Annotated in this window: 107 protein-coding genes and 1 riboswitch (1 of these 108 running past the window's edge); of the genes, 35 read left to right on the forward strand and 72 right to left on the reverse strand. The window is 56.5% G+C overall.

Features of this window, described 5'->3' with window-relative positions:
- Positions 1-146 precede the first annotated feature (146 nt).
- Positions 147-1,469 (reverse strand): hypothetical protein, encoded by a 1,323-nt coding sequence (locus ACYVGU_RS00520; RefSeq protein ID WP_460620463.1) that lies wholly within the window; start codon positions 1,467-1,469, stop codon positions 147-149.
- Positions 1,470-1,742: 273 nt separating this feature from the next.
- Here ACYVGU_RS00520 and ACYVGU_RS00525 point away from each other — a divergent pair, with 273 nt between their 5' ends.
- A complete protein-coding gene (locus tag ACYVGU_RS00525; protein ID WP_460620464.1) occupies positions 1,743-2,117 on the forward strand; it encodes a cupin domain-containing protein in 375 nt (124 codons plus the stop codon).
- 114 nt (positions 2,118-2,231) lie between these two features.
- Here ACYVGU_RS00525 and ACYVGU_RS00530 read toward each other — a convergent pair whose 3' ends face one another.
- The 8 genes from ACYVGU_RS00530 to ACYVGU_RS00565 all read right to left on the reverse strand — a co-directional run bounded on the left by ACYVGU_RS00530 (position 2,232) and on the right by ACYVGU_RS00565 (position 12,060).
- A complete protein-coding gene (locus ACYVGU_RS00530) occupies positions 2,232-3,023 on the reverse strand; it encodes an SDR family NAD(P)-dependent oxidoreductase (RefSeq protein ID WP_460620465.1) in 792 nt (263 codons plus the stop codon).
- A gap of 281 nt (positions 3,024-3,304) precedes the next feature.
- Positions 3,305-5,542, reverse strand: a complete 2,238-nt coding sequence (locus tag ACYVGU_RS00535; RefSeq protein WP_460620466.1) for a xanthine dehydrogenase family protein molybdopterin-binding subunit — start codon at positions 5,540-5,542, stop codon at positions 3,305-3,307.
- A gap of 12 nt (positions 5,543-5,554) precedes the next feature.
- A complete protein-coding gene (locus ACYVGU_RS00540) occupies positions 5,555-6,538 on the reverse strand; it encodes an FAD binding domain-containing protein (RefSeq protein ID WP_460620467.1) in 984 nt (327 codons plus the stop codon).
- A gap of 12 nt (positions 6,539-6,550) precedes the next feature.
- Positions 6,551-7,195, reverse strand: coding sequence for a (2Fe-2S)-binding protein (locus ACYVGU_RS00545; RefSeq protein ID WP_460620468.1), 645 nt, complete (start codon positions 7,193-7,195; stop codon positions 6,551-6,553).
- A gap of 318 nt (positions 7,196-7,513) precedes the next feature.
- Positions 7,514-8,464 carry a 1-phosphofructokinase family hexose kinase gene (locus tag ACYVGU_RS00550; protein WP_460613013.1) on the reverse strand — a complete coding sequence of 317 codons (951 nt, stop codon included), beginning with the start codon at positions 8,462-8,464 and terminating at the stop codon, positions 7,514-7,516.
- A gap of 127 nt (positions 8,465-8,591) precedes the next feature.
- Positions 8,592-9,365: a DUF3891 family protein gene (locus ACYVGU_RS00555; RefSeq protein ID WP_460620469.1), complete on the reverse strand. Its 774-nt coding sequence runs from the start codon at positions 9,363-9,365 to the stop codon at positions 8,592-8,594.
- Positions 9,366-9,442: 77 nt separating this feature from the next.
- A complete protein-coding gene (locus ACYVGU_RS00560; RefSeq protein ID WP_460613011.1) occupies positions 9,443-9,844 on the reverse strand; it encodes an NUDIX hydrolase in 402 nt (133 codons plus the stop codon).
- A gap of 92 nt (positions 9,845-9,936) precedes the next feature.
- On the reverse strand, positions 9,937-12,060 hold the full coding sequence (locus ACYVGU_RS00565) for a prolyl oligopeptidase family serine peptidase (protein ID WP_460613010.1): 2,124 nt from the start codon (positions 12,058-12,060) through the stop codon (positions 9,937-9,939).
- A gap of 244 nt (positions 12,061-12,304) precedes the next feature.
- On the opposite strand from ACYVGU_RS00565, the gene ACYVGU_RS00570 reads away from it, so the two are divergent.
- Complete coding sequence (locus ACYVGU_RS00570) at positions 12,305-13,045, forward strand: DUF72 domain-containing protein (RefSeq protein WP_460620470.1); 741 nt, start codon at positions 12,305-12,307, stop codon at positions 13,043-13,045.
- 84 nt (positions 13,046-13,129) lie between these two features.
- Here the strand turns inward: ACYVGU_RS00570 and ACYVGU_RS00575 are convergent, their stop codons facing one another.
- Entirely contained in the window at positions 13,130-13,423 is a 294-nt protein-coding gene (locus ACYVGU_RS00575) for a hypothetical protein (RefSeq protein WP_460613008.1), read from the reverse strand.
- A 510-nt stretch (positions 13,424-13,933) separates the two neighbouring features.
- Here ACYVGU_RS00575 and ACYVGU_RS00580 point away from each other — a divergent pair.
- Positions 13,934-14,428 (forward strand): DUF2243 domain-containing protein, encoded by a 495-nt coding sequence (locus tag ACYVGU_RS00580; RefSeq protein ID WP_460620471.1) that lies wholly within the window; start codon positions 13,934-13,936, stop codon positions 14,426-14,428.
- A 17-nt stretch (positions 14,429-14,445) separates the two neighbouring features.
- On the forward strand, positions 14,446-15,213 hold the full coding sequence (locus ACYVGU_RS00585) for a DUF72 domain-containing protein (RefSeq protein WP_460620472.1): 768 nt from the start codon (positions 14,446-14,448) through the stop codon (positions 15,211-15,213).
- On the opposite strand, the gene ACYVGU_RS00590 is transcribed toward ACYVGU_RS00585, so the two are convergent.
- Positions 15,185-15,766: an HPP family protein gene (locus ACYVGU_RS00590; RefSeq protein WP_460620473.1), complete on the reverse strand. Its 582-nt coding sequence runs from the start codon at positions 15,764-15,766 to the stop codon at positions 15,185-15,187. The genes ACYVGU_RS00585 and ACYVGU_RS00590 overlap by 29 nt on opposite strands.
- A gap of 199 nt (positions 15,767-15,965) precedes the next feature.
- On the opposite strand from ACYVGU_RS00590, the gene ACYVGU_RS00595 reads away from it, so the two are divergent.
- Positions 15,966-16,106, forward strand: a complete 141-nt coding sequence (locus ACYVGU_RS00595) for a hypothetical protein (protein ID WP_460613004.1) — start codon at positions 15,966-15,968, stop codon at positions 16,104-16,106.
- A gap of 96 nt (positions 16,107-16,202) precedes the next feature.
- Here ACYVGU_RS00595 and ACYVGU_RS00600 read toward each other — a convergent pair whose 3' ends face one another.
- On the reverse strand, positions 16,203-16,787 hold the full coding sequence (locus ACYVGU_RS00600; RefSeq protein ID WP_460620474.1) for a hypothetical protein: 585 nt from the start codon (positions 16,785-16,787) through the stop codon (positions 16,203-16,205).
- A gap of 915 nt (positions 16,788-17,702) precedes the next feature.
- Between ACYVGU_RS00600 and ACYVGU_RS00605 the strand changes: the two genes are divergently transcribed.
- Entirely contained in the window at positions 17,703-18,569 is an 867-nt protein-coding gene (locus ACYVGU_RS00605; RefSeq protein ID WP_460620475.1) for a hypothetical protein, read from the forward strand.
- Between the two features lie 204 nt (positions 18,570-18,773).
- Positions 18,774-19,823 (forward strand): class I SAM-dependent methyltransferase, encoded by a 1,050-nt coding sequence (locus ACYVGU_RS00610; RefSeq protein WP_460620476.1) that lies wholly within the window; start codon positions 18,774-18,776, stop codon positions 19,821-19,823.
- A gap of 83 nt (positions 19,824-19,906) precedes the next feature.
- Here ACYVGU_RS00610 and ACYVGU_RS00615 read toward each other — a convergent pair whose 3' ends face one another.
- The 5 genes from ACYVGU_RS00615 to ACYVGU_RS00635 form a co-directional block, all read right to left on the reverse strand.
- Complete coding sequence (locus tag ACYVGU_RS00615; RefSeq protein WP_460620477.1) at positions 19,907-20,200, reverse strand: glycine zipper domain-containing protein; 294 nt, start codon at positions 20,198-20,200, stop codon at positions 19,907-19,909.
- 184 nt (positions 20,201-20,384) lie between these two features.
- Positions 20,385-22,832, reverse strand: coding sequence for a S9 family peptidase (locus tag ACYVGU_RS00620; protein ID WP_460620478.1), 2,448 nt, complete (start codon positions 22,830-22,832; stop codon positions 20,385-20,387).
- A gap of 202 nt (positions 22,833-23,034) precedes the next feature.
- Positions 23,035-23,745, reverse strand: a complete 711-nt coding sequence (locus ACYVGU_RS00625) for a pirin family protein (protein ID WP_460620479.1) — start codon at positions 23,743-23,745, stop codon at positions 23,035-23,037.
- A 2-nt stretch (positions 23,746-23,747) separates the two neighbouring features.
- Positions 23,748-24,326, reverse strand: coding sequence for a nitroreductase family protein (locus ACYVGU_RS00630; RefSeq protein WP_460620480.1), 579 nt, complete (start codon positions 24,324-24,326; stop codon positions 23,748-23,750).
- Between the two features lie 192 nt (positions 24,327-24,518).
- Positions 24,519-25,232: a pirin family protein gene (locus ACYVGU_RS00635; protein ID WP_460612996.1), complete on the reverse strand. Its 714-nt coding sequence runs from the start codon at positions 25,230-25,232 to the stop codon at positions 24,519-24,521.
- A 342-nt stretch (positions 25,233-25,574) separates the two neighbouring features.
- On the opposite strand from ACYVGU_RS00635, the gene ACYVGU_RS00640 reads away from it, so the two are divergent.
- The 3 genes from ACYVGU_RS00640 to ACYVGU_RS00650 all read left to right on the forward strand — a co-directional run bounded on the left by ACYVGU_RS00640 (position 25,575) and on the right by ACYVGU_RS00650 (position 28,675).
- On the forward strand, positions 25,575-26,282 hold the full coding sequence (locus ACYVGU_RS00640; protein ID WP_460612995.1) for a response regulator transcription factor: 708 nt from the start codon (positions 25,575-25,577) through the stop codon (positions 26,280-26,282).
- Complete coding sequence (locus tag ACYVGU_RS00645; RefSeq protein WP_460620481.1) at positions 26,279-27,604, forward strand: sensor histidine kinase; 1,326 nt, start codon at positions 26,279-26,281, stop codon at positions 27,602-27,604. Before ACYVGU_RS00640 ends, ACYVGU_RS00645 begins: the two co-directional genes overlap by 4 nt.
- A gap of 150 nt (positions 27,605-27,754) precedes the next feature.
- Positions 27,755-28,675: a nucleotidyl transferase family protein gene (locus ACYVGU_RS00650; protein WP_460620482.1), complete on the forward strand. Its 921-nt coding sequence runs from the start codon at positions 27,755-27,757 to the stop codon at positions 28,673-28,675.
- A 102-nt stretch (positions 28,676-28,777) separates the two neighbouring features.
- On the opposite strand, the gene ACYVGU_RS00655 is transcribed toward ACYVGU_RS00650, so the two are convergent.
- The 3 genes from ACYVGU_RS00655 to nfi form a co-directional block, all read right to left on the reverse strand.
- On the reverse strand, positions 28,778-30,220 hold the full coding sequence (locus ACYVGU_RS00655) for a RagB/SusD family nutrient uptake outer membrane protein (RefSeq protein ID WP_460620483.1): 1,443 nt from the start codon (positions 30,218-30,220) through the stop codon (positions 28,778-28,780).
- 67 nt (positions 30,221-30,287) lie between these two features.
- Positions 30,288-33,482 (reverse strand): SusC/RagA family TonB-linked outer membrane protein, encoded by a 3,195-nt coding sequence (locus tag ACYVGU_RS00660; RefSeq protein ID WP_460620484.1) that lies wholly within the window; start codon positions 33,480-33,482, stop codon positions 30,288-30,290.
- Between the two features lie 317 nt (positions 33,483-33,799).
- Positions 33,800-34,486 carry an endonuclease V gene (nfi, locus tag ACYVGU_RS00665; protein WP_460620485.1) on the reverse strand — a complete coding sequence of 229 codons (687 nt, stop codon included), beginning with the start codon at positions 34,484-34,486 and terminating at the stop codon, positions 33,800-33,802.
- 120 nt (positions 34,487-34,606) lie between these two features.
- On the opposite strand from nfi, the gene ACYVGU_RS00670 reads away from it, so the two are divergent.
- The gene (locus ACYVGU_RS00670) at positions 34,607-35,179 is read left to right on the forward strand and encodes a DUF1990 family protein (protein WP_460612989.1); all 573 of its coding nucleotides are present in this window, start codon (positions 34,607-34,609) and stop codon (positions 35,177-35,179) included.
- Positions 35,172-35,897 carry a DUF1990 domain-containing protein gene (locus ACYVGU_RS00675; protein ID WP_460620486.1) on the forward strand — a complete coding sequence of 242 codons (726 nt, stop codon included), beginning with the start codon at positions 35,172-35,174 and terminating at the stop codon, positions 35,895-35,897. The genes ACYVGU_RS00670 and ACYVGU_RS00675 overlap by 8 nt, the downstream gene beginning before the upstream one ends.
- Before the next feature lie 200 nt (positions 35,898-36,097).
- Here the strand turns inward: ACYVGU_RS00675 and ACYVGU_RS00680 are convergent, their stop codons facing one another.
- The 6 genes from ACYVGU_RS00680 to ACYVGU_RS00705 form a co-directional block, all read right to left on the reverse strand.
- Positions 36,098-36,601: a cupin domain-containing protein gene (locus tag ACYVGU_RS00680; RefSeq protein WP_460620487.1), complete on the reverse strand. Its 504-nt coding sequence runs from the start codon at positions 36,599-36,601 to the stop codon at positions 36,098-36,100.
- Between the two features lie 141 nt (positions 36,602-36,742).
- Positions 36,743-38,023: a sugar MFS transporter gene (locus ACYVGU_RS00685; protein WP_460620488.1), complete on the reverse strand. Its 1,281-nt coding sequence runs from the start codon at positions 38,021-38,023 to the stop codon at positions 36,743-36,745.
- Between the two features lie 550 nt (positions 38,024-38,573).
- The gene (gene nhaA / locus ACYVGU_RS00690) at positions 38,574-39,923 is read right to left on the reverse strand and encodes a Na+/H+ antiporter NhaA (protein WP_460620489.1); all 1,350 of its coding nucleotides are present in this window, start codon (positions 39,921-39,923) and stop codon (positions 38,574-38,576) included.
- 224 nt (positions 39,924-40,147) lie between these two features.
- Positions 40,148-40,975, reverse strand: coding sequence for a universal stress protein (locus tag ACYVGU_RS00695; RefSeq protein WP_460620490.1), 828 nt, complete (start codon positions 40,973-40,975; stop codon positions 40,148-40,150).
- Between the two features lie 129 nt (positions 40,976-41,104).
- Positions 41,105-41,908 carry a universal stress protein gene (locus tag ACYVGU_RS00700; protein WP_460620491.1) on the reverse strand — a complete coding sequence of 268 codons (804 nt, stop codon included), beginning with the start codon at positions 41,906-41,908 and terminating at the stop codon, positions 41,105-41,107.
- Between the two features lie 18 nt (positions 41,909-41,926).
- On the reverse strand, positions 41,927-42,151 hold the full coding sequence (locus ACYVGU_RS00705) for a hypothetical protein (protein WP_460612982.1): 225 nt from the start codon (positions 42,149-42,151) through the stop codon (positions 41,927-41,929).
- A 698-nt stretch (positions 42,152-42,849) separates the two neighbouring features.
- On the opposite strand from ACYVGU_RS00705, the gene ACYVGU_RS00710 reads away from it, so the two are divergent.
- Complete coding sequence (locus tag ACYVGU_RS00710; protein ID WP_460612981.1) at positions 42,850-43,890, forward strand: NAD(P)-dependent alcohol dehydrogenase; 1,041 nt, start codon at positions 42,850-42,852, stop codon at positions 43,888-43,890.
- 73 nt (positions 43,891-43,963) lie between these two features.
- Here ACYVGU_RS00710 and ACYVGU_RS00715 read toward each other — a convergent pair whose 3' ends face one another.
- Together ACYVGU_RS00715 and ACYVGU_RS00720 are read right to left on the reverse strand one after the other, a co-directional pair.
- Positions 43,964-44,452, reverse strand: coding sequence for a hypothetical protein (locus ACYVGU_RS00715; RefSeq protein WP_460620492.1), 489 nt, complete (start codon positions 44,450-44,452; stop codon positions 43,964-43,966).
- Between the two features lie 66 nt (positions 44,453-44,518).
- Complete coding sequence (locus ACYVGU_RS00720; protein ID WP_460620493.1) at positions 44,519-45,715, reverse strand: pyridoxal phosphate-dependent aminotransferase; 1,197 nt, start codon at positions 45,713-45,715, stop codon at positions 44,519-44,521.
- A 144-nt stretch (positions 45,716-45,859) separates the two neighbouring features.
- Here ACYVGU_RS00720 and ACYVGU_RS00725 point away from each other — a divergent pair, with 144 nt between their 5' ends.
- Positions 45,860-46,390 (forward strand): DinB family protein, encoded by a 531-nt coding sequence (locus tag ACYVGU_RS00725; protein WP_460620494.1) that lies wholly within the window; start codon positions 45,860-45,862, stop codon positions 46,388-46,390.
- A gap of 78 nt (positions 46,391-46,468) precedes the next feature.
- On the opposite strand, the gene ACYVGU_RS00730 is transcribed toward ACYVGU_RS00725, so the two are convergent.
- The 7 genes from ACYVGU_RS00730 to rplM form a co-directional block, all read right to left on the reverse strand.
- Entirely contained in the window at positions 46,469-46,831 is a 363-nt protein-coding gene (locus tag ACYVGU_RS00730) for a hypothetical protein (RefSeq protein ID WP_460620495.1), read from the reverse strand.
- A gap of 32 nt (positions 46,832-46,863) precedes the next feature.
- Positions 46,864-47,286 carry a hypothetical protein gene (locus tag ACYVGU_RS00735; protein WP_460620496.1) on the reverse strand — a complete coding sequence of 141 codons (423 nt, stop codon included), beginning with the start codon at positions 47,284-47,286 and terminating at the stop codon, positions 46,864-46,866.
- A 46-nt stretch (positions 47,287-47,332) separates the two neighbouring features.
- Positions 47,333-48,010, reverse strand: coding sequence for a peptidase associated/transthyretin-like domain-containing protein (locus ACYVGU_RS00740; protein WP_460620497.1), 678 nt, complete (start codon positions 48,008-48,010; stop codon positions 47,333-47,335).
- Between the two features lie 419 nt (positions 48,011-48,429).
- Complete coding sequence (gene tsf / locus ACYVGU_RS00745; RefSeq protein ID WP_460612977.1) at positions 48,430-49,269, reverse strand: translation elongation factor Ts; 840 nt, start codon at positions 49,267-49,269, stop codon at positions 48,430-48,432.
- A 148-nt stretch (positions 49,270-49,417) separates the two neighbouring features.
- On the reverse strand, positions 49,418-50,185 hold the full coding sequence (gene rpsB, locus ACYVGU_RS00750; protein ID WP_460620498.1) for a small ribosomal subunit protein uS2: 768 nt from the start codon (positions 50,183-50,185) through the stop codon (positions 49,418-49,420).
- 18 nt (positions 50,186-50,203) lie between these two features.
- Positions 50,204-50,590 (reverse strand): 30S ribosomal protein S9, encoded by a 387-nt coding sequence (gene rpsI / locus ACYVGU_RS00755; protein WP_188556112.1) that lies wholly within the window; start codon positions 50,588-50,590, stop codon positions 50,204-50,206.
- Between the two features lie 34 nt (positions 50,591-50,624).
- On the reverse strand, positions 50,625-51,077 hold the full coding sequence (gene rplM / locus ACYVGU_RS00760; RefSeq protein ID WP_460612975.1) for a large ribosomal subunit protein uL13: 453 nt from the start codon (positions 51,075-51,077) through the stop codon (positions 50,625-50,627).
- Between the two features lie 401 nt (positions 51,078-51,478).
- On the opposite strand from rplM, the gene ACYVGU_RS00765 reads away from it, so the two are divergent.
- Positions 51,479-52,939 (forward strand): hypothetical protein, encoded by a 1,461-nt coding sequence (locus ACYVGU_RS00765; protein WP_460620499.1) that lies wholly within the window; start codon positions 51,479-51,481, stop codon positions 52,937-52,939.
- Between the two features lie 68 nt (positions 52,940-53,007).
- On the opposite strand, the gene ACYVGU_RS00770 is transcribed toward ACYVGU_RS00765, so the two are convergent.
- The 5 genes from ACYVGU_RS00770 to recA all read right to left on the reverse strand — a co-directional run bounded on the left by ACYVGU_RS00770 (position 53,008) and on the right by recA (position 58,102).
- Complete coding sequence (locus ACYVGU_RS00770; protein ID WP_460612973.1) at positions 53,008-53,721, reverse strand: RluA family pseudouridine synthase; 714 nt, start codon at positions 53,719-53,721, stop codon at positions 53,008-53,010.
- Positions 53,722-53,746: 25 nt separating this feature from the next.
- Positions 53,747-54,826: a sensor histidine kinase gene (locus ACYVGU_RS00775; RefSeq protein WP_460620500.1), complete on the reverse strand. Its 1,080-nt coding sequence runs from the start codon at positions 54,824-54,826 to the stop codon at positions 53,747-53,749.
- Positions 54,827-54,927: 101 nt separating this feature from the next.
- Positions 54,928-55,629, reverse strand: a complete 702-nt coding sequence (locus ACYVGU_RS00780) for a response regulator transcription factor (protein ID WP_460621982.1) — start codon at positions 55,627-55,629, stop codon at positions 54,928-54,930.
- 334 nt (positions 55,630-55,963) lie between these two features.
- Entirely contained in the window at positions 55,964-56,794 is an 831-nt protein-coding gene (locus ACYVGU_RS00785) for a DUF3108 domain-containing protein (protein WP_460620501.1), read from the reverse strand.
- Between the two features lie 216 nt (positions 56,795-57,010).
- Positions 57,011-58,102, reverse strand: a complete 1,092-nt coding sequence (gene recA, locus ACYVGU_RS00790) for a recombinase RecA (RefSeq protein ID WP_460612970.1) — start codon at positions 58,100-58,102, stop codon at positions 57,011-57,013.
- 195 nt (positions 58,103-58,297) lie between these two features.
- Here recA and ACYVGU_RS00795 point away from each other — a divergent pair, with 195 nt between their 5' ends.
- Positions 58,298-59,467 (forward strand): hypothetical protein, encoded by a 1,170-nt coding sequence (locus tag ACYVGU_RS00795; RefSeq protein ID WP_460620502.1) that lies wholly within the window; start codon positions 58,298-58,300, stop codon positions 59,465-59,467.
- Positions 59,468-59,510: 43 nt separating this feature from the next.
- Here the strand turns inward: ACYVGU_RS00795 and ACYVGU_RS00800 are convergent, their stop codons facing one another.
- Positions 59,511-60,029 (reverse strand): GNAT family N-acetyltransferase, encoded by a 519-nt coding sequence (locus ACYVGU_RS00800; protein ID WP_460620503.1) that lies wholly within the window; start codon positions 60,027-60,029, stop codon positions 59,511-59,513.
- 242 nt (positions 60,030-60,271) lie between these two features.
- Between ACYVGU_RS00800 and ACYVGU_RS00805 the strand changes: the two genes are divergently transcribed.
- Positions 60,272-61,156, forward strand: coding sequence for an SDR family NAD(P)-dependent oxidoreductase (locus tag ACYVGU_RS00805; protein ID WP_460612967.1), 885 nt, complete (start codon positions 60,272-60,274; stop codon positions 61,154-61,156).
- 184 nt (positions 61,157-61,340) lie between these two features.
- Here the strand turns inward: ACYVGU_RS00805 and ACYVGU_RS00810 are convergent, their stop codons facing one another.
- The 8 genes from ACYVGU_RS00810 to guaB form a co-directional block, all read right to left on the reverse strand.
- Positions 61,341-61,781: a hypothetical protein gene (locus tag ACYVGU_RS00810; RefSeq protein WP_460620504.1), complete on the reverse strand. Its 441-nt coding sequence runs from the start codon at positions 61,779-61,781 to the stop codon at positions 61,341-61,343.
- An 89-nt stretch (positions 61,782-61,870) separates the two neighbouring features.
- The gene (locus ACYVGU_RS00815; RefSeq protein ID WP_460612965.1) at positions 61,871-62,833 is read right to left on the reverse strand and encodes an AAA family ATPase; all 963 of its coding nucleotides are present in this window, start codon (positions 62,831-62,833) and stop codon (positions 61,871-61,873) included.
- A 105-nt stretch (positions 62,834-62,938) separates the two neighbouring features.
- Complete coding sequence (locus ACYVGU_RS00820) at positions 62,939-64,417, reverse strand: peptidylprolyl isomerase (protein ID WP_460620505.1); 1,479 nt, start codon at positions 64,415-64,417, stop codon at positions 62,939-62,941.
- A gap of 198 nt (positions 64,418-64,615) precedes the next feature.
- Positions 64,616-66,922 (reverse strand): peptidylprolyl isomerase, encoded by a 2,307-nt coding sequence (locus tag ACYVGU_RS00825; protein WP_460620506.1) that lies wholly within the window; start codon positions 66,920-66,922, stop codon positions 64,616-64,618.
- 188 nt (positions 66,923-67,110) lie between these two features.
- Positions 67,111-67,524, reverse strand: a complete 414-nt coding sequence (locus tag ACYVGU_RS00830; RefSeq protein WP_460612962.1) for an ATP-binding protein — start codon at positions 67,522-67,524, stop codon at positions 67,111-67,113.
- A gap of 26 nt (positions 67,525-67,550) precedes the next feature.
- Positions 67,551-67,880, reverse strand: a complete 330-nt coding sequence (locus ACYVGU_RS00835; protein ID WP_460620507.1) for an STAS domain-containing protein — start codon at positions 67,878-67,880, stop codon at positions 67,551-67,553.
- Between the two features lie 14 nt (positions 67,881-67,894).
- Positions 67,895-69,994 carry a PP2C family protein-serine/threonine phosphatase gene (locus ACYVGU_RS00840; protein ID WP_460620508.1) on the reverse strand — a complete coding sequence of 700 codons (2,100 nt, stop codon included), beginning with the start codon at positions 69,992-69,994 and terminating at the stop codon, positions 67,895-67,897.
- Positions 69,995-70,179: 185 nt separating this feature from the next.
- On the reverse strand, positions 70,180-71,652 hold the full coding sequence (gene guaB, locus ACYVGU_RS00845; RefSeq protein ID WP_460612959.1) for an IMP dehydrogenase: 1,473 nt from the start codon (positions 71,650-71,652) through the stop codon (positions 70,180-70,182).
- A gap of 301 nt (positions 71,653-71,953) precedes the next feature.
- Between guaB and ACYVGU_RS00850 the strand changes: the two genes are divergently transcribed.
- A complete protein-coding gene (locus ACYVGU_RS00850) occupies positions 71,954-72,799 on the forward strand; it encodes a Rossmann-fold NAD(P)-binding domain-containing protein (protein ID WP_460620509.1) in 846 nt (281 codons plus the stop codon).
- A gap of 77 nt (positions 72,800-72,876) precedes the next feature.
- Here ACYVGU_RS00850 and hrpB read toward each other — a convergent pair whose 3' ends face one another.
- Together hrpB and ACYVGU_RS00860 are read right to left on the reverse strand one after the other, a co-directional pair.
- The gene (hrpB, locus tag ACYVGU_RS00855; RefSeq protein WP_460620510.1) at positions 72,877-75,405 is read right to left on the reverse strand and encodes an ATP-dependent RNA helicase; all 2,529 of its coding nucleotides are present in this window, start codon (positions 75,403-75,405) and stop codon (positions 72,877-72,879) included.
- A 68-nt stretch (positions 75,406-75,473) separates the two neighbouring features.
- Positions 75,474-75,797 carry a rhodanese-like domain-containing protein gene (locus ACYVGU_RS00860; RefSeq protein ID WP_460620511.1) on the reverse strand — a complete coding sequence of 108 codons (324 nt, stop codon included), beginning with the start codon at positions 75,795-75,797 and terminating at the stop codon, positions 75,474-75,476.
- A 131-nt stretch (positions 75,798-75,928) separates the two neighbouring features.
- Between ACYVGU_RS00860 and pnuC the strand changes: the two genes are divergently transcribed.
- The 4 genes from pnuC (at position 75,929) to ACYVGU_RS00880 (ending at position 78,518) form a co-directional block, all read left to right on the forward strand.
- Entirely contained in the window at positions 75,929-76,564 is a 636-nt protein-coding gene (gene pnuC / locus ACYVGU_RS00865) for a nicotinamide riboside transporter PnuC (RefSeq protein WP_460620512.1), read from the forward strand.
- Between the two features lie 2 nt (positions 76,565-76,566).
- Entirely contained in the window at positions 76,567-77,097 is a 531-nt protein-coding gene (locus tag ACYVGU_RS00870) for an AAA family ATPase (RefSeq protein WP_460620513.1), read from the forward strand.
- 121 nt (positions 77,098-77,218) lie between these two features.
- A complete protein-coding gene (locus ACYVGU_RS00875) occupies positions 77,219-78,094 on the forward strand; it encodes an aldose 1-epimerase family protein (protein ID WP_460620514.1) in 876 nt (291 codons plus the stop codon).
- A 7-nt stretch (positions 78,095-78,101) separates the two neighbouring features.
- Positions 78,102-78,518, forward strand: a complete 417-nt coding sequence (locus tag ACYVGU_RS00880; protein ID WP_460612952.1) for a GNAT family N-acetyltransferase — start codon at positions 78,102-78,104, stop codon at positions 78,516-78,518.
- A 76-nt stretch (positions 78,519-78,594) separates the two neighbouring features.
- Here the strand turns inward: ACYVGU_RS00880 and ACYVGU_RS00885 are convergent, their stop codons facing one another.
- Entirely contained in the window at positions 78,595-78,828 is a 234-nt protein-coding gene (locus ACYVGU_RS00885; RefSeq protein ID WP_460612951.1) for a hypothetical protein, read from the reverse strand.
- Between the two features lie 232 nt (positions 78,829-79,060).
- Positions 79,061-79,161: riboswitch (TPP riboswitch) on the forward strand.
- A gap of 60 nt (positions 79,162-79,221) precedes the next feature.
- On the opposite strand from ACYVGU_RS00885, the gene ACYVGU_RS00890 reads away from it, so the two are divergent.
- Both ACYVGU_RS00890 and ACYVGU_RS00895 read left to right on the forward strand, forming a co-directional pair.
- A complete protein-coding gene (locus ACYVGU_RS00890) occupies positions 79,222-81,708 on the forward strand; it encodes a TonB-dependent receptor (protein WP_460620515.1) in 2,487 nt (828 codons plus the stop codon).
- Positions 81,709-82,017: 309 nt separating this feature from the next.
- Positions 82,018-83,250: an acyl-CoA dehydrogenase family protein gene (locus ACYVGU_RS00895; RefSeq protein WP_460612949.1), complete on the forward strand. Its 1,233-nt coding sequence runs from the start codon at positions 82,018-82,020 to the stop codon at positions 83,248-83,250.
- Positions 83,251-83,375: 125 nt separating this feature from the next.
- Here the strand turns inward: ACYVGU_RS00895 and ACYVGU_RS00900 are convergent, their stop codons facing one another.
- Positions 83,376-84,458, reverse strand: a complete 1,083-nt coding sequence (locus tag ACYVGU_RS00900) for a hypothetical protein (protein WP_460620516.1) — start codon at positions 84,456-84,458, stop codon at positions 83,376-83,378.
- A 286-nt stretch (positions 84,459-84,744) separates the two neighbouring features.
- Here ACYVGU_RS00900 and ACYVGU_RS00905 point away from each other — a divergent pair, with 286 nt between their 5' ends.
- Complete coding sequence (locus tag ACYVGU_RS00905) at positions 84,745-85,077, forward strand: HIRAN domain-containing protein (protein ID WP_460612947.1); 333 nt, start codon at positions 84,745-84,747, stop codon at positions 85,075-85,077.
- Between the two features lie 13 nt (positions 85,078-85,090).
- Here ACYVGU_RS00905 and ACYVGU_RS00910 read toward each other — a convergent pair whose 3' ends face one another.
- Positions 85,091-86,047, reverse strand: coding sequence for a hypothetical protein (locus ACYVGU_RS00910; RefSeq protein WP_460620517.1), 957 nt, complete (start codon positions 86,045-86,047; stop codon positions 85,091-85,093).
- A 189-nt stretch (positions 86,048-86,236) separates the two neighbouring features.
- On the opposite strand from ACYVGU_RS00910, the gene ruvB reads away from it, so the two are divergent.
- From ruvB to queG, 3 genes are all read left to right on the forward strand, one after another.
- Complete coding sequence (gene ruvB, locus ACYVGU_RS00915) at positions 86,237-87,286, forward strand: Holliday junction branch migration DNA helicase RuvB (protein WP_460620518.1); 1,050 nt, start codon at positions 86,237-86,239, stop codon at positions 87,284-87,286.
- Positions 87,287-87,363: 77 nt separating this feature from the next.
- Positions 87,364-87,666: a hypothetical protein gene (locus ACYVGU_RS00920; RefSeq protein WP_460620519.1), complete on the forward strand. Its 303-nt coding sequence runs from the start codon at positions 87,364-87,366 to the stop codon at positions 87,664-87,666.
- Between the two features lie 163 nt (positions 87,667-87,829).
- Positions 87,830-88,816, forward strand: a complete 987-nt coding sequence (gene queG / locus ACYVGU_RS00925) for a tRNA epoxyqueuosine(34) reductase QueG (RefSeq protein ID WP_460620520.1) — start codon at positions 87,830-87,832, stop codon at positions 88,814-88,816.
- Between the two features lie 90 nt (positions 88,817-88,906).
- Here queG and ACYVGU_RS00930 read toward each other — a convergent pair whose 3' ends face one another.
- The 5 genes from ACYVGU_RS00930 to ACYVGU_RS00950 all read right to left on the reverse strand — a co-directional run bounded on the left by ACYVGU_RS00930 (position 88,907) and on the right by ACYVGU_RS00950 (position 92,822).
- Positions 88,907-89,101, reverse strand: coding sequence for a hypothetical protein (locus tag ACYVGU_RS00930; RefSeq protein WP_460612942.1), 195 nt, complete (start codon positions 89,099-89,101; stop codon positions 88,907-88,909).
- Between the two features lie 268 nt (positions 89,102-89,369).
- Positions 89,370-90,278, reverse strand: coding sequence for a ferritin-like domain-containing protein (locus tag ACYVGU_RS00935; RefSeq protein WP_460620521.1), 909 nt, complete (start codon positions 90,276-90,278; stop codon positions 89,370-89,372).
- A 19-nt stretch (positions 90,279-90,297) separates the two neighbouring features.
- On the reverse strand, positions 90,298-91,020 hold the full coding sequence (locus tag ACYVGU_RS00940; protein WP_460620522.1) for a ferritin-like domain-containing protein: 723 nt from the start codon (positions 91,018-91,020) through the stop codon (positions 90,298-90,300).
- Positions 91,021-91,208: 188 nt separating this feature from the next.
- Entirely contained in the window at positions 91,209-92,063 is an 855-nt protein-coding gene (locus ACYVGU_RS00945) for a ferritin-like domain-containing protein (protein WP_460620523.1), read from the reverse strand.
- A 33-nt stretch (positions 92,064-92,096) separates the two neighbouring features.
- Positions 92,097-92,822, reverse strand: coding sequence for a ferritin-like domain-containing protein (locus tag ACYVGU_RS00950; RefSeq protein ID WP_460620524.1), 726 nt, complete (start codon positions 92,820-92,822; stop codon positions 92,097-92,099).
- Between the two features lie 340 nt (positions 92,823-93,162).
- On the opposite strand from ACYVGU_RS00950, the gene ACYVGU_RS00955 reads away from it, so the two are divergent.
- Both ACYVGU_RS00955 and aroC read left to right on the forward strand, forming a co-directional pair.
- Positions 93,163-94,575, forward strand: a complete 1,413-nt coding sequence (locus ACYVGU_RS00955; protein ID WP_460620525.1) for a BatD family protein — start codon at positions 93,163-93,165, stop codon at positions 94,573-94,575.
- Between the two features lie 71 nt (positions 94,576-94,646).
- Complete coding sequence (gene aroC, locus ACYVGU_RS00960) at positions 94,647-95,723, forward strand: chorismate synthase (protein ID WP_460620526.1); 1,077 nt, start codon at positions 94,647-94,649, stop codon at positions 95,721-95,723.
- Between the two features lie 64 nt (positions 95,724-95,787).
- Here aroC and ACYVGU_RS00965 read toward each other — a convergent pair whose 3' ends face one another.
- Positions 95,788-97,155, reverse strand: coding sequence for a sodium:proton antiporter (locus ACYVGU_RS00965; RefSeq protein WP_460620527.1), 1,368 nt, complete (start codon positions 97,153-97,155; stop codon positions 95,788-95,790).
- 219 nt (positions 97,156-97,374) lie between these two features.
- On the opposite strand from ACYVGU_RS00965, the gene ACYVGU_RS00970 reads away from it, so the two are divergent.
- On the forward strand, positions 97,375-98,007 hold the full coding sequence (locus ACYVGU_RS00970) for a NifU family protein (protein ID WP_460612934.1): 633 nt from the start codon (positions 97,375-97,377) through the stop codon (positions 98,005-98,007).
- Positions 98,008-98,136: 129 nt separating this feature from the next.
- Here the strand turns inward: ACYVGU_RS00970 and ACYVGU_RS00975 are convergent, their stop codons facing one another.
- The 12 genes from ACYVGU_RS00975 to ACYVGU_RS01030 all read right to left on the reverse strand — a co-directional run bounded on the left by ACYVGU_RS00975 (position 98,137) and on the right by ACYVGU_RS01030 (position 108,987).
- The gene (locus tag ACYVGU_RS00975; protein ID WP_460620528.1) at positions 98,137-98,586 is read right to left on the reverse strand and encodes a CHRD domain-containing protein; all 450 of its coding nucleotides are present in this window, start codon (positions 98,584-98,586) and stop codon (positions 98,137-98,139) included.
- 45 nt (positions 98,587-98,631) lie between these two features.
- Entirely contained in the window at positions 98,632-99,555 is a 924-nt protein-coding gene (locus ACYVGU_RS00980; RefSeq protein ID WP_460620529.1) for a DUF5777 family beta-barrel protein, read from the reverse strand.
- Between the two features lie 12 nt (positions 99,556-99,567).
- Positions 99,568-100,155 carry a YceI family protein gene (locus ACYVGU_RS00985; RefSeq protein WP_460620530.1) on the reverse strand — a complete coding sequence of 196 codons (588 nt, stop codon included), beginning with the start codon at positions 100,153-100,155 and terminating at the stop codon, positions 99,568-99,570.
- Between the two features lie 6 nt (positions 100,156-100,161).
- Positions 100,162-100,608 carry a hypothetical protein gene (locus tag ACYVGU_RS00990; RefSeq protein WP_460612930.1) on the reverse strand — a complete coding sequence of 149 codons (447 nt, stop codon included), beginning with the start codon at positions 100,606-100,608 and terminating at the stop codon, positions 100,162-100,164.
- Positions 100,609-100,980: 372 nt separating this feature from the next.
- On the reverse strand, positions 100,981-102,408 hold the full coding sequence (locus ACYVGU_RS00995; RefSeq protein WP_460620531.1) for a porin family protein: 1,428 nt from the start codon (positions 102,406-102,408) through the stop codon (positions 100,981-100,983).
- Positions 102,383-102,985 carry an RNA polymerase sigma factor gene (locus ACYVGU_RS01000; RefSeq protein ID WP_460620532.1) on the reverse strand — a complete coding sequence of 201 codons (603 nt, stop codon included), beginning with the start codon at positions 102,983-102,985 and terminating at the stop codon, positions 102,383-102,385. The genes ACYVGU_RS00995 and ACYVGU_RS01000 overlap by 26 nt, the downstream gene beginning before the upstream one ends.
- 149 nt (positions 102,986-103,134) lie before the next feature.
- The gene (gene secDF / locus ACYVGU_RS01005) at positions 103,135-106,119 is read right to left on the reverse strand and encodes a protein translocase subunit SecD/SecF (RefSeq protein WP_460612927.1); all 2,985 of its coding nucleotides are present in this window, start codon (positions 106,117-106,119) and stop codon (positions 103,135-103,137) included.
- 156 nt (positions 106,120-106,275) lie between these two features.
- On the reverse strand, positions 106,276-106,644 hold the full coding sequence (locus tag ACYVGU_RS01010; RefSeq protein ID WP_460612926.1) for a hypothetical protein: 369 nt from the start codon (positions 106,642-106,644) through the stop codon (positions 106,276-106,278).
- 161 nt (positions 106,645-106,805) lie between these two features.
- Complete coding sequence (locus ACYVGU_RS01015; protein WP_460620533.1) at positions 106,806-107,264, reverse strand: DUF4268 domain-containing protein; 459 nt, start codon at positions 107,262-107,264, stop codon at positions 106,806-106,808.
- Between the two features lie 42 nt (positions 107,265-107,306).
- Entirely contained in the window at positions 107,307-107,942 is a 636-nt protein-coding gene (locus ACYVGU_RS01020) for a uridine kinase family protein (protein ID WP_460612924.1), read from the reverse strand.
- 160 nt (positions 107,943-108,102) lie between these two features.
- Positions 108,103-108,690, reverse strand: coding sequence for a Maf family protein (rdgB, locus tag ACYVGU_RS01025; protein WP_460620534.1), 588 nt, complete (start codon positions 108,688-108,690; stop codon positions 108,103-108,105).
- Between the two features lie 96 nt (positions 108,691-108,786).
- Complete coding sequence (locus tag ACYVGU_RS01030) at positions 108,787-108,987, reverse strand: hypothetical protein (protein WP_460620535.1); 201 nt, start codon at positions 108,985-108,987, stop codon at positions 108,787-108,789.
- Between the two features lie 200 nt (positions 108,988-109,187).
- Here ACYVGU_RS01030 and ACYVGU_RS01035 point away from each other — a divergent pair, with 200 nt between their 5' ends.
- From ACYVGU_RS01035 to ACYVGU_RS01050, 4 genes are all read left to right on the forward strand, one after another.
- Entirely contained in the window at positions 109,188-109,433 is a 246-nt protein-coding gene (locus tag ACYVGU_RS01035; RefSeq protein WP_460612921.1) for a 50S ribosomal protein L31, read from the forward strand.
- 184 nt (positions 109,434-109,617) lie between these two features.
- A complete protein-coding gene (locus ACYVGU_RS01040) occupies positions 109,618-110,826 on the forward strand; it encodes a GlmU family protein (protein ID WP_460620536.1) in 1,209 nt (402 codons plus the stop codon).
- Positions 110,823-111,362: a hypothetical protein gene (locus ACYVGU_RS01045; RefSeq protein WP_460620537.1), complete on the forward strand. Its 540-nt coding sequence runs from the start codon at positions 110,823-110,825 to the stop codon at positions 111,360-111,362. The genes ACYVGU_RS01040 and ACYVGU_RS01045 overlap by 4 nt, the downstream gene beginning before the upstream one ends.
- 6 nt (positions 111,363-111,368) lie before the next feature.
- Positions 111,369-112,310 carry the 5' portion of a DNA polymerase III subunit gene (locus ACYVGU_RS01050; RefSeq protein WP_460620538.1) on the forward strand. It continues 195 nt past the right edge of the window, so 942 of the gene's 1,137 nt are visible here — the first part of the coding sequence; the start codon lies at positions 111,369-111,371; its stop codon lies off the right edge, out of view.

Here is a 112,310-nt window from a genome sequence, read left to right on the forward strand (position 1 = left end):
TTTGAAAGCCGCCCGATACTAGACTAGCGGTAGTGAGGAACTGGTAATGATTGACTGATTTTGGGTACTGCACACGCTATTTCTGGTGACTTCTGTGTTTGCTAAGGCAGAATGGCCTAGTGCTAACTCTGCAAAACGTATGAAAGCTAGAACTCAAGACCGGCAGTAAGGCCAAGCGTACGATAATGCAGGTTACCGAGCGCTTCAAAGCCAATGATAGATTGATTGATACCTGGGTTAAATAGTCGGTCGCGGCCGGCGCTGTATTGTACTTCAAGGGTTGGTGAAAGCCGGCTTTTGGTTTTCAACTGAATCCCCGCACGAACCATGCCTCCGAAGGTGTCATGCCAGGTATTAGATGGCACTGCCGTACCCGATACAACATCCTCCCGAAAAGTAGCCGAACCTCCATTAGCATAGTTCAAGAGCGTGTACGACATCGTTGTCTGGTTGTTGATGTACATGCCTATTACCGGACCGGCTGCTAGGTATGGGCGCAGAAAACCTGAGGTTAGACTATAGCTGATCAGCAGCGGCACTTGCGCATGCCGGACTTCCAGGCTGAACGGTAACTGGAGCTGCTCGCCGGTGTTAGATGTGCCCAACATTGCCGTCTTCTGCTGAGTGGCTTTGTTGCGGAGCCGGGAATAATAAACGCCGCCAATGAAGGACCAAGGACCGTCATTGGCCAAACGCAGCTCAATACCATAGGTAGGAAGCACCTCGGAGGAAGCCCAGCCGCGTTGGAAGTCGGGTGAAAGAGAGTAGAAAAGCTGACTACTTTGAAGGCCAGCGTGTGCACTTATCCGCAACCTAACAGTGCTAGGTACTTTGGGAAGCCGATAATCGTGAGTAGGAGTGCTGGCGTGGCACAAGGTATCATAGCGCAAAGTGAGGTCACTCAGCTGCTCTTCATTAAAGCGAATGAGGGGTATGACATCAATTACCACAGCGCAATCTTTGAACAGAACGGGCAGTACGCTCAGGTAAGTGGCGCGCCGGATTTCAACAAGACTCCCGCCCATTGGCTCGACGAAATATTGCACGGCTTCCGATGGAGCTTCTCCCACCTCCGGGCGGTGGCGCTCCACATTATGGTTGTAGCGGTAGAAGTTTGCGTGGCCAGCCAGAAGCTGTTGCATAAATACCGTTGCCGAATCGGTGGTGCCAGTCTCGGAGTTGTATTTGCGCCCAACGGTTCGCCGCACAAACCGCCGTCCGTCCGCTAAGCCAAACCCGCGGAGGTCTTGTATCCCAAACTTCTTTGTACTAGCCTCCTCATTTGCCCGAAGTGTCAGGCCGTGTTCAGTAACGAAAGGGGGGACCGTTAGCTTTCCTCGCAGCGTATCGCCCTGCGTGGTGATAACATAGCCGAGCTGGTCTTTAATGCGGTTTTGAGCCGTGGTTGGAGCCGGAAAGGCAGCTAGGAGAGCCCCGAAGCCTCCAAGCAACTTATGCAAGATGCGCATCTACAATTACCTTCTAATTACAATAAAGCACGGCCGTCGGTACTGTCAGGAAATAAGCCGTCGGATACAATTCAATAAAACCTGAGCTGTTCAAGGTGGATCGGTAGCAAAAGTACGCCAATACGCTGCAGCACATGCTCAGGATAAGATAAAATAGTAGCACGGTTATACAAGCCATCTGAGCAAGCGCAAAGTCGTTGCTAAGAGTGATTTGCGGTGCGGATCAACTATATTGAAGAAGTTCTTCCACGTTTCAATCCAGCTTATACACCTATGGAAACTGACACCCTGCTAGGTCCTCTGAAGGATGCAACCCGCCGCGAAGTAGGTGGCGTGCAAGTTGACGTAGTGCGCACCGGCAACTCGCGCGTGAAGCGGGTGGTGTATCCGGCGGGCTTTCGGTGGTCGAAGGATATGAAGCCCATTATCGGGACGGAACTGTGCCAGCACGCGCACGTGGGGTTTCTGGCCTCCGGTCGGCTTGCTATTCAGTATGCCGATGGGGTGCTGGAGGAGTACGTAGCGCCACAGGTAGTAGCCATTGCGCCGGGCCACGATGGGTGGGTGGTAGGAGAGGAGCAAGCCGTGCTCATTGAGTTTGACTTTGAAGGCGAGACCGTGGAGCGCCTAGGCCTGACGCGGCCGTAATCCCCTGCTCATCGGTTGAGCTGCCCCACGGCCCTAGTAAACGGCAGCGCCACACGCCACAGCGCCTCCGGGCTGTCAAGGCCGGGAGGCGTTGTACAGGCCAACGGGGTAAGGCTACCTGTGTACAGCGTGTAGCTGCGTGTTCATGAGAGTAGCCAGCACAGAGTCAGGCAGCAGCAGGCTGGAGAAGAAGTTGACTTTAGCTCCCAGCGTGGGCAAAGAGCGGGCGGCACCTTCCATGAGGGCATCGTAGCCTTCCTCAGCTACGGCGCGGGCCGAGGCGGTATGCGCGGCGGCGCGGGTGTTTTCGGCGTGGGCTGTGCGGAAGAAATTGGTATCGGTGGGCGGCGGGCACAGAATGGTCATGGTCACGGCTGAGCGTTGTTGCTTAAGCTCGTGCTGTACGGCCTCGGTGAAGCTGAGCACAAATGCTTTGGTGGCAGCATATACGGCCTGGCAAGGGCTAGGCGAAAACGACGCCACAGAGCCTACCTGCAGAATGCGGCCTTCGTTGCGCGCTACCATGTCGCGCAGGTACAGCTTGGTCAGATACACCAGTGAGGCAGCATTTACTTGAATAATACGCAGCTCGGTTTCAACGTCGGTGTCAGTGAAATAGCCGGTTTCGCCAAAGCCTGCGTCGTTTACCAGTGCATCAATCCGCAGGCCTCGTTGCGTGGTTTCGGCGTAGAGTTGTTCGGCGGCATCTGGGCGGCTGAGGTCAAAAGGTAGCAGCACAATGTCTACTCCACCAAACTCCTGATGGATCAGACGGGCTGCTTCCTTCAACTCATCGAGGTGGCGGGCTACCAGCACCACGCGGTAATCATCGCGAGCGAAGCACCGGGCCAACTCAAATCCGATACCGCTGGAGGCACCGGTTATTAAGGCAGTTTGGTCGTTCATGGCCGTAGGGGGTTAAGGTGAATGACACTATGTCTAATATACTGATAAACAGGCAATTTATTCTTGAAAAGGTGGCTTCTGGAAGGAGTGCATTTGGGTTTCCACTTGAACATTACCTAGGTGGACGCAACCTCTCTTTTACTAGGTGCCAGGCAGGCCCAAACCTGCTTTAGTTGCACTTGAGCAAAACGCAAAAGCCGCCGCTGTCCGGCAAATTCACGGGCTAGTGAACTTGCCGGACAGCGGCGGCTTGTATGCTTGCTGAACCTAGTAGCGTGGCGCTACACCAGAAGTTTATCGGGCGTTATGGGCAGCTCCCGAATGCGCTGGCCGGTGGCGTTGAAGATGGCGTTGGCAATGGCTGGCGCAACCCCAATAATGGCAATTTCGCCGATGCCCTTGGTGCCCAGCGGATCCACAATCATGTCGGGCTTGTCAACGAAGGCTACCTGAACGGCCGGGGCATCGGCATGGACTGGTACGTGATAATCGGCTAGATCTTTGGTGACGTAGCGGCCAAACCGGTGGTCCATCACGGCGCCCTCAGTCAGGGCCATCCCAATACCACCCACGGCGCCGCCTATCATCTGGCTGCCGGCAGTTTTGTGGTTGATGATAGTGCCCGCATCGGCGCAAGAAACCATGTTGGTTACGCGCACCTCGCCCGTCATGGTATGCACCCGCACCTCGGCAAAGTGCACCGAAAACGAGTACATCGAGTAGTTCTGCCGCTCGTTGCCGGGTTTGGCTTCCGTGGTCACCTCAATGTCCTGCCCGTTGTTCTGCTTGCGCAAATCAGCGAACGAGACGTGGGTACTTGGGGTAGTGCGGAGGCCTAGTTGGCCATTTGCTAAGGTCAGGTCTTCGGGTTTGGCGGCAGCAAAGGCAGCACCGCCCAGTTGCTGCAGCTTTTGCTTAAGCGCCGTACACGCCACCAACACCGCTGAGCCTACCGTGTTCACGGTAGCCGAGCCGCCTTGCGAGGGAGCCGTCGGGAACGTGGAGTTGCCCAGCTCAAACCGGATTTTGTTGGCGGGCATGCCTAGTGCGTCGGCCGCAATTTGTACCATCACGGTGCCGGTGCCGGGGCCTATGTCGGTGGTGGCGCTTTGCAGCACTACCGTGCCATCGGCGAGCAACGCTGCCCGGGCCTTGGCCGCGCCGCGGTTAGCCCCAAAGGTGCCCACACCCATTCCGTAGCCTACCAGCCAGTCGCCGTCGCGCAGGGAGCCGGGCTTCATCTGGCGCTTATTCCAGCCAATGCGCTCGGCTCCCATCTGGTAGCATTCCTTCAGGTACTTCGTCGACCAAGGCTTGTTGTTGTCGGGGTCCACATCGGCATAGTTGCGCAACCGGAACTCAATGGGGTCGAGACTCAGCAGGTGCGCCATTTCGTCCATCGCCGACTCCAAGGCAAAGGCACCCGTCGCTTCGCCGGGGCCCCGCATCCAGATGGGCGTGCTAATGTCAAGCCCCAGAATACGGTAGCGCGTCGAGACGTTGGGGCAGGTGTACATCATGCGCGTCTGCTGCAGCGTCGACTCCGTGAACTCCTCATAGCTCGATGTCTGGCCCACACTTTCGTGCGTGATGCCTACCAGCTTGCCATCTTTAGTGGCGCCCATCCCGATGCGCTGCCAGGTGTAGGGGCGGTAACCCACCATCGTGAACATCTGCTCGCGCGTGAGCACCAGCTTCACGGGTCGGTTCGTTTTCTTGGCGGCAATGATGGCCGCCGTTTCGTGGGGCCAGTTGTGCAGCCCGTTCCCGAAGGCCCCGCCCACAAACGTGGCAATCACCTTTACGTTTTCTTCCGGAATGCCCCAATCTTTGGCAAAAGCGCGCTGCGTGCCTTTCACAGCCTGCACCTTATCGTATACCGTGAGGCGGTCGGGCGCTTCCCAATGCGCAATGATGGATTGCAGCTCCATGGGGTTGTGCATCTCTGAGGTGTGCACATATTCCACGTCCAGCTTCACGGGCGCCGACTCAAAGCCGTTTTTCTGGCCCCGGTCGTAGTCGTTTTGCGATGATTTGGGGTTGCGCTTGGCTTGCGTAGGAAGGAAGCCGCGGGTCTTGTTTGCCTCGAAATTGGTGCGATGCTCCTCGGGCGCGTATTGCGCCTTCACAAGGCGTGCGGCGTAGCGGGCCTGCTCCAGCGTGTTGGCCACTACTATGGCAATAGGTTGGTCGTTGAAGTAGATTTTCTCGTCGAAGAACACCCGTAGGGGCTGCCCAATAGTGGGCGGCTCGTCGGGGTTTGATTTCGCCGCGAAGCCCGGCACTTTCGGCGAGTTCAGGTGCGTAATCACGGCCAGCACGCCGGGTGCTTTTTCAGCGGCTTTGGTATCGATGCTGGTAATCCGGCCTTTGGTAATGGTGCTGCCTACTAGGGCACTGTGCACCAGGCCCGGCAGTTCGTATTCGGCCGAGTATTTGGCGGCGCCCGTCACCTTGAGCCGTCCATCAACGCGGTTCATCCGGTCGCCGACGACTTTATCCTGCAGTTGGTCTTTCATGTGCGGGTTGGGCTAGGCTACGGAGGTAGCGTTTTTCAGGGCCTGGATGATGGCATTGGGGGCCATCTTCAGCTTGTAGGCGTTGTGCTTGAAGGCTTTGGCACCTTGCATGGCTATTTCGGCAGCTTGCCGGAAGCTGGCCTCGGTGGCGGGTTTGCCAATCAGGCTTTTTTCGGCCTCCTGAAAGCGCCAGGGCTTGTGCGCCACGCCGCCCATGGCCAGCCGGGCATCCTTAATGGTATTTCCATCCAGGCTTAAAGCTGCCGCCACCGAAACTAGTGCAAAGGCATAACTGGCCCGCTCGCGCACTTTTAGGTAATGCACGTTTTTAGTGAACGGCCCATCGGGAATTTCTACGGCCGTAATCAGTTCCCCGGGCTCCAGGTTAGTGTCCTTCTGGGGCGTGTCGCCGGGCAGGCGGTGGAACTCCAGGAAGGGAATGCGCCGGTCGCCTTTCGGTCCGCTGACTAGCACGGTCGCATCCAAAGCCACCAGGGCTACGCTCATGTCGGAAGGGTGCACGGCAATGCACTTATCACTGAACCCGAAGATGGCGTGCATGCGGTTGATGCCTTCCAGTGCGCCGCAGCCCGAGCCCGGCTCACGCTTGTTGCAGGGCAAGGCCGTATCGTAGAAGTAGTGGCAGCGGGTGCGTTGCAGCATATTCCCACCTACGGTAGCCATGTTGCGCAATTGGGCCGAGGCGCCGGCATTCAGCGCCTGGGCCAGCAGGGGCTGCCGCTCCAGCACCAGCTTGTCTTCGGCTACGGCACCGTTCAGGGCTAGCGCCCCAATGTGTAGGCGGCCGTTGTCGCGCTCAATTTTAGTAAGTGGCAGCCGATTGATGTCGATGAGCTTGGGAGGCTCCATTACGCCGCGCTTCATCAGGTCCAGCAGGTTGGTGCCGCCGGCAATAAACTGGGCGTTGGGAGTGCGGGCCAGGGCCTCAATGGCAGCTTGCTGCTTGCTGGGCCGTACGTATTGAAATTGGTTCATACCTGCTGGGCTTTACACTTTTTGTCCGCCGTTCTTCACCTCCTGAATGGCCGCCACAATGTTGGGGTAGGCGCCGCAGCGGCAGATATTGCCGCTCATAAACTCCTTAATTTCCCCTTCCGAATCGGCGTGCCCCTCCCGGATGCAGGCTACTGCCGACATGATCTGGCCGGGAGTGCAGTACCCGCACTGGAAGCCATCGTGCTTCAGAAAGGCTTCTTGCATGGGGTGGAGCTTGTCGCCTTCGGCTAGGCCTTCGATGGTCGTAATCTTGCGGCCATCTTGCATCACGGCCAGCGTAAGGCAGGAGTTTACGCGTTGGCCATCTACGTGCACGGTGCAGGCGCCGCATTGGCCGTAGTCGCAACCTTTTTTGGTGCCCGTGAGGTGGAGCTGCTCGCGCAGCAGGTCCAGCAGCGTGGTGCGCGGCTCTACCGAGAGCTTATACTTTTTGCCGTTTATTTCCAGCTTAAGCGGCACCTGCTCAATGGCGGCCGCTACTTTTTCATCGAACTCAGCGGCAGCGGCTTGCACCAACGGGCCAGGAGTAAAGGCCAGTGCCGTAAGAACGGACGATTGTTTTAGAAACGTTCGGCGGGCCTCATTATGAGAGGAGGGCTGGCCGTGGGAAGGTTGATCGGAATGTTCGTCTGCCATGATGGTCAGGAGTATAGGCGCAAGTCAAAAGGAATAGCCAGAGAAGCGGCGTTCTGCTACTGAATATACGCCACAGACGCCAAGCCGGCCAGTAAGTTGTATGCGCGGCTGAAGTCGTGCCACGCTAGCCTAGCGTCGTAGTAGGCTTTGGGGAAGAAACCACCCTAGGCTTGGCATTTTACCAGGTGACACGCCAGCAGCACAACCAAGGCGGCGGAGCCAAAACGCAACAGCATAAAGACCCAGGTAGGCAGCTCAGGCTGTTGAGGGTTTAGGTTCATGTAAGGGCTAGACTAGCGGTTGCAGACAAATAAAGCCCTAAGCAGCGGCTGCCGGCATAGATTGCAGAAGCCAATGGTAGAGCTTTTCCACGTCGGCCTTTTTGAACAGCTCGGTACCTGGGTTCATGGTAGCGGCTGTGCCACAGGCCACGCCCAGGCGCACCGTTTCGCGCACCGAAAGCCCCGTGGAAAGCCCGTATACCAGCCCGGCCACCATGCTGTCGCCGGCGCCTACGGTACTGCGTTTTTTCACGGCTGGGGCCGGAATGTGGTCCACTAAGTCGTGCGTAACCACGCAGGCGCCCTGCGGGCCCAAGGAGGTTACCACGATTTCGCATTGGCCGTTGCGGACCAGGGAGCGGGCCGTTTCGGCCACGGCTTCGTTATCCAGCTCATCTACGCCAGCCATCTTGCTCAGCTCACCCGCGTTGGGTTTGGCTAGGTATACGCCTTCGGCCAGTACCGCGTGTAGGGCGGGGCCCGAGGTATCAATCACTACTTTAATGCCTAATACTTTCGCGGCCCGCACTATCCGAACCAGAAACTCAGGCTCAACGCCGGGCGGCAAGCTGCCACTGATGACCAGAAACTCGGGAATCTCTGTGAGCCCTTGTAGGGCAGCCAGAATATGCTTTTGCTCCTCCGTGTCGAGCAAAGCGCCGGGCATGCCAAAGCGGTATTGCTGGCCCGTAGAAGCATCGACTACGATAAAATTTTCGCGGGTGCGGCTAACGGTCGGGACGGGTAACTGCTCGATGTGTTCCTGGGTCAGGAGCTCCTGCAACAGCATGCCCGAAGGCCCGCCCACCGGAAAAACCGCTATAGAGTCGGCACCGAGCCGCTTCAGCGCCCTCGATACGTTGATGCCGCCACCGCCCGGCTCGAATTTGGGGGTAGCGCACCGCAGTTTTTGGTCAGGCACGATGTGGTCGGCGGTGGTGCTTTTGTCGACGGTAGGGTTCAGGGTAAGTGTAACGATGCGCGACATACAGGCAAAGGTTAGTGAACAGTGGCAGGAGCAGTAGGCGAAGTTGGCTGGAAGTGTTTACTAGGTTATGCCGTCGGGGTTGCCTGGGCGCTTCCCGGAGCTCAGCCGCAGGTACGACCGTAGCGGCTTAGCGGACCAGCTGTACCCGCAGTTCCTGCACGGGCGCGGCGGCAAAACAAGCCGCCAGGCCCGCCGTGGTTAGCGCATCTTTCGGAAGCTCTCGGTAAGGCAAGTCAACGTAAAAGGCCTCGTCGAAGGGGAAAGGCTGCACCTGCACGTGGTGGGTGCTAAGCCAGCGTGCTTGCAATAGGTGCCCCTGCGAAAAATTGAAGTAATCAGAAAACGGAATGCCCTCGCGGTACCACGGGTGCTCGTGGGCTTTGTCAGTGCCCGGCTCGTTTAGGCACAGGTACAACGAGAGTCGGTCGCAGAACTTGAGCAGCTGCAGGTGAAAGTCGAGGTTGGCTTGCTGAGCGGGGGTAGTAAGCCGGAGCTGGTGGCCCAGCTGGTGCTGGCGGGCCTGCTCTTGCTGCATAAACGCGTGGCCCACCTCTGATTTTGCTAGGTCAGGAAAGCCGGTATAGTGCAGGCTGCACAGCAGGCCGGCATACGGCACCATCTGGGCTACCTCCGTAACTCCCTGCTGGTAGTGCCGGACACGGGGCTCAGTGGGGTGAGTGAGAAAGGAATGCGGAGTTTGGGTCTGCTCGTTCCAGGCGGGTGCGTCGTCAAGCGGAATCCAGCCCCGGTCGTGCTGATAGATGGCGAACTCTACCTCTGGGCGATGAGCAGCATCTTCGAAATACGCTGGCTGCCAGTGCGCTGCCAGCACGCCCGCCACGTGCGCATGGTCGTGCTGGGTGATGCAGATGAAGCGGGTAGGCGTTTCACGAACTATCATGGCGACGGGATGTAGCAGCAGATAAGGTACGCAATACTGGCTCTTTTCGGCTAGGAGGGTTGGCCGGAAAGTAAGACCTAGTCAGAGAGCAGGTGCTGCTGGCGGAGCCAATCGAAAATAAGCTGATCCACGGCCGATACCTCAGGCCGGTGGCGGTACGTGAGCCACAGAACTTCCTCAATTTCGGCGGCCGCTTGCAGCTCCCCGGTGTAGCGAGCCATGTAGCACGTCATCTGAACCAGCACCTCCGGGCCGTGGCCGTGCGCTGGCGCCGTGAATGTTCCGGCGTGCACGAGGCTAGCGGGGTCGAGGTCAACGGTCAGTTCTTCCTTGATTTCGCGCACCAGCGTTTGGGTATCGGTCTCGCCGGCTTCGCGCTTGCCGCCCGGAATGTAATATCGGTCTTTGCCGCGGCTGCGCGTGCTTAGCAGGCGGCCATTGGTGAGGTGCAGCCAGGCTATTTTATCAATGAGGGGCATAGGCCAGGTAGTTTGGGTAGGAAGATGGCTAAAAAAAAGCTTGCCGACCTCAGGAGGTCGGCAAGCTAATAAAACAGCAAAAAGGAAACCGCTTAGTTTACTGCGTTGTACGGCACACCCATGTTCTGGAACAGGAACGCCCACTTGTCGGTCTGCTCACTGATAACCTGGGCCGTGGAGCGGCCGGCGCCGTGGCCGGCCTTCGTCTCGATGCGGATAAGCACCGGGGCGCTGCCCTTCTGGCTTTCCTGCAGCTTGGAGGCAAACTTAAAGGAGTGGGCCGGTACTACACGGTCGTCGTGGTCAGCGGTAGTAACCATGGTAGCAGGGTAGGAGGCGGGCTTTAGGGCGTGGTAGGGCGAGTATTTGTAGAGGTACTCAAACATTTCCTTGGAGTCCTGTGCCGTGCCATAGTCATAGGCCCAGCCAGCACCGGCCGTAAACTGGTTGTAACGCAGCATGTCCATTACGCCTACGGCCGGGAAAGCCACCTTAAACAGGTCGGGGCGTTGGGCCATGGTAGCGCCCACCAGCAAACCACCGTTGGAAGCACCCGAAATAGCTAAGTAGTCTTTCGAGGTGTAGTTGTTTTTCATCAAATATTCGGCGGCGGCAATAAAGTCGTCGAACACGTTTTGCTTCTGGAGCTTGGTGCCGGCTAGGTGCCATTTCTCGCCATACTCGCCCCCGCCCCGAATGTTAGGAACGGCATAAATACCGCCATTTTCAAGCAGAATGATGGTACTGGTACCGAAGCTGGGGGTTACGCTGGAATTGAACCCACCGTAGGCATAGAGCAGCGTGGGGTTCTTGCCGTTCATCACCAAGCCTTTTTTGTGGGTGATGATCATCGGAATTTTGGTGCCGTCTTTGGAGGTGTAGAACACCTGCTTCGACTCGAATTTGCTAGGGTCGAACTGCACGCCAGCCTTCTTCCACACCGTGGATTTGCCGGTGGCAATATCGTACTTGAAAATGGTGGGCGGATAGATGTAGGACGTGAAGGTGTAGTACGTTTCCTTCTCGTTCTTCTTGGCGCCGAAGCCGCCGGCCGTACCCACAGAGGGCAACGTGATGGAGCGCTCCTTCTTGCCGCTCATATCATACTGCTCAATGAGGGAGGTAGCGTCTTTCAGGTAATTGGCGAAGATTTTGCCGCCGCCGGTGCTGGCGCGCAGCACGTTTTTGGTTTCCGGAATCAGGTCTTTCCAGTTGGCTGGTTTGGGGTTGGCCGCATCCACGGTTACTACGCGGTTATTGGGCGCGTTCAGGTTGGTTTCAATGTAGAGCTTGCTGCCCACGTTGTCGAGCACGCCTACTTCGTTTTTCTCATTGTCTACTACCTGTACAATGGGGCTGCCCGGCTTGCTCAGGTCCTGAATGTAGAGCTCGTTGCCGGTGGTGGTATTAGCGCCGCTGATAACCAGGAAGCGCTCGTCTTCGGTAAGATAAGCGCCGATGTAGCGGCGCGGGGTTTTCTCGCCCCCAAACACCAGCTGGTCGGTGCTTTGCTTGGTGCCCAGTTTGTGGTAATAGAGCTTATGAATCTGGGTTTTGCCGGCTAGCTGGCTGCCGGTAGTGGGCTTGTCGTAGGAACTGTAGTAGAATCCGTCGTTGCCCTTCCAGGCCAAGCCCGAGAACTTCACGTCCTTGAGCGTATCACCGACAATGCTCTTATCGGCCGTTTTCAGCACAATCACCTTGCGCCAGTCGGAGCCGCCCTCCGAAATCTGGTAAGCGGCTAGGCTGCCATCTTTGGTGAAGTTGATGCCCGCCAGCGAGGTAGTACCGTCTTTGGAAAACTGGTTGGGGTCGAGGAATACTTCGGGTGCGCCCGTGCCTAGCTGCCGGTACAGCACCGACTGGCTTTGCAGGCCCGTGTTTTTTGAGAAGTAGGTGTACTTGCCCTCCTTGAAAGGCGCGCCATATTTCTCGTAGTTCCAGAGTGTTTCGAGGCGCTTGCGGATGGCTTCGCGGTACGGAATCTGGGCCAGATAGCCCTGCGTAACCTTGTTTTCTTCCTGCACCCAGGCTTTGGTGTCCTCGGCCTGGTCGTTTTCCAGCCAGCGGTAGGGGTCGGCCACTTTGGTGCCGAAGTACGTCGTTACCGTGTCTACCTTTTTGGTTTGGGGGTAGGGCATGGTTTTGATAGGCCCCTGGGCCGCCGCCTGGTAGCCAGCCAGCAGGACTGCCAGCGTTGGAAATAGTCTTTTCATTGGGTAGGAATGGAAAGCAAGAGAAGAAAGCATCTGACCAGCGCAGGCTGTCAGATGCAAGATAAGAAGCGGCGCCGAGCTCTGGCTATGCTCTGGTAAGTACCTAAGAAAACAGGGCGCGCAGGGTTGTGAGCCAATTACTACCTGGCTATAACACCTGAACCGTAGTAGCCAAATGAGCCCCGGCGTGCGTACTGAATCCACTTAGCGTCAGCAAAATGCCTTTTTTACCTTCTCCTTGCTTATGCCTGCTTACTATATCGGTTGTTCCGGCTTTTCCTACCGCGACTGGAAAGGTGTCTTCTATCCGCCGGAGCTGCCGCCGCGTAAGTGGTTTGCGTACTACTGCACCCAGTTCAACACGCTGGAGCTGAACGTAACTTTCTACCGCATGCCCGAGCTGAAGGCCTTCGAGCAGTGGTACGACCAAAGCCCGCCCGATTTTCGGTTTGCTGTGAAAGCCCCGCGGCAGGTGACGCACTACAAGAAGTTTGGCCCTGAAGCCCTGCCCATTCTCGCCGATTTTTACGCCACCGTTCGGGAAGGCCTCAAGGAAAAGCTCGGGCCCATTCTGTTTCAGCTACCCCCTAAATCGGCGTACACCGAAGAATACCTGGACCGGATTCTGGAGGCCATGGATCCGGATTTCCTGAATGTACTGGAGTTGCGGCACCCGAGCTGGTGGGATGGAGAAGTGTTCCGGCGGTTGGCGCGCCACGGCGTCAGTTTCGTGGGCCAGAGCCACCCGTTGCCGCTCCCCGATGAGGTAGTGGCCAATACGCCCACCGTGTACTACCGTTTTCACGGCGTGCCGGAGCTGTACAAGTCGCCGTACAGCCCGGTATTTCTGCAGCGCATTGCCACTGAAATAGAAACGGCTGAGCAGGTGCAGGAAGCCTACGTGTATTTCAACAATGGCGTGGGCGGCGTGGGCGCCCTGAATGCGCTGGAGTTTCAGCAACTTGTAACAGCTGAGCAGCACTAGCCTCGTGTTGTAACCAAACCGGCCTCCGCTAGCTCATTGCTGGCGGAGGCCGGTTTGGCATACACTGAATTGCAGCAAGGGTGCTTAGTCCTCGTTATTCTGGTTGTTGGAGCGCCGACCGCCTTTGTCAGTAGGGCCCGTCATGCCGGTTCCGCTGTCCATGTTGCCGGCTATCTTCTGCTTGAAATCTTCGGGCCGGTTGCCCGTGGCTACGTGCGGTTGGCTTGCCTGCCCTGATAGGCCGCTGCGCACGGACCGATCCTGATCGGTAGAGCCACTGTGCTGTGCCTGCTCCGATGATTGGTTGCTGATTTTATCGTTCGTGTTAGGTCCGGCCTTGGGGTCGCCCTGACTGCGTTTTCCAGATTGCTTTGACATAGCGGTAGTAGGTTAACGTGACGAAAAGAGCTGATACGCAGCAGTTCTAATGGCTGAGTTTCGCCAGTGCTGCCTCCCCAAATCTTACGCGGCCGGGCTGGTGCAGTTGCATGCGTGGTAGCAAAAAACCTTGTCATAACGCGCGTTACATCTGCTGAAGGTCAGGGGTTTACTGGATTGCTGCGCCAGCGTGCAGTAGTACCAGGGTGCTAGCTCGACATAACCTTCAAAGCCTACCGCAACGTACCTCCTGGCATACCCTCGTTTCGTTGCTGACTATGCGCAAAAGGCTATTCGCTGCTGGGTTTATTTGCTTGTTGTTGCTGCTGCTGGGCCCGGGCGCGTGGGCCTGCCGCGTATGCCGGCCCAAAGTGCAGGCCCAGATTCATACCGCAGAGTACTCCGCTACTCTGGTGGTTTTGCTTTTGCCTGTTGGGATACTGCTGGTTCTGGGCCTAGGTCTGTTTTACGCGCCAACCCTTCAGAAACACTTCACAGCCCCTTCTGCTCATGACTGAACCGCTTTACCGTACCCCGCTGATTGCCGCCGGCTTGCTGATGGGAGCAGGGCTAGGAGGCTTTGTGGATGGCATTGTGCTGCACCAGATTCTGCAGTGGCACAACATGCTCTCCAATCAGCTGCCGCCCGACAACTTGGTCGCGGCCAAAGTCAATATGTATTGGGATGGGGTTTTCCATGCAGCGGTGTGGGTAATGACGGCCATTGGGCTGCGCCTGCTTTGGGCCGCTGGTAGCCGGCCCGATGTACCATGGTCGGGCCGGACATTTGGCGGGGCGCTGGTACTGGGCTGGGGCTTGTTCAACGTGCTGGAAGGCCTCATTGATCATCAGTTGCTAGGCCTCCACCACGTAGTTGAGTACACGGAGAACAAGCTGCCCGCCGACCTGGCGTTTCTGGGGTTTGGGGCTGCGCAGGTGCTAGGTGGGCTGGGGCTTATCCGGGCGGGGCGCCACGATGCTACCCCAGCGCATTTCGTACGGTAACCCGTTTTCTGTACTGCATGGCTGCTCCCACCTATCATATTGGCTGCTCGGGCTTTCATTACAAGCACTGGAAAGGCACCTTCTACCCCGAAAAACTACCGCAGCGCCGCTGGTTTGAGTTTTACGGCCAGCATTTCCGGACCCTGGAGCTGAACGTGACGTTTTACCGCTTCCCGCAGCTGTCCTCGCTGGAAAACTGGTACCAGCAAAGCTCGCCCGATTTTCGGTTCTCGGTAAAAGCACCCCGCCTCATTACGCACTACAAGCAGTTCCACGCCACCGAGCAGCTGCTCGCCGATTTCTACGGCATTGTGCAGGAAGGGCTGCGCGAAAAACTGGGGCCAGTGCTGTTTCAGCTGCCACCGCGCCTGAGCTACTCCGAGGAGCGCCTGCACCGCATCCTGGAAAGCCTGGACCCCGCTTTTCAAAACGTGGTAGAGTTCCGGCACCCCAGCTGGTGGATGGGCCACGTGTACCAGGAGCTCGCTCAGCTGAACATTGCCTTCGTGGGTCAAAGTCACCCGCACCTCCCCGATGAGGTAGTAACCACTACTGGGCTGGTGTACTACCGCTTTCACGGCGTGCCGGAGCTATATAAGTCGCCGTATAGCCCGGCGTTTCTGCAGCGCGTAGCCACCGAAATAGAGGCCGCCCCGGGCGTACAGGAAGCCTACCTGTACTTCAACAACGACATCGATGCCTCCGCTATCAACGATGCCAAGTACCTGCTAGCCTTGGTTGGAGCGCAAACCGAGGCTAGTGGTAGCGGCGCTGCCAGATTTTAAACCAGCTTTTGTTGGCCGGGTAGCTGCGGTGCGAGGTAGCGTTGTTGAAAATGAGGGCCACCAAAAACAGAATAATCACGCCGCTCAACACGGGGCTTACTACATACCAGTACCCTAGCGCTTTCAGCTTCTCAGACCCGATAACGGCCATGAGGGCCGTAGCGCCGCCGGGCGGGTGTAGCGTGCGCGTTACCTGCATCAAAACAATGGATACGGACACGGCCAGCGCCGCCGCTAGCCACAAGGGGTGGGGGAGCTGCTGCTGCACCGTAACGCCTACCAATGCACACAGCACGTGGCCACCTATCAGGTTGCGCGGCTGGGCTAGTGGGCTATTGATGATGCCATAAATCAGGACGGAAGAAGCGCCGAAGGAGGCAATCAGGAATAGGTTGTCGGTGGGGGAGAGGAAGGTGCTGTTAAGCCAACCCAGCAAGCCAATACCCACAAACGAGCCCAGAAACGTCCAGAGGTGCTCTCGAAAATCGAACAGTGTTTCCTGGTAGAAAATATAGCGCGCCCGGCGCATGCGGTGTCGTAGTTTCTCTCTCATCTGCAACTCCCCCAATGCAGCTGGGCCCACCGTTCCATGGATGTTGTTGGGGTTACCAGCCGCTGGGGCCCTAGTACGCCCCAAAAGTAAGCACCCCATCGGTTAGGTAAGCACGCGGCACTACCTGCCAACAGACTGGAGGCTTGCATTTTGAAGGTAAATACTTTATCTTCAGTAAGATCCTCTACACATTACTGCCATGGAAACGAGACCAAGAAGATACATGGGCCTGGGCTACCGGCTAACGCACATGCCCTGGTGGGCCTACGCCCTCATGATTCCAGCCGTTTATCTGTTTGGTTGGCTGCTGCGCCTGATCGGCATTATTCCCGGCCACTAGCTCACCTTCCTTTCCAACGCCAGCAGCCCGGAACTACCCTCTATGCAGGAGGTAGTTCCGGGCTGCTGGCGTTGCTCTGAATGGATTTCTCGGACCTTACATCACGGGTGGCATTAGGCCCGGGGCAGAAATGGGTGCCAAGCGCTGCAGAAGCGTATAGATCAGGTGGTAGATTTCCTGCAGCTGATCGGGTTCGGTAAGGGCCTGTTCCAGATTGTAGGTTAGCAGCACCTCAGCATTGGGCTCGTGGGTAGCCGGCGAGAGCGTCAGGCGCATTTCGGGGTACTTCAGCAGTGTGGCCCTGATGTTGGGGTCAGCAAGCAGGGCTTGCAGGGCGGCGGCATCATTGGTAGTAATAATAAAAGCCGCATCCACTTCCGGGTCGCCCAGTTCCACGTCGGTCAGGCCCAGTACCTTGCCAATTTCATGCACCCAATCCTGTTTGTGCAGGGCAAAGTGAAAGGAGGGCCGACCAGGCAGTACCGCCGAAAAGGTGGTGAACTCATAGCCGCCCTCAAAGCCCCCGCCTAGGTCGATATCTAGCTCAAACCAGATGTGGTAGCCTCCCTGATGTAAGTCGGCGCTGTAATCAAGCAGGTTCTCCTGCTGCGCCATATCAGCAGTAATCTGTTGCCACAGGGCTGCTTCCGTATCGGCTGTAAAGGTGCGTATGATGGTCATAGGGGCAGAAAAGTAAGGGAGTAGTACTATCCTGAAATACCTATCTAACCCTGATAAGGTTATGCCGCACCTTTCCTTTTCCTACGTCATGGTAAGGGCGTTCTTGCGTAAATGGAATTGGTTGTACATTATACATAAGCGTATAATAAATGGTAACTAAACAATAAAAAAGATTAAAATTATCTGAAATAATGATTGCGTTACACAAGGTTTATGTCTATACTTGAATAGAAGTTGATTTTGTGCTGCGGACCAGTGCTTTATAGGCGCTGGAAATGCCCTACCCATACGCCCTGCCTCTTAGCAACAGGCAGAAGGGGTTGAGGCCAGACCTAAGGCTAGTGAATTCTTACTCCATAATCCTCCCGGGTAATAGCCGGCTGTAGTAATTCAGGGTAGTAACGCCCTTCGGTTTAAGCGCATGAGTGCCCTAGTACGCGGCAGCTGTTGCCTGAGCCCCAGTATCCCCACACTATCTTTCTTTTCGGCCTGATATGCTCGTATCAGTGCATTTGCGGTAAAGGCGGCTTTGTAGCTGCTCTGTACTGCCCGTCATAGCTGCGTCGCGTCGGGGCCCCGACGGATGCAGGCTGTGGCACCTACAGGAGCCGTTTGGTTGGCGCGCAGCCACACGGTCTTCCGGTTCAGGGCACGGCACTGCCTAGGAGTGACCAGAAGCCCTGTCTTCCCTTTATCTGCTGAGCCTGTTGGAGCGGCGCTTGTCCTGGTAGCAGGCCAATCGGTCCCTTGTGTGCCCACGCGCCGCTAGTCTGCCCGCCTGATGCCTCTTCTGCCCCGCTACTTCCCCAAGTGGTTACCATGAAGCCTTGCGTGAAAACGCTTCGCTGGTAGCACGTGCTTTATGCTTCCTGAAAAACAAACTTTAGTGTACCACACACCTTCCCCTCAACCGTTATGAAAACCCTCACCACCTCTCTACTTACACGCTGGCTCAAGCTGCTGCCAGCTGCTTTACTTTCGGCATCCATAGTGTTTACAAGCTGCGACAAGGCCGATGTAGAACCCCAGAAGGACAACGTTAGTGTAACATCCAGCGACAATACCATTGTTAAACAAGCGTCTATACCCACAATTAAATGCCTGAGCAGCACCGACCATTCCATTACCATTGAGGTGAAAGCTGGCGCTTCAGGCGCCCCGAAAGGTTTTACCATACAGTGGAAAAAAGACGGTGAAGACTGGAGCAAGTGCCAGACCAAGAACTATGATATCTGTCTTAAGCCCTATGAGTGCAAGATAATCTGCATTGAAAACCTAGACTGCGGCAAGTGCTACGTATTCCGTGCCTCCACCAATGCCTATACACTAGATGGTTGCTACTATGCTTGCAGCCCCTACAGCTGCGAGATTAAATGCTCCACCAAGCCTTGCCCTCCCAAAGACTTGGGTTGCACCCATACGCAAGGTTACTGGAAAACCCACGGCCCAACTCCAACGGGTAATAACACCAACCAGTGGCATACAGCTGGGTTTAAGCTTGGAACCACATACTACACAGCTGCGCAACTACAGACAATTTTAAACACTCCGGTTAAAGGAAATGGCTTGATTTCGCTCGCGCACCAGCTGATTGCTGCCAAGCTCAACATTATTAATGGTGCATATGCAGGTCCTATCAGCACGGTCATCGCTCAGGCTGATGCATTGATTAACGGCCAATCTATTCTTACTGGTTATCTGTCGCCTAGCAGCACCAGTGCACTTACCGATGCCTTGGCCAAGTATAACGAAGGTCAAAGCGGGGTTCCCAGCTGCGACTAGTAATGAGTAAATTAGGGTGAACTATTGTTCGTGATAAGAAAGGGCAGCCATTAGGCTGCCCTTTCGTGCGTCGTTAGCTCTCTTCTGCGTACTGCTTGCATTTGCTGCGGGCTGCTTCTGGTTTCAAACAAACCAGCCTCTATAGTGGTCCGTAGGTGGTAGGCAGCGCCCGAAGCATTCTGGTAGCTACATTGCTTACATATTATGGAAGAACTCACCCAACAACAGGTTCAGGACTACTACGGCCGCCAATTGCAAACCCAAAAGGATTTGCAAACCAATGCCTGCTGCACCGATGACATCCCCTTGGAACACCGCCGCATTCTGGCCCAGCTAGAGCCCGAGGTGCTCGACAAATACTACGGCTGCGGCGTAGCCGTGCCACCGGCCGTGGAAGGCTGCACCGTTCTGGATCTGGGCTCGGGCAGCGGCCGCGACGCCTTCCTGCTCTCGAAGCTGGTCGGGGAGGCAGGCCGGGTAATTGGGGTAGATATGACGGAGGAGCAGCTGGATGTGGCGCGTCGGCACGTAGCGGCGCATACTACCCGCTTTGGCTATACCAACCCCAACGTTGAGTTCCGTCATGGCTACATCGAGGATCTGCGCACAGCTGACCTGGCCGATAACAGTGTGGATATCGTGGTGAGTAACTGCGTCATCAACCTCAGCACTGATAAAGAGGCTACATACCGCGAAATATTCCGGGTGCTGAAGCCCGGCGGCGAGCTGCACATCTCCGACGTATTTGCTGACCGCCGCATTCCGGAAAGCCTGCGCCAAGACCCCGTACTGTACGGCGAGTGCCTGAGCGGCGCCCTCTATACCGAGGATTTTCGCCGGCTGCTCGCTCGCCTGGGCATTCAGGACTATCGCCTCACGGCCAGCCGCCGCCTCACCATAGGCAACCCTGAAATTGAGGAGAAAGTAGGCAATATTGGGTTCTACTCGCTTACCGTGCGCGCCTTCAAGCTGCCCGAGCTAGAAGACCGCTGCGAAGACCACGGGCAGGTAGCTACTTACCTAGGTACGGTGCCCGGCCACGCGCACGCCTTTGTGCTCGATGACCACCACCGCTTTGAAACCGGCCGCCCCATGCTAGTGTGCGGCAATACGGCCGCTATGGTCAGCCAAACCCGCTACGCCCCGCACTTCCGCGTCCTCGGCGACCAAAGCCAGCATTTTGGGTTGTTTGATTGTGGCCCTACTGCCACAGTTGGTACACCTGATGCGGCAGCCGGCAGCTGTGGCTGCTAGCCCTCCACTAGGCCCAAACCAACTAAAAAGCCCCCAAGCCACTGCGGCCTGGGGGCTTTTTGCCCGGGTGGGTGATGTACTAGCTAGTCTTTGCGCGTGTACTGCTCGTAGCGGGCGCGGTCTTTCTTTTTGTCTTTCTTACGGCCAATCAAGCCGCCAGCTGCAGCACCGGCTACACCGCCAACTACGGCTCCTTTCGTGCCACCTACCACAGCACCGGTTACAACACCAGCACCGCCGCCAATTGCAGCGCCTTTGCCTTTTTTACTCCAGCCTTTGCGGGTTCTGGTTTGGGCTTCAGCTTGTGAGGTTACTACCGTGCTTTCCAGTACAAACAAGGCCGAAAGCATAGCCGCATATATCTTGAAAGTTTTCATGGTTTCGTTCTTTAACACTGAGAGAAACGTGTGTAGAGCTTAAACGCACACCAGAAAAAACGGGTTGTGTATCAGTCCATATTTTACAGTTCAGCTACAAGCAGTTCTTCCGGAGTCAGGAAAGGCAAAAAAATACCCCCGAACCAGCGGTCCGGGGGTAGTGGATTTACTAGGGTGTTGATGCTTATCGAGCGTCAGCCTTGGTGTTATCAGAAGCAGGAGCAGGGCCGGCTTTCTTCACATACGTGTCGAGCCAGGTGTTCATTTCCCACAGCATGTGCATGATGGACTCACGGGCGGCATAGCCGTGCGATTCAGCCGGCAGCACCACGTAGCGAACCGTAGCGCCGTTGCCTTTCAGGGCGTTGTAGAACCGCTCGCTCTGGATGGGGAATGTGCCGGAGTTGTTATCGGCCTCGCCGTGGATCAGCAGAATCGGGGTTTTGATTTTGTTAGCGAAGTTGAACGGCGACATAGCGTTGTACACCTCCGGTGCTTCCCAGAACGTGCGCTCTTCGCCCTGGAAACCGAACGGCGTGAGCGTGCGGTTGTACGCGCCGCTGCGGGCAATACCAGCCTTAAACAGGTTGGTATGCGCGAGCAAGTTGGCCGTCATAAAAGCACCGTAGCTGTGGCCCATTACCGCCACGCGGTTCGGATCAACTACGCCCAGACGCTTGCCTTCGTCAATAGCCGCTTTGGCTGAAGCCGTGAGCTGCTCCACGTACGTATCGTTCGGCTCTTTGCTGCCCTCGCCCACAATCGGAATGCTGGTGCCCTGCAGCACGGCGTAGCCCTGCGTTACCCAGAACACCGGCGAGCCCCAGTTGAGGCGCGCGAACGTGTAAGGCGAGCCTTTTACCTGGCTGGCGTCTTTTTTGTCCTTAAACTCAACGGGGTATGCCTCCATGAGGGTAGGCAAGGGGCCGTCTTCCTTCTTGTAGTTCGGGGGTAGGTAGAGGTTGGCCGTCAGCTCCACACCATCGGCACGCTTGTACTTCAGCACCTGCTTCTGCAGATTGCCAATGCTAGCGTAGGGGTTCGTGAACTTGGTGAGGGGCGTCAGTTTCAGGCTCGGCGCATCGCGTAGGAAGAAGTTAGGCACCTCCTGCGCTGACTCGCGGCGCGTAACAAACACTCGCTTGGCAGGGTCGAGGATGGCTACTGGTACTTCGTAGTACGGCGCCTCGGAGCGCCACCAACGCTGGCTTTTCTTGGTGCGTACGTTCAACTCATCAATGAACGGACGGTCGCCTTCCGGCGAAGCTCCATCCCCGATGAAATACACCACGTCGCCGGTGCCATCGGTTGCCAGCACGTAGCGGCCTAGGGCGTTCCGGTGCAGATAGGGCGTGCCGGGGTCGGTGTAGGTGTCTTGCGATGAGCGCTCAAACAGCGGCGTGAGGGAGGTTTTGGTAGCTAGGTCCAGCGTCCAGGTCGTTTCCTTGCGGTCGGCCCAGCGGTAGCCTTCTACCAGCGCCAGCTTGTCGTTGCCCCACTGAATGGAGCGGAAGCGCAGGGGTAGTGCGGCCAGTTCCTGGGGTTGCGCGTCAAACGGAGCAGCTACCGCGAAAATCTTATCGCGCACGGCAGCTTCGGTTTTGGGGTTACCGCCATCCTGAGCTTCTACCCAATACACCGTATTGGGGGCATCTTCGCGCCAGCCAAAGTTGCGTGGGCCGGTTGGCACGGCATCAAAGCTGGTGGGTACGTTATCGGCCAGAGGTACATCGGCCAGCTCCTTTACTATTAGGCCTTCCAGGTTCAGTACTTCCAGGCGTTGCGGGAAGCTGGTTACGGGCAAGGTGTAGGAGTAGGGGCGGTGGCGGGTGCGCACCAGCACAAAACGGCCGTTCGGCGAAGGCGACGACTGCTGAATAATGCCTGGCTGACCCAGCGGCGCCATACGGCCATCGAGGCCAACTTTTACTACCTGCGAAAGGGCATAGTAATCGAACAGACGCTCATCAACGGGGCTTTTCAGCAAGTCTTGGTAGGTACGCGCTGCGGAGGTGCGGCCTACGTTCTGCTGAATGGTGGGGCCCTTCGGCGCGTCCAGGGCGCTAGGAGCCTCACCGCGGCCACCCACAACGGCCCGGGCAATAATGGTTTTGCTATCCGAAGTCCACTCAAACGGCATTCCGAAGATGCCATTCAGGAACAGGTTTGGAACCAAGCGAGCGGAAGCAGAGGCCACATCGGCAATCCACAGCTCTACGTGGTTGTTGGTAGTATGCGTAAAAGCTACCTTGGTGTTATCAGGTGACCATTGCACGTCGCTGATGCGCGCGTTGGCCGGAACGCCCTGAATCAGAAGTTCTTTGCCATCGGGTAGCTTACGTAAGCGCAGGGTAGAGGCATACGCCACGCGGCTAGGCCCATTGGTGCGGGGGTTAATGCGCAGGCCAGCCAGCCGAAGCTCGGGTTGGCTAACCTCAGCAATAGAGGGCATGTCGCGCACATCCATCAGCAGCATCCACTGTCCGTTGGAGGCAAAGCTGATGCGAGGCGTTGGAGCAGCCTCTGCCAGGGTAACAATAGCTTTAGGAGGCGTCTGGTAAGGCAAGTCTTGCGCCGTGGCCAAGCTCGACGCACCCACACATAAAGCCAATGTGAGTCGAAGTATTCTCATAGAAGAAGTTAAGCAACAGGAAACTACTGCAAAGGACGGTACATTCTGGCAGATATTCTATAGAATGTGCAACTCTGTTCCTCGTAATTTCGTAGCGCCCAGCTTACCCAAAGTGCAAAAACAAGCCGACCTCTGTCAGCGGAATGACAGAGGTCGGCTTGTTTGTGGCCTTGGCGTTGCTGAAACGCAGCTTTAAGCTAAGCTAGTGATTGATAGGAGCTTCAATCACAATAAATTGGCTATCCCCCTCTATTTGTATCTGTATCAGGTCAGTTTCCCACAGCCCAATGCTTTCCCGCTGTGCTAATAGCTGCCCATTTACGGTAAGGCTGCCTTCCATCAGGAAGATAAAAACACATTTATTAAGCGGGTTCAACTGATACGCTAGGCTCTGTCCGGCATCAAAGGCTCCTAGGCTGAGCTTAGCGTTCTGATTGATCCAGCAATGCGCCGTGCCTTCCTCGTTACTCACGATGGTAGTGAGCTGGTTGCGGCGCTTTTCGCGCGGGAAATGGCGGCGCTGGTAGCGCGGCGTAATATTTTGCAGCTTGGGCTCAATCCAGATTTGCAGGAAGTTTACCTCATCGTCGCCGATGTTATATTCCTCATGGCGCAAGCCGCTACCTGCACTCATAATCTGAACCCAGTCCTGGGTTACTTCCTCGGAGTAGCCTAGCGAGTCTTTGTGGTTCATGCTGCCGGCCAGCATCACCGAAATGATTTCCATGTTGGCGTGGGCATGCAGCCCGAAGCCCTTGCCCGCCTGCACAAAATCATCGTTGAAAACGCGCAACAGGCCAAAACCAGCCCGCTCCGGGTTGGCGTAAGGCCCGAAGCTGAGCGAGAAATTGCTCTGGAGCCAGCCAATGTCTTTCAGGCCTCGGTCGGCGGCGGGGGTTAGGCGAAATGGCATAGCTAGGAAGGCAACTGCCCGTGAAAGGCAAACTCAGAAATGGATTTACGCTGGCGGGCGGCTTTCTCGCGGCTCAGGAACGGCTCCTCTAGCTGCTCAACGGCGCCTAGGTAGCCTAGCGCAATAAAGGCTACGGGCTGTAAGGTATCGGGTAGCTGGAAGACCTCCTTGGTTTTAGCGGCATCAAAGCCACCCATAAAGTGGCCGTGTAAGCCAAGCGCCGTGGCTTCCAGAATCAGGTTGCCGTTGGCCAAACCCAAATCATGAAGGGCGGCACCATTGGGTGTGCCGTTATCATACTGCGTTTTGGCCAAAGCCAGAATCAACAGGGGCGCGTTTTTGGCCCAAGGCTGGTTGCCGGGCAGCAGACAATCCACCATTTTTTGGAACGTCTCTTGGTCGGCGTGGTGGGCATAAATGTAGCGCCAGGGCTGCTCATTCATGGCGCTGGCGGCCCATGAAGCAGCCTCAAACACTTGGTCCAGCGTTTCGGGCGCTACGGGGTAGCTGGCGAAGGCCCGGGGGCTCCAGCGTTTACGGATGGTTTCGAGAACCGGAAAATTGGTGGGAGCGTGTTTCATATGAATCTGTAAACCAAACTCCTCGCTATTGTTTGCGCTACGGCCAAACAAAGAGCGAGGGGTAGGTTACGCAGTAAAAAAAGTACATGTAAAAACGCCTAGGTCTTCAGCAGTCGTAAACCTACCGAAGGCTGCGGCAAGTTGCTACGCCCTACGCTGCCTGGTGGCGGAATGATGCGTAAGGCGCCAGCCTTACAGCGCCATCGGCACTTCCATCAGCAGCAGGCGCGCATTAGAGCCGGCCTGAACCGAGAATGTATCGGTGTCCCAGATGCCGAATCCGTCGCGGCGGTGCAGGGCCTGGCCACCTATGGTCACGTCGCCGTCCAGCACGAACACATACACGCCGTTACCGGGCTTCTTCACTTGGTACTCGGTAGCAAAACCTGCCTCAAAATCAGCCAGATGAAACCACGCATCCTGATGGATCCAAACACCGGCATCGTCGGGGTTAGGAGAGAGGATTTGCTGAAACTGGTTGTGGCGGTCTTCGGCCCGGAAGGTTTGCTGGTCGTAGCGAGGCTTTACATTGCGCTTGTTCGGGAACACCCAAATCTGCAAAAACTTCACTTCCTCGGTGTGGCTGTGGTTTTTCTCGCTGTGAGCAATGCCCGTGCCGGCGCTCATTACTTGCACGTCGCCGTTGCGGATAATGCCGTGGTTGCCCGCGTTGTCTTTGTGCTCCAGCGTTCCGGAAAGCGGAATGCTGATGATTTCCATGTTGTCGTGGGGGTGCGTGCCGAAGCCCATGCCACCAGCCACGGTATCATCATTGAGCACGCGCAGTACGCCAAAGTGCATGCGGTCGGGGTTTTGGTAGCCCGCAAAGCTGAACGTGTGGTAAGAGTTAAGCCAGCCGTGGTTGGCGTGTCCGCGCGTGTTGGCGGTATGAAGCAGGGTTTGCATGATGTTTCTACCTAGTAGGATAAAGCTGTGCTTGCAATCATATGTACATACATAGATTGTAGCTCAAAGATTCATTTTCTCCTATGTTTTTCCAAAATAAGTTGGCTAGTAGTTGTAAATACATGTGTAAACTGCTAGCTGTTAATTGATTGTGTTTTACTATAGATTATGCTGTATTCTGGTCAACTTCAACTTTTGCCAATGCGCAGCCTGACTTCTGGCAGTAGGAGCGAGCCTTGGCTGTAGAGCAGCATTAGTTTCACCATGCTGCTCAGGATAGCATTGCTGATTTCTGGTGGCGTACGTATGCATCTGGCTGCCTCTTTCGGTTAGTTTTGAGCTATGAATGTGCTGATCATTGAAGACGACCGTGCACTAGCACGGGAGCTAGGCCTGTTTCTCCACGAGGAGCATTACCACTGCGACTTTGCCCGCACCGGGCGTGAGGCGTCGGAAATGCTGTTTGTGAATGAGTATGACTTTGTACTCTTGGATTTGGGCCTACCAGATCAGGATGGGTTGCAGCTGCTGGCTCAGGCGCGGCAGGAGCGGAATCAACACGCATCTATTATCATCCTTAGCGCCCGCGGCACCGTTGATGACCGCATCAGCGGCCTCAATCTGGGCGCCGACGACTACCTGCCCAAGCCCTACTCGTTGCTGGAGTTAAGCTCCCGGATGCAGGCTGTAACCCGCCGCAAATACGGCGTGGTGCAGGATACGCTCACCTTCGGTCCGTTTGTGCTCGACCTCAGCGACCGAAGCCTGCGCTACGGCAGCCACCAATTGCTGCTCACCCGCAAGGAGTTTGATTTGCTGCACTATCTGTTGCTGCACCGGGGCAAAGTGCTCACGCGCCTCCAGCTAAGCGAGCATATCTGGGGCGGCTCCGTAAATGAAAGCGCCGACCACGACTCAAACTACATTGATGTGCATGTGAAAAATGTGCGCAAAAAGTTGGCCCAACATCAGCCTGAGGCGGAATGGATTGAAACCGTGCGCGGTATTGGCTACCGCCTGAAACCCGAGCAAACCGAGCCGGAAGCGTGAAGCTGCAGCAAAAGCTGATTCTGCTCAGCGTCCTGTCAAAAGCGCTGATGGCAGCCGTGCTGCTGCTATTGCTGCCGTGGGTAGTTGAAAGCCTCGTAATAAGCCACACCGATGCTGCATTGCGCACGGAGCTGGCGCAAGTGCAGGAGCGCATTCGGCAGGTAGGCCTCGATGAGTTTTTGCCACAAGTAACTACGCAGCGCCGCACGCATTACGACCTGCTTCCGGATGAGTTCATCGACATTGAGCTGACCCACGCCAACCAGCAGCCCGATACCATTGGTACCTTTCCGCGCCTGCAGCACGGCACCCCAATTGATTTTCGGGTCTTGCGCCACAATGGGGCGTACAACGGACAAGCCTACACCTGTGAAATTGGGAAAAGCATTGCCTCGTTGGAGGAAGTATACTCGCTGCTACGCACGCTGGCGGCCTTTGTACTAGCCTTTGCGGTGCTGCCAACCCTGCTGTTTGAGCTAGGCGTGATTCGGTACCTGCTGCAACCCGTTGACCATATTGTGCAGCGGCTGCGGGCCGTGCGCGGACCTACGCCGCCGCGCCAGCCGCCCTTGCGCACCTCCACCTCCGACTTCCAGTACCTCGATGCCAGTATTCAGGAAATGCTGCTCAAAATTCAGTCGGTGTTTGAGCAGGAGCGGCAGTTTATTGCCAATACTTCGCACGAGCTCCTGACCCCGATTTCGATTCTGCAAAACCGCTTCGAGAACATGTTGCGGGCCGAGTATCTGCCCGAAGAAGCCGAAGCACAACTCGTGGCCTCCCAGAAAACTCTGCATCGCCTGACAGCCACGCTACGCACCTTGCTGCTGATTTCGCGGGTAGAAAATGGACAATTTGCCCTCACGGAGCAGGTTTCGATAGGGGAAGTTTTGGCTGATGCGCTGGAGGAGCTGGAAGACCGAATCAGTGAGCAGCAGTTGCAGGTACAGTGGCACCTAACAGATGCGCCTGTGCTGGAGCCCGCCAACCGGTCGTTGATATTCACGCTTCTCTCTAACCTGCTCAGCAACGCCGTGAAATACAACCAACCGGGCGGCCAGATTGAGTTGCGCGGTCAGCGCCTGCCGGATGATGCTTACGAACTGCGCATCCGGAATACTGGCAAGCCAATTCCGCCCGAGCACCTAGCCCACGTGTTTGAGCGGTTTCAGCGCTTCGATACGGATGCGGCGGAAGGTTACGGACTAGGCCTGGCGGTGGTGCAAAGCATTGCCCAGCTACATGGCATTGGCATCAGCGTAACCTCCGATGCGGAACACGGCACCGAGTTCCGGCTGCGGCTGGCTCCTGTGCGCTTCTGAAGTATCAGGGCAGAGGTTAGGCCTGATAGGAGGACTAGCAACCAGGCTCAGCGCATGTGGTCGGCTTTTGCGGCTGCAATCAGGGCGGCAGGCGTTGCTAGGGCAGGGCGTGACGGAAAGCCCGGCGGCGGGTAGTATTTTGCCGGCGCTATGGCCTTGCTTCAGTTACCCGATTTTCCGGTTGTTTCGCGTTTGGCCCCTACGCCCAGTGGCTTTCTGCACTTGGGCAATGCGGTTAACTTCACGCTTACCTGGCTGCTCACGCGCCGGACTGGCGGCACGCTGCACCTGCGCATCGATGACCTGGACCGCGCCCGGTTTCGTCCCGCCTACCTCGACAACATCTTCCGGACCCTGGACTGGCTAGGCCTCGATTACGACCAAGGCCCCACCGGCCCCGATGAGTTTGAGCGGCATTTCTCGCAGCGCCATTTTCTAGAGGAGTATGAAGCCGTGTTGCAGGCCGCCCGTATAGCTCACCCGGGCTTGTTCTACGCCTGCCGATGCTCCCGCTCTGAGCTGGCCCGTCTGGCCCTACCCAATGGCCGCTACCCCGAAACCTGCCGCCCCCTCGCGCTACCCCCTGATGCGCCTCAAACCGTCTGGCGTGCCCATGTGCCTAGTAGTACAGAAGTTAGCTTTCCGGATTTGCTGCAGGGGCGGCTCAGCTGTCAGTTGGCGCAACAGCTCGGCGACTTTGTAGTGCGTAAGAAAGACGGCACGGCGGCGTACCAGGTGGCTTCCGTAGTAGATGATGTGCGCCTGGGCACCACGCTCATTGTGCGCGGCCTCGACTTACTGCCCAGCACGGCGGCCCAGCTCTGGCTGGCACCTTTCCTGCCGGGCCAGGCGAGCTTTGAAACTGTGCATTTTCTGCATCATGGGCTGATAGTAGACGAGGCAGGCCAAAAGCTGTCCAAATCAACGCAGGCAGGCCACCAAAGGGGGATTGTGGAGGAAGCAGCTTCCGTGCAGGTTGTGTACCGAGCCGTGGCGCAGTTACTAGGCCTTCCCATACCCCCAACCGCCCAGCTTTCCCTCTCTGACTTACTGCAAGGTTTAAGCTACTAGCAGGCCTAGTAAACCGTGCAGAAACCGATGTGAATTCAGACCATAAAAAAAGCTCCTCCGACAATGTCAAAGGAGCTTTTTAGTGGTTGTAACGTCCGCTTATTAGTTGCGAGTTACCAGTTTGTTGGTTTGGAGTTCCGTTGAAGGAATCGGCCAGATGTAGAGTGTTTCTGTAGGTTGTACCGCACTCACCGAGCCTTTGCCAGGAATGGGTACGAGTAAGCGCATAATGTCGCTATTGCGGATGCCTTCCCCTAGGAACTCAATACGGCGCTCCAGTAAAATGGCATCTACTAAGGCCGTCGGAGAGGTAAAGCTCTCGGCAGTGTAAACACCATCTGGGTTAGAGCGGCCCCGTACGGCATTCAGCAGTGCCAGCGCCCGGGTTTCCGAGCCGCCGGTGCGGGCCAGCGCTTCGGCCAGGTTCAGCAGTACCTCCGAGTACCGGATAACCGGAGCGTTATCGGTGAACGGGCTAGGTGCCGCGTACTTCTTCAGGTATACCTCAGTGCCAAACGTTGTCATTAGGGCAGTGCGCCGCGCATCAGTAGCTGCAAAGGCCGGGTTAGCCAGAATACCTGAGGTGTTTAAGCTATATTCTCCGTTGCCACCTGCCCCTGCAGGCAGAGGGGCGTTGTAGTAATAACCCAGTTGGTTTTGAGTACCAGGTGCGTCCTGAGCAGTAAACGGGAACGCCAGAATAAGCTCCGAGGACGCCGAACCAGTAGCGAATACTGCGGCAATCGAAGGATTCAGGGCGTGAGCAACTCCACTGGTAGCCGAGAATGGTGCCGCTTCCGAAACAATCTTGTTTGCTTCCGTAATCACGTCGGCGTAGCGGCCCATGCTCAGGTATACCCGGGTTTTCAGGGCAATAGCCGTGTTGCGATGGGCCCGGCTTATGTTCTGTGCAGCGGCACCTTGTGTGAGCGGCAGGTTCTGCTCAGCAAAGTTCAGGTCAGCCAAAATCTGGTCGTATACCTGTGCTACCGTGGCGCGGGCCAGGTCGTTGTTGTCCTGGCCGGTTTCAGCCTGCAGCCGCAGCGGTACACCGGGCTTGCTGCCATTGCCATCAGCATACGGGCGAGCGTAGTACTGCAGCAATGAGTAGTAGCTAAGGGCACGTAGCAAACGGGCCTCACCCTGGTAGTTGAGGGAGGTAGCGGCAAACGTGGCAGGGAAGGCTGGTGCTACGAATTTAGCCGAGTTAGCTTCCATGCCGGCCAGAAACACGTTGATCTGGTTAATGGCCTGGTAAGCTGCTCCCCACAAGCTGATAACATCGTTCTGCGACGCCTCGGTGAGGGTGTGATTCCACACAGCAGCACCTGTAACCAAGTTAGAGGTACGGTTCAGAAAATCATCAGCCCGAATGTCTCCGTACACCTGGTAGCGACCACCCAAAAAGCTGCCTGACTTCACGTAATCGTACAGGTTGTTTACCTGCAGGGCAATGCGCGTTGGGGTGTCAAATGCTACTTCGCTAAAGATGGAGGTTCTTGGCTGTGGGTCCAGGAGCTCTTCCTTACAGGAAAAGGTTCCCAAACCCAATAAAGCCGTGCAAATACCTATAGTAACCTTATGTTTAAATGTCTTCATCAGACGAAATGAATTAGAAGCCAATGTTGAAACCTACCGTGTACGTACGGGCCTGACCTACCGAGTTCCGGTCGACGCCGGCACCTAGGTTAGCGCTGCCATTAGTCGAAATCTCAGGGTCAATCCCCGAGTATTTAGTCAGCAAAGCAGCATTCTGTACTTGCACATAGAAGCGGGCACTACCTACGCCAATGCGGTTCAACAAATCCTGATTGAGGGTATAACCCAATGACACGTTGCGCAGACGAGCGAAGTCACCTTTCTCCACGTTATGCGACATAACCAGCGCCGAGCCGTTGGAAACGTTATCGCCGTACACTACGCGAGGCCATTCGCCGTTCGGGTTCTCGGGAGTCCAGCGGTCGAGGATATCTCGCTCGTTGTTCCAGAAGCGCTGATCGTGCAAACCAGATTTGGTACCGTTGTAGATGTAGTTACCACCGGAGAACTGAACAAACACGCCTAAGTCAATGCCTTTATAGCGGAAGGTGTTATCCAGACCACCGTACCACGTTGGCAGCACTGGGCCGAAGTACACCCCGTCAGCGAGCTGCGAAGGAGCCGAAGTGGCGGTGCCGTCCAAGCGGGTCCAGCCGCTACCACCACCCAGGTGGTTGTACTGTACTACTGTTACGGTACCATCAGCATTCTTTTTCTCTACCATCCGACGACCGTTGGCCGGGTTAACCCCTACCGAGCGAACTGCCAGAATCTCACCTACCGAGCGCCCTACTTCCGTGAAGTTCACAACTTCAAGGCCTGAAGTAGCCGTACCAATCCGCTGGCCTTCGGTAGCCAGGGTTAGCACTTCGTTTTTCAGGGTAGTGATGTTACCATTCACCGACCAGTTGAAGTTCGGCGTGTTGATGGCCGTTACGCGCAGGTTCATCTCAATGCCCGTGTTCTGCATGGAGCCCACGTTGGCGAAGATGGAGTTGTTAGGAATACCCTTGGAAGGCGACTGGGGAACACCCAGAATCAGGCCGTCTACCAAGTTCTTGTAGTATCCCACGTCGCCCTGAATGCGCTCATCAAGTACGGCGAAGGACAAGCCAACGTCGGTTTTCTTGCTGGTTTCCCAGGTCAGCTGGCGGTTACCTGCGTTGCTGAAGGCAAGCGTAGGAGCGGCAGCGTACAGACCTGAGTTGTAGAGGTTCAGCGAAACGAAGTCATCGATGCCGTTGCTGTTACCTACCTCGCCGTAGCTACCGGTCAGCTTCAGGAAGTTCACGCGGCTCAGCACTGAAGAGTTCTTCCAGAATTCTTCTTCCGAAATAGCATAGCCTGCGGACGCACCGTAGAAATTACTCCATTTTTGGGCCCAAGCAGAGTAACCGTCACGGCGGAAAGTTACCGAAGCAATGTACTTCTTGCTGAAGTTGTAGTCAGCCCGGCCAAAGTAGGAGAGCAGGTAGTTTTCGCCCTGGAAATTGCCATCTACGGCAACGTTGGTGAAGTTACCCTGGAAGGTAGTAAAGAAGGGGTCGGCTACACCAGTGCGGCTGGCACCCCAACGGTCGGTTTCGGTGTGCTGCTGCTCCATACCACCCAGCACTGAAATGTTGTGCTTCTCCGCCAGGCTCACGTCGTACTGGGCCGTGTTCTGCCAGTTCCAGCGCTTGTTAGTGCGGTAATAATTCAGAGCCTGACCACCGGCATTAAAACCGTCGCCAGCAATGGGAGTATAGAAGGCTTTGTCTTCGAAGGCGATGTTATAGATACCGAAGTTGGTGCGCAGCTTCAGACCTTTCAGCACTTCCAAGTTAGCATATACGCTACCCTGAATTTCGTTGCCGTCGGAGTTGAAGTAGTTGTTCTCCAGGTCTACGAGGGGGTTATAATACCCTGGCAACAGCGGTGCACCCGTAGTAGAGGCAGGGTTGAGGTTGGCACCGGGGCCAATGCCGGCACCGCTAGTGTTGTAGCTGCCATCCGGATTGAACGCGGGTATGTTGGGCGGCAATACCAGGGGCAGACGGCCCAAACCAGCCGTGCCGAAGGCACCATCGGCTACGGAGCCGGAGTTAGGCGAAGAGTTGCGGGTGTTGGAGTAGCCTACCCGGGCTCCGATGCTGAACCGGTCGTAGAGTTTGTGGTCGATGTTCAGACGGGCAGAAGCGCGCTTAAAGGTGTTGCGCTCCAGCATACCCTTCTGGTCGGTGTAGCCTACCGAGGTATAATAGGTGGTTTTCTCGGTGCCGCCGCTGAAGTTGATGTTGTTCGACGACGAGAAGCCCGTGCGGTAGATGTAGTCGTACCAGCGGGTGTCTACGGCATTGCCGTTGGCATCGAGGGTAGGACGGAAGCCTTCTACGTTGGTAGCTGGCTGGCCAATAGCAGCCCGGTTAGCGTTCAGGTTCCGAACAGCTTCGTTCTTAATGCCGATGTACTCCGAAGCATTCAGCATGTCGTACAGGCGCACTGGCTTCGACCAGCCCACCCACGAGTCAAGCGACACTTTGCTCTGGCCGCGCTTGCCACGCTTGGTCGTAACCAGAATAACGCCACCCGCTGCCCGCGAACCGTAGATAGCGGTAGCCGATGCATCTTTCAGCACCTCCACGCTCTCAATGTCGTTGGGGTTGATGTTACTGAGCGGGTTGTTGGGCACGCTGCCTACGGCCGAGCTGTTGCCGCTAAACGCCGGAATACCGTCGATAACAAACAGCGGCGCGGAGCTCAGGCTGATGGAGTTCACACCCCGGATCCGGATTACGGGTGGGTTGTTCAGTACCCCGTTAGGGGTAGTGATGTTCACGCCGGGAGCCTGACCCTGCAGGGTCTGCTCAAAGCTTTGAACAGGCTTGTTAGCAATTTGGGCGGCACTGATGCTGGATACGGAGCCCGTCAGGTCGCGGCGCGACTGGGTCAGGCCGTAGCCTACTACCACCACTTCATCGAGGCCGGTGGCGCTCGAGGAAAGCGAAACGTTAATAGAGGATTGTCCGCCTATTGCTACTTCCTTGGGGCTGTAGCCAATAAACGAGTATACGAGGGTTGTAGCCGTGGTTGGCACCGATAAGGTGTACCGACCATCACTGTCTGTTGATGTCCCTTGCGAACCTCCCTTCACAATAACGGTAACGCCCGGCAGCGCGGCACCGTCAGCTCCAACTACCCGCCCGGAAACTGTTTGGGTTTGTGCCCATGCTTCCTGGCCAGTGAGTGCCAACACCACAAGAGGGCACAAGAGTAAACTTTTCTTCATGCGTACGGTATTAGGGGTTAAATCAATATCGAGAGCTAATAAAGGTAATAATCATAAGCTGAACAACGGTAGGCAATGTAATTTTTAATATTAATATTCTTTAATTGTAAATATCGCAACAAAAAACACCTAAAATATGCCCTATATAAAATGTATTAATGCACCGAATTTCGCGTTCTGAGGTCTTGATGTAAACGAAAATACAGGGCGCAAAAAGGCCTTCCCGCTAGTGTAGCGGGGTTTGAGCTGTAATGAGACCTAGGAAAATAAGGGACGGAGCAGCCGCTATATCTGGCAGGGAGTACTACTAGAGGCAGCTACCGCAGTTCCTGCTTGAATTGTTCAGCCCAATAATCGGCGAGGCGGGTTGGCTCAGGTAGCTTATAGCCCCGCAGGCAGGCTAGCGTCAGGCGGGTTACCGTTGCTTGGTCGCAGCGGTGGCCGGGGCTCACAAACAGCGGGTTTACTTTATCCTTGGAGCGGATGACTTCTCCAAGAAGCTCTCCGCTCTTATCGGTAAGGGGCGTGATGCTGCCTTTCTGCAGTGCCGGCTCTTGGTACGTGCCCGTGAGGCGCTGTTTAGCTACCCCAAACGTGGGCAGGTCAAGCATCACGCCTAGGTGGGCCGCAATGCCCATCCGGCGCGGATGCGCAATGCCATGCCCGTCTACCATAATAATATCGGGCCGGTGCTGCAGCTTCTCGAAGGCCAACAGCAGATTGGGTGCTTCGCGGAAGGCCAGCAGGCCCGGTATATAAGGCAGCGTAACGGGGCTGGTGTGGTATACCTTCTCCACCACTTCCAGGGTGGGAAAGCGTAGCACCACAAAAACCGACAAAACCGTTTCGGGAGTTGGGAAAGAGGAGTCGCAGCCAGCAATAAGCTGCGGCTCCTGCGGAAGGGGCACCAACTGTACGTGGGTGCGCAGCTCATCCTGCTGGCGGGTAAGGTCGCGGACGATAATAGGATCGGCGGGCGGGGAAGCGGGGCGGTAGTAGGCCATGTACTAGGGTGGTGGTGAAGGCAAAGGGTGTACTGTGGCGTGCACCGCCGGGTTGTGCTGGCGGGCGGTAACAACCCGCGCCGGCTAGGCACGTTATTTCAGCAACATACTTTCTGCACTATGTCTACGAAGCCTGAGCAACCTGCCGATACGGGGAGCGGCGCCTTTTTTGAGCGCCGCTACTGGGTAGATGTGCAGCACCCGCGCCAGTCGGCCGATGGGCTGCTTTATCATATAAAGAGTCATCTACCGGAGTACTCGCCCGATCTGCTTGCTGACTTTGAAAAGTCCCGCGGCCAGCCTGGCGGGCTGAACCTCGGCGATGAGTACCGCATCAAAATACTAGGCCCCTGGAACGGCGAAGTGCGCGTAACTGACCTGGGTGAAAATTTCTTTGAGCTTTCTACCTTAGAAAACCACCCCGAGGCCGGCCGAATCTGCTTTACGCTGGCTCCTCATCCCTCCCTGCCCCATACGTTGCGCTTTGAGATACACTCCCGGGCCCGCTCGCGCGACGGGCTCGTTGCGCTTACCTACGACACCCTCGGGATAGGTAGGCGGGTGCAGCAAAAAACCTGGGAAACGTTTTGCCAGCGGGTTGCCGACCAAAGCGGCGGCCTCCAGCTAGGGCCCGTGCAGGTCGAAACCGTCAAGCAGGATTCTTCCGGAACTGAAATAACCCACGATGTCTGAGCGGCCTTCCTTGTCTGCGCGCGAAAAGAAACGGCTGGAGGCCTATGCCCAAGCCGGCTACAATTTCGACTTAGACCAAACGCATACCTACACCGCTGATAACGGCTGGCAGGTAGACGACTATGAAACGGAACTACCGCTGGAGGCACCCGGCCCGCCCGATGCGCGCGGCTCCTGGGCCGCTGCCCGCGAAGTACTCCGGAACTACACCTTCCCGCCGCCCAACCTGATAACGGGTATTTTCCTGGCAGAGCAGCCTCTGGAGCAGCGCGTGATGGTGCTGCGCGGCCGGTTTTTGTTCTTCACCTTCTGGTTTGGCGTCCGGATTGGGGGCGTGACGGATGAGGTGCAAACCCTACCTAGCGGTGAGCAGGAACAGGTGTGGGGGTACAATTACCGCACCCTGGAAGGCCACTTTGAGCGGGGGCAGATTGACTTTTCCATCCATAAAAGCCTGACAACGGGACGCGTGCGGTTTCATATTCACGCCTTTTCGCAAACCGGTCGCATTGCCAATCCTTTTTATTGGATTGGGTTTAAGCTCTTCGGCCGAATGCTGCAAAAGCGGTTCGCCCATCAATCAATGAAGCGGCTGCGGGAGCAGGTAGAGGAAATGCTGCGCAAAGGCTGGCAAACCCCCGACACCGCCAAGGCCCCGCCCATTGAAAGCGCCGCTTCAAACACAAGCGCCCAGACTCAACTGAACAAAGCCACCTAGTACCTGGGCCGTAGCGCCCTGTCTCTGCCAACGGGTTACTAGGGGCAGTTAAGCTATAAACCGCTACCCGTCTGTGTATGCTGCTTCACACGGAACAGCATGCACAGACGGGTAGCGGTTTACTTATTATATAGTATGCTAGATTTTCCTGCGTGTTGAACGGCAAGCCGAAGGGCTGCCCTTTAACAGGCTAGGCTGGCTTAGCGGCCGAAGTCGTCCTGCACGCGCACAATGTCGGCTTCGTCGGAGGGCTGGTGGGCATCGGTATGTTGCCAGATTTCGGCAATAGTGCCCCAGTCCTGCAAACCCACGAGGCGGTGGCGCTCACCCTGCTGCAAGGTAATCTGGTCGCCGGGGCCATAGGTTTTCAACTCGCCTTCTTCATCCGTTGGGCTGGTGATAACGCCTACCGTGCCGCTGACCACGCGCCAGATTTCGGCGCGGCGGTGGTGGTACTGCCACGAAAGGCGCTGATGCGGCGCTACCAGCAGAATTTTAGGGCTCAGTTTGCCCGAAATCCGCAGCCCCTCCACTGACAGGCCGTCGAAGTAGAGGTCGGCAAATTCCTGCGCTTGCGTTTCGTCCAGCACAAAAAAGCCACCCCAGGGGCGTGTGTCATCCTGGCTCTCGATACGGAATCCTTGCTCCTGGAGCTGCTGCTGAGTTTGCCGGAACAGCTGCTGCTTAGATAATTCAGCGCTCATAAGTAGTTGATATGAATGAAGAAAATAAGGTCAGAAGAAAAAGCTAAACCGGTTGGGGGCATGCCCACCTGGCGTGTTGCCTGCCCCAACCGGTTTGAGTCCCAGTGCTACCTAGGCGCCTGCAGCTCCTGTGTTTGGTGCCTAGGCCTGCGCTACGGCTGCCCGGCGGCTGCCCCGCAGCCCGTACCACATAATGTAGAGGTAGCACGCAGCGGGCACCAGTAGAGCCAGGCGTAGGGTGCTGTGGTCGGCGATGACGCCGAACAGCAGCGGAATCACGGCCCCGCCCACGATGGCCGTGCACAGCAGCCCTGAGGCTTGCTCCGTATGACGACCTAGTCCGGCCACGGCCAGCGTGAAGATGGTTGGGTACATCAAGGAGTTCATCAGGCCCACGGCCAACAGGCTCCACATGGCCACCGCGCCGGTGGTGTTAATCGAAATCAGCACCAGAACAATGGCGCCCACCGCATTAAAGGCCAGGAGTTTGCCGGGTGAAATCTTGCCTAGCAGGTACGCGCCTGCAAAGCGGCCCACCATCGCTGCAAACCAGTAGTTGGCTACCTGACTGCCGGCTTGCTCTTCGTTTAAGCCCATCACGTCGGGCAGGCCGAGGTAGTTTACAATGTGCGAGCCAATGGCCACTTCGGCCCCTACGTAGGCGAAAATGCCCACTACCCCGAACACCAGATGCCGGTAGTTCCAGGCGCTGCCCGCGCCGCTGCCCGTCGTAACGGTGTCTTCGGCTGTGTGCGCAATCTGGGGCAGGTTCACGCGGCTGAGCAGCAGGCTGATCACTAGCAACACGGTGCCAATAACCAGGTACGGAGTCTGCACGGCTGTTACATCCAGGCTGGCGGCGGTGGTCTCATTCACAACTTTAGGCAATTGACTCAGAATGAGTACGGCCCCTATTTTTGGGGCGAGGTAGGTGCCCAGCGAGTTGAAGGCCTGCGTTAGCGTCAGACGTGCGGAGGCTGACTCCGGCGGGCCCAGAATGGCCACGTAGGGGTTGGCGGCCACCTGCAGAATGGTGATGCCGGAAGCCAGCACAAAGAGTGCACCCAAAAACAGACCATAGGCCCGTTGGGCAGCGGCCGGGTAAAACAAGTAGGCCCCGATAGCGGCCACGCCAAAGCCGATCAGCATGCCGCGCTTGTAGCCTACCTTGGCCACCAGCTTGCCGGCCGGAATGCTCACCAGAAAGTAGGCCCCGAAAAAGCAAAAGTTAATCAGGTTGGCTTGGGTATAGGAGAGCTGAAAAACAACCTTCAGATACGGAATCAGGATATCGTTGAGGCAGGTGATAAAGCCCCAGAGAAAAAACAGGGTAGTGACGGCCGCCAACGCGGAGGTGTAGCGCTGCGGAGTGCCGGGGCCGGCAACTTGGGGAGTAGATAAGGTGGGAGAGGGGGACGCCATAAAAGGACTGTTGAATGAAGAATGGGCAGGACTAATGAACCAGCTCAGTTGCTGCCTGAACCCGTGGCAGAACCGGTGGTGGAAGTTGATGAGTTGGTGCCAGTATAGCGAACCCGCTTGCTCTGGTCACTAACGCGTAGCGTAAAGTAACCATCTTCCAGCCGAATTTGCCCATCCGTGTCAGGATAACTCCAATCAGCCTATGGCTTGCTGGTGAAAGTAAGCTCACGTCTTTCACCCAGGTGAAATTCTACTACTCAGAAGCCTTCAGCCGCTTTACGGGGCGCGTAATCCGAGCTAGCTCATCGTTCAGAAATCCCTACACAACTTCCGTACTAGCCTTATATGAGCCTACTAGTGCTCCGCGCCAAATGGCAGCAACGTTGCAGGGCAGGTTGCTATATTTGAACGTGGTGTAGCTCAGGCCCTGGCAAAACCTCGTGGGTATGGCCGCTTCATAGATGGTACCGCGGATAAAGGCGAGTAGAGCTTTCCGATTAGGGCTTGCCTAGTCCGAGACCTGGAGGTGCTGCATAAAAGGTAGGCTTCATTAAACAGCGCCGGCCGTTTTGCTTTCGGTGGCTGGTGCCAGCGTTGCTGGGCCTGCAAAGCGCAGTAAGGTGTAGCCCAGCGCGCCAGCACACAACGACGCCACCAAGATGGCCAGCTTCGCTACATCAGCCCCTACGGATTCTTCGCCCAAGGCTAGCAGCGTGATGAAAATGGACATGGTAAAGCCAATGCCGGCCAGAATGCCCGCGCCCCACAGCTGCTTCCAGCTGACGCCGGGCGGCAGCGTTATCCAGCCCAGCCGAATCACTACCCACGCCAGCCCGCCAATACCCAGCGGCTTGCCAATAAGTAAGCCTGCCAAAATTCCCAAGGCCAATGGCGAACTGAGCTGCCGGAATACGGCCGGCTCCAGCACTAAGCTGGTATTGGCAAACGCGAACAGCGGTATGATACCAAACGCTACGGCTGTGTGCAACTGCTGCTCCAGGCGCTGGGCCGGGGAACTGCTGCGCAAATAAAGCGCCTCCAACTCTTCACTGATAATCCGAGGATCGGCCGCATCCGTGTGTACTTCCGTGCGTATCAGGGCCAGGCGCTCATCAATCCGGTGCAGCAGCGCCTGCCGGGTGAACGGTATGCGGAACGGAATAGCCGCGGCCAGCAACACGCCGGCCAGCGTAGCATGTACCCCCGACTTTAGCATGAAAAACCACAGTACGGCACCCAGCGGTAGGTACGCCCACAAGCTCCGGACCAGAAGCATATTGAAAAGCAGCAGCACACCCCAAGTGCCCAGTGCCAACAAGAGGGAGTTTAGGTGTAGCTGCTCGGTGTAAAACCCGGCAATGACGAGCACCGCCCCTAGGTCATCTACAATGGCCAAAGCCGTCAGGAAAACCTTCAGGGCCAGCGGCACACGCGGACCTAGCAACTGCAGCACGGCCAGCGCAAAGGCAATGTCCGTAGCCATTGGAATGCCCCAGCCTCCGGCCGTGGGTGTTCCGTGGTTGAAAAAAGTAAAGAGCAGCGCCGGCACTACCATGCCTCCTAGGGCTCCTACGATGGGCAAGGCCGCCTGCCGCACCGAGGAAAGCTCGCCCTCCAGCACCTCCCGCTTAATTTCCAGGCCCACAATCAGGAAAAATACGGTCATCAGCCCGTCGTTGATCCAGTGCAGCAAGCTATGGTCGAGAACTAGGTTGTGGATTGATATCCGGATGTGCTGGTTCCAGATAGCAGGGAAATGCTGCGCCGGACCCCAATCGGAGTTGGCTAGCACCAGAGCCAGTACGGCACTGATCAGCAGCACAATACCGGCCGCGGCCTCCCGCCGAAAGAACTCAGTAAACGGACGAATCAGGGGTTTAACAAGGGTAGGTAGCACCATAGGTTGAGAGTAGTACGAGCAACTCAAGTGGAGCGCTCCATCGTCAGGCCCACATCAGCCACCCCGCAAACGGCGGTGGCTGATGTGGGCCTGAAGGTACTAGTCTACGGAATTTGATGAGCAGCAGTAGCAAGTTTCGCCATTTGTTATTTCGCCGGACGGGCTAACAGCAGCCCCAGAAAACTTTCTGACCGTTAGGCTCTAGGTTCAAGTTGGTACGAGACCTAGGCCATGGTGGGCAGTACCAATACCGGCACGGGGCTATGGCGGAGCAGTTGCGCCGTCACGCTGCGGTGAAATAGGCTACCCGGGAAAGTGTGAGGTCGGGCCAGCACTACAAGTAGCTGCGTTTGCAGGTCAGTGGCAGCCTGCAGAATGCCTTCGGCCGGGTCGTCGTGGGGTATGTGGTGGAAGCAGGTGGCAGGCAACGGCCCGAACATAGCGGTGCGGCGCACCGCTTCCAGTCCTATGGTGTTCTGGCCGGAAGCAGGCCCATCGGGGGTAACGTGTACTACCGTTGTATCGGGCTGCAGCGCCGTCAGCAAGTCAGTCAGGGCAAGGGAAGGAGCCGTAAGCCAGAAGCTGTGGTCATCTACGGCCACGGCAATGCGGCTGGGTAACTCAGTTTCCGTCCAGCTTTCGGGCACCAGCAGCAACGGATAATGTGCCGCCTGCAAAATTGGCGCCGCCTGATGGCGAATCAGACGGTCAAGCAGTGTATCGGATTTTTCGCGGCCCAGTACCAGCAGCAGCGGATGATAGCGCTGCACTACATCGGTTACGGCATCCGGCAACATATTAGCCGTCAGCTCAACCTCGGTAGGCAGCGGCATCTGCTCGGCGCGCTGCAGTAGGTCGGCTTGTACCTGCTTGCGGGTGCTCATCACCAGCGGAACGTTCATGGCCATTACCGTCGGCTCCAATACTGGGTCTTGGTACACATGCAGCAATACCAAGCGGCCTTCGGTTTTGGTGGCCAACCGAATGGTGTAGCGGATGGCCGCTTCCGCCGCAGTCGTAAAATCGGTCAGGACAACAAAGGAAGGTTGCATGGTATAGGTGATGTGTTGCTAAGACAAGATGCTGATTACTGACAGGTTGAAGCCGTTGATGGGGCTAGCAAACGTGGTGTTCCTGTAGGGCTGCGTGGCATGGCTGTAGAGGGCACTTGGGCTCTTCCGTTACCCTAGTGCTGGCAGCAGCAGTACCGGAATGGCACTTTCGCCGATAAGCTGAGCCGTAACGCTGTGATGAAACAGGCCACCCAGCAACGTATGCTGCCGCGCCACCACCACTAGCATATCAACTCCCAGCTCAGCGGCCGCCTGCTGAATTCCGGCGGCCGGCTCAGTGCTGCGCACGATATGCACCGAGTCCGGCCCCATTTTTTCGCCTAACCCGCTGGTACGGATGGTACGCAGAATTTGCTCGGGGGCATGTTCCGGAGCATCCGGTTTGGCTACATAAATCACTTGGAGCGAGGCGTGCAGTGCGTGCTGCAACTGAGGTACTATCTGCTGGCTGTCGTAAAGCGAAAAGGGCTCGCCATCAACGGCCAGGGCTAGGCGGCGCGGCGGAAAGGCATCCCACCCAACCGGAGGCACTATCAGCAGCGGGTAAGGCACGTGGCGGAGCAGGTCAGTGGCGGCGCTGGCTACTACCTCTATGGGCGCGGTAGAGGAGCGGCCCAGCACCAGCAATTGCGGCTGATGGTGATGTACGGAATCTTCTACTGCTTCCGGCAGAAAGCGCGCTGAGATTTCTACCTGTGTTGGAACCGGTTGATCCTCTGCCAGATGATTCAGGGCTTGGTATACCTGCTGCTCGCTGCGTTGCGCGTACTGCTCCGGAGAAAGCAGCGCATCATGCCGAACATGCAGCAGTACAAGGTGGGCGTGCAACGGTACTGCTAGGCCCGCCGCATAGGATAAGGCCCGGTTTGAAACGGCAAAAAAATCAGTGAGAACAACCAGCGCAGGAGTCATAGTAGCGAGATAAGAAGGTTAGAATGAGCCGGCGTAAGCTCCCGTGGCGTCGCCGTTCTGCGCTAGGCCCTTAGCTTCCGTCACGGTGTCATCAAGCGGTTGGTACTCCTTGGGCAGGTAGTTTGGGGCAACCGGATCCTGGCGCGGCCGGATGCGGCCGCGCAACGTGGCTTCAGATTCAGAGCCTATGGTGGATGGTACTGGATAGCGCGACCGAGCTTTATAAGCAGTTTCGTGGTTCATGATGCACGGCTTATTAGGTGTAATGCAGAGGATGCGAAGGGCAGAAACCTACCCTGCCAGGGAAATTCAGTCGGCAAGCCGTTAGGAGAGAAGGGCAGGGTAAGTAGTATGCGGCCAATAGGCGGCTCTCAGCCAAGGAGCGGGCTGCAATAGCCAAGCTGAGAGCGGAGCGTACTTAGGCGGTTGCGGTGCGGCTTTGGTGCCATCCAAGGGCAACTAACGCCAGCAGCAACAACGAAAACCAGAAAGTGGGCGTGACCATGGCAGGAAGCAGTTAAAAGTGGATGCTTCACCAAATGCAGGTGACTATATACAATAGTAAATATCAGATAAAGGCATTTGGTTCACTATGATGATCATCAGGTAGTTATCTGACTTTGGTCATCTTTTCGGCCTAGTAATCTGCCCGGTATACAAATACGCTCGCCATCAATCTGGCGCTGCTGCCAGACAGTGGTAGCCCTTCTGCTGATGCCGCACTAGCCCTCAACCATTCACAAACCCCAACTCTAGAGGCAAAACCGAAGGTCCGGTAGGTGAAGACCCCACGCCGGCTGGCACGACTCTGCTCACTAGCCCCTCGCAAAAACACAACCACCAGCGCTGCCCAAGGTGCCGGTTTCCTAAACATTCCGCCTCTGAAAACGTTGTCTTGGTTCCGTTCTGAATTAATCAGTTCTATCCAACCAACCCTCTTCATGTCAGAAGCAAAAGGCTATGCAGCTCCGGCTGCGCATGCTCCCCTCGTTCCCTTCGATTTTCAACGCCGCGACGTCGGTCCGCACGATGTTCGTATCGAGATTCTTTTCTGTGGTGTATGCCACTCCGATGTGCACCAGGTGCGCAATGAGTGGGGCGGCTCTATTTTTCCCATGGTACCCGGCCACGAGATTGTGGGCCGCGTTACCGAAGTAGGCACCCACGTAACCGGTTTTAAGGCCGGCGACTTGGCGGGTGTTGGCTGTATGGTTGACTCTTGCCAGCACTGCCCCGACTGCAACGACGGCCTAGAGCAGTACTGCGACGAAGGGTTTGTGGGCACCTACGGCTCCAAAGACCGCGACGGCACCATCACGCACGGTGGCTACTCCAACCAGATTGTGGTAACGGAGAAGTTTGTGCTGCACGTGTCGGAAAAGCTGGATTTGGCCCGCGTCGCACCGCTGCTGTGCGCCGGCATTACCACCTGGTCGCCGCTGCGCCAGTGGAACGCCAAAGCTGGCGACCGGGTAGCTGTAATGGGCCTGGGCGGCCTGGGCCACATGGCCGTAAAATTTGCGGCTGCTATGGGCTGCGAAGTAACCGTGCTCAGCACCTCGCCCAGCAAAGAAGCCGATGCCAAAGCCCTGGGTGCCCACAAGTTTGTGGTAACCAAGGAGAAAGAGGCCATGAAGTCGGTTTCCAACTACTTTGATCTGATTATCAACACGGTGTCGGCCCCGATGGACTTGGCGCCTTACATCAACACCCTGCGCCGCGACGGTACCATGGTACTGCTAGGCGTGCCGCCGGAAGCGCCGCAACTGCACGCGTTTAACCTTATTGCCAAGCGCCGCCGCATTGCTGGCTCGCTGATTGGGGGCATCAAGGAAACGCAGGAAATGCTGGATTTCTGCGCCGAGCACAATGTCATGAGCGACATTGAGGTGATTCGGATGGACTACATCAACGAAGCCTATGAGCGCATGATGAAGTCGGATGTGAAGTACCGCTTCGTGCTGGATCTGGCCACGATATAAATAGCAGCACTATATTGAAAAAGCCCGGTCTCCTGTGTAGGAGCCGGGCTTTTTGCTTTGCAGTAGGTGAGGGTTATTCCTCCAACACAGGGTAGCGAAACGAGCCCTCCAGCGTCAGGCGCTTGCCGCCGCGGCCCGATTCGCAGACTTGACAGCGGTAGGTGCCCATCAGCCAGTGCCGCGCCGCATTTACACCCGTAATGGTCACGGAGCCCGGGTTATCGGGGCAGGACTTGGAGTAGGCGGCGGTGTTGCCGTAGCGGTAGGAGGCGTCGCGGTTGCGCCCGCTCAGTATTTCCTGGAAACTGTAGGTGCCAGCCTGAATCGGAAACCGGTCGATGATGATGGTGAGGCCTTCGCCGTCAGGGTCATCGGCTCGCACAATGTTGAGGCGCAGGGCTCGGTCGGCCCCCAGAAAAAAGCGGGAGCTAGTGGTGTCCGTTGCTACCGGTTGCCCATTGATACGCAACGTGAGCAGCCGGGCCGATTCGGGCACAGAAGGCGTTGCCAACGGAGCCGACCCTAGCAACGGCAGCAACAGGAGAGGTAGAAAGCGTTTCATCGGAGCAGAAAGAGGCAACAATCAGCCCAGAAGATAGAAAAAGCCCGGTTAAAAGTAAAAGCCGCGCTACAGCTGCCGCCCCGGATACTCGCGTAGAGCCACTTCCAGGCAGTCCATGGCTTGCGTAATAACCTCCTGATTCACCACGTAGGCTAGCCGCATCTGCTGGCGCCCTAGCTCCGCCGTGGCATAAAACCCCGCCGCCGGCGACACCATCAGCGTCTGGCCTTGGTACTGAAATTCCTCGAGCAGCCACTGGGCAAAGCGTTCGGCATCATCTACGGGCAAATGGCACAGCACATAGAAAGCGCCGCGGGGCAGGGGGCAGCGCACGCCCGGCATGGCCCGCAAACGGCTTACCATCAGGTCGCGGCGGGCTTGGTACTCGGCTTTGGTATGGTCGAAGTAATCTTCGGGCAGGTCAGCGGCGGCCTCGGCCAATAGTTGACCTAGTCCGGGCGGGCATACGCGTAACTGAGCCAGCTTGAATATTACGTCGCGCAAGGTTTTGTTCTTGGTTACCAGCGCGCCAATGCGGGCTCCGCAGGCGCTGTAGCGCTTCGAAATGGTATCGAGCAGCACGATGTGGTCATCAGCTCCTTGCAAATGCAGGGCGCTGGTGTACGCGTCATCATAACAGAACTCGCGGTACGCCTCATCGGAAAGCAGATACAGATTGTGCCGCAGACACAGGTCCTTCAGTTGCTCCAGCTCCTGCCGGCTGTACACGTAGCCGGTGGGGTTGTTGGGGCTGCAGATCAGGATGGCCTTGGTACGCGGGGTTATTTTCTGCTCAAACTCCGCAATAGGGGGTAAGGCAAAATCCTCTTCCAGATGCGAGGCCACGGGCACTACGTGCGTGCCAGTAGAAATGGCAAACGCTGTGTAGGGGCCATAAAACGGCTCGGGCACAATGAACTCGTCGCCGGGGTTCAGGCACGCCAGCAAAGCAAAGGAAATCGACTCGCTGCCGCCCGTCGTCACCAATATTTCCTCGGCCGTAACATCCAGGCCCAGGCGTTGGTAGTAGTCGGCTAGTTTCTGGCGGTAACTTAAGTAACCTGCCGTGGGGCCATACTCCAGTACCCGGATATCGGCCTGCTGCACAGCGGCCAGCATAGCCGGCGGCGTCTCAATATCAGGCTGCCCAATATTGAGCGGATGCACCGTAATACCGCGCTGACGAGCAGCATCGGCATACGGGGTGAGTCGACGGTAAGGAGAGGGCGGCAAGGCCACACCACGCTGCGAAGGTTGAAGCATGGGCTTAAAGTTACGTCACGAGCCTAAAATCAGCCACTATATTCTAAACTTCCGAGCGGCGGCCAGCCGTACTAGCTACGTGAGGGCATCAGAGCTAACGTGGCTTCTGCGCAAACTCCAGCACCTGATTTCAGTTTTCACTCTATGCAAACTCCTGCTTCCCATCTGCCTGAAGTATGGCTGCGCGGCCCACTTCCGAATATTTCTCCGTTGCTGCAGCCCCTCGCCTTCGCCATCCTACAGGCGCGGGAAGAAGTTACAGTAGCTCTTAAGGCTTTTCCAGACGCACTGCTTTCTGCCCGTCCGGCTGGGGTGGCTTCCGTCGGCTTTCACCTGCGCCACCTGGCCGGAGTACTAGACCGCATGCAAACCTACGCCCGCCACAAGCCCCTGAGCGAAGTCCAGTTTCAGTTCCTGGCCCAGGAAAAAGACGGCCCTACTACCCCCGATACTACCGCAAACCTGGTGCAGCAATTCTCCGATGCTGTAGAGACCATGCTTACTATCCTGCACACTACTCCAGAGGCTACATTACCGGAGTTTCGGCCGGTTGGGCGCGCTGGGCTACCTAGTACCGTAATGGGCTTGTTGGTTCATGCCGCTGAGCATACCACGCGCCATGTGGGCCAGTTGCTCGTGACGGCAAGGGTAGTACAGGCTAAGGCCAAAGGCTAGCCATTGTTCTTTGTACACTTTACACAAAAAAGCCCCGCCAACTTGCATGCTGGCGGGGCTTTCATCGTGAAGGTGTCCTTAGTTCAGAACAGCCGTCTGGCCTTTCAGAATCTGACGAGCAACTGCCAGGTTAGTGTCCCGGGAGTTTACAGCCAGATAGATAAACTTGTCGCCGGTAGGCGAAAGTTTGATCAGGTGCAGCTGATCGGTCAGCGTCAGCAAAATGTCCTGTACCGTCTGATTCAGTTTCAGAGCCTGAATTGCTTTCAGCTTTTGCTTTACCACTTCCGTGTTATAAGCGGCCGCCGTATCAATATCGAAGTCGGAAATGTTGGAGTGCGAAGCCAAGGCCATGCCGGTTTCGGTTTCCACCACGGCAACAGCCAGCAGAGTTGGCAGTTCTTCTAAAATTTCTTTTACGGCTTGTTTAGGTGATGACATAGGTCAAAAAGTAAAAAGGGAAGTATGTATGATTAGGAACTGTGGCGCCGCAATACTTCTAGGGCCATAGCAAGGTTCGCATCAGCAAACCGAATGGCGAGAAAGCAGTACCACGCCCCCTGTTGGGTAATGCGCAAGGCATGCAATTGGTCTTCCAGCATCAGGGTGGCATCCGTTAGCGGGCCTCCTGGAATGTGGTGGCTAGATACCGTTTTGGCCGTGAGCTGTACCAGCTTAGCGTAGCGTAAGCTGATCTGGTTCGGGTTAAGCGACTCAGTAGTAGTGTAGGAGGCCAGTACCTTTCCTGAGTGCACTTCCACCACACACGCCATCAGTATCTCGGGCAAATCGCTCAGCAGCTTCTGTAGAACAGAATGAGCCTTGGTGCCTGCCTCATTGGATGTACCCACCACAATCTGGCGGATGCTAGGTCTGCTGAGGAAAGGAATTCTCATGTGAGGATGAGGAAAAGTACTAGGGTGCTGTGCGCAACAGAGTGCGCTAGAACTGCCACCAATGGCGCTTTTTTAGGTTGCCTTCTCGCGGCAGCAGCGTTACGTTGTACGTGTTGCGCCCTTTCAATTGTACTTCCTCTTCGGCGTAGCCTCCGTATCCGTACTGCAACTGCTGCATGTTATTGGCCGACACCAGGATGGCATAGTTGCCTGCGTCGTCGGTGCTAACTCCCCGGCCCGTAGCGCGGTCAAGCACAGTGGCACCCACAAGCGGCTTGCCGTTCTCATTTAAGATTTTTCCGCGAAGCGTAACCAGGCGCATGGCGCTGGCAGCCGGCGCATCTGCCACCACTTCGGCGGCGGTTGGTGCGTCCTCTGTTGGCGTCGAGGCTGGAGTTGGCAGGTTGGTACCTGCAAATACAGCCCCACCTAGCAATGCGCCGCCCATTACCAATGCCGCCACCCGCTGACGAAAGCGTTGGGGCTCTGCCCGAATGAAATCGAACTGGCGCTGCACCCAGCCACCCGGCCGTACATGGTGCCCCTGGCTCTTCAGCTCATAAAAGCGTACCAAGGTGCTGTCCGCCTGATGCGAATTAGCCTGCATGTACGCATCTACTGCCGCCGTGTTCTCTGTTGATAAATCCCCGCGTAAATAGGCATCCCGGTATACCGGAAGTAGCCTGCCCGTTTCCGGATGGAACGGATTAGCACTTAATTTCATGAAAACGAGTTGTAAAGGTGAAGATAGATAGGGGAGCGGAATTGTATTTTGAGGATACAATGTTACTACATGAATTCGAGCAGATATAGCGGGAATCTTATCTCATTAGAAAGGTTATAAACCCCTTTTTTCGATAAAACAGGTATGTAGCGAGTTGAATAGGTGTAACCTTTCGTTCGAACCCATCTGGTATCCGTTAAAATATTACCTGACTTCTTGAACATTCTTAGAATATACAAAGTGAAAATCTGCCTAATAACTATATTCTAAGGATGTCCGGCCGCTCGAATCCTCTGACACTGATTAAGTAAGCTCGACAGTAGTTGTTGAGAAATGTAGTGTTAACACCGTTAGGGCTATATAACAGAAAGGCCCCGCCGGTAGGTACCGACGGGGCCTTTCTGTTTGGTAAGACTAGCTTAGCCTACGATAGCAACACGCTTGAAGTCCGAAATGGTCAGGCCTTTCTGCGTCTTGTCGAGCAGTTGGGAGATGGTAACCGAGCTGTCCTTTACGAACTCCTGGTTGAGCAGGGTGTTCTCTTTGTAGAACTTGTTCAGCTTGCCCTGAGCAATTTTCTCCAGCATAGCCTCGGGCTTGCCTTCAGCACGCGCCTGCTCTTTGCCGATTTCAATTTCACGCTCGATGGTAGCCGCGTCTACGCCGTCTTTGTCGAGAGCAACTGGGCGCATCGCTACAATTTGCATTGCAACGTCGCGGCCTACAGTGGTTACATCGGCACCGCCTACGTTCTTCATAGCCACCAGAACGCCCTTCTTGTTATCCGAGTGGATGTAAGAAGCAACTTTCTCGGCCGTTACGTTTTCGTAAGCAACTACGTCCAGCTTCTCGCCAATTTTGCCCATCAGGTCCGTGATGTGCTCCTGCAGCGAGCGGCCGTCTTCCTGAGCTGAAGCCAGCAGCTCTTCTTTCGAAGAAGCGTTGCTTTTCACAGCCGTGGCCAGGATCTGCTGCGCCAGGTTTTTAAAGTCTTCTACTTTCGCAACGGGCTCAGTTTCGCAAGCCAGCGCAACCAGTTTGCCGTTGGTGCCATCTTCGCTTACAGCCGCGAGTACCACGCCTTCGGCAGTAGCATTCTCAGCACGCTTGTCGGCAATTTTCTGGCCCTGCTTACGCAGAATGTCGCGAGCAGCCTCGAAGTCGCCATCGGCTTCGGTTAGTGCTTTTTTGCAATCCATCATGCCCGCACCAGTCATGGTGCGCAGCTTGTTCACGTCTGCGGCGGTAATTGCTGCCATTGTTGTGAGTTATATGAGGTTGAGAGGGTTTTCTGTTTTTTCGGTGCTAGGGGAGGAGAGCCGAAGCACCTTCCCGGGCAACTATAGAAAAAGGGAACACCGGAGCCGAGTGCTTCGCATGTTCCCTTTTCCTTAGAGGGCAGCTAGCCTATTCGTCGGCGTTCTGCTTCTCTTGGATGCCTTCTTCTTCGGCTTGCTTCTTGTCGGCATCTTCCTTGTCGACTTTCCGCTCCGACAGGCCGTCTTCGATAGCCTTACCCATTACGCTCACGATGAGCTGGATAGACTTCGAAGCGTCGTCGTTAGCCGGGATTGGGAACTGAACCAGCTCGGGGTTCGAGTTCGTATCGCAGATAGCAAATACCGGAATGCCCAATTTCTGAGCTTCTTTCACGGCAATGTGCTCGCGCTTTACGTCAATTACGAACAAAGCAGCGGGCAGGCGGCTCAGGTCGGCGATGCCGCCCAGAACGCGCTCCAGCTTTTCACGCTCACGCGACAGCATGAGACGCTCGCGCTTTGCAAGGGCAGCGTAAGCAGTGTTTTCCTTTACCATCTTGTCGATGGTGCTCATCTTCTTCAGCGACTTGCGAACGGTGGTGAAGTTGGTGAGCATGCCGCCCAACCAACGGTCCGTTACGAAAGGCATTTTCAGGCGCTTCGCTTCTTCCGTTACAATTTCCTGAGCCTGCTTCTTGGTTGCAACGAACATAACCTTGCGGCCGCTCTTTGCAATGTTGCGGATGGCCGAGGCGGCCTGCTCCAACGAAACCAGGGTTTTGTTCAGGTCGATAATATGGATGCCGTTCTTCTCCATGAAGATGTACGGCGCCATTTTCGGGTCCCACTTGCGCGTAAGGTGACCAAAGTGGGCACCGGCATCAAGCAGCTCTTTATAAGTGGTGGACTGAGCCATGATAAATTTCCTCTGGGATTAGCGTTTCGAGAACTGGAACGAACGACGAGCTTTGCGCTTGCCAAATTTCTTGCGTTCCACCATGCGCGGGTCACGGGTCAGGAAGCCTTCTTTCTTCAGCGCTGGGCGAACCTCAGCGTTGTCGCCAACAAGGGCTTTCGAGATGGCCAGACGGATAGCCTCGGCCTGAGCCGAAATGCCACCACCGCGCACGTTAACCTTGATGTCGTACTGACCGACTTGCTCGACAGTAGCCAAAGGCTGGTTCACGATGTTTTCCAGGAGCTCGTTAGCGAAGTACGCCTTGATGTCCCGGCCGTTGATAGTGATATTCCCTTGCCCGGCCTGCATGTAAATGCGGGCCACCGAGGTTTTTCTTCTACCAGAGGTATTGGAGATTTCCATTAAGTGAAGAAGTTAAAGAGGGGCCGAAAATGGCTTAGAGATTCGTGAGAGAAACAGCTTTCGGCTGCTGGGCTTCGTGGGGGTGCGTCGTGCCGGCGTACACATACAGGTTACGGAACTGCTCCGCGCCCAGCTTGTTGCCCTGCAGCATACCACGAACGGCGTGCTCAATCACACGGGTCGAGTTCTTGGCTTTCTTGTCACGCAGGTTAATGCGCTTCTGACCGCCGGGATAACCCGAGTGCGTGATATAGATTTTGTCGGTCATCTTTTTGCCGGTCACGCGAAGGTTGTCGGCGTTGATGACGATGACGTTGTCGCCACAATCCGAGTTGGGCGTGAAGGAGGGTTTGTGCTTGCCACGCAACATGTTGGCAATTTGGCTAGACAGACGACCCAGGGTAGCGTCGGCGGCGTCAACCACAACCCAGCCCTTGTTGGCGTTGGCTTTGTTGACGGATACCGTCTTGAAGCTCAGATGATCCATTGGGTAGGAGGATAAGCGTTTGAAAATGAAGAAGAAGCCGAACAGGGTTCGGGGAAAACGGACACAAAGTTACCGCCTTTCCCCGAATATTCAAACCAGTGGCTACTAATTGTTCCTGAAACACTTACTGCGGCTGCTTCCGGGGCGTACGGGAATAGCTACCTTTGAGGCCAAATACTGGCTTTCTCGCCTGCAGCCCCGGTTATGCTAGCCCAAGGTACTAGTCGAAATAAGATATGCATAAGTAGCTATAACAGCAGCGCTGGGTTGCCAGCCGGGAAAGGGCTAGCAGTGGCCGTTGCAGCGGTACTTTGCCTGGCTTTAGGTCCCAATAGCCGCCTCCGGTTTGCTGTATTGTCGGGCCTAGTACTTACTGATTTTTGCGAATCCCTTCACGTAGTATGCCTTTAAACGAATCTTCTCCGGCTGCATTATTGCCTGCTGACAGGCGGGCGTATGGGTTACTGCTCGGGTTGCTGCTTGTATCGTTGGTTACCGCTTTTGTTACCCAGAGCACCTTCGACTCCAGTGACAGCATTCTGCACTATGTGTTTGCGCGCTATGCGTTTGCTCACCCTATCAACTTTCTGGAGTCGTGGTCGAAGCCGTTGGTAGTGGAACTGATGGCAGTGCCGGCGCTATTTGGGCTACGGGGCGTGATGGTGTATCAATGCTTGGTGGTAGCTGCCGCCGCGGGCTTAGCCTATGAAGCAGCGCGTTATCTGCGGCTGCCGTGGCCTTGGCTGGCTATTTTGTTCTGTTACGCTTCTCCAGAGTACTTCCGAATCCAGTTCTCGGGCCTGACGGAGCCTACGTTTAGCTTGGTGCTGATGGCGGGGGTAGCGCTGGCGTTGCGCGGAAAGGCTGGCTGGGGCGCTGTTGTGTTGTCGTTTCTGCCATTTGCGCGCTCGGAGGGCTACCTGATAGTGGGCGTGTACGCTTTCTACTTAGTAGTTACCCAGAAGTGGCGCGCATTGCCCTGGCTAGGGCTGGGTTTTGTGGTGTACGGTGTGGTCGGCCTGTTCGTGTACGACGATTTTCTGTGGGCCTTCAGCCGTAATGCATATCCTACACGAAACGTAAACTATGGCCACGGCGACGCCTGGCACTATATCCGGAGCCTGCCCAATACCATGGGCTGGGTGCTGTATGGGCTGTTTTGGTTGGGCGGCTTGCGGATGCTAGGGGAATGGGCGCGCCCGGCCCTGCGGCGGCAACCGGTGTGCTTTACAGCTGAACTGCTGCTGATATATGGCAGCGTGGTAGTGTTTGTGGCGGCCCACACCATTTTCTGGGTGTATGGCATTTTTGGCTCCTTCGGGATGGCACGGGTGCTGTGTGGCATTGCTCCGTTGCTGAGCCTTATTGCCCTGCGGGGGGTAGTGGCTCTAAGTGAGCTGGCCCAAACTCCGCTGGCACAGCGCCGCATTCAAACGGTGCTGGCCGTGGCTGTAGTCGGGTTTCTGTTCTGCGGGTCTCGGGCTTCTTTCCGCTGGCAACGGGATTTTGGCCGCGCCGCCGACCAGATTTTGATAGAGGAAGCCGCTGTGTGGGCATTAGAGCGCGGCAACCCGCCGCACGTAGCCTACACGCACCCGTACTTTGGGCTGGCGCTGCACACTGACCCGTTCGGCCCGCATCGCAGCGAAATCTCGGCAGTGCGCGATACTAGCTGGCCGCTGCCCAAAGGTACCCTCGTGTTCTGGGATGATTGGCATTCTATCATGGAAGGCCAAGTGCCTTTTGCGTTGCTGCAGCAAGACCCAAACTACCGGCTACTGTGGAAGAAGGTGATGGCTCGCAACCAGCGCAAGCCCATCCCAGATTCCGTGCGGATTGCCATCTTCGAGAAAATCAACTGATAACACTAGGTCCCTAAACAACACAAAGCCGGCTCCAGTATGGGGCCGGCTTTGTGTTGTTTAGGGACCTAGCTGTATTGCCGGAGCGTATCAACCAACACCCGGAAGTCTTTGGGGTAGGGAGCTTCTACCGTTACCTGCTCGCCGTCCATTTTGGCAAAGGTGATCTGGGCCGCATGCAAGGCAAAGCGCTTGATGAACGGCTGCTCTTCTTCGCCCTGCTTTACATTGAACTTGCGCTTCAGAGAGGAAAGAAAAAAGTCGTCGCCGCCGTACATGGCATCGCCCACAATGGGAGCCTGCAGGTAGGCTAGGTGCAGCCTGATCTGGTGCATGCGGCCCGTAATGGGTTGGCATTCCAGCAATGTGTGCCGCGCATACGGCTCCAGCGTGCGTACCAGCGTTACGGCAGGTTTGCCTTTATACGCCAAGCGTGCCTTGCCTTTGGTAGTGGTTTCTATGCTGCGGTCTACGCGCAAGCCGTCGTAATCGTGCACACCCCAGGCCACAGCGTGGTACACCTTTTTTACCTGACGATCCTCGAACTGCATGGCCAAATGGCGGTAAGCAGCCGGGTTTTTGGCCAGGGCCAGGGCACCACTGGTTTCTTTATCGAGGCGGTGGCAAGCCTGGATATCGTCGTATTGTTCGCGCGCCAAACGTAGGATGTTGGGCGCCCCACCAAATCGCTCATCGAGGGTAGCGAGAAACGGTGGCTTGTTGATGACGACGAAATCTTCGTCCTCAAACAGAATCAGGTCGTTGAAATGGGGTAGCTTCATAAAGAGCGGCAAAGGTACTCACTTCTTACGTCGCATTAGCTGCCAGTACCGTAGCGGCTTTCCTTGGCTTCGGTAGCTTAAACTCCAGCGTGGTACCTTGCCCCGACTCGCTACGCACCCGAATGGTGGATTTGTGCGCCTCTACAATGTGCTTGCTGATGGCCAACCCCAGTCCAGAGCCGCCCGCATCCCTGGATTCGCGGGTACGGCTTTTATCAATCCGGTAAAATCGCTCAAAAATGCGGTTCTGATGCTGCTTCGGGATTCCTTCTCCGTCATCCTGCACACTGATACGCACACCTTTGCCGCTTTCCTGCAGCGCAACCAACACATGCCCGTTTTCGCGGCCATACTTTATGGCATTGTCAATCAGATTGATCAGCACTTGCCGGATGCGGTTGCGGTCGGCTAGCACGCGCAAACCTTCAGAAGCAGGCGCCAGCTCCAAACTCACGTTGCGGCGAGCGGCTTTCAGCTCCAGCTGTTCGAAAATGTCGCGTACCAGTTGCACAATATCAAAGTTCTGGCGGCGCATGCGCACTACCCCCTTTTCCAGCTGCGAAATGGTAACCAGGTCCTGTACTAGGGCATCCAGCGCATCAAGGCTGGTGGCGGCTTTTTGCAGGAATTTCTTGCGCGTAAACTCGTCCACGTCATCGTCGTCGAGAATGGTGTGCACGAAGCCCTGAGCAGCAAAAATTGGGGTTTTCAGCTCATGCGATACATCGGCCAGAAACTCTCGGCGCAATACCTGCAGGCGTTTTAGCTCATCAATTTCCTGCTGCTTGCGCTGGGCCATGTCCAGAATCTCGTCGCGCATGCGCTTGAGTGGCTCCGGCCGAAACAGGAATTTGCTGGACATGCGCCGAAATTCCTTACGCTTAATGTGCTCAAGGCCTTCGTAGATGTTGTTGATTTCCCGAAAAATGAGGGCCTCAAACATCAGGTACAGCAGCAGAAAACAGGCTGCTAGGCTACCTCCCGCCACCAGCACCCCTTCGCGCAGCGGCAGACTAGGCGCCCAGATAGCCACCGCCGTCAGGACGCAAGCCACCAACAACGACAGAATGATGGCAATGATGCGGGAGGAAATAGTGAGCTGCATACACGCAGTTGTAAGAGAGTGCGCCAAGGCACCAAAGGGGTATACGTGTTACTAGGCCTAATCAGACCTCAAACCCTCTGGTGCCCTAGTTCACGGGTTTGCTAGTTATCCGTGTTGAACTTATAGCCGACTCCCTTGATGGTTTGGATGTGATGGTCACCGACTTTCTCGCGAACCTTGCGCACATGCACATCCACGGTGCGGGCCAGCACAAATACATCATTGCCCCAGATATTCTGCAGCAGCTCATCACGCCCGAACACCTTGTGCGGGGAGGCCGCCAGGAAGGCCAGCAACTCAAACTCTTTCTTCGGTAATGAAATCTTACGTCCGTCCTGGTACACGGCAAAGCCCGTACGATCAATCTTGAGGCCGTTGATTTCAATGCTTTCGCTTTGGGCCTGCGGGTCTTTGTCGCGGCGCACGAAGGCGGCCAGGCGGCTCATGAGGGCCCGGGGCTTAATGGGCTTGGCAATGAAGTCGTCGGCGCCAGCATCAAAGGCCGCTACTTCCGAGAATTCCTCGGCGCGAGCCGTCAGGAAAATAATGTACGTGTCCTTGAAGCGAGGCAGCTCGCGCAGCTGGCGGCAGGCCGCAATGCCATCGAGGTTGGGCATCATCACATCCAGCAAGATGATGTCGGGGCCAAACTGCGGTGCTACCTCCAGGGCCTTGCGACCGTCGGGGGCGCTGGCTACCTCGTAGCCTTCCTTGCGCAGGTTGTACTCCAGCAGCTCCACGATGTCAGGGTCATCGTCGACTACCAGGATTTTGTACGCGTTGGGGTTGGCGGCTAGTTGCACGGGGCGGGGTGGTTTGGGGTAGAAGAGTATTCTCGAAGACAAAAGTACCGCAGGGCGGCGGGCCTGGCGTGTTACGTTTTCGTTACGCGCCGCCGCGGCACTGCTAGGTAGCAAGGCTTCCGGGGCCTTGCCACGCTCGGTGGAGGGCGCTGGCCACTCGTAGTCCGCCGCATGCCTCGTGATTTTGACAGGCTTCCGGGCCGGGCGCGGCAGCTGCAAGGTAGGTCGGTGGCGGGTAGTGCTGGTTGTGTGCATGTAGGGGAGAAGGGCGTACGGAGGGGAAAGCACTAAAAAAGAAAAGCGGCCCCCAGACGGAAGCCGCTTTACAACAGTATCAATTTTGAGCCACCAGGTTCAGCCGGTTTCGAAGCCCTTTGTATTTGTACATGTCCACCTTCACGGCGCCCACGAACATTTCAGCCTGAATCAGAACCGGAATTTTATTTCGGTCGTCGGAGAGGTATACGGAAATAGCGTTTTCTCCTTTAAACAACTTATTGCTGGGCATTTTCGGGACCAGTCGAATGGCGCGGATAACTCCGGCCTTCGTTTCCACGTTTTCGCGGCCCTTGAACACGACGTCCATTTCAAAGACATCTTCATCGAAAAACCCCTGCACCTTGATTACCTCACCAATGCGCCGCTGGTCGTAGTTGAGCGTGCGCAGAAAGTAAAAGCCGCTTACTATGTCCTGCACGTTATTGGGCACTTTAAACGTGCCTTTCTTAACGTTATTCTTGTCCTTTTTATGGCTTTCTACGTCCGCTACGTCGCGGAAATGGTCGAAGTCGACGGTTTCGCGCTTGCGGTAGTTGTTCTCCTCAATATTGCGATAGAAGCGCTGCGGTAGAATGCTGGTCGTGTCGATGTAGGAGCGCCACGTGTCCCGAATGCGCAGAAAGAAATCGAAGGAGCCTGTGGTACGGCCCGTTACGGTAGCCCTGTAGCAGGCCCGCTGATTCACGTGCTGAATGGCGTTGTCAATCTCAATGGTGGCGTCGGCGGCGTTAATAAGGCCGTAGTGCACCTTGTATTGCAGCACTTCGCCCCGCTCAAAGCTAGAGTTCGGAATGGTGCGCAACGGCTCTGACCCCGGAGCAAAAGCCGTGAGCGCCGCTGCTAGGGGCAGCGCAAGTACAGGAAAAAGAAACCAGCGGCGAATCATGTAAGAGCGGCGAATGGTAGAGTAAAGCCGGTGTCTTCTCAAATGCAGTGCCAGCAAATATACTCGGATTAGGGCACGTCAGAAAGCAGGGTTTACGAAAAGAAATGGCCTAGTGGTTTGGTTGAGCTTGAGCCGGTTTTTACCCTAGTAGTTCCAAAACAGAAAAGCCCCGCTACAGGGTAGCGGAGCTTTCAAAATTATAGGCCTGACGTGAGCTTACAGCTCCATTGTGTCGTCGTCCTCGTCAATGGAGCGGTCTTCCGGAATAGCAGCTAGGGCTGCTTCTGGCTCACCTTTCACCTTGGCGCGGATTTGCGCTTCGATCTTTTCGGCTAGCTCGGGGTTGTCCTGCAGAATGGTTTTCACACCCTCACGGCCCTGACCCAGGCGGTTGCCATCGTAGGAGAACCAAGAGCCCGACTTGGCAATAATGCCCATGTCAACGCCCAGGTCGAGAATCTCGCCTACTTTCGAAATGCCTTCGTTGTAGATGATGTCGAACTCAATCACCTTGAAGGGTGGCGCTACCTTGTTTTTTACCACCTTTACCTTGGTGCGGTTGCCGGTTACGTTGTCCTTGTCTTCCTTGATCTGGCCAATCCGACGGATGTCGAGACGAACCGAAGCGTAGAATTTCAGGGCGTTACCACCGGTAGTCGTTTCAGGCGAGCCGAACATAACCCCGATTTTTTCGCGCAGCTGGTTGATGAAAATGCAGCAGCAGTTAGTCTTGTTGATGGTACCCGTCAGCTTACGTAGTGCCTGCGACATCAGACGCGCGTGCAGACCCATTTTCGAGTCGCCCATATCACCTTCCAGTTCCGCTTTGGGCACCAGGGCCGCCACGGAGTCGATAACGATGATATCAATGGCGCCGGAAGAAATCAGCTGGTCGGCTATTTCCAGGGCTTGCTCGCCGTTGTCGGGCTGCGCAATCAGCAGGTTCTCAGTATCGATGCCCAGCTTTTTAGCATACAACGGATCGAATGCGTGCTCGGCGTCAATGAAAGCAGCCATGCCGCCTTTCTTTTGCGCTTCGGCAATGCAGTGCATCGTGAGGGTGGTTTTACCCGACGATTCTGGACCGTAGATTTCGATGATGCGACCTTTGGGCACGCCACCTACACCTAGGGCAATATCAAGGCCTAGCGAACCGGTGCTGATGACTTCTACGTCCATCACCTTGTTGTCGCTGAGCTTCATTACGGTGCCTTTGCCGTAGCTTTTGTCCAGCTTGTCCAGCGTAAGCTGGAGGGCTTTCATTTTCTCGGCGTTGGCGTTGACGGCCTTGTCAGTGGTTGCAGCCATACTCTATAGGAGGGGTTATTTGGAAATGCTTACGTTTGGTGAATGTAGGCTTTTTGGGGTGCCCATACAATCGGGCCGCACACCAGTTGCGCTACACTGCCGGAGCCCGTTTGGGTCGGCTAGTGGTAACGCCGCCGGGCTATATTTTGTGCCCACAATGCTAAAAAAATTCGTTGATTTTAGTAAAGTTTTCTGGTGCTAAAATTTTTAGAACAAAGGACGGTTTCTACCTCTCTGATACTGACGCTGGTAGCTTGGTTAAGTACTATCCTGTCCGCTACGGCGCAGCTTGATAATCGGGCGTTTACGCACTCTTTGCCCCTGGGGCCAGCTTACGAGCGCCAGCTCCGATTGGATGTGCAGGGCTTTCTGTTCAATAAAGACAACGAGTATTTTAATAAAATTGATCCGGGCCTCACGTACTTTGGGGCGCAGCTGGCGCCGCGGCTGGTGTACTTTCCGGCCGTTAACCTGCGCCTGGAGGCCGGGGTGTACCTGTGGAAAGATTATGGCACGCCCCGCTTGCGGCAAGTGCGTCCGTTGTTCACGCTTAAGTACCAGGAGGGTCAGCACAGCTTGGTTTTCGGCAATATTGAAGGCTACTTGCACCACGGCTACATTGAGCCAATGTTTGATTTTGAGCGCGTCATTACCAATCGGCTCGAAGAAGGCATTCAGTATCTGCTCCAAACGCCGCGCACTAGGCTCGATGCGTGGGTAAACTGGCAACGGCAGCAATACCGCTACAGCAATTTTCAGGAAGAAGTAGCCGGCGGCCTCAGCACGGAGCACCACGTGCTCGGCGACTCTACGCGGTGGCTGGTGCGGCTACCCTTCCAATTTACGGCAACCCACCGCGGCGGCCAGCTCGATACCATTGATGTGCCGCTACAAACGCTCTTCAATGTGGCTACCGGCGTGCGCGTGCGCAAGGCACTAGCCTCTCATTTCGTGCAAGCCGCCAGCTTCGATGGGTACGTCACGTACTTCCACGACTATTCCTTCAGCTATGTGCTGCCGTACAAATCCGGCACAGGCCTGTATCTAAATGCCGGCCTCGATACGCGCCTTTCCAACCTACAGGTGGCCTACTGGCACGGCAACGGCTACATTTCGCCGCTGGGCGGCCGCCTATACCGCTCTATTTCCTCATCGGCTGTTGACCCCAACTATATTGAGCGGCAGCGGCAGCTCCTGATCCTGCGGGTGCTGCGCGACTACAAGCTGCCGGGCAATCTGGTGCTTACTACCCGCTTCGAGCCGCTCTACGACCTGAATAACGGGCTGTTCGACTTTTCCTTCGCCCTGTACCTGAACTTCAATCAAAGCTTTCTGCTCACTACCCTCCGCCGAGGCGCCGACTAGCGGTTTCCGCCTGAAGTAACCCTAGTAATACAGAGCTGCTGAACTACTCCACTGGTTGTTCTGGCTTGCGGATGTAGTACAGAATGGCTTGGCTGGTGAAAACCCGCACCAGCTTTGGGCGCGGCGGCAGGGGCTGAAAGCCGGCGGCCTCGGCCACGGCGCAACTGCGCGGATTGTCGGCGCGGCACCGGATAAGCAACCGCGCCACCCGCAGCTGCTCAAACCCAAACGTAGCAATTGCGGCCAGGGCTTCGCGGGCGTAGCCTTGGCCTTCGGCCTCGGCAGCAAGGTAGTAGCCGATTTCGGCCGTAACTGGGGTGGTCCAGGTGGGTTTCAGGCTGATGTCGCCGAGGTACTGCTGGGTTTCCTGGTTCCAGATGCCAAATACGTACAGCCGGCCTGAAGTCCAGTCTTGCCGAAACTGGCGTAGCACCAGAGTGGCATCGGCGGGCGTCCGGACGCTAGCCTCACGGGCCGGAAAGGCAGGCTGCAGTCGCGCCCGGTTGTTGTGAATCAGCTGATAAAACTCGGCTTCGTCGGCAGGCAGGTAGGGGCGAAGCATGAGTCGGGCCGTAACCAGCGGTGCAGTCGGAAGAGCAGGTTGAGGCGGCACGGCGTACATAATTTGGAGCAGTAGAGGGGGCAACAAAGCAGAACAGGGGCAACAGCCCAGGAAAGCACCAAGGCTTACGTAGGCAAACAGAAACCCACCAGCCGGCTCATCGTTCAAAATAGAAGCTAGCCGGCGCTTTCAATGCAAGCCCTGGCTGCTTTCCTTTTCTACCAACTTTAGTTACACGTATCATGCTAGGCAGACTCACGAATAAAGTGGCCATTGTTACGGGCGGAGGCTCGGGCATTGGTGAAGCCATCAGTAAAAAATTTGCGCGAGAGGGCGCTTCCGTAGTGGTAGTAGGTCTCGATAACGACCCGGTGCGCGAAGTAGTAGATGAAATTCTGGCCGAAGGCGGCCGGGCCATCGGCTACCTCGGCGACATCTCCCTGCAGGCGGCCGCCGAAGCCTGCGTGAAGGCCACGGTAAAGGAGTTCGGCAAACTCGACATCCTAGTAAACAATGCTGGGGTGTTTCCGGCCACCGCTGAGCTGGATAAGTATCCGGTAGATGCGTTCGAGTACATGATCAAAAACAACATCTACTCGGTATTTATGATGACGCGCGCCGCCCTGCCGGAGCTGCAAAAAACGAAAGGCAACATTGTGTCGGCAGGTTCTGAAGCTGGGCAGATGGGTTCCCCCATGATTACGCCCTATGGCGGTACCAAGGCCTGGGTGATGACCTTCAGCAAGGGCCTAGCCGTGGAGCAAGCCAAACACGGAGTCCGCGTAAACTGCGTTGGCCCGGGCCCCATCGATACGGCCTGGACGCACAAAGAAACCGGCCCCATGAACTCTAAAATGGAGAAAAATACGGTAAACGGGGTACCGCTGGGCCGCCGCGGCACGCCCGAAGAAGTAGCCAACGTGTACTTATTCCTAGCTTCTGATGAAGCAAGCTACGTGACCGGGGCTACCTATTTCGTAGATGGCGGCGTTACGGCTTCTAAGAGCCTGCCGGGCGAGGAAGTACCTGCGCACCTAAAACAGCAGCCCACCGGCGACCTGCACCTGCAGCACGCTAAGGAAGGCAACACGAAGGTGCGCAAAGACGCGCTGGCTACTATGAGCTAGATCACGGATTTTTCGGATGACACGGATTTTATGCCGTGCATTCATCTTTTCCGATCCTGTGAACTGAAAACAATACAAAAGGCCGCCCCAACCGGGGCGGCCTTTTGTATTGTCGGCTTCCACGATACTTTTCAGACTAGGCACGAAATCCGTGTCATCCGAAAAATCCAGCTAAATCCGTGATTTACTTTTGCAGCTCGGCCCCAATGCCGGAGCGCGCCTGTGTTGGGCTGCCCAGCGCGTGCTGATTGCGCATCACGTTGATTTGGCGGGCAGCCTCATTGAAGTACTCCAACCGGCGAATCAGCATTTCCTTGGTCAGCACGCGGCCCTCGGGGGTACGCATCATGGCTTTCTTGTCTTCCAGAATGCGCTGCAGCAGTGCCTCGTTGCTGGCTTCCTGCTCGCGGAACTGCGCATAAAACTCGCGTAGACGATTTAGGGGGCCTTCCGTGGTCAAGCGAAACTGGCCGCCGCCTTGGTTCAGCACCTCGCTCAATACGTACACCTCCAGTGGCAACGAGGTGCCCAAGGCGGTGGTCCGAATATCCAGCCCAGCCTCCAGGCCGCTGATGATGATGGCGAGGTTGCGCTCAAATTGCTGGTAGTAACCGGCTGCTTCCATTACGTAAGGGGTATTTGTTTCCTGGGGCTTGTAGTGGGTTGAAGGTACACGAAGGGCTAGTAAAAGCGCTGCCTCCGGTGTGCTTCTTCCTACAATAGCTCTTTTACAATCTGCTCCACCGTGATGCCTTCGGCTTCGGCTTTAAAGTTACGAACAAGGCGATGACGCAGAATGGGCAGCGCTACCGCTTTTACATCTTCAATATCGGGCGAGTACTTGCCGTGCAGCAAGGCGTGGCACTTGGCTCCTACAATCAGGTGCTGCGAGGCGCGTGGGCCAGCGCCCCACTCCAGCAACTGCGTGGCTCGGGCGGCTGCACGGCCGGTGTTGGGCCGGGTTTTGTGCACGAGGCCCACGGCATATTCCACCACGTTATCGGCCACGGGCACACGGCGCACTAGGTGCTGAAACGCCTGAATCTCATCGGCGTGCAATATCTTGTTTACCGTAGGCTTGGAGTCAGAAGTGGTGTTCTTCACGATTTGCAGCTCGGCCTCGTAGCTGGGGTAGCCTAGCTCGATATTGAACATAAACCGGTCCAGCTGCGCTTCCGGCAACGGATACGTGCCTTCCTGCTCAATGGGGTTCTGGGTAGCCAGCACGAAAAACGGGCGCTGCAAGGGGTAGCGTTTCCCTGCCACCGTTACAGCATATTCCTGCATGCTTTCTAGCAGGGCCGCCTGGGTTTTAGGTGGGGTTCGGTTGATTTCGTCGGCTAGTACAATGTTGGCGAAAATCGGGCCGGGCACAAAGTGGAAGTCGCGCTGCTGGTTCAGGGTTTCCGAGCCTACAATATCGGAGGGCATTAGGTCCGGCGTGAACTGCACCCGGTTGAACGACAGGTCTAGCGAATCAGCAATGGTCTGGATGAGCAGCGTTTTGGCTAGCCCTGGTACCCCCACCAGCAAGCAGTGGCCCTGCGAGAAAACCGCTGTGAGTACTAGCTCAACCACCTCATCTTGTCCGATAATCACCTTGCCGATTTCGCGGCGCAACGTCTGGTAGGAACGGGCCAGCGCGTCGGCGGCTTCTTTATCAGAGGCAAATTGCATAGACTAGGAATGAGGATGGGTATAACGCAAAGACAGGAGAAGAAAGACAATGTTGCGCCCGGCCAGGCCGGTTCAACGTCTTCCTTCTCCTATCTGGTTGGGTTGTTACAGAGAAGAGTTGAGCAGCTTGCAGCCCGAGTACTCGGGGTCTACCTCCAAGTATACGGTGCCCCGGTTCTGAGCAAACCAGGTATCCAGGGCTTTGTTCTTTTTCTCGTTGAGGGCCGCGGCAGCAATTTTCTGGTAGTCGTCGTTCAGGTTAGCCTGGTGAGGCGCCGTGTTCGACTTCAGCCAGAGAATCCGTACGGCGTCTTTGCCGTCGTCGGTACGGTAAGGCAGGGGAGGAGTTACACTACCCACCTTCATGGTATCAATGGTGAAGAAGATAGCCGGATCAAGCTGGTCGAGGGGCAGGTAGGTGCTGCCGTCGCGACGGTTCTGCATCAGACCGCCGTTGCCGCCCGTGAGCTTGTCGTCGGAGTTGTCTTTGGCCGCTTTCGCGAAGGAAACGCTGTCGGCCAGAATGCGACGGCGCAGCTTGTTTAGCTCCTGCGTTGCCTCATTGGTATCAGAAGAACCGGTTTCGGGCTTCAAGAGAATGTGGCGGGTGCTGTACGAATCGCCTTTGCGCTCAATCAGCTGAATCAGGTGGAAGCCAAACTGCGACTCCACAATAGGCGACAGTCCGCCGGGCTCTAGGCGCAGGGCTGCAGCTTCGTACTCCGGCACCAATTCACGGCGCTTAAAGAAACCAAGGTAGCCGCCTTCCACCGCCGAGCCGGGGTCTTGGGAGAACTGCTTGGCCAGCGTGGCGAAGTCTTCGCCGGCCAGGATGCGGGCGCGCAAATCGTTGAGCTTGGTTTGCGCTTCCTGTTTGGCCTTCGTGTTAGTTTTGGCTAGCTTAATAATCTGGCCAACCTCTACCTCAGTGGAGTAGTACGGCAGGCTGTCCTTGGGCATGCGGGAGAAAAACTGGCGTACCTCGCGAGGCGTTACCGATACTTTGCCCGCAATTTCATCCTGCATCTTCTGCTGAATGAGCTGCTCTTTCACCTGAATGCGCAGCTCTTCTTTGAGCTGCTTTACGGGCTTGTTGTAGTACTCCTCCAGCTTCTTTTCAGAGCCAATCTGCTGGATAAAGTAGGCCATCCGGCGGTCTAGCTCGCTACGTACCTGCGTATCCTCTACTACCACCGAGTCGGTTTCGGCTTTGGCCAAGAGCAGCTTATTTAGGGCCAGGCTTTGCAGAATGCGGCATTTGATATCCGGAGGCAGCGGCTTGCCTTCCGCCCTAGCTAGTTCCTGGGCGTAAGCCCCCTCTAGGTCGGAGCGGAGCACAATCTGGTTATCGACTTTGGCAATAATGCCGTCTACTACTTTCAGACCGACCGGGCGCCCTACGCCCAACTGGGCGAAGCTAGCCGTGGCGGAAGCTGCCATCAGAACCGCACTTAACAGCACCCGACGGGCCGGTACTCGCAAACATTGAATCATGGAATCTTTCCGTAATGCCCCTTCGTCAACAACCTGACACGGGACCAGACAGCAGGCAAAACGCCAAAAGCTGCCCGTAAATTTCATCATAAATCCTTTCACTGGCAAAAACAGCCGAGCAAGACCATTAGTGCCGTTTCAAGAGCCTAGAGCCGAGTTTGCCTTCGGACGTTGCACGTGACTACGGGCCTAGTAAAAAGAAACCGGGAGCGGAAGGCGCCGGACAAAGGAAAAAACATCCTTCATGCCTGGCAGCTTCCCGCTCCCGGTTTGCTTGAGTGAGCGTGCTTACTTCGTAACCAGCTTGTCTACCTCCGCCTGGTTGATGGTTACCGGGTACTTCTGCTTCAGCTGGCCAATCCATTCTTTCTCCAGGTAATTCTGGTAGTCGGAAGTGGCTTGGCCGCGGGCCTCAGCCAGTGTCTTGGGGCCGGCTGGCAACTGCTTCTCTACCGTTACGGCGTAGTAGCGGCCATCCTGCTGCGTGGTGTAGGTGCCGGGTGCGCTGCTCAAAAACTGATCGACGGCCTTGTTGTCGCCTTTCTGAAAGCTGCGCTGCTGCACCTGTACGGCCAACGGATTTTGCGTATTCAGCATCCCTTCCATGGCGGTTGGGTTAGTGGTGGTCAGTTCGAAGGCAACCTGAGGGGTAGCGGCGGCTTTGACCTCGGTAGTAGCTTTCAGGCGGTTTGCTTCTACGCCTTTGCTGCGCAGATAGGCTACTACCCGGTCGGCACGCCGGCGGGCCAGTGCGGCTGCTTCACCTTTCTTTACGCGCCCTACGACAGTCACACTTACGGTTGCATCGGCACCTAGGCGAGATGCTAGGTCATCAAGCGCTGGAGAGCCCGCTGGCAGCTCAGCCGAGTTGGTACGGAAAGCTACCGGAGCTGGTACGCCGGTTTTTACTTGGTAACGGCCTGTTTTCTGAAGTTGCTGGGCCTTTGCCAGTAGCTCGGGGGTAGCAGCACTGATTACTGTGGCCTGTACGCGGGGTTCCCACTGGTACTTAGCTTGGTTCGCGGCGAAGAACTGCTGGAGCCCAACGGTATCCTCAATGGCCTTGCTCCACACTTTCTCATCCATGAGCTGGAACAGCAGAATACCGTCGCGGTACTCCTTCACAAGCATGCGGTAGTCTTCGTATTTGATTTCCAGGTTGGCCTTTTCGTAGTCCGTCAGGCTCTGATCTACATACTGATCATAAAGCTGCTGCATAGCAAAACGTGGTTCAGCCCCGGTCCGGGGCTTTTGGTTTTGCTGCGCGTACGTCAGGAAGTCCTTCACCAAATACGGCTTGCCCCCGATAGTGAATAGGGTGGAATTATCGGTTGGAGTTTTACTGGCCTTGCTGCCTTTAGTGGGGGTAGCAGGAGCCGTGTACTGAAAGCGGCCCGAAACCAACGCCGTGTCGGATTTGGCAAACACGTAGTCTTTTACAGGCTGGTTTTCTTCAAACTTGTTTTCGGTGCGCACGCGCTTAAGGAAGGCCGTCCGGTTCAGCTCGGAGCGGGAATCCTTGGCCACTTTGCTTTTCAGCGTGGGCTCCATGGCTTCAAATGAAGGCACCGGCTGTTTTTCGAGCAGCTTAATAATGTGCCAGCCATAAGGCGTTTGCACCGGCTGCGAAATGTCGCCGGGCTTCTGAAGCTTAAAGGCAGCTTCTTCAAACGACGGAATCATACGGCCGGTCCCGAAGGGGGGCAGCTCGCCACTGTTGGCAGCCGAGCCAGCGTCTTCCGAAAATTGCGCTACCAGCTTTTCCCAGTTTTCATTGCGGCGGGCCAGCCGGTTGTACAGCTCATCTACCTTCTTTTTGGCCGTTACGGAGTCGGCGGCGGGCATGCCAGGCGTGGCCCGAATCATGAGGTGAGCCACTTTAATTTCGCCCTGGGCCTTGCGCACGTCATTCACCTTAATCAGGTGGTAGCCAAAGCGCGTACGGACCGGCTGCGATACCTGCCCAACGGGCGTTACGTACGCCGTCGACTCAAACGGATACACCATCTGCATGGCCGTAAAATAGCCGAGCGTGCCGCCGTTTTCGCGGGCCGAAGGGTCCTCGGAAGCCTCGCGGGCTACTTTGCCAAAGTCCTCGCCGCCAGTTACGCGCTGGCGCAGGGCTAGTGCCTTCTGGTAAGCTGCCAGCGTGTCTTTCGGGGCGGCATCGGGCATCACGCGCACCAAAATATGCGAGGCGTTTACCTCCTTGCTCAGGCGGTCATAGGCTTCGCGCACCAGCTTATCAGTTACGCTTTTCTCTGTGAGGTAGGGTTGGGCCAACTGCTGGCGGTAGCCATCCAGCTCGCGCTTAAACGCCTGAGTAGTATCAAGGCCGCGCTGCTCGGCTTCCAGCACCTTCAGCTTGAAGTTGGTATACAGATCAAGGTATTCCTGAACGCTGGCCTTAGTGCCAAATTCCGGTGCCGAGCTGTTGTTCTTCCGATAGATATAAGCAAACTCTGAAGCCGGAACCTGGGTAGTGCCCAGGGTTTCAACTACCGGAGATGTAGCGGAGGAGGTAGGTTTGGTAGCTTGGCACCCAGCCAGAAGAGCGGCCGCGGCAGTGCCGGCAAACAAAATGCGTTTGTGCATACAGAAATAAAGGAATCGGCAAAGCAGGTAATCCGGCCGGGCAATTGCACGGGTGCGGAAAGCGGACTGTTGCAATTTTACGGATTTTTTTCCGGGCGCAAGCGGGCAAAGCGCCCCGGGGTTCGGCTAAGAAAAAAGCACCCCAAAAGCGGGGTGCTCGTTCTGCCGACAGCTCTGATAACGAGTCGTTAGCCTATTTTCTTATATAGGCGGCATAAGTTACGCTCGCCCTTGGTACTAAACTCCACCCGGTCCATAATACGGTTAACCAGCATCATGCCTACCCCACCTTTTTTGCCGATGCGAACATACTCCTGCAAATCGGGCTCGTGGTAGGTATTAGGAGAGTAAGATGTAAGGTTGGAGTCTTCGATTTCAATTCCGAATTCCTGATTTACCACCGCTACCCGCACATCCAGAAACTGCGACTCGTTTTCGCCGTTGCCGTGAATAATTAGGTTAGCTACTACCTCATCAACGGCCAACACAATCTGGTTAACCAGCAGATCAGAGAGCTGATAGCTAAGTAAAAATTCGCTCACGAAGTCGCGCACCACCTTGAGGTTGCGGCGTGTGCAGCTGATTCGGATTGCGTGTCTCATGCTCCCTTGGGTTCCGTACGGAGCTCCTAAACGGCCGTAGCCTCCGCCTCTGACGGTACAATCGTCATCAGCGAGTCGAGCCCCAGAATCTCAAACACGTTGTGAACTTTATCCTGCATGTTGAAGAAAACCAGCTTCACGCCGGCGTCCTGAAAACTCTGCAAGTGAGAAATGAAAACGCCCAAGCCGGCTGAGGAAATATAGTTCAGGTTCTGGCAGTTAATCAGTACTTTCTGATTGCCCAGAATTTCGGGTTTGCTTAGCTCGGTATCCAGTACCACAGAGGAGCTGGCATCCAGCTCACCGTCGAGGCTGAGGGTGAGGGTATTTTCGGTTGACTGTTGCGTTATTTTCATACCTCTTTGTAACGTTAAAGGCTGCCGTCTGGTTGAGCCGCTCGGAACTTGATGACCAGTAACGTCTGGTCGTCGTGCATGGGTTGTCCACGGCTGAAATCGTTCAGATCAGTCAGGATCTGCTCCTTAATCTGCTCTGCTTCTAGGTAGTAAGTGCGCTCCAACATCTGCTTGAGCCGCTCTTCTCCGTATTCTTCCTGGTTGGCCCCGCGGGCTTCTACGATGCCATCGGTATAAATGACCATGACATCACCCGGATTATAGTCGTAAAACTGATTTTTGATGTATTTCTCGTAGCCTTCGTTCCGGATAATACCCAGGCCCAAGCCCGCCGTCCGGAAGTACGACACTTCCTCCTTAATGGAGTGGTAGTAGAGCGTATGGCAGTGGCCGGCACGAGCGAAAACAAAGCCCCCGTGCTCATAATCAATGATGTAGAGTGAAGCCGTAATGAAAGCCGACTTCTCAAGGCAGCGGGCCAAGGCGTGGTTGGCCTGGGCCATAAACTTGCTTGGCACCGGAAACTTCTCCCGCTCATTGCGGGCCAGGGGGTTCTCCTGCATCAGGGCGTGAAAAATCCCTTTCATTTGGGCCACGTGGAAAGCCGCTGTTACGCCTTTGCCCGATACATCGCCGATAAGCACGGCCAGTCGCCGGCCGGGCAGGTGCAGGAAGTCATAGAAGTCGCCGCCTACTTCCGTGGCCGCCAGCGCATGCGAGCTGATTTCAAACCAGTTATCGATGGGTAAGTTTTTCGGGATAAGGCTATCCTGCACCGCCGAGGCAATTTTGAGCTCATCCTGCACGCGCTGGGTATCCAAGGAGGCCTGTACCAGTTGCAGGTTTTCGATGCTGAGCACCGTTTGGCTGGCGAAGGTTTGCAGGATGCTCAGGTTTTCCCGGTCAAAACTCTGCGACGACGCTTTCAGCATGTACAGCGCCCCGTACTGGCGCTTGCTGGAGCGCAGCGGCATCACAATGAGCGACCCAAACTCCATATTCAGGTTCCGGAAGCCACTGCTGTTAAGCAGGTCATTGTTCAGGTACTCAATGTGGCCTAGGTTATAATCGGCCAGCAACTCCCGAATGGCACGGGCCTGCGCGGGTTCGAGGTGGTAGTACTGTCCGGTATACTCTTCGTCGCTGGTAGTTTCTATTTCCAGCCAAGCGGCATCGGCCTCCACGGTTTGAATGGCGGAGTCAAAAAACATGCGGTACACTTCCTCGGCGTTTTGGCCGCGCTGAATAAGCTGAGTAAGGCGTTGCAGGCTTAAAATTTCTTCCCGCTTCTGCTCAAATACACTAGCTGTAGGCAGATTGAAGGCTGTGACCAGTAGCCCCATGAGGGCGTAAAACACGGCGAAAAACGCATTAAGCACCAGAAACGCTTGCTGGGTAGGCGGGGCCACCAGCTGCGGATCTTGCTGTACGTGCAGGAAATAGGCCACAAACACCAGCATGGCCAGAATCACGGCCAGCTGCAGCACCAGTGCTTCTAACTTCTGGCGGCGGCTCAGGTAGGCCACCCACTTCTGATGAGAGCTCAGATACGCGCCAAAAGCCGCCAGGGCTCCGAGCAGCGCAGTAGCTAAGCTATACGGAGGCGTCCAGGTGAAAAGGCGTAGCAGTAGCGTAAGGGCCAGCAGCCCCTCAAACCAGGCCCATTGCGTCCGCAGCTTCGCGGAGCTACGAAACAGCACTAACGACCGCCAAGCGTAGTTGGTGCGGGCCAGCAGAACCACAAACAACCCAACGTTGAGGGTATATATAGCCGTGAAGGCTACCGAACTGCGGGCCGATAGTTCCGGCTGCACTAGCTGCTGCAACAGGTGCAAGCCTACGCAAACGGTTGCCAGCAACCCGGGGCCTAGTACTAGGCGGCGCAGTAGTGCCACAAAATCGAGGCCGCGCAACCGCTCAGCAGCCGACCGCTCCTGTAGAAACACGGCCGCCACAAAAACGGCCTGCACCAGCAGCAGCAACCAGCCCGGTAGGCTTACAGCACTGCCGAGCAGAGTTGGGTGAGCATACAGCAACGTACACGCCACCAGCCCCAGCCAGCTTATTACAGAAAAGGGTAGCAGAAGTGCGTTCAGCTTCCGGAGAAACGACATGAAGTGTGGGGTACTAGGAAGTCAGGCTGCCGAAGTGGAAGGCAAATGAATGGGCAAGATACATGGTGCACTCGAAAAGGCACAACTACCCGTCGGATTCCGGACAACCGGCTTCCTGGCTTCCCACAAAAAAGCCGATGACCTGTACGGACATCGGCTTTTTGGGGTTGAGGAGTAACAGGGCCCTAGCGGCTGCTGTAGTTGGGCGCCTCGCGGGTAATTTGCACATCGTGGGGATGCGACTCGCGCAGACCGGCGCCGGTAATGCGCACAAAGCGGGCCGTTTGCAGTGCCTCAATAGTAGCGGCACCGCAGTAGCCCATGCCAGCGCGCAGGCCGCCGGCCAGCTGGTACAGCACTTCGGCGGCCAGGCCTTTGTAGGGCACGCGGCCTACAATGCCCTCGGGTACTAGTTTTTTTACATCGTCTTCGGCGTCCTGGAAGTAGCGGTCTTTCGAGCCTTCTTCCATGGCCTCCACGGAGCCCATGCCGCGGTAGCTCTTGTATTTGCGGCCTTCAAACAGGGTTACCTCGCCGGGGGCTTCTTCAGTACCGGCCAACAACGAGCCAATCATGATGGTGCCGGCGCCGGCGGCCAGGGCTTTCACAGCGTCGCCGGAGTATTTAATGCCACCATCGGCAATCAGCGGAACACCGGTGCCTTCCAGGCCGCGGGCGGCTTCCAGCACGGCCGAAAGCTGCGGCACCCCAATACCGGCAATAATACGGGTAGTGCAGATAGAGCCAGGCCCTACGCCCACTTTCACGCCATCGGCGCCAGCATCAGCGAGGGCACGGGCTCCTTCGGCGGTGGCCACGTTGCCGGCAATAACTTCTAGGTTCGGAAACTTCGACTTGATGTTGCGAACTGCGTCGAGCACGCCTTTGCTGTGGCCATGCGCCGTATCCACGCTTACTACGTCCACACCGGCTTCCACTAGGGCGGCAATGCGGTCCAGCAGGTCGGGCGTAACACCCACGGCTGCCCCTACACGCAGGCGGCCGAACTCGTCTTTGCAGGCGTTGGGCGTGCGGCGGCGCTTCCGAATGTCTTTATACGTGATAAGGCCTACAAGGCGGCCTTCGGTATCAACAACGGGCAGCTTCTCAACTTTCGATTCCTGCAGGATATCCTCTGCCAGCGCTTGGTCCGTGCCGGCATCGGCGGTAACCAGGTTTTCGCTGGTCATCACCTCCGTAACGGAGCGCGTCATGTCTTTCTCGAAGCGCAGGTCGCGGTTGGTCAGAATGCCTTTGAGGCGTCGCTCGCCATCCACAATCGGAATGCCCCCGATGTTATTGTTGCGCATCAGCTTTTTGGCATCGGCGAGGGTAGCGGTTTCCTCCAGCGTGAACGGGTCCAGAATCATGCCGCTCTCTGAGCGCTTTACCCGGCGCACCAGCTCGGCCTGGGCCTTGATGCTCATGTTCTTATGGATAAAGCCGATGCCGCCTTCCTGGGCCATGGCAATAGCCATTTCCGCTTCGGTTACGGTGTCCATAGCGGCTGAAACGAAGGGGAGCTTGAGCCGGATGTTGCGGGTAAGCTGGGAGCTGGGGTCGGCGTCGCGGGGCAATACTTCCGAATAACCGGGCAGTAGCAGGACGTCGTCGTAGGTAAGCGCCTCGAAGGCAATTTTGGCAGCGTGGTCGGCCATGGCAACAAGTAGGTTAGGTTCCGCTTATTGCCGGGTAAATTTACGGCGAATATTTGGGTTTGCAGTTTTCACTCGTTGATTTCCCCCGCTCAGGGTATTATTTCTTTATGAAGAACGCAGCAAGTAGCCAAGGGAAAAGGCCGCAGACACTTGCGAGCCGTTGCCTGCCTAGTGAACCTGCTAGCCAGGTGGTTGACTCCCAAGGCTGACCTAGTAAAAACCCTGCTCTGCTTTTCGCGGTTATAGCTTTCTGTCGACTGCCTGAGCAGCGGCCACGTTCCACTATTCCCCTCCGCTATCCATGGCAACCACCAAAAATTGGTTTATTACCGGCGTTAGTACCGGTTTCGGCGCCGCTCTGGCCGAGCTACTCTTAGAGAAAGGCGATAAAGTAGCCGCCACGTTCCGCAAGCAGGAGCAAGCCGACGCATTCACGCAGAAAGCTGGCCAAAACGGCCGCGGCTTTGTGGTTGAAGTAACCGATGAGGCGCAGGTAAAACAAGGCATTGCCGATGCCATTCAGCATTTCGGCCATCTTGATGTAATTGTAAATAACGCGGGCTACGGGTCGTTGGGCAGCATCGAGGAAATTGATGCGGCTGAGGTGCAGCGCCAGTTTGATGTAAACGTGTTTGGGCCGCTACACGTGCTGCGGGCCGTGCTGCCCCACCTGCGCGAGCGGAAAAGCGGCCACATACTGAACATCACCAGCATAGGCGGGCTCAAGACGTTCCCTGGGGTAGGCGTGTACAATGCCAGCAAGTTTGCTCTCGAAGCTATTGGCGAAAGCCTAGCCCAGCAGGTAGCGCCACTTGGCATCAAGGTCACGAACATCGAGCCCAGCGGCTTCCGTACCGATTGGGCTGGCCGCTCGGCCTCCTTTGTGGATACCGCCATTGACGATTACCGCGCTACCGTTGGCGAAAACCTGAAGGGCATTCAGAGCTACAGCGGCCGCCAGCCCGGCGACCCGCAGCGGGCCGCCCAAATCATGTATGACGTGGTGCGCCAGGAAAACCCGCCGCTGCACTTGCCCCTGGGCAAAGCTGCCGTGAAAGGTGCCCGCGAGAAATTTACGGCCCTGGTAAAAGACTTGGAGCAAGTAGCCGACTTAGGCGACTCCGCCGATTACCCGGCCGGCGAATAAACAGACCCGGTTCAAACGAAAAGCCCACCTAGTAAATACTAGGTGGGCTTTTCGTTTGAACCGGGTAGTTATATCAGTTACAAGCCATTCTGCTTTTTAGTGCCCCTTATGGCTTGGGCTTCCAATGGGTTTTCGGGCCAATAGTGCTTGGGGTAGCGGCCGCGCAGTTCTTTGCGCACCTCAAAGTAGCTGCTGGTCCAGAAGCTGCGCAGGTCACGGGTAACCTGGGCGGGGCGATAGCCGGGAGACAGCAGATGCAGTGTGAGCGGCACGCGGCCGCCCGCCACGGTGGGCGTATCAAGCAAACCAAACACTTCCTGCAGGCGCACAGCCAGCACGGGCGCGGCGGGGTCAGCATAATCAAGCTGAATGCTGGAGCCCGTAGGCACTTCCAGATGCGAGGGCGCTAGCCGCTCGAGGTCCTGGCGCTGGCTCCAGCCGCCCGGAAGTAGCCCCAGCAACGCCTCCGTGAAGTTAATTCGGGCCAGCTCCGCTAAGGATTTTACGCCCGTGAGGTAAGGCCCCAGCCATTCTTCTAACTCAGTCAGCAAGGCTGCATCCGAGACATCGGGCCACTCAGCGGGAAATTGCTGGTGCAGAAACGCCAGCCGCTCCCGCAGATGGGTGGCAGCCTCACTCCAGGGTAGGCGGCCAATGCCAGCGGCACGGAGGGCATCCAGCAACGCTGAGGTTATGGCCGCCGGATCTGGGTTGGGTAGGTTGGTATCCGAAAGCACTAGGGCACCCAGCCGCCGCAACCGTCGGGCTGTCACGCGGCCGGCAGCTTCATCCCAGCGCACTTCATCCTTGGTTTCAATTTGCTCCGCGAAAAACTCTTCCAGCTCGGTCCGGCTAAGGGGCGCGGCTAAGCTAGCCCGCGGTTGCGCGGCAATACCATCGAGGGCGGCCACGGCAAAAAACACCTCTTGCTGACTGAAATACTCTGCCGGCAGTGTGGCCCGCTGACCGCTCAGGAGGCGTACCCGCTCAGTCGTTTCGCGTTGGGCCAGGCGGTCGGGGTAGGCAAACGCAGCGAGCAGGCCAGCCATATCTGGTTCTATATCGCCTTTGGCGCCTGAGCGGTTGCGGAGCACAGCAGCGGCTTCTCGCACGCGCCGGACCGCAGCAGCATCGGGCATAAGACCGGGGAGGGGAGCCCGGCCAGTGGCCAGCGCTTCCAGGCGCAACCGCAAATCAGGGGGGCCAAACGAGCCGTCGGCGGGCCGCAGAATATCACGCTCCGTAAGCAGCGCCGCCAGTGCACACGCCGTAGCGCCCTGCCCAATTTCCTGCCCTCGCACCACCAAATGAGCCAGGCGAGGAGCAAGGCCTAGCCCCGCTAGGGCGCGGCCGTGAGCGGTTGGGTGTCCCTCGGGGGCTATGGCCTGCAGGCGTACCAGCAGCTCGCGGGCCTGGGCCAGGGCAGGTGCCGGCGGCGCATCAAGCCACCAAAGCGCAGTAGCATCTCGGGCGCCCCACAGGGCCAGCTCCAGTGCTAGCGGGCTGAGGTCGGCGGTGAGGATTTCCGGGGCTAGGTGGTGGGGCAGGTCGCGGTATTCAGCTTCGGTCCAGAGGCGGTAGCAGGTGCCCGGGCCCAGGCGACCGGCGCGGCCCCGGCGCTGATCGGCGGCGGCTTGGCTCACGGGCTCAGTGCCGAGAGTAGTGAGGCCCGTGCGCGGCTCGAAACGCGGAACCCGGGCGTAGCCCCCGTCCACCACAATGGTCACACCTTCAATGGTCAGGCTGGTTTCGGCGATACTGGTAGCTAGTACTATTTTGCGGCGGCCGGCCGGAGCGGGGCGCAGCGCGGCATCTTGCTGCTCAGCAGGTAGCTCGCCGTGCAGCGTATGCACATCAATGTGGACCGGCAGGTTAGCAAGCTTATCGGCAACGCGGCGCTGGTCGGCGAGGCCTGGCAGAAATACCAGTACGTCGCCGGTAGGGTGTTGCTGCAAGGCTTCGCGAATGATAACAGGCGTCAGGTCCTGAAGCTTTTCGTGCGGGCGGCGCGACACGGTGGCGGCCCGTTGGGGCGTGAGGTAGTGGGTTTCGACCGGGAACATGCGGCCCTGGCTGCTCACTACGGGGGCGCTCAGCCAAGCGCCTAGCCGCTCGGCATCCAGCGTGGCCGACATCACCAGAATGCGCAAATCGGGCCGCAGTACACTCTGCGCATCTAGAGCTAACGCTAGGCCCAAATCGGCCTGCAGGCTTCGCTCATGAAACTCATCAAACAGCACAGCCGCTACTCCTTCCAGCGCGGGGTCATCCTGAAGTTGGCGCGTCAGGATAACTTCGGTTACTACCTCAATGCGGGTTTTGGCCGACACCTTGCTTTCCAGGCGCATGCGGTAGCCTACGGTTTGGCCTACGGGCTCACCTAGTAATTGGGCCATGCGCGTAGCGGCCGCCCGGGCGGCTAATCGTCGCGGCTCTAGCACTAGAATGCGGCCACCCTCTCGCCAGGCAGCATCCAGCAACGCCAACGGAACGATGGTGGTTTTGCCGGCTCCGGGAGGCGCTTGCAGCACTGCCACGCTGGAAGTAGCAAGCGTTTGAAGCAACTCAGGCAGGGCATCAAGGATAGGAAGCGCAGGAAATTGCAAGGCAGCAGAGGCGGTTTGAGTGAGAAAGCAGGCTAGTAACTGGTGCCTGCCGGAAGCAGAGTACCGGATTAATACACGGCAACCGACGGATCGACGCGCGTGCTCCAAGCGTGAATACCACCGCGCAGGTTGAGCAGGTTAGTAAGCTCGTGACGGTGCTGCAAATACGCCAGTGCCTGCATGGAGCGCACGCCGTGGTGGCAGATAAGCACTGTGGGGCGGTCGGGGTCAATTTCCTCGGCGCGGCTGGCTAGCTCGCCCAATGGAATCAGCAGGCTGCCCTCAATGCGGCAATAGGCAAACTCCTCCGGCTGGCGCACATCAATCAGCTGCAGGTCGTCGCCGCGTTGTAGGCGGGCGTGCAAATCTTCGGGCGTGAGTTCAGGAAGCATACAGGAGCTAGGAAAGAAATAGAAAGTGCCGAGGTAAACTGCAAAATTACCCTAATGCTCGTTAGCTTTGACCAACGAATGGGCCTGCTGTGCGAGCAGGTGCTGGGCGGTGCGTTTTTCAGTTGTGTTCTGTGTTGCAGTCGTTGTACGAGTTCTGGACCGCCGCTGCCGGGGGGAGCCCGCTGGAGTGGGTGGCCGTGTTAACCGGTTTTGCGTGTGTGTGGCTGGCGGCGCGGGAGTCGTTGTGGAATTTCCCGGTGGCTATTGTGAGCTGCGGCTTGTACGTGCTGGTATATTTCCGCGCTCAACTGTTCTCCGACAGCTTTCTGCAGACCATGTTCATTGCCCTGAGCCTATACGGCTGGTATGAATGGCTGTATGGCGGCCGCAGCCGTACGCCGCTGCAGGTTTCGCGCACCAGCCGCCTGGAGTGGCTTGGTTGCACTGGGTTTGTGCTCGCATACACCCTAGGCGTTGGCTACTATCTGCAGCACCACACCAAAGCAGCCCTACCGCACTGGGATAGTTTTACCACGGCCATGAGCCTGGCCGCGCAGTACCTGCTCATGCGCAAACGCCTAGAAAACTGGTGGCTGTGGGTGCTGGTAGATATTATTTACGTGCCCATTCTGTGGTACAAGCAGCTGTACCCAACCAGCGCCTTGTATGCCTTGTACCTGGGGCTGGCCGTGTATGGCTACATCGAATGGCGGCGCACGCTGCGTCGGCAGCAGCAGGCTTCCACTTCTGAGTTTCAAGCTGCCTAGTCATGCTCCGAGTAGCACTAACCGGACCCGAATCGACGGGCAAAACCACCCTGAGCCGCTTGCTGGCTGAACACTACCACACCACGTGGGCTCCCGAATTTGCCCGCCATTACCTGGAAGAGCGCGGCCCCAACTACACGCTCAGCGACCTGGAAGAAATAGCCCGCGGGCAGCTACAGGCTGAGGAAGAGGCCGCCGAGCGGGCCGCGCAGCAGCAGCGACCCGTCATGTTCTGCGACACGGACCTGCTGGTTATTAAAATATGGTCTGAGCATGCGTTTGGGCACTGCCCCGAGTGGATCAGAAGGCGCATTGAGCTGCAGCGCTACAATTTGGTGCTGCTGCTGGACGTGGATTTGCCCTGGTACCCCGATCCGCTGCGCGAGCATCCTAATCATCGGCAGTATTTCTATGAGCTGTACCAGCGCGAACTTCGCGACCAGTTCTCGAACTTTGCCGAAATAAGTGGCAGCCCAGACCGGCGGCTGGAGCAAGCCTGCTTTCACGTAGATCTGTTGCTTGAGCGTACCTGAGGTAACGGAGCCGCCTGCTAGCCCTGGTAGGGCCGGAAACCACGAAAAATTATCTTTTCGGTGATTTTTTCGTTTGGCTACTCACGCTACCTGTACGCCCACTGCTTTTTGTATCTATTAGATGACCTACTACCTCGAAAATGAGCACTGCCGCGTGGGTATCAACTCGCACGGTGCTGAGCTCAGCAGCTTTATTCGCAAAGACCTCGATAACCTGGAGTACATCTGGCCGGCTGATGCCACTTTCTGGAACCGCCACGCGCCGGTGCTGTTCCCCATAGTAGGGCGCTTGCCGCACGATCAGTACACCCACTTGGGCCACACCTACACCCTAGGCCAGCATGGTTTCGCCCGCGACCAAGAGTTTCAGGTACAAGACCACTCCGGCACGGCCGTGGCGTTTGAACTGCACGCTACCCCCGCAACTCAGGCCAAGTACCCCTTCGAGTTTACCTTGCGCATTACCTACCGCCTGGCCGGGCCTACGCTTACTATTGGGTGGGAGGTGCTAAACCCTGGCAGCGGCGAACTGCTGTTCAGCATTGGGGCACACCCGGCCTTCCGCTGCCCGCTCGTGGAGGGCGAGACATTCGAGGACTACGAGTTTGTATTCGACCACCCCGTTACGGCCGAACGTTACTTGCTGGAGGGCGGCCTGCTCACGGGCCAGACGGAGCCACTGCTCAATAACCAAGATACCTTGCCACTCAGCTACGCACTATTTGCGCAGGATGCGCTAGTACTGAAGCAGTTCGACTTTACCCACCTCACGCTGCGCAGCCGCCGTTCCGGCCGGGCCGTGCGGCTACGGTTTGATGGCTTTCCCTACCTAGGCCTCTGGACCAAAGCCGAGGGGGCTCCGTTTGTGTGTATCGAGCCTTGGCAGGGTATTGCCAGCTCCACAACCGGCTCCCCGGAGCTGGCCGAAAAAGAAGGCATTCTGAGTTTGCAGCCCGGCCAGCAGTTTCTTACTTCCTACAGCATTACCGTTGAGTAACACGTTCATGACTTCCGAGATTATCATCCGCCCGATCAATTCGGTCGATACCTACCCACTTCGCCACCAAGTGCTCTGGCCCCAGGAGTCAGTGGACTATGTAAAGCTAAACCAAGACGAGCAGGGCCACCACTTCGGGGCTTTCCGCAACGGTAAGCTGGTTTCCGTTATTTCCCTGTTTATCGACGGCAATGTGGCCCGGTTCCGCAAATTCGCCACCCGCCCCGATTGCCAAGGGCAGGGGATTGGCTCCCAGCTGTTGCGCCGCGTGTTGGACGAAGCCCGCGAAAAAGGTGCCCAGCGCATCTGGTGCGATGCCCGGGCCGTAAATGAGGCCTTCTACCGCGCCTTTGGCCTGGAGCCCGAAGGCAATCGTTTTTACCGCGGTACCATTCCGTATATGCGCATGGCCAAGGACTTGTAAGGAGCCAGAGGCGCTTTGCTACTACCAGAAGAGCCGCGAGCCAGACCACAGGAGGTCAGCTCGCGGCTCTTCTGGTTTATATTTCCAGCGGCACCTTGGGCCGGCGGTTATAGTCCGGTTCCCAGTCGTTTATGGGCCTTGATATTCCCGGTGGCAGGTCGAAATCCGGCAGCCCGTCGTCCAGTGGCTCGCCCCCGTCATCATCGTTATCGGAAGCGGGCGGGTGATGAAAGCGCCGGCGGGGAAGCACAAGCAAAAGCCCAGTGAACACTAGTACCACGAGCAGATAGAGAAGGCTGGTGATGGTCATGGCGGGGAGAGCTGAAGGAGCGATGACGAGATGACAAAAAAGCAGCAGGCTACAGAACAGAAACGCACATGCCCGGCGGGTGGTTTTCTCCGAGAGGCTTTTTATTCGCTTCAGCCAGGTGTAGGTGTAATTTACTTGATTATCAGCAAACAAAGCACCCCCGGAGGCGGGTTTTATTAAGAATCTGACCTAGGCTAGTGATAAACTGAAAACTTCCCGCTTACCTTTGCCTCAGAAGTTTTAGGGGTGCCACGCCGCAAGCGCGAGGCTGAGATCATACCCATTGAACCTGCCCGGGTAATGCCGGCGAAGGGAACAAACGATCCGCGAGCGAAAAACCGAAGGTGCCGACCCCTGGCATCCGGTCCGTTCCACCTTTTCCATTTTTCATCCTTGAAAAATTTATTGACAACCGGAGTAGCCTTGCTGGCATTCTCCGGTACGGCATGGGCGCAAGGCCCCGTGTCCGGACAGGTTACCGATGCTCGCACCGGAACCCCACTGCCTGGTGCCACCATTTTGCTTGACGGTGCCGCTAGCGCCGCAACTGACGCCGCTGGTACCTTTTTGCTACCAATCGTGCCAGCTGGCTCCCATGAGTTGCGCATTACCTTTCTGGGGTATGAGGCCCTAGTGCAGCGCCTAGAGGGACAGAATGCAGCACAGCGCCTGACCCCATCTCTGCAGGCTGGTGGCGTGCTCACCAGCGAGGCACTTGTACTGGCCTCCCGCGCCAATGAGCGCACGGCCACGGCTTACACCAACGTGAGCAAAGAGGAGCTCGCCAAGCGTAATTTTGGTCAGGATCTGCCGTATCTGCTCGACCAGACGCCTTCGGTAGTGGTAAATTCTGATGCCGGCGCCGGGGTAGGCTACACCGATATCCGCATTCGGGGCATCAGCAATACGGGCATCAACATGACCATTAACGGTGTGCCCTTAAACGATGCGGAGTCGCACGGCTCGTTTCTGGTGAACCTGCCGGATCTGTCATCGTCCATCAGCAGCTTGCAGGTGCAGCGGGGGGTAGGAACCAGCCAGAACGGCGGGGCCGCTTTCGGGGCCAGCCTTAATATTTCCACCCTCGAAAGCCGCCAGCAAGCCTACGCCCAAACCCAGAACACGTTTGGCTCTTTCAACACCTGGAAAAACAACGTGTCGTTTGGTACGGGGCTGCTTGGCAAGCACTTCACCGTCGATGGTCGCCTTTCGCGCATTGCCACCGATGGGTACGTGAAGCGGGGCGCCTCAGACCTGAAATCGTACTACCTCGCTGCGGGCTACCAAGGCAAGAATACGCTGCTCAAGTTCATTACTTTCTCGGGCCGCGAGAAAACCTATCAGGCCTGGAATGGCGTGCCCGAGCCTGCCATTACCGGCGACCGGACGTTGCTGCAGCAGTACATTGATAACGGAGAGCTTTCGGAGGCGGATGCCGCCCGAGCTTTGCAGGAAGGGCGCCGCTACAGCTACTACACCTACGACAACCAGACCGATAACTATCAGCAAAACCACTACCAGCTTCACCTCTCGCAGGGGTTGGGCCAAGATTGGAACCTAGGCGCCGCCCTGCACCTTACCCGCGGCTTTGGCTACTACGAAAGCTACCGCGCCAACCGCAAGCTGGTGGAGTATGGCCTCGAGAACGTGGTGCTGGGTGATACCACCATCAAGCGCTCTAACCTGATTGACCGCAAGTGGCTCGATAACTATTTCTATGGCGGCACCTTCGCGCTGAACTACCAGCCCAAGGAAAACGATAAGCTGCAGGCCACGCTGGGTGGCGCCTGGAACCGCTTCACCAACGACCATTACGGCGAGGTAATCTGGGCGCAGTATGCTTCCAACAGCAATATCCGGCAGCGCTACTACTTTAACGATGCCCTCAAAACCGACTTCAACGCCTACGCCCGCGCTACCTGGCAAGTGCTGCCCAAGCTGGGGGTGTACGGCGATGTGCAGCTTCGCCGCATTGCGTACAACATTGATGGGGTAGAGGATGACCAGAACGACGTGACCACCCGCGCCCGCTACACCTTCTTCAACCCCAAAGCCGGCGCCACGTTCTCCCTGAGCGAGCATCAGCAGCTGTACGCTAGCTACGCCGTAGGCCAGCGCGAGCCCGTACGCTCCGACTTTACCGACCGCCCCGCCGGCGATAGAAGCGCCAAAGCCGAGCGCCTACAAGATGTCGAAGCGGGCTACCGCCTCTCATTGCCGAACACTACTTGGCTGGGAACCGGCACCGCAGTTCGGTTCGAGGCCAACTACTTCTACATGAAGTACCGCAACCAACTGGTAGCTACCGGTCAGCTGAACGACGTAGGCACGGCCCTGCGCACCAATGCGCCGCGCAGCTACCGTACCGGCGTGGAACTGACGGGCTTTGCGTCGGCTAACGACAAGCTCAGCCTCAGCAGCACGCTTACGCTCAGCCGCAACCGCATCCTGGACTTTCAGCAGGTAACCTATGATGCCGACTACAACCCCATAACGGCGTCGGAGGGGCGCACCACCACCATTTCGTACTCGCCCTCGGTGGTATCGGCGCATACCTTGGAGGGGCAGCCGCTGCGGGGGCTGCGCCTGGCGCTGCTCTACAAGACTGTCAGCCGCCAGTACCTCGATAATTCGGCTAGCTATGAGCGGCGCATAAAGCCCTATCAGGTGCTGGATTTCCGGGCGCGCTATGCCTTCCAGCCTAAGTTTGTGAAGGAAATAGAGCTAGGGCTGCTAGTAAATAACGTGCTCAACCGCAAGTATGTAGCCAATGGCTACACCTACGGCTACCCCGGCGCCGATGGGCAGCAGCAAACCTTTAACTGGTATTTCCCCCAGGCCACCCGCAACATATTGGCTTCCGTGGGGGTTACTTTCTAGTAGATTCCAGCGGATAAAAAAGCAGGATTTATTTTAAATAAAGTAGCATAAACCTATCTTTCGGCATAAGCTTTGTAGATGAGCTTACCATTGATATTTCCCGGCCGGGAATCTGCCTTCTGGCCGTTTGTCGGTGTCTGAGTCGCCGGTGGGTCTTCGGCATTCCCGACCCGACTCTGTGGCACCCCGAAACCCTGACCAGCCCCCTTCCTGGTCAGGGTTTTTCGTTGGCAAAGAGGTAGCACCTCTAGTCGGAGGTCCGTAGCGAAATTCCTATCTTTGAGAAGTAAACCCACCCAATTTCTCGTTATGTCTTCCCAAGCTGACGTTCTTTCAACCAAGGCCCAGGTGCAGCGCAACAAAGGCTCCCTGAATGCTGCGGGCTTCACTGATTACTATGATATCGACGGCCTGCTGACCGAGGAGCACAAGCTCATCCGGCAAAGCATCCGCGACTTCGTGAAAAAAGAAATTTCGCCCAACGTAGAGAAGTGGGCTCAGGACGCGCATTTCCCCTCGGAGATTGTGCGCAAGTTTGGCGAAGTAGGTGCCTTTGGCCCCACTATTCCGACGGAATATGGCGGCGGCGGCCTCGACTACATCAGCTACGGCCTGATTATGCAGGAAATTGAGCGCGGCGACTCCGGCATGCGCTCTACGGCCTCGGTGCAGGGCTCCCTGGTGATGTACCCCATCTATCAGTACGGCTCCGAGGAGCAGCGCCGCAAGTTTCTGCCCAAGCTGGCTTCCGGCGAGTGGCTCGGCTGCTTCGGCCTCACGGAGCCCGACCACGGCTCGAACCCGGGTGGCATGACCACCAACATCAAGGACATGGGGGATTACTACCTCCTGAACGGCGCCAAACTCTGGATCAGCAACTCGCCTGAGTCCCATGTGGCCGTGGTGTGGGCCAAAGACGACAACGGCCGCATCCGGGGCGTTATCGTGGAGCGGGGCATGGAAGGCTTTACTACCCCCGAAATTCATAACAAGTGGAGCCTGCGCGCCAGCATTACCGGCGAGTTGGTGTTCGAGGATGTGAAAATCCCGAAAGAGAATATTCTGCCCAACATCGACGGACTCAAAGGTCCATTGAGCTGCCTCGACTCGGCCCGCTACGGCATTGCCTGGGGCGCGCTGGGTGCGGCCATTGACTGCTACGAGTCGGCCCTGAAGTACTCCTTGCAGCGCGAGCAGTTCGGCAAGCCCATTGCTTCGTTCCAGCTCCAGCAGAAGAAGCTGGCCGAAATGATTACCGAAATCACAAAGGCCCAGTTGATGGTGTGGCGCCTAGGCATGCTCAAAAACGAAGGCAAGGCTACCTCCGCCCAGATTTCGATGGCCAAGCGTAACTCGGTAGAAATTGCTCTGGAAATTGCCCGCGAAGCCCGCCAGATTCATGGCGGCATGGGCATCACCGGCGAGTACCCCATCATGCGCCACATGATGAACTTGGAGTCGGTAGTGACTTACGAGGGCACCCACGATATCCACCTGCTCATCACCGGCGCCGATATCACCGGGATTCAGGCATTCAAGTAAGCTAGTGAGCTAGTAGATACTAAAACGGCCGCTCTGGAAACAGGGCGGCCGTTTTTTGTTGCGTGTATTTCCTTCCTATAAATAGCGGGCTTGCTCTGGTTGCTACCTACTAGCTCACTAGCCCTCTACGAGGGGGTAAGTACTAGGTCCTTTTTGGGAGTGAGCAGGCGCTTGGCTAGGCGCCAGGCCGTCGGTAGTTTGGAGGCCAAAGACAGCAAGCGTTGCGGGTTCAGCAAGCTGTGCGGTACTCCGAGGTAGCGGCCGAGGTAGTGGGCTAGCTCCGGCTGCGGCACCCGCCAGAAGGAGGAGCCGGGGGTGACTACCAGCTTATCGAGTACGGGAATTCCCTGTAGCTTTTCGCTGGGCATGTGCCAGATGGGCAAGTCCAGGTCGGAGTCGCGGACGTCGGAATAACGGTAGGCGGTCCACATGCGCCGGATAAACGGTTGGGCGTTCAGCTTGGGGCGCGGCAGCGAGTTATAGGCTGGTATGGTGATGTATTCGTCGTTATCGAAGATGCTTTCTTGGTTGCAGAAGCGGGGCGGTTGCTGCTTATACGTGCTTATTATGTGGTTCCATTGCTGAGCTATGGTGGCTATGAGCTCTCTGAAACAGCCCCGGGTGCCGCCTACCAGTTCGCCGCCGTAGTAGTAGGGCGCCGTTTCTGGGAAATCGGGGAACAGCTGCCGGTACAGGTCGCCCATATCGCGGCGGCTAAGCCCGAAAATCTTATCGTCGGGACCGGAACTCATATCATACAGCAGCAACGAGCCGGAGCCTACGGCTGCTTCCAGTTCAGCAGAATTCCGGGTCCAGACGCAGTCTGAGTCCAGCAATAAGCTGCAGTCGGCGGCCTGCGGCCCAGACAGGGCACTCATAACCTCGAGTTTATAGAACCCATTGCGGAATTTGCCCGAGAAGTTTGCCGGAGGCTGGTATTGCTCAAACTCCATCTCCTGAATCCGGACGCCCAATCCGCGCAGAAATTCGCGGTAATCGGTGCCATGCCACACGGTGGGCCCCTTGTCGTTGGTGTAGAGTACGTGGCCCGCCGTAGGATTGCAGCGGGTTGACGTAGCAAAAAACACCATCGCACATTGCCAGTATACCCGGCGGCGCTGGTTGGCGGTTACATCCTGAAGCTGGTCGTAATAGGAGGCCGGATGGCGCGCATCATCAACACAAAGGCTCGTCACAATATCCATCATATAAATGCCTTAAAGTGAGAAAGATAAGATAGGTAAAATAGTAGTGGATATGAAAATTACTTTTTAGAATATGGTAATATTGTTCCTGTATAGTGTAGCCTACTCCTTTGGATACAAGCAAGCCGAACCTGCTGTAAGGCGTGGTAAGTGTGCTGAGCGGTGATTCAGCACTCGTTTAGTGTAAGCAGATGGAAGTCGAAGACGATTAAAACGACATTCAACTATACCGACAAGAAAAGTTGTGGCGAGTCGGCGTATTTTACGGCCTCAATCTTTCTTGCACGCTATGTCCACGTCTACGCCCGAGTCTTTGGTTTTGCTTGAATGCCTGGTAGCTGGTACCACCCACCGCCAGGGCCTGCGCGAGTACGAGCCACGTTTGCAACCTACGCAGGAACTGGCCCTGCAACGCGAGGCCGACAGCACCTACGACGACTGGGCCGTGCGCGTACTTACCACTGGCCCCGACGCGTTCTGGCTGGGCTACCTGCCCGAAGGCCGCAACGAAACCGTGGCTCGGTTGCTGGATGCGGGTTACCCGCTAACGGCCCGCCTTACCCATAAAGCCTGGGAAGACGAGTGGCTGCACCTGGAAATTGAGGTTTTACTAGGGCAGTAATAGCCGCAAACTGCTAAAGCGAGTCGGCTAGGCGCAGCACTTCTTCGCGGGCTGCCAGAATTTCTGGCGCATCGGGGAAAGTATGCTGCACCCATTGCGTAAAGCCGCTTACCATTTCGCCTACGGCCTGGCGGTTGCTGGCAGGGGCAGCCTCCGTGGCGGCTGTTTCAGCCTCCGTAAGCACCGGAAAGGCTTCCTCCAGCCCAATCTGGCTCATTACATCCGACACGAACACCATCCCGCATACCTGCATGCCTTGGTAGAGCTGCACCAGTTCCGGCATGGTAAGCGTGAGCTGCTCCTGGGCGCGCACCCGGCTCAGGTGCTCAATAAGCGGCTCCAACGCCTGGGGCTGCAGGTTGGGGAGTTGGCTTACTGCCTGCAGAAACGGATGTCCTTCGTTGGAAGGCAGGCTATGTACTAGCAGCAGGGCCAGCCGTAGCATTTGCAGCTGTGGCTCCGAAAGGCGCAGGTTGGCGGCCGGTACTGGGGACGGTTTGGCCGCTAGTAGCGCCGCAAAAGCCTCCTCGATTTGGAGGCGATGCAGGCCTAGTGAAGCAGTGCCAATCGGCGCCGGAACGTGCTCTTCAAGCGTAGTTAAAAAAGCACCGCTCAGCTCCAGGCAATAAGTTTTCAGGTGTTCCAGCTGCGCAGTCGTAATCTGCATTTGCTGCCGCACATAGCCTAGCACGGGAGCTGCCAAAGAGGTTTCCAAGGTAAGGCGGCCTAGTAGCAGCAGGTGATAAACGCTCAGCGGTTCGGCGCGTAAGGAGGCCAGTAGGTCAGCGTGCGTCTGAATGAGGTTTAGCTTCTGAACATCAGCGGTGGTAAGCTGGGCCAGTTGGCTGAGAGGTGCCGCTTCGGGGTAGCTAAGCAGCTCGGCCGCGGCCATGCCGTGCAGGCTCAGGCAGTGGGCTAGCTGGTCGTAAAAGTCAGAAGGAAGGGCATCAAGCCAAGAAGCAGCAGACATAGAAGCAGAGCGGATGAGGCCGCAAGTTAGGCCGGATTTTAAACCCAGGTAAGTTGAGAGCAGATGAGAAGCTGGTGTTTTGCTAATTATATTAGTTAAATAGGTATTGGGTAATATTTTTTGCTAAAAAAGGCACCAACCCAGCCCCCGAACTGTTACCTTTCGACACGCTGAATTACTTGTACGCTTATGCGCGAATCGTATATGACTGGTGGCAAAGACCACATGGACGCCACCGAAAAGGACATCGATAAGGCCTTGCGGCCCCTTTCCTTCGATGACTTTACCGGCCAGGGCAAGGTAGTAGAAAACCTGAAAGTGTTTGTGGCCGCCGCCAAGCACCGTGGCGAGGCCCTCGACCACGTATTGCTGCACGGGCCTCCCGGCCTAGGTAAAACCACGCTCTCGCACATCATTGCCAACGAGCTGGAGTCAGGCATCAAAATGACCAGCGGCCCGGTATTGGACAAGCCCTCGGACCTAGCGGGCCTGCTCACCAACCTGGAGCCGAACGATGTGCTGTTCATTGACGAGATTCACCGCTTGAACCCAGTGGTGGAAGAGTACCTGTACTCGGCCATGGAGGATTACCGCATTGATATTATGCTCGATTCGGGTCCGAACGCGCGGTCAGTTCAGATTTCGTTGTCGCCGTTTACGCTTATTGGGGCTACCACGCGCTCTGGTATGCTTACCTCGCCGCTGCGGGCCCGTTTTGGTATCAGCTCCCGCCTCGAGTATTATGATTCCAAGTTGCTGACTTCGATTGTGCTGCGCTCGGCCGAAATCCTGGGCACGCCCATTTATGAGGATGCTGCCTTCGAAATTGCCCGTCGTTCGCGCGGTACGCCGCGTATTGCCAACAACCTGCTGCGCCGCACCCGCGACTTCGCCCAGATTAAAGGTACCGGCACCATCACGCAGGAAATTGCGCAGTTTGCCCTCAACGCCCTCGACGTAGACCAGAACGGCCTCGACGAAATGGACATCCGCATTCTGAGCACCATTATCGATAAGTTTAAGGGCGGCCCTGTTGGCCTCAGCACCATTGCCACCGCCTGCGGCGACGAAGCCGAAACCATCGAGGAAGTGTACGAGCCTTTCCTGATTCAGGAAGGCTTCATCAAGCGTACGTCTCGTGGCCGCGAAGCCACGGAGCTAGCCTATCAGCACCTCGGCCGCACCATGCCCCAGCACTTGCGCGGGAATTCCGGTACACCGGGCGAGCTGTTTAGTTAGGCTTGATTCTCATAGATACGTGAAGTGTCAGGAAGCAGTAACTTGAGCTATTTTTTTACTTAAAAATAAATAAAACCATGCACTTTAATCTGAATAATTTAATTCGTGAAACGAATAAAAAAATCATTAGCAACGATTTAGATGCTGTATTATTTAATTATACAGAGGATAACTCGATAAGAGTTTCTATGGGTGAAATAGCTTACTTTCTTGATTATATAAAACTATCAGAGGTCTTGTCAGTGAATGATATAGATTTGAAGCAAGAGAAGAATGTTTATGATACACTTTCTAAACATATAATAAATCAGCTGATGGCTGCGCGAGGTAGTAAGGCTTATCCAGAGATAAGTACACATCCTTCTGATATTATTAAATAAAAAATATATAAGAAGATTAGATTAATTATTACACAACTTAGTCTTGGGCTTTGTTGGGACTTCTAAATTAATTATACATAGAATATACAATTATAATCATTTAAACTAAAACGCCCCGTCAATGGCAGGGCGTTTTAGTTTTTTAGCAGATTTTTGCAGTAATATGCTTCCAACCGCTCACTATACTGCTTTCATCAAACGCCGGGCGGCGGAGCTGGGCTTTATGTATTGCGGTATTTCCAAGGCCGAGTTTCTGGAGGAGGAAGCGCCTAGGCTCGAAAACTGGCTCAACCGCCAGATGAACGGCAAAATGGCCTACATGGCCAACCACTTCGATAAGCGCCTTGACCCGCGCCTGCTCGTAGATGGTGCCAAATCGGTGATTTCGCTGCTGCTGAATTACTACCCTCCCGAAGAGCAGCAACTGCCCGACGACACGCTCAAAGTAAGCAAGTACGCCTACGGCCGCGACTATCACTTCGTCATCAAGGACAAGCTCAAAACCCTGCTGCACGATATGCAGGAGGAGATAGGGGAGGTAGGCGGCCGCTGCTTCGTTGACTCGGCTCCCGTGATGGATAAGGCTTGGGCCAAGAAGAGTGGACTGGGTTGGGTAGGAAAAAACTCCAACCTCATCACGCCCGGTATTGGCTCGTTCTATTTCATTGCCGAGCTGATTGTCGATGTGGAGCTAGAGTACGACGGCCCGATTAAGGACTACTGCGGTACTTGCCGCAAGTGCCTCGATGCCTGCCCCACGCAAGCCATTACGGAGCCCTACGTGGTGGATGGCAGCAAATGCATCAGCTACTTCACTATCGAGCTCAAGGACCAGATTCCGCGGGAAGTAGAAGGGCAATTTGGTAACTGGATTTTTGGCTGCGACATCTGCCAAGATGTGTGCCCCTGGAACCGCTTTGCCAAACCCCATCAAGAGCCGCAGTTCAATGCGCACCCCGGCCTGAAAGACCTCACGACCAACGACTGGCAGGAAATCACGCATGAGCTGTTTTCAGAGCTCTTTAAGCAGTCAGCAGTGAAGCGCACAGGTTATGCGGGCTTGCAGCGCAACATTCGGTTTGTACTAGGGCAGGAACCGCTGACAACCTCGCCCGCCCCGGAAAGCAACCCCGATGCACCCAGTATGTAACAGCCGAAAAACACCGAAGCCGTAAGCGGGCTTGCTGGGTGGCAAGTGGCTTACGGCTTCGGTGGTGGAAAGCGGAAAGGAAAGAATAGTTTAAGCGACCGTCGGTTGGGTAAACACGCGGTTCAGAATCCGACGGTACAGAGCGGAAAATTGCTGGTAGCACCAAGCTTTCAACTCTGAAAGCTCTGCCGGAACAAGCGTCCGGAGGGCTTTACGAAGCTCCTTCTCAAAGAGAATTTTGTCGAAGCTTACTTTGAGGAGAATGGTTTTTGCGTACTCAAGCATGGGTGGAGTTGGTTTTCACAGGGTGGTTAAAAGAGCGGAAGTTGATGAACACGCAGCTTGTACGTGCACAGTTAAAAAAAGCTTAGCTCAGCACTAATTGTTTTGGCAGGTGTCTTGAAAGATACAAAAAAATGCTCTGTAAATACAAGTGCCAGACGTGAAAGGCTACCCATTCAGTTCCGGCGGCGCATAAAAAAAGGAACGTGAGGTACGTTCCTTTCTTACAAAGCTCGGTTCAGCAGGTTTCCTGCGTGTGTTGCGTTGGTTACTAATACATGAAGAGTTGCGCGAGGCTAGTAGCAGTTGCCGCATCAAGTGGCTCATCAAACGCCTCAGCCACTTTGGCCAGAATCTCAGCATCCGGCAAGGGCGGGGTAGCTACGTTAATGGGCAAGGTAGAGGCAAAGGGAACCAGCCGTGGGCCTGACAGATACTGCGCCCGATTTTCCTCCCCGGCATATGCCAAATTTTGGGTAGTGCCAGCCGCTGTGATAGGAGCATCTGAAGGGCTTACCCAGCTTTTAACGGTAGCGCCACGCTTGCGCCGCATCGTCCGAATTTGGGCGGCATGTCGGGCCTCTGTTGAGTGAATCCGGACGGCGCTTTCTAGTAAGGCATTGTCGGTCTGCACGTATTCAACCTGCCCTTTGTAGGCGCGTACTCCCGCATCTTCCAGCAGCTGTGCTACCTTCAAAAAGGTGTCGAAGTTGCTGAATACATCAGGATACAGCGCAGCTCGCGAGCCGTTTTTGCTACCCGTAAAATCGAAGTTAGGCTTAGCTGGCACGTTGCTGCCAGCATCTGAAATCAGGCGGGTGAACAGTGCTACGTGGCTTGCTTCGTGGGTCTGTATGGCTTGTATCGCAGCCTTATTCTGGGCTGAGCCAAAGAATGCATCTACGTTGGCGGGGCCTTTGCCCAAAACCAGACCTAGGGCCTGTGAGTAGAATTCGCTTTCAAGGTACTCCAGCGTAAGGGCCAGCGTGAGCACGTCCAGCCGCGTACGCGTGTCGAGAGTGCCCGCCGTAGCCTGTTGGGGCAGTGCTGTGATTAGAGCTGGAAGCAAAGCAACGCCTGCCTGGCCCAAGCGGGTTAGCGCAGCCCGGCGTGGGGCCGCTCCTTGGAGCGTTTCGGGTTGTAGTTCGGCAAGCCGAGCCAGTAAATTCAGAAAGTTCATAGTCGAAAACGGGCGCGGCCTACGTGGTGGGAAGGGAATCGGTGTTGATCATGACCGTCACGAACGGAGCAATCAGCTTCGCAACTTCGGCGGGCGTTTTGGCTACATCAAGGCCAGCGGCATCGCCGCTAATTGGCACTACGTCAGCGCCAGCAAAGGAGCCCGGCTGCACCTGCTCGCGTACGAATGCCGCATGCCGCGCCTCTACCGATGAGATTTTGCTGAACAACTGCAAATATGTAACGTCAGTAAGCAGCTTGGCAGCGCCATTATAGGCGGCTACTCCCACGTCTTCCAGCGTTTGAGCTGCAGCATACACGCCTGCGCGAGTAGTGAGTGTAAGTGAAGTGAAGTTGAAAACGAGGGGAAGCTTATTCGTATCATAAGCGCTTTCGCCCAACGCAAACTTCATAAACTCCCTATGAATTACTTCATGGTCGCGCAGGTCAACGAAGGCCGCTTTGTCTTCGGCCATGAAATCACTCGGAAATGCTTCTACTACTTTCTGGTAGAAAGCGGCCTCCAGTTGCTCAAGCAGGTAGGCGTAGTTAAGGATGCCAGTATCACCGCTGCCAAAGCTCAGGGTGCCAACCGGCTCTACAGTAGGATTAGGGTCTTCCGTATCATCGGGGCCGCAGCCAGCCAGCACGAGCATGGAGGTAGCTGCCGTAGCGCCCGCTACCCGGAAAAAAGAGCGGCGGCGCAGGGCTCGACCGAAAAATGAAGCGACAGAGTCAGACATGCGTAAGTAACTCAGCGGGGAACAGCCCAACGCAGGCCGTAACATCCCGATTAACAAAGGTACTCCGATAAACCGGGATGCACCAACCAGAAGAGTAACGCACAACCGGAAAGGTTGCGTCCCCGCTACAAGCCACAAAAAAAGGACGACCTACCAGGCCGTCCTTTTTCTCTACTTAGCAGTATTGACTAGAACGTCACAACTGATTTAGCAATGGCCGTAACCGTTGTGCTGTCGAGACCTTCATCGAAGGCAGCGCTTACATCGGCTGCAGTGTACGTAGCGCCAAGTGCAGTTGTCAGGTTAGTGATGCCACCTTGTGCTACGTTGTCCTCGGCTGGGAATGTAGCAGCGGGGTTACCAGCACCATATACTGGATCTGGTGCACCATTAGCTTCTTTGCCTACAATCCAAGGCATAATGTTGGTTTGGCCACCGGCCGCAACAGCGCGACGCATGTATCGTACATGGGCTGCGTGGCGGGCCTCAACAGAGTGAATCTGCAGTGCTGTAGTGAGCACGTTATTCGGGTTGCCAGCGTTTTTGATGACAGTTGCCTGACCTTTGTAGGCCCGAACTCCAGTGTCTTCAAATGCTTGCGCAAAGGTTAAGAAAGTAGGATAGGTAGCGAAAGCACCACCAAAATCGAAGCCATTAGCTGGAGCCGGATCGGCGGCTGCACCCAAAGCACCGGTTAGCAGCGTTACGTGCGCTTGCTCGTGGGCCCGGATGGTTTCAATTGCCGTGCGAGCCGCACCCGTGAGCGTAGCAGTCAGGGTAGGAGCCTTCAGAGCTTGGTCGTAGAAAGCATATTCCAGACGCTCCAGTAGCAGTGCGTAGTTCAGTACAGCCGGAACTGAAGCGAGATTGTTCTGGGCAAAGGTTTTGTTGAAAGCAGATCCAATAGCGATAGGAGCAGCAGCCAGGGCCATTTTCTTGCTGATATCACCTAGGGCCGACAGGGCGCTGCGGCGGTGCGTGAGGCGGTCCATGATTTCAGGATCAACCTTCTCTAGCTCGGAAATTATCTTAAATAGGTTCATAGTACAGGGAAGTCAGAGTTGAGAGAAGAGTGATTATTTGCCTACGTTGTCGCCGTTGATCTTTTCCTTGATGAACGGTTGCGCCGCAGCAAGTACCTCAGACACCGACAGTGCCCGGTCTAGGCCCTGTGCATTTACTACGTCGCTACCAGAGAAGCTGCCTGGCGTAATCAGGTCGCGGATATAAGCCGCGTGGCGTGCCTCTACTGATACAATTTTGCCAGCAATCAGCAAATACGCATCGGTTTTAATCAGGGAGCCAGCACCGTTGTATGCCGCTACACCCAAGTCTTCGAAGGTGCGAGCCGTAGTCAGTACTGAGTTGCGGTCTGTGAACGTTACTTTGCTGAAGTCAGGCGTCAGGCCCGTAATGATCTGGGTAGGCGCTGCTGCTGTAATTGCCGCCTTGAAGAAGTCGCGGTGAATGGCTTCGTGCTTGGCAATAGCTGAAAGAGCCATGCGCTCGTCATCCGTAATGCCAGAATAAGGAGTGGCTACCACTTGAGCGTAAAACGCAGCTTCCAGCTGCTCTAATGCATAGGCATAGTTGAGTACGCCCACGTCGCCGGAACCGAGGCTAACGCCGTCGGGGTTCATTCCAGTGTTATCGTCATCGTCATCATCGCAGCCTGAGAGCAGCAGAGCGGTAGCGCCAGCCGTAGCACCGGCGTACATAAAGAAGGAACGACGCTTAATTGGTGTGTAAAGCGGCTTAGCGAACTCCGCGTCATCGCTGCCGTTTTGCGTGATCTTAGACATACAAAGGAAGGTTTGGGTGAAAAATTTAGGGCAATACAGAGCCACCCGACGAGTATCGGCTATTCAAAAACCCAATAAAGAGCAATGAGTATTCTACCGTGGGTGGATGTGCAGTGAGATACGGCCTAGCTTCCGCTATGGATTTCTTAATGCCAAAATCTTGTTAGAGCCATACTGAAAGCTGGACATTAAATACCCTGGCTTTGGTTTTAGTACCCACACGTAAACCTGCTTTCAGGCGTTTATGCGTAGATTTGGCTAGTTCGCGTTTCAAAACAGGCGTATGCGTTTATTTTTCTGCTTGCTCTGCCTATTGGGCCTAGGCCTTAGCGTGAGAGCAGTGGCGCAGACTCCTGCGGCTGAAATTGTGCTGGGGAAGGCCGCGTTTCCGCTCAATGAGTATTACACCATCAGCTTTCGGCTGCGCGGGGCTCCTTTAGAGCGGTATACGGCGTTTCCAGAGCTCGAGGGATTTAAGAAAAGTGGTAAGTCGAGCACGACGACAACGCGCATTGTTAATGGCCAGTCGTCTACGGAGCTCACCATAACCCAGCGCTACGCCGCCTTTGCGGAAGGCGCCTTTACCGTGAAGCCCTTTACCATGACCATTAATGGCATTGCCATTATGTCGGAGGGCGCTACCTTGAAAGTAGGCCCGCAGCAAGCGGTTCCGCCCGCCACCGCCACCCCGGGAGGCGGGCCGTTGCAGGGAATTGGCCTCCTCGATCAGCTCTTTGGCAAGCCCAAGCCACAGGAATATGTGGAGCCTCAAGACCAAGCTTTTCTGGCAGTAGTCCCGGATAAGGCACGGGTGTATGTGGGCGAAGGCGTGCATGTGGCGCTCTACTTCTACCTCACCCCGCAGGACCAGGCAGTACTGAACTTTCACAATTTCGCCACCCAGCTCCCTGAGATTATCCGGCAGTTGCACCAGCGCACGGTGTGGGAAGAAGGTTTCGATGAGCAGGAAGTGGTACCCGAAAACGTAATGGTCGGCGGCAAGCCTTTTTTGCGCTACCGCCTCTGGGAAGCTGAACTGTATCCGCTTAATACGCAGTCCCTCGTTTTTCCTTCGGTGGGCTTACAGATGGTGAAATACCGCGTGGCCAAAAAGCCGGTGCAGGGCCTTGATAATCGGATGGAGGGATTCAAGGTGTATTACTCGGCGCCCCGCACGGTGCCGGTGGTGGCGCTGCCGCCGCACCCCCTGCGCGACCAAGTGCCTGTTGGTAATTATGAGCTCAAGGAAGCAGTAGACCGCACTACCTTCCGGACAGGCCAGGCCTTTGCTTATACCTTCACGGTGGAAGGCGAGGGAAACCTAGCCGCCGTGAATCTTGCTACCCCCCCGGTGCGCCCCAACCTGGAAGTATATGGGCCAGAAGTGCAGCAGGAGCTTACGCGCCAGGGTAGCCGGGTAGGTGGGCGCAAGAGCTTTCGGTTCAGGATGGTGGCTCGGCGGCCCGGCCCCGTTCCGCTCGACAGCCTGTTCAGCCTCATCATCTTCAATCCGGCCCTAGGGCGCTACGATACCTTGCAGGCTGATGTGCAACCTGTGGTGCGCGGTGCAGTGCAACAAGCTGCCACCTTCCGGGCCCGGCCCGATGACCCGTTTTATAGTACGGCCCTCCGCGTTGCGGATACCACGCCGCAGCCCCGGGATGCTTACAATAACGTGCAGCGCTACGTGAACATGCTGCTAGGGGCACTGCTGAGCGTAGCCGCTGTAGGCTGGTGGCGCAGTCGGCGCTAACACCCGCCTCGGCAATGCCCGCTCGCGCTGTACCTTTGCCTGGCATAGCTCACCAACGGACCGCTTTTCTTATGAATTCTTTCGGCACACTATTTCGCATTACCACCTTCGGCGAATCGCATGGGCCCGGCATTGGGGTAGTGCTGGATGGATGTCCGGCCGGGTTGGCCGTGACGGAAGAACTAATTCAGGCGGCCCTAGACCGGCGCCGCCCCGGGCAAAGCGACCTGACTACCCCCCGCAAAGAAGCCGACCGGGTAGAAATTCAATCGGGAATCTTTCAGGGAGTAACCACCGGCACGCCTATCAGCCTCTTCATCCGGAACCAGGATCAGCACAGCCACGACTACTCGCACATTGAGCACGCCTACCGGCCGTCGCACGCCGACTACACCTATGATCAGAAGTACGGCCGCCGCGACTTCCGGGGTGGTGGACGCAGCTCGGCCCGCGAAACGGCAGCTCGCGTAGCTGCCGGTGCTGTGGCGCAGCAACTGCTCAACCAGCATGGCATCCGCGTGCGTAGCTACGTGTCGCAGGTGGGAGCATTGGCGGTTCCGGTGGGTTACGAAGCGCTTGATCTGAGCTTAATTGACAGCAACCCGGTACGCTGCCCGCACCCCGAAACGGCCGAGCGCATGGCTGAGCTCATCCGGCAAACCCGCGACCGACATGACACGGTAGGAGGCCTAGTGACCGGGGTAGTGCAAGGCGTGCCTGCTGGCCTCGGTGAGCCGGTATTCGATAAGCTGCACAGCGAGCTAGGACGGGCTATGCTGGGTATAAATGCCGTGAAAGGCTTTGAGTACGGCTCAGGCTTTGCCGGCACGCTGCTGTTTGGCTCAGAGCATAACGACCAGTTTTATACCGATGATGCCGGACAGGTACGTACCCGCACTAACCACAGCGGTGGCATTCAGGGCGGCATCAGCAATGGGCAGGACATTTACTTCCGGGTAGCGTTTAAGCCCGTGGCTACCATACTGCAACCACAGGCTACTATTAACGACCAAGGTGAGGAAATAACGTTAGCTGGCCGGGGCCGCCACGACCCGTGCGTGTTGCCCCGCGCCGTTCCCATCGTCGATGCCATGACCAGCCTCGTGCTGGCCGATATGCTGCTGCGGGCCAGGGCCAACAAAGCGTAAATAACTCAATAAAAAAGCCTGATGACATGAGTACATCAGGCTTTTTTTATAGGGTTGGGCCGCTTTACAGGGCTAGTAATAGCAGACCCACCAAGGTTAGGATTGGCAGCAGGTAGGGCACGGCGTAACGCCCGATGTACCCAAAAAAGCTGGGCATCGGGATGCCCTCTTTCTCCGCAATAGAGCGAACCAGAAAGTTGGGTCCATTGCCAATGTAGGTAAGCGCCCCAAATAGCACGGCTCCACTGGAAATAGCTCGTAGCAGAGGCAGGGTGGCAGCCTCTTCGGCGAACTGCCGGACGGCAGCTGGCTGCGCAAAGTTCAGGTCGTGGCCAGCTAGGCTCAGGCCCAGAAAAGAAGCGTAAGTAGGTGCATTATCAAGAAAGGCCGAAAGTGTACCCGTGAGCCAATACAGCGAGGTAGGAGTAAGCCGGCTAGCTACCTCAGGGTTGGCGGCAACGTGCGCCGCGGTTTGCAAGGCCGGCATCATGGTCAGGAAGATGCCGAAAAACAGAAACGCTACCTCCAAAATGGGTGCAAACTGGAAATGGTTGCCCGTAATGGCTTTGTGATGGGCAGTATGGTAGCAGCCCCAGGCGGCCAGCAGCTGAATGGCCTCGCGCACAAATGAAATCTGAAGGCCTGCTACGGGCAGTGTAGGCAGCCAGGGCAAGCGGGCCGGATCCAGAAACACAGCGCCCAGCACCAGCACCAACCACAGCAAGTTGTAGCGCCCGTTAAAATCATAAAGCGGCAAACCTTTTTTGGAGCGGGCACGGCGCCGTTCACTATTAGATAGCAACGAGGGTTGCGGGTTACGCCGGTCTTTCAGCCAGAATATCAGCAGGAGCAAGCCGTTGGTCAGGAGCCAGGGGGCTAGTAAGTGCGCTGAAGTCCAGAAAAACGGCACGCCCCGCAAGTACCCAATAAACAGCGGCGGGTCGCCGAGGGGCGTGAGTAGCCCGCCGGCATTGCTGACAATGAAGATAAAGAAGACGATGTGGTACGGCCGGATGCGCTGGTCGTTCAACCGAATAAACGTCCGGATCAGCATTAGGGAGGCGCCGGTTGTGCCTACAATAGAGGCTAGTACCGCGCCGGTTGCCAGCAACAGCACGTTGCGGCCCGGTGTACCCGGCACGTTTATGTTCAGATACAGCGTGCCGCCTACCACATACAGCGCCGCCAGCAGCACCACAAAGGAAATGTACTCGGCCAGCGTTTCAAGGGCTGTGTGCCAGTCGTGCCTGATAAAGCCATAGTAGCCCAGCATCAGGAGGCCCAGGCCCACGGCTACGTGCGCATACCAATGTTCCCAGAATTTAGGGAAAAGCAAGGGGCCGCTGGCAATCAGGCCAAGCAAACCAAAGAACGGAAGGAGCAGGGGCCAGGCGGGCGGTACGCCGGTGGCAAGCAAGAGCGGATGCAGCATAAGCAGGCGCAAAGGTAAAGCTGCCCGCCGGAGTGCTACGTTTTCTGGATGCCACCCAAAGCAGTTTGCAAAGTAAAAGGCCTAGCGTGCACTTCGGGCCTGCCACTGTTGTTCTAGCATTCAATTACCTTTGCAACTATTACCGCCTATTGCGGTTTACTTGGTCGGGCCAATAAAACGTGCCCGACTTTCTCCCGCTTGTCTCCAAGTCTTTCAAACATGGCTGAACAACTCACTGCCCCCTCTGCGCCGGTTTCTATTTACGCCGAAGCCAGCCCCAACCCCGAATCCATGAAGTTCGTGCTCAACACCCAACTCCTGTCGGATGGGGTGAGCGTGGACTATCCAACCTTGGAAGCCGCCGCCAACTCGCCGCTGGCTCAGGAGCTATTTAATTTCGATTATGTCGGCCGCGTGTTCATGGCTCAGAACTTCGTAACCATCACCAAAACCACCGAGCACCAGTGGGCCCAGCTCATTCCGGAGCTGCGCAGCTTTCTGAAATCGTATGTGGAGGCCGGTGGCCCTATTTTCACCGTGGATCCTGCCGCTGAGCAGCGCGCCGCCCAGCAGGCCGCTGTCACCGGCGACTCCTCGGAGGCCGATCAGCAGACCAGCCAAAAGATTATTGACCTGCTTGATAACTACGTGCGCCCCGCCGTGGAGCAAGATGGTGGCAACATCACCTTCAAAAGCTACCAGGATGGTATCGTGACGGTGAACCTGCAGGGATCCTGCTCGGGCTGCCCTTCGGCCACGGTTACGCTGAAGTCCGGCATCGAGAACCTGCTCAAGCGCATGGTTCCGGAAGTGAAAGAAGTAGTAGCAGAAGGCGTAACGGCCAGCTTCTAGGCGGCTAATTAGCACCTGCTTCTTGCTATAGAGTAACACCAGAGCCCGGCCAAGTTGGCCGGGCTTTGGTGCGTTTAGAGGGGTAGTGTTTTAGCGGAGTTCAGCTTACAGCTGCTGTTTTTAACTGAACTATAGCCCGGTAATGTTCCCCCGAATTTCGCCGCCCGGATACGCCGGTGTATGCAGGTTTACGTAGGTTTCGCCAGCTAGCAGCTTGGTAGCGTTGTCCTCGGTAAGCGTGGCAGTACCCGTGATAGGTGAGGTAGCAACGCTGCTGAACGGAACGAGAACACCGCCGTTAATGCCCGGTGCGCCCTGGTGGATGTGGCCCGCCGAGGGGGCTAGCCCCTGGTACGAAACGGTGTACGTAAGCACCCGCGTTACTTTATCAAAGGAGCCCGAGAAAGTACCCGTGGCCGAAGATGGGGTAGCCGGAACTTCCTGCTGACCAGTGAGCGAGGCCTGAAGCTGCACCGTAGTGGTAGGGGTCGTATCGTTGTCATCGTCGTCATCGTTGCAGGCAGGCATGGCCACCGAAACAAACAGCAGGAGCAGGAAAGCAGGGAATGTAGTTTTCATGAGGGTAGGAGGTAGAGGGTGAAACGATTGGTGCGATAAGTAGACCTAGCGGTTGAAGCCTTCCGAAGAGCGGAGCGTGAAGTTGCGGGCCACATTGAAGCCGAAATAGATGTCGCCCTTGAAAAACCGCCCGCTCGTGCGCGGCACAAACTGCGACTCGATCATGCCATTGGAGTTCGTGACGTGGAGCTGAAACACGTGGCCGCCGGTTTCAATATCAAAGCCGGCGCCTAGGGCATCGTGCCAGCCCGAGGTGCGGGAGTTGGGCAGCCGGCAGAAGTACTCCAGCGTAAGGGCCACTCGTTTCGTGAGCTTTTGGCGGCCCGCAAGTCCTAGCGCGTAGATGTCGTTCGGGTCGGCATTCTCCTCTACTAAGTTGCGGTGCACCACCGTAGGACTAAGCTGCACCGAGAGAGAAGGACTGAACTTGCGCGCTATTAGCGCTTGCCAGCTGTAGGCGAGCCGCCGCGCAAACGTGTGGTTGAACCCATCCGTAGCGGTGGAATAGCGCAGGGTATTGATGGCCGTGCTGCCTAGTACCGTGACGCTCACGGGTGAGCCACCGGGGCCGCTGCGCTGGCGCAGAGCCCGGTATTTCAGAAATCCATCAACCGTTTTTTCTACGGAGCTTCGGCCAATTCCTACCGCTAGCCTATCGGTTAGGCCGTATTCCATGCCTAGCCGGATGGTAGCCTGGTCGAGGCCAAAGAAATTGTAGGCCCCGCTGTTGAGCGTACCAAACCGGTGCGAAATCAGGAAAACCAGCGTGCCTGCTCCCGGCGTCTCGCTGCTGTGCCCATTGATGATGCGCGTGCCCTTAAAGGTGGCCTGAACCAGTTCGGGCCGTAGCGTGTCGGCGGCCTGTTGCTCCAGCTCCTGCAGCAGCGGATCCTGGGCTTGGGCTGCGTGGGTACCTAGTAGCAGCAGTGCCCAAAGCGCCGTGTGGCGAAAAACAGATATAGAAAACATAGAGGCCCGGGTTCAGGGATGAGAAGCGGCCGTGGCCCGGACCGGGGCGCAGGTAAGGCGTACCGTCACGAGCACGCTTCTGGCAATGTGGTCGCGCACCAAAGCCGGGATTTTGATCTGATAATCGGCCGGCGCAACCGAGAAGCTGGAATTCACCACCAGTTGGCCGTTCTGCAGAGCCAGGGTGCCTGGCGCCCGCACTCGGCGCGTTACGCCGTGTATCGTCAGGTCGCCTTCGGCAACTACGGCGTGTGGGGCAGTACTGCCTTGTAGCGCATCCGCATTCCAGTCAACCAAATGACCCGTGAATGTGGCCTTCGGGTAGCGCTCCGACTCCATGTAGTTCTCGTTGAAGTGCTCCTGCATGAGGCTGCGCTTAAACTCAAAGGAGCGGATGGGCAAACTGAAGGCTAGCTGTCCGGTTTGCACATCTACCAGGGCGGCCGCTTGCTGGCTGCGGGCTTCTATGTCTTCGAGGGGGCTGGCAGAGAAAAATGAGATGGTGCCCGCGCGGGTCTGATAACGCGCATCTTGGGCGTAACTCTTCGGCAGCTCCCAGGCCAGCAGGCCCAGTAGCAGCGCAGCATGATGCTTTTTCATAGCGGTTTAGTTGTTAGGCATACCCGCCCGCACCCACTGGCGCAGGGTAGCCAAGTCGCAGGTGGGCAGGCGAGCTTCGTTCTGGGGCATGGGCGCGAAGCCCGGCGCATGCGTTACAGCGCCCAGCAGCCGGCCACTGGCGGCTACCTGCTGCACCTGAGCGTAGGTTTCGAGGCTCACATTGCCATTGCGTAGCGCGTTGTTGTGGCAACTCACGCACCGCTGCTGCAACAGCGGTGCGACGGATGCGGAGAAGGTAATGGCTGTAGAGTCGCAGGCTGGGGCCACTGGGGCCTGGCTTAGCAGCTCTTCGGCACTATCGTAGGCGCAGGCGGGCAGCAAGGCCAGCCCCACCAAGGGTAGCCACCAGAGCCAGCGGCTGATGGTGAGAGCGACAGCCGGGCGCGGGCCCCCGCGCGCAGCCCAGCTGTCTTGTTCAACCACGCGGCTCATGATGTTGCCATTTGCCAGCGGTTTCCTTCGCTTCCGAATCCATGTAGTTGCGCGTGGCCGCGCCTGAGCGTAGCGGCCAGGTAGTCATGGCAGAGCTGGCCGTTGTAGGTGAGCGGTATCTGTGTAAGTCTGCCAGAAGTAGTATCTGAGCTGAAGGATCTGGCTGGCGCTAGCCTAGGGCAACGCCAGCCGTCCGGAGCAGCGCCCCGCCTTGCGTGTAAAGGGAAGTTGTGAGGCATGATGGTAGATGAGCTGAAGTGACGAAAAGGAAGGCAACAGCTACCCGAGCCTGCTCCGGAACAGGCCATATCAGTTGCTGGAACCTCCGCAAGCAGAGGCCAAACACTAGGGTCAGAAAGAAGGGAAAGCGGCTTACGGTGCCGTACGAGGTCGAACAAGTCCGTACTTCACCCCGAGCAGTACGCCCGCACTGTTGAGGCGGATCTTGCCGAAACCCACGCCGCTGAGTGGCAGCTTCAGGAAAGGTTCGGTTTGCATGGTCCAGCGGCCGCTGAGAGTGTGCTCCAGGCCCGCACTTAGGTTCACCACCCGCAGGGCGGCATTGCTGCCCTTTGAAAGGCTCCAGGTGCGGTTCACGTATTGGCCGTTGATGTCGTAGTGGTACGAATACCGCTCATTGCGCATCAGCAGGGAGGTAAGCCCCGCCGAAGCATATAGGGAATACGTCGGCCGGGAAATTACCTCGTAGCGTACATCCAGCGGAATTTCCACAATCCGGCAATTGGCATCTACCTGCTCGATGGGGATGCGCCAGGTCCAGTAAGTGGGCGGCGGATTATAATCAGAGCCGCGGGCGGCGTAGCGCTTTACGCTGCGCAAAACTCCCGTCCGGATGCGCCAGCGTGACGACAAGCGGTATTCGGCGGTTAGGCCAAACGTGCCCCCTAGCCGAGCACCCGGGCCCGGTAGCACCGCCGTGAGCTCGGGGCCGCCTACTACCCCCACCAGCAGGCGGTAACTTGGCAACTCGGAGCGGACAGGCGCTACCGCTACCACAGAATCAGCAGTGGAAATGCTGGCCTGTGCCACCGAATCAGGAGCGAAAGTGCGGGCCAGAGAATCGGTAGGGTGAATCGGGGTAGAAGCGGCGGCCTGCTCAACCGGCTGGCCGAAAGCCTCTGGAGCGGTTGTGGTGCTGCTTTCGGAAAGGCTGACTGCGCTGGCTGCCGCTGGCTGCTGATGGTCAGCCGTGGGAAGTTCGGCCGCCGTACTAGCCCTCACAATTGGCCGAACCGCCACGCCTGGGATGCTTTTGCTAAGTGCCCTAGTAACTCCTGAAGTAATTGGGGTAGCAACAGCCACGCTAAGTGATGCCGGGGCACGTTGCGGCCGCGAGGTGGTAGCTGCAGTTGTTGTTTGCTGAGAGGGTAGGGTTGTAGCGAATGGCGCAGTTGGTGCGCTGAGTACAGAAGGGTTTGGGCCAGACGAAGAGCTAGTACCGCGCGTTGTACCGTTGCCAGGTAAGGTTGAATCGGGAGAACTGGTTGGCCGGTTGGGCTGCGTTGCCACTTGGCCCGAGAGGGGAGCAGAAGGGCGGAGCGGAAGCCGGGACGGAAACTGCCAGAAGATAAACAGCAGCGCCACTAGCCCCATTTCTAGCGCAAACAGCCCCGCCACCCGCCGCAGGACCTGCCGCCGCAGCCGTTGCTGCTGGGCTGCTTCATCTAGCTGCTCACTCAGGCGCAGCCAGCCCGACAACGATACCTTGTCGGGGTAGGCATCGGCGCCGCGCCGGAACAGCTGATCTAGCTCTTCATCTGACATATCCGGCGTACGCATGGTGATGGTGGTTTTTAAGCAAACACCTGAGCTGTGCTCGGGCTTTGAATAGGTTTGATTTAGAGGCGCCAACCGAGATGTGGAGGCTCTCCGCTATTTCCTCGTGCGAGTAGCCATCAATAGCAAACAGATTGAACACGGCCCGGTAGGCTGGTGGCAGCTCCCCGATTAGCCGAAGCAGCTCTTCAAAAGAAAGGTCATCTAAGGGTGTCGTGTTGGTGTCGGCCAGGTAGGAGGTAGCAGCATCTAGCTCGGTTTGGAAGGCGTGGCAGTGAGCGGCCCGAAAGTGGTCGATGGCCGTGCAAACCATGATGCGCCGCAGCCAGCCGCGCAGAGAGCCGGGCAGATCCTGCGGGTGGCGAGTGGCATCAAAGCGCGGTAGTTCCTGAAAAACTTTTAGGAATCCGTCGTTTACGGCTTCCTGGGCTTGGTCGCGGTTGTGGAGGTAGCGCAGGCAAATACTAAGGGCATAGGGGTAGTAGCGGCGGTACAAGTGGCGCTGACTGGTACGGTCCAGCCTCCGGCACCCGGCCAGCAGTTCGGTAAGCAGCGCAGAGTCTGGTTCGGGGGTAACCACGGTAGCGGAGCGTCTAGTTACTTCTCAACTCGGAGCCCAATCAGGAAAGGTTGCCTGAGTATTCATAAAATTTAATAAAAAAAGCCCGGCTGAGAAGCCGGGCTTTTTAGAAAGGATTTACGAACTGGTAGTCCGCCGAAACAAGAGGGTTACACCTGAGCTGTGCTTAGCTTAGGCGCATCCGTGTCGGTAACGGCGTTCATACGGGCTTTCTCTTTGCGGCCGTACGTGTCCAGGATAAGCGGAGCCGCAATGAACAGCGAAGAGTACGTACCGAAGATCATACCGATGAGCATGGCGAAGGAGAACGAACGCAGAGTCTCACCACCGAAGATGTACAATACCAGCATCACGAGGAATACTGTAGTGAACGTAATCATGGTGCGGGAGAAGGTGCTGTTCAGGGCCGGGTTTACTACCTGCGCAAACGTGAGGTGCTTATTCTCACGCAGATACTCGCGGATTCGGTCATAGATAACGATGGTATCGTTCATGGAAAGACCGATTGTAGTTAGAACGGCCGCCACGAACACCTGGTCCATTTCGTAGTTGAGACCCATGGCACGGGCAATTGGGAAGGAAGCAATAACCGCCAGCGCATCGTGGAACAGGGCCACTACAGCGGAAAGTGAATACTGCCACTTCTCAAAGCGGAAGAGTACGTACACAAAGATGGCCAGCAGCGTCAGGCCCAGGCTCAGCACCGAGGTACGCTTGATGTCGTCTGCAATGGTAGCGCCCACTTTAGCCGAGCTTTCCTTCTTGGGGTTCAGTGCGCCATATTTAGCGTTAAGGCCTTTTAGCATGGCTGCTTCTACTTGCTTATCGGCATCTACGCTTTCGTCGTTAGCCAAGTAACCAGTAGTGATGCGCAGGCGGTTTTCAGCGCCAAAGGTTTTGGCCTCCGTACCGGCGCCGCCGAAGTAGTCGTTGGTCAGCAAATCACGCACATCGGAAGCTACTACTGGCTTATCAAAGCTAACCACATAGGCGCGGCCACCACGGAAGTCAACTCCTAGGTTCGGGCCACCCTGCAGGTACATCAGGCCAAAGCCTACGATGATAAATACCGTGGAGAAGGCGTAGGCAATCTTGCGCTTGCCCACAATGTCAAAGTTCAGGTCTTTGAACAGATGACGAGATAGGAAGGTGCTGAAGCTGAGGGTGGTAGTGTTCTTGCCCTTCACCATGCGCTCAATAATGAGACGCGAGACATATACCGCCGACAGGAACGAAGTGAACACACCAATCAGCAGCGTAATGGCGAAGTTCTGTACCGGGCCCGTACCAAACGTGAACAGGATAACGGCAATAATCAGGGTCGTAACGTTGGCATCGAAGATGGCCGAGAAAGCACGCGAGTAGCCTTTGTTGATGGCATCCACCGGCTGCAAGCCGTGGTCAATCTCTTCCCGGATGCGTTCGAAAATCAGTACGTTAGCATCCACCGACGACGCAATTACAAGTAGCAAACCCGCAATGCCGGGCAGCGTGAGGGCGAAAGAGAACTGCGCCAGCACACCCATAATCAGGAACAGGTTGAAGAGCAGGGCCGCATCGGCTACTAGGCCTGCGCGGCCGTAGTACGCTGCCATGAACGCCATAATAATCACCAAACCGCCCAGGGTTGAGTACAAACCTTGGTTAGTAGCTTCCTTACCCAAGGATGGGCCTACAATGGCCTCCTCCACAATGCGGGTAGGAGCAGGCAGCTTACCGGCTTTCAGAATGTTGGCCAAGTCCTGCGCTTCTTCAATGGTGAAGTTGCCCGAAATGCTGGAGTTGCCACCGGCAATTTCAGCCTGCACCACGGGTGCTGAGTACACGTTGTCGTCGAGTACAATGGCTACCTGACGGCCAATGTTAGCTCCGGTAAGGCGCTCCCATTTGCGGGCACCGCCGGGGTTCATCTGCATCGAAACCTCAGCGCGGCCACTCATTTGGTCGAAGTCGCCGCGGGCGTCGCTGATCACCTCACCGCCAATGGGGGCTTCGGCATCACGGCTCTTGCGGATGGCATACAGCTGCAGGTATTCCTGGCCCTCAATGAGGTCAGGCTTCACGCCCCACATAAAGGTGAGGTTGGTAGGCAGTACAGCGCGGGTGTCGGGGCTGCGGAGTACGGCATTTACGCGGGCCGTATCCCGGATGTTGGCGCCTAGGGTGCCAGGCATTGTAAAGAGGCTGCCCAATACGTTTTTCTGCGGAGCAGCAGAGTCCGCTTTGGCTGTAGCGGTGGCACCTTTCTTGGCCAGCTGGCTAGCCAGAGAGGTTGAGTCGCCGGCAGTAGCAGCGGCGGTAGCTGTGGTGTCAGTGGTAGCTTTGGCCGGAGCAGCAACCGTAGCGGCAGCCGTTTCCTTGGCGCTCAGTACTTGGTTGAGCTGGTTGAGGTAGGGCGCGAATTCATCCTGACGCCATACTTCCCAGAACTCCAGCTTAGCTTGGCCCTGTACGAGCTTGCGCACGCGGTCGGGGTTATCCACGCCTGGCAGCTCAATCTGGATGCGGCCCGTGCCTTTCACCCGCTGAATATTGGGCTGGCTGGTGCCGAATTTGTCGATACGGGTGCGCAGAATGTTGAAGGAACGCTCAATGGCTTCTTCTACCTCCGTGTTGATTTCGCTGATTACCTTCTCGTTGGTCGAGTTGATATCAATGCCCCGGCTCTTGTTAGTGGTGTTCGCAAAAATGCGAGCCAGCTTATCGTTGGGTGCTACGTTGCGGAACGACTGCGCGAAGAGGGTAGTGAAGGGAGTAGAGGGGTTGGTTTTGCGCATCTCCTGCGCCTGGTCCAGGGCCTTGTTGAAAGCTACGTCCTTGGAGTTGCCGCTCATGGCGCGAACAATTTCCACCGGCGAAACTTCCAGCGTGAGGTGCATACCACCGTTCAGGTCAAGACCCAAGCCCAGCTCCGACTGGCGTACTTCCTTATAAGTCAGGGGCCCAAATACGGGCGCGCGCCACACCGAGTCGAGGTAGTGCTGACGCTGTTTTTCGTTAAGCTGGCCGCTGCGCGAGGCAAAGCGGGCCGCATCTTTCTGCACTCCGCGCGACACGAGGGTCAGCGAGAGGAAGTAGATGCAAAGCGCTGACACAAGAAGCGTCAGGGCGATGATGAGTCCTTTATTACGCATGAAATAGTAGGTTGATATCCTGTGGGAAAGGCCGATGCCGTGAAACGGGGCCCCGACTGTATAAGCAAGATAACCAGGCTTGGCCTGGCGCGGCAGAAAGCGGCATCAGCGACAGATTCTGCTTCTCAATTACAACAGCACAAAAGGCCCGGTCCGTTAGGGAGCTTGGGGCGAGAGGGCTGCTAGGAGCAGCTGCGCCCGAAACCAGTCGGGTACAGCGCGGGGGCAAGGACTCGGCCCGGCAAAGCACAGGGGTAGCCACTGCACTGAGGGCAATACGATGGGCAGCGGCAGCCAGGCATCAGCGGCCGGAGCTACGAAATAGCCTAGGGGCGCCGTAGCTTCGAGGAGTACGCGCTGCTTGACTACGGCCGTGCGCGGCGCGGCGTCTACCCGGGCTTCATGGCGTGCCGGAAGTGCCCGCAGCGTAGCCACAGCCCGGTTGTTCAGCCCCAACACCATCAGCACGGTGGCTGTGATGAGGGCAAAACGCAGGCGTGGCAAAAAGGCAGTGAGGAAAAGCAACTCGATGGGGGTAAGAGGTACAAATATAGTTTTTTGCCTCGCCGCGCGCAAAATTGTATTCGCTAGGGCCTGCCAGAGCCTCAAAAACGAAGAGCGCCTGGCAGGCCAGGCGCTCTTTTCAGTAGGGGTGCAGTGCCCAAACTACAGTTGGGCTGAACAACTTAGCTTAGGTCCTCGAGGCCGTAGCGGGCCTGGCTCCAGAACTCATCAAGCGCCATCAGGCGCGGCTTGAAAAAGGAAATCAGGGCCGGCCAGTCGTCGCGGTTCAGAGGGCTCACGCCGCGCAGCTCCTGCTGCACGCGGCTCATAAGCTGGCCGTTTTCCTCAGCTTCTTCCTGCCACTCCCAGGTTTGGCCCGGCACAGGGGGTAGTAAATTCTGTAAGGCCTGCAACTGCTCATACTGCAACGCCCGCAGGTCCGCATCGGGGTTTGTGAGCTCCAGGCCAATGGTAGCGCGGCGGTCTTCGGTGCGCATGCGCAGCTGCACGTGCTTGAGGCCGGTGCGGTAGTTAATCCAGTTGGTGGGTTCGCCTTCGGCCGATGGCACCGGGGCCATATACTGCCCAAAGGTTGTCCAGAAGGCCTGCCGCAACTGGGCTGCTTCGGCTTTGCTGTACATACGCGCTGGTTGGGTTCAGAAGAGAAAGGGACCTAGTGCCACTTACTGCACCGAGCGGCTTTCGGCCACCTTACTGCGCAGATACGAAACCAGCACATCCAGGCCTTTATCAAAATGCCGGTTGTTCGGGATGATGATGTCGGCGTCGTGCTTGAAGGGCTTGATGTATTTTTCGTAGGTAGGCGCCACGTGGTTAGTGTAGCGGTACAATACATCTTCCAGGTCGTAGCCCCGCTCGTCTCGGTCGCGCACAATGCGGCGTTGCAGCTTCACGTGCTCCCGCGCATCGATGTACACTTTCAGGTCTAGCAGCTTGGCTACTTCTTCAAAGTAGAACACGAAAATGCCTTCCACCACCACAATAGGAGCGGGCCGAAAAACCAGCTCCTTGGGTACTACATTGGGGTTGTTAAAGGTATACTCAGAGCGCCGCACTTCCAGGCCCTGGCTAATGCGCAGCACATCAGCAGCATACGCAGCCGAGTCAATGCTGCCGGGCAGGTCAAAGTTGGTCACGCCTTGGGAATCGACCAGTTGGTTTTCCCGGGGGTGGTAATAGTTATCCTGCGAAATCAGGCAGATTTCTTCTTCGGGAAACGAGGCCAGCAGCCGACGCAGAAACGTGGTTTTGCCCGAGGCGCTGCCGCCCGTAATACCGACGATGAAAGGGTGTTGCATGGAGGTGGGAATAGGCCCGTACCGGCGGGGCCAACCCTGCAAAAGTAAGAAATCTAGCTGAGGCGTGGGCAGTGAAGTTATGAGAGCAGGCAAATAGAGGCTGGCAACTCTGCCGGCCCTAGGCCCATGCGAGCCGCAAACCGGCAGCTGTAAGCCCCTTCTATTTCACTTCTTCCTGTAAGTACTGCACCAGCTTGGCAACGGCCCGGGCCCGGTGGCTGATGCTGTTTTTTTCGGCTAGGGTCATCTGGGCAAACGTGCGCCCGTCGCCTTCCGTGGGCTGAAAAATGGGGTCGTAGCCGAAGCCTTCGTGGCCGCGCAGCTCTTCCGTAATGCGGCCCGGAACCATGCCTGCAAAATCCAGCACCTGGCCATCGGGCTGCACTAGGGCTACTACCGTCCGGAACTGGGCTGCGCGGTTAGCATGGCCGCTCAGCTCCTGCAAAAGTTTCTGCACGTTATCAGTGGCCGAGCGCTGGGGGCCGGCATAACGGGCCGAGTACACGCCAGGGTCTCCATTTAGAGCTTCTACTTCCAGGCCAGTATCATCCGCAAAGCAGGCCACTCCAAAATGGTCCCACACGTACTGTGCCTTCTGGCGGGCATTGCCTTCCAGCGTATCCTGGGTTTCCGGCAATTCCTCCTGGCAGCCGATATCAGCCAGGCTCAGCAACTCTACGGACGGCGGCAGCAACGGCCGAATTTCATCGAGCTTGTGGGCATTATTGGAGGCAAAGCAGAGGCGCATGGGCAGTACGGTTAGTGGCAGGTAGTGTGGAGCGCAAATTTTAGCCGGTTTCTGACGCTTGAGCTTTACTAAGCAGGGTTCAGGCCCCCGCGCTACCTAGCGAAACATGGTTTTGATGGTGCTCCAGGAGCGAGCCAGCAGTGCAGTAGGCGCCGTGTGGACGGCTGGTTTGGTAGGCTGCAGGGCCGAAAGCAGGGCAGAGGGCGCCGAGGAGCGGGGCTGGGCCAGAAGAGTTGCGCTGTATCCTATAGCAGTGCAAAACAGCAGCAACAATAGCAAAGCACTAGTTCGAAGCATAACAGTAACGGTAATGTAGATAGCACAAATGATGGGGCAAGTATACGAAGCCGCAAATAGAATATGGGGTTTGTGAGGCGGAAGGCGTTAGCTTAGGGCGGAAAAGATGGAAAGTGCTTTTGAAATACGAGCGTAACATGTACTTTTGCAGTCCCTTCCGCAAAATCGGCAGGCAACAAGGTACAAACGGCACTACGACCATGAAAAAAGACATTCACCCCGAGTATCGCGAAGTCGTGTTTCAGGACACTTCTAGCGGCTTCAAATTTGTAACCCGCTCGACGATGAACTCTAGCGAGACCATCACGATGGAAGATGGCAAAACTTACCCCGTTGTTAAGGTGGAAGTTAGCTCGGAGTCACACCCTTTCTACACCGGCAAAAACGTACTGCTCGACACTGCTGGCCGCGTAGAGAAGTTCATGAACCGCTACAAGAAGAAGTAATCCGACGAAGCACTCAGCCAGTACTGGCTTGCTGTTGGTCTACATATGAACTCCCTTCGAATTACTCGAAGGGAGTTTTTATTTGCCAATTTTACAGCGGCATTTTTGCCCGTACTTTCCTAGGTACTGATTCATCATTAGGCCCCGGCTACCAACCAGCCGCCACCAGCAAAGCGCTCTTCCCATGCATATCCTGCTCTTCGACGACCCGGCCATTCGCCCCCATTTGCTGCCTTTTACCTTCACGCGCCCTGTGGCAGCCCTTCGCTGCGGCATCCTGACGCTGGCCGAAAAATGGCAGCACCGCCTGCAAGCCGAGCGGGTAGGGTACCTTACCCAGGACTATCTGCAGGCCAAGTTCCCGGCCGGCGACACGCAGGGCCCGGCCGTAGTTATCAACGGCGCCGTGTGTCCCGATGAACTGCTGGCCCAACAAGTGAAGGCCTTGCAGCCCGGTGAGGCCCTGTTTGATGAAGAAATGTTGGTGGCCGCGCACTTGGCTGATGCAGCGCAGGTAGCCGAGCTGATTCAGGACGGCTTCCAGAAAACCCGCGACGTGGCCGAGCCCGTGACGGTGATTCGGGAGGTGTGGCACCTGTTTCTGCGCAACGGCGCGGAAATCCGCCGCGACTTTGACCTGCTGACCAAAGGCCGTGAGTCGGCACCCATTGGCGATGCGCACACGATTGTATACGCTCCGGAAAACGTATTTATCGAGCCCGGCGTGAAGATTCGGGCCGCTATCCTGAACGCTGAAAACGGGCCGATTTACCTGGGAAAAAACTCGCAGGTGCACGAAGGCGCTATCATCAGTGGGCCTTTGGCGCTCTGTGAAGGCAGCCACATCAATGCCGGCGCCAAAATGCGCGGCGACAACACCGTGGGGCCTTATTCTAAGGTGGGCGGCGAGGTCGGCAACAGCATTTTGCTCGGTTACAGCAACAAAGGGCACGACGGCTACCTCGGCAACTCCGTCATTGGCGAGTGGTGCAACCTCGGGGCCGATACCAACACCTCGAACCTCAAGAACAACTACGCCCCCGTAAAAATCTGGAGCCACTCGGTGGGCCGCTTCGTGAATACCGGCCAGCAGTTTTGTGGCCTAATGATGGGCGACCATAGCAAGTGCGGCATCAATACTATGTTTAACACCGGCACGGTGGTAGGCGTGGGGGCCAACATATTCGGGGCGGGCTTTCCGCGCACGTTTATCCCGAGCTTCAGTTGGGGCGGCGCCGCCGGCTTCGAGACCTTCAAGCTGCCGAAAGTAAACGAAGTGGCTGACCGCGTAATGGCTCGCCGCCAGCTGGCCTACGACGAAACAGAGCAGGCCATTATGCGCCACGTGTACGATGCCACGGCCAAGGACCGCGTGTGGGAACAGGCTAAATGAAAAACTATCAGGTTGAATATGTGCAACTGGAAGGCTGGGATGCTGACTTAACCGGATTATGGCTCGCTGAGAATGAGGATTGGCTATTGCTTCGATTCATCCCGTGTGACTATCAGGTTGATGGGTATGTATTAGTTGCCAAGCAACATATAGAGACGCGCATCCCTAGAAAGGGGCGGATGCAAACAGAACAAGTGCTGAAACTAAAAGGTGTAAAAGCCGAAGCGCCTCTGAATTTCGAGTTTACAGGTGTAGCTGACTTATTGCGCTGGACAGAAAAGCAGTATGGCTTGGTACATTTTATGGAGGAGGAACAAAGCGCGTTTTTAGGTTGGATAAATGAGGTCGATCCAGTCCATTTCTGGATCGATACACTGGAACCTAAAGGCACTTTAGCCGCTCGAGAACCGGATGAATGTCCATTCGAGCTAAGCGAAATTCGAGTGATTGTATTCGATGATGACTATTCCCAGTCCTTGAAATTGCTTTGGCAGCACAAGAGTAAACTGGATTTACTGAGAACGAGCGACAACTAAATCTCCATGCGTTTTTCTGAAATTCCGGGTCAGCAGCAGGTCAAGCAACTTCTTATTGGGAGTGTGCACCGCAACCACGTAGCGCATGCGCAGCTGTTTCGGGGTGCTGAGGGCTCGGCTGCCTTGGCCCTGGCCCTGGCGTACGCTACCTTCCTGAACTGCGAAAACCGCACGCCGGAGGCCGATGACTCGTGCGGTGCCTGCCCGAGCTGTCAGAAAATCGACAAGCTTATTCACCCCGACCTGAACTTCATCCTACCCGTCACGACGACCAAAACCGTGAGCAAGGATGCCGTGAGCAGCAAGTTTGCGGCTGACTGGCGCGCCTTCGTGCTGGATAACCCGTACCAGGGCCTCAACGACTGGATGCAGCACATTGGGGCCGAAAACAAGCAGGGCAGCATTTCCAAGGATGAAAGCCTGCAGCTGCTGAAGCTGGTGTCGTTGAAAGCATTTGAGGCTCAGTTTAAGCTAGTAATTATCTGGCTCCCGGAGCTGATGCACCCTTCCGCGGCCAACGCCGTGCTGAAGTTGTTGGAAGAGCCACCACCCGCCACGGTGTTCCTGTTGGTAAGCCACGCGCCCGAGCAATTGCTGCCTACCATTACCAGCCGGGTGCAGCCTGTGGTGGTGCGTGCCCTGCCCGAGGAGGAGCTGACGGCCTGGCTAACCCAAACGCAGCAAATACCCGAAGCCAAAGCCCGCCAGCTGGCCCAACTTACGCAAGGCAATATTGGTGCGGCGCTGGCAGCTCAAGGAACCACCGCCGCCGACTATGACTACTTCGAGCTGTTTGCCAAATGGATGCGCACCTGCTACGCCAACAAGGTGGCCGATGTACTGGAGAAGTCAGATGAATTTCAGAAGCTAGGACGCGAGAACCAGAAAGAGTTTCTGCAATATGCCCTGGCCACGCTGCGCAAGGTGCTGCTGTTTGGTCTCGACCCG

The organism is Hymenobacter tenuis, from assembly GCF_054780495.1.

Excerpts from the sequence above, each read along its gene's own strand:
- ACYVGU_RS00520 (WP_460620463.1), bottom strand. The coding sequence starts at position 1,469 with ATGCGCATCTTGCATAAGTTGCTTGGAGGCTTCGGGGCTCTCCTAGCT.
- ACYVGU_RS00525 (WP_460620464.1), top strand. The coding sequence starts at position 1,743 with ATGGAAACTGACACCCTGCTAGGTCCTCTGAAGGATGCAACCCGCCGC.
- ACYVGU_RS00530 (WP_460620465.1), bottom strand. The coding sequence starts at position 3,023 with ATGAACGACCAAACTGCCTTAATAACCGGTGCCTCCAGCGGTATCGGA.
- ACYVGU_RS00535 (WP_460620466.1), bottom strand. The coding sequence starts at position 5,542 with ATGAAAGACCAACTGCAGGATAAAGTCGTCGGCGACCGGATGAACCGC.
- ACYVGU_RS00540 (WP_460620467.1), bottom strand. The coding sequence starts at position 6,538 with ATGAACCAATTTCAATACGTACGGCCCAGCAAGCAGCAAGCTGCCATT.
- ACYVGU_RS00545 (WP_460620468.1), bottom strand. The coding sequence starts at position 7,195 with ATGGCAGACGAACATTCCGATCAACCTTCCCACGGCCAGCCCTCCTCT.
- ACYVGU_RS00550 (WP_460613013.1), bottom strand. The coding sequence starts at position 8,464 with ATGTCGCGCATCGTTACACTTACCCTGAACCCTACCGTCGACAAAAGC.
- ACYVGU_RS00555 (WP_460620469.1), bottom strand. The coding sequence starts at position 9,365 with ATGATAGTTCGTGAAACGCCTACCCGCTTCATCTGCATCACCCAGCAC.
- ACYVGU_RS00560 (WP_460613011.1), bottom strand. The coding sequence starts at position 9,844 with ATGCCCCTCATTGATAAAATAGCCTGGCTGCACCTCACCAATGGCCGC.
- ACYVGU_RS00565 (WP_460613010.1), bottom strand. The coding sequence starts at position 12,060 with ATGAAAAGACTATTTCCAACGCTGGCAGTCCTGCTGGCTGGCTACCAG.
- ACYVGU_RS00570 (WP_460620470.1), top strand. The coding sequence starts at position 12,305 with ATGCCTGCTTACTATATCGGTTGTTCCGGCTTTTCCTACCGCGACTGG.
- ACYVGU_RS00575 (WP_460613008.1), bottom strand. The coding sequence starts at position 13,423 with ATGTCAAAGCAATCTGGAAAACGCAGTCAGGGCGACCCCAAGGCCGGA.
- ACYVGU_RS00580 (WP_460620471.1), top strand. The coding sequence starts at position 13,934 with ATGACTGAACCGCTTTACCGTACCCCGCTGATTGCCGCCGGCTTGCTG.
- ACYVGU_RS00585 (WP_460620472.1), top strand. The coding sequence starts at position 14,446 with ATGGCTGCTCCCACCTATCATATTGGCTGCTCGGGCTTTCATTACAAG.
- ACYVGU_RS00590 (WP_460620473.1), bottom strand. The coding sequence starts at position 15,766 with ATGAGAGAGAAACTACGACACCGCATGCGCCGGGCGCGCTATATTTTC.
- ACYVGU_RS00595 (WP_460613004.1), top strand. The coding sequence starts at position 15,966 with ATGGAAACGAGACCAAGAAGATACATGGGCCTGGGCTACCGGCTAACG.
- ACYVGU_RS00600 (WP_460620474.1), bottom strand. The coding sequence starts at position 16,787 with ATGACCATCATACGCACCTTTACAGCCGATACGGAAGCAGCCCTGTGG.
- ACYVGU_RS00605 (WP_460620475.1), top strand. The coding sequence starts at position 17,703 with ATGAAAACCCTCACCACCTCTCTACTTACACGCTGGCTCAAGCTGCTG.
- ACYVGU_RS00610 (WP_460620476.1), top strand. The coding sequence starts at position 18,774 with ATGGAAGAACTCACCCAACAACAGGTTCAGGACTACTACGGCCGCCAA.
- ACYVGU_RS00615 (WP_460620477.1), bottom strand. The coding sequence starts at position 20,200 with ATGAAAACTTTCAAGATATATGCGGCTATGCTTTCGGCCTTGTTTGTA.
- ACYVGU_RS00620 (WP_460620478.1), bottom strand. The coding sequence starts at position 22,832 with ATGAGAATACTTCGACTCACATTGGCTTTATGTGTGGGTGCGTCGAGC.
- ACYVGU_RS00625 (WP_460620479.1), bottom strand. The coding sequence starts at position 23,745 with ATGCCATTTCGCCTAACCCCCGCCGCCGACCGAGGCCTGAAAGACATT.
- ACYVGU_RS00630 (WP_460620480.1), bottom strand. The coding sequence starts at position 24,326 with ATGAAACACGCTCCCACCAATTTTCCGGTTCTCGAAACCATCCGTAAA.
- ACYVGU_RS00635 (WP_460612996.1), bottom strand. The coding sequence starts at position 25,232 with ATGCAAACCCTGCTTCATACCGCCAACACGCGCGGACACGCCAACCAC.
- ACYVGU_RS00640 (WP_460612995.1), top strand. The coding sequence starts at position 25,575 with ATGAATGTGCTGATCATTGAAGACGACCGTGCACTAGCACGGGAGCTA.
- ACYVGU_RS00650 (WP_460620482.1), top strand. The coding sequence starts at position 27,755 with ATGGCCTTGCTTCAGTTACCCGATTTTCCGGTTGTTTCGCGTTTGGCC.
- ACYVGU_RS00660 (WP_460620484.1), bottom strand. The coding sequence starts at position 33,482 with ATGAAGAAAAGTTTACTCTTGTGCCCTCTTGTGGTGTTGGCACTCACT.
- nfi (WP_460620485.1), bottom strand. The coding sequence starts at position 34,486 with ATGGCCTACTACCGCCCCGCTTCCCCGCCCGCCGATCCTATTATCGTC.
- ACYVGU_RS00670 (WP_460612989.1), top strand. The coding sequence starts at position 34,607 with ATGTCTACGAAGCCTGAGCAACCTGCCGATACGGGGAGCGGCGCCTTT.
- ACYVGU_RS00675 (WP_460620486.1), top strand. The coding sequence starts at position 35,172 with ATGTCTGAGCGGCCTTCCTTGTCTGCGCGCGAAAAGAAACGGCTGGAG.
- ACYVGU_RS00680 (WP_460620487.1), bottom strand. The coding sequence starts at position 36,601 with ATGAGCGCTGAATTATCTAAGCAGCAGCTGTTCCGGCAAACTCAGCAG.
- ACYVGU_RS00685 (WP_460620488.1), bottom strand. The coding sequence starts at position 38,023 with ATGGCGTCCCCCTCTCCCACCTTATCTACTCCCCAAGTTGCCGGCCCC.
- nhaA (WP_460620489.1), bottom strand. The coding sequence starts at position 39,923 with ATGGTGCTACCTACCCTTGTTAAACCCCTGATTCGTCCGTTTACTGAG.
- ACYVGU_RS00695 (WP_460620490.1), bottom strand. The coding sequence starts at position 40,975 with ATGCAACCTTCCTTTGTTGTCCTGACCGATTTTACGACTGCGGCGGAA.
- ACYVGU_RS00700 (WP_460620491.1), bottom strand. The coding sequence starts at position 41,908 with ATGACTCCTGCGCTGGTTGTTCTCACTGATTTTTTTGCCGTTTCAAAC.
- ACYVGU_RS00705 (WP_460612982.1), bottom strand. The coding sequence starts at position 42,151 with ATGAACCACGAAACTGCTTATAAAGCTCGGTCGCGCTATCCAGTACCA.
- ACYVGU_RS00710 (WP_460612981.1), top strand. The coding sequence starts at position 42,850 with ATGTCAGAAGCAAAAGGCTATGCAGCTCCGGCTGCGCATGCTCCCCTC.
- ACYVGU_RS00715 (WP_460620492.1), bottom strand. The coding sequence starts at position 44,452 with ATGAAACGCTTTCTACCTCTCCTGTTGCTGCCGTTGCTAGGGTCGGCT.
- ACYVGU_RS00720 (WP_460620493.1), bottom strand. The coding sequence starts at position 45,715 with ATGCTTCAACCTTCGCAGCGTGGTGTGGCCTTGCCGCCCTCTCCTTAC.
- ACYVGU_RS00725 (WP_460620494.1), top strand. The coding sequence starts at position 45,860 with ATGCAAACTCCTGCTTCCCATCTGCCTGAAGTATGGCTGCGCGGCCCA.
- ACYVGU_RS00730 (WP_460620495.1), bottom strand. The coding sequence starts at position 46,831 with ATGTCATCACCTAAACAAGCCGTAAAAGAAATTTTAGAAGAACTGCCA.
- ACYVGU_RS00735 (WP_460620496.1), bottom strand. The coding sequence starts at position 47,286 with ATGAGAATTCCTTTCCTCAGCAGACCTAGCATCCGCCAGATTGTGGTG.
- ACYVGU_RS00740 (WP_460620497.1), bottom strand. The coding sequence starts at position 48,010 with ATGAAATTAAGTGCTAATCCGTTCCATCCGGAAACGGGCAGGCTACTT.
- tsf (WP_460612977.1), bottom strand. The coding sequence starts at position 49,269 with ATGGCAGCAATTACCGCCGCAGACGTGAACAAGCTGCGCACCATGACT.
- rpsB (WP_460620498.1), bottom strand. The coding sequence starts at position 50,185 with ATGGCTCAGTCCACCACTTATAAAGAGCTGCTTGATGCCGGTGCCCAC.
- rpsI (WP_188556112.1), bottom strand. The coding sequence starts at position 50,590 with ATGGAAATCTCCAATACCTCTGGTAGAAGAAAAACCTCGGTGGCCCGC.
- rplM (WP_460612975.1), bottom strand. The coding sequence starts at position 51,077 with ATGGATCATCTGAGCTTCAAGACGGTATCCGTCAACAAAGCCAACGCC.
- ACYVGU_RS00765 (WP_460620499.1), top strand. The coding sequence starts at position 51,479 with ATGCCTTTAAACGAATCTTCTCCGGCTGCATTATTGCCTGCTGACAGG.
- ACYVGU_RS00770 (WP_460612973.1), bottom strand. The coding sequence starts at position 53,721 with ATGAAGCTACCCCATTTCAACGACCTGATTCTGTTTGAGGACGAAGAT.
- ACYVGU_RS00775 (WP_460620500.1), bottom strand. The coding sequence starts at position 54,826 with ATGCAGCTCACTATTTCCTCCCGCATCATTGCCATCATTCTGTCGTTG.
- ACYVGU_RS00785 (WP_460620501.1), bottom strand. The coding sequence starts at position 56,794 with ATGATTCGCCGCTGGTTTCTTTTTCCTGTACTTGCGCTGCCCCTAGCA.
- recA (WP_460612970.1), bottom strand. The coding sequence starts at position 58,102 with ATGGCTGCAACCACTGACAAGGCCGTCAACGCCAACGCCGAGAAAATG.
- ACYVGU_RS00800 (WP_460620503.1), bottom strand. The coding sequence starts at position 60,029 with ATGCTTCGCCCCTACCTGCCTGCCGACGAAGCCGAGTTTTATCAGCTG.
- ACYVGU_RS00805 (WP_460612967.1), top strand. The coding sequence starts at position 60,272 with ATGCTAGGCAGACTCACGAATAAAGTGGCCATTGTTACGGGCGGAGGC.
- ACYVGU_RS00810 (WP_460620504.1), bottom strand. The coding sequence starts at position 61,781 with ATGGAAGCAGCCGGTTACTACCAGCAATTTGAGCGCAACCTCGCCATC.
- ACYVGU_RS00815 (WP_460612965.1), bottom strand. The coding sequence starts at position 62,833 with ATGCAATTTGCCTCTGATAAAGAAGCCGCCGACGCGCTGGCCCGTTCC.
- ACYVGU_RS00820 (WP_460620505.1), bottom strand. The coding sequence starts at position 64,417 with ATGATGAAATTTACGGGCAGCTTTTGGCGTTTTGCCTGCTGTCTGGTC.
- ACYVGU_RS00825 (WP_460620506.1), bottom strand. The coding sequence starts at position 66,922 with ATGCACAAACGCATTTTGTTTGCCGGCACTGCCGCGGCCGCTCTTCTG.
- ACYVGU_RS00830 (WP_460612962.1), bottom strand. The coding sequence starts at position 67,524 with ATGAGACACGCAATCCGAATCAGCTGCACACGCCGCAACCTCAAGGTG.
- ACYVGU_RS00835 (WP_460620507.1), bottom strand. The coding sequence starts at position 67,880 with ATGAAAATAACGCAACAGTCAACCGAAAATACCCTCACCCTCAGCCTC.
- ACYVGU_RS00840 (WP_460620508.1), bottom strand. The coding sequence starts at position 69,994 with ATGTCGTTTCTCCGGAAGCTGAACGCACTTCTGCTACCCTTTTCTGTA.
- guaB (WP_460612959.1), bottom strand. The coding sequence starts at position 71,652 with ATGGCCGACCACGCTGCCAAAATTGCCTTCGAGGCGCTTACCTACGAC.
- ACYVGU_RS00850 (WP_460620509.1), top strand. The coding sequence starts at position 71,954 with ATGGCAACCACCAAAAATTGGTTTATTACCGGCGTTAGTACCGGTTTC.
- ACYVGU_RS00860 (WP_460620511.1), bottom strand. The coding sequence starts at position 75,797 with ATGCTTCCTGAACTCACGCCCGAAGATTTGCACGCCCGCCTACAACGC.
- ACYVGU_RS00870 (WP_460620513.1), top strand. The coding sequence starts at position 76,567 with ATGCTCCGAGTAGCACTAACCGGACCCGAATCGACGGGCAAAACCACC.
- ACYVGU_RS00875 (WP_460620514.1), top strand. The coding sequence starts at position 77,219 with ATGACCTACTACCTCGAAAATGAGCACTGCCGCGTGGGTATCAACTCG.
- ACYVGU_RS00880 (WP_460612952.1), top strand. The coding sequence starts at position 78,102 with ATGACTTCCGAGATTATCATCCGCCCGATCAATTCGGTCGATACCTAC.
- ACYVGU_RS00885 (WP_460612951.1), bottom strand. The coding sequence starts at position 78,828 with ATGACCATCACCAGCCTTCTCTATCTGCTCGTGGTACTAGTGTTCACT.
- ACYVGU_RS00895 (WP_460612949.1), top strand. The coding sequence starts at position 82,018 with ATGTCTTCCCAAGCTGACGTTCTTTCAACCAAGGCCCAGGTGCAGCGC.
- ACYVGU_RS00900 (WP_460620516.1), bottom strand. The coding sequence starts at position 84,458 with ATGATGGATATTGTGACGAGCCTTTGTGTTGATGATGCGCGCCATCCG.
- ACYVGU_RS00905 (WP_460612947.1), top strand. The coding sequence starts at position 84,745 with ATGTCCACGTCTACGCCCGAGTCTTTGGTTTTGCTTGAATGCCTGGTA.
- ACYVGU_RS00910 (WP_460620517.1), bottom strand. The coding sequence starts at position 86,047 with ATGTCTGCTGCTTCTTGGCTTGATGCCCTTCCTTCTGACTTTTACGAC.
- ruvB (WP_460620518.1), top strand. The coding sequence starts at position 86,237 with ATGCGCGAATCGTATATGACTGGTGGCAAAGACCACATGGACGCCACC.
- ACYVGU_RS00920 (WP_460620519.1), top strand. The coding sequence starts at position 87,364 with ATGCACTTTAATCTGAATAATTTAATTCGTGAAACGAATAAAAAAATC.
- queG (WP_460620520.1), top strand. The coding sequence starts at position 87,830 with ATGCTTCCAACCGCTCACTATACTGCTTTCATCAAACGCCGGGCGGCG.
- ACYVGU_RS00930 (WP_460612942.1), bottom strand. The coding sequence starts at position 89,101 with ATGCTTGAGTACGCAAAAACCATTCTCCTCAAAGTAAGCTTCGACAAA.
- ACYVGU_RS00935 (WP_460620521.1), bottom strand. The coding sequence starts at position 90,278 with ATGAACTTTCTGAATTTACTGGCTCGGCTTGCCGAACTACAACCCGAA.
- ACYVGU_RS00940 (WP_460620522.1), bottom strand. The coding sequence starts at position 91,020 with ATGTCTGACTCTGTCGCTTCATTTTTCGGTCGAGCCCTGCGCCGCCGC.
- ACYVGU_RS00945 (WP_460620523.1), bottom strand. The coding sequence starts at position 92,063 with ATGAACCTATTTAAGATAATTTCCGAGCTAGAGAAGGTTGATCCTGAA.
- ACYVGU_RS00950 (WP_460620524.1), bottom strand. The coding sequence starts at position 92,822 with ATGTCTAAGATCACGCAAAACGGCAGCGATGACGCGGAGTTCGCTAAG.
- aroC (WP_460620526.1), top strand. The coding sequence starts at position 94,647 with ATGAATTCTTTCGGCACACTATTTCGCATTACCACCTTCGGCGAATCG.
- ACYVGU_RS00965 (WP_460620527.1), bottom strand. The coding sequence starts at position 97,155 with ATGCTGCATCCGCTCTTGCTTGCCACCGGCGTACCGCCCGCCTGGCCC.
- ACYVGU_RS00970 (WP_460612934.1), top strand. The coding sequence starts at position 97,375 with ATGGCTGAACAACTCACTGCCCCCTCTGCGCCGGTTTCTATTTACGCC.
- ACYVGU_RS00975 (WP_460620528.1), bottom strand. The coding sequence starts at position 98,586 with ATGAAAACTACATTCCCTGCTTTCCTGCTCCTGCTGTTTGTTTCGGTG.
- ACYVGU_RS00980 (WP_460620529.1), bottom strand. The coding sequence starts at position 99,555 with ATGTTTTCTATATCTGTTTTTCGCCACACGGCGCTTTGGGCACTGCTG.
- ACYVGU_RS00985 (WP_460620530.1), bottom strand. The coding sequence starts at position 100,155 with ATGAAAAAGCATCATGCTGCGCTGCTACTGGGCCTGCTGGCCTGGGAG.
- ACYVGU_RS00990 (WP_460612930.1), bottom strand. The coding sequence starts at position 100,608 with ATGAGCCGCGTGGTTGAACAAGACAGCTGGGCTGCGCGCGGGGGCCCG.
- ACYVGU_RS00995 (WP_460620531.1), bottom strand. The coding sequence starts at position 102,408 with ATGCGTACGCCGGATATGTCAGATGAAGAGCTAGATCAGCTGTTCCGG.
- secDF (WP_460612927.1), bottom strand. The coding sequence starts at position 106,119 with ATGCGTAATAAAGGACTCATCATCGCCCTGACGCTTCTTGTGTCAGCG.
- ACYVGU_RS01015 (WP_460620533.1), bottom strand. The coding sequence starts at position 107,264 with ATGTACAGCAAAGCCGAAGCAGCCCAGTTGCGGCAGGCCTTCTGGACA.
- ACYVGU_RS01020 (WP_460612924.1), bottom strand. The coding sequence starts at position 107,942 with ATGCAACACCCTTTCATCGTCGGTATTACGGGCGGCAGCGCCTCGGGC.
- rdgB (WP_460620534.1), bottom strand. The coding sequence starts at position 108,690 with ATGCGCCTCTGCTTTGCCTCCAATAATGCCCACAAGCTCGATGAAATT.
- ACYVGU_RS01030 (WP_460620535.1), bottom strand. The coding sequence starts at position 108,987 with ATGCTTCGAACTAGTGCTTTGCTATTGTTGCTGCTGTTTTGCACTGCT.
- ACYVGU_RS01035 (WP_460612921.1), top strand. The coding sequence starts at position 109,188 with ATGAAAAAAGACATTCACCCCGAGTATCGCGAAGTCGTGTTTCAGGAC.
- ACYVGU_RS01040 (WP_460620536.1), top strand. The coding sequence starts at position 109,618 with ATGCATATCCTGCTCTTCGACGACCCGGCCATTCGCCCCCATTTGCTG.
- ACYVGU_RS01045 (WP_460620537.1), top strand. The coding sequence starts at position 110,823 with ATGAAAAACTATCAGGTTGAATATGTGCAACTGGAAGGCTGGGATGCT.